Origin of the sequence: Streptomyces sp. NPDC091272, assembly GCF_044757485.1 — a bacterium.
Lineage (GTDB): Bacteria > Actinomycetota > Actinomycetes > Streptomycetales > Streptomycetaceae > Streptomyces.
The window spans coordinates 1-112,836 of record NZ_JBIVVC010000011.1 but is presented as its reverse complement, the minus strand read 5'-3'; the positions used below and the strand labels follow the sequence as shown (position 1 = coordinate 112,836).

Annotated in this window: 100 protein-coding genes, 5 tRNA genes and 2 pseudogenes (1 of these 107 only partly in view); 41 read left to right on the top strand and 66 right to left on the bottom strand. The window is 72.0% G+C overall.

Annotation, left to right across the window (positions count from 1 at the left end; translation table 11 throughout):
- Positions 1-255, top strand: partial view of a CGNR zinc finger domain-containing protein gene (locus tag ACIQM4_RS26885; RefSeq protein WP_401596512.1) — the 3' end only. 303 nt of this gene lie to the left of the window's left edge; only the last 255 of its 558 coding nucleotides appear in the window; the start codon falls outside the window, past its left edge; its stop codon occupies positions 253-255.
- Positions 256-263: 8 nt separating this feature from the next.
- On the opposite strand, the gene ACIQM4_RS26880 is transcribed toward ACIQM4_RS26885, so the two are convergent.
- Both ACIQM4_RS26880 and ACIQM4_RS26875 read right to left on the bottom strand, forming a co-directional pair.
- Complete coding sequence (locus tag ACIQM4_RS26880) at positions 264-437, bottom strand: hypothetical protein (protein WP_401596510.1); 174 nt, start codon at positions 435-437, stop codon at positions 264-266.
- A gap of 169 nt (positions 438-606) precedes the next feature.
- Positions 607-1,071 carry a hypothetical protein gene (locus tag ACIQM4_RS26875; protein ID WP_401596873.1) on the bottom strand — a complete coding sequence of 155 codons (465 nt, stop codon included), beginning with the start codon at positions 1,069-1,071 and terminating at the stop codon, positions 607-609.
- A 158-nt stretch (positions 1,072-1,229) separates the two neighbouring features.
- On the opposite strand from ACIQM4_RS26875, the gene ACIQM4_RS26870 reads away from it, so the two are divergent.
- Positions 1,230-1,769, top strand: a complete 540-nt coding sequence (locus tag ACIQM4_RS26870; RefSeq protein WP_401596507.1) for a DsbA family protein — start codon at positions 1,230-1,232, stop codon at positions 1,767-1,769.
- A 12-nt stretch (positions 1,770-1,781) separates the two neighbouring features.
- Here ACIQM4_RS26870 and ACIQM4_RS26865 read toward each other — a convergent pair whose 3' ends face one another.
- From ACIQM4_RS26865 to ACIQM4_RS26855, 3 genes are all read right to left on the bottom strand, one after another.
- Positions 1,782-2,621, bottom strand: coding sequence for a GNAT family N-acetyltransferase (locus ACIQM4_RS26865; protein WP_401596504.1), 840 nt, complete (start codon positions 2,619-2,621; stop codon positions 1,782-1,784).
- A 94-nt stretch (positions 2,622-2,715) separates the two neighbouring features.
- Positions 2,716-3,537: an aminotransferase class IV gene (locus tag ACIQM4_RS26860; protein WP_401596502.1), complete on the bottom strand. Its 822-nt coding sequence runs from the start codon at positions 3,535-3,537 to the stop codon at positions 2,716-2,718.
- Between the two features lie 24 nt (positions 3,538-3,561).
- A complete protein-coding gene (locus ACIQM4_RS26855) occupies positions 3,562-4,611 on the bottom strand; it encodes a chorismate-binding protein (RefSeq protein WP_401596500.1) in 1,050 nt (349 codons plus the stop codon).
- 155 nt (positions 4,612-4,766) lie between these two features.
- On the opposite strand from ACIQM4_RS26855, the gene ACIQM4_RS26850 reads away from it, so the two are divergent.
- The 5 genes from ACIQM4_RS26850 (at position 4,767) to ACIQM4_RS26830 (ending at position 5,261) form a co-directional block, all read left to right on the top strand.
- Positions 4,767-4,839 (top strand) — tRNA-Gly (locus tag ACIQM4_RS26850).
- 43 nt (positions 4,840-4,882) lie between these two features.
- Positions 4,883-4,956 (top strand) — tRNA-Cys (locus tag ACIQM4_RS26845).
- A gap of 1 nt (position 4,957) precedes the next feature.
- Positions 4,958-5,029: transfer RNA gene (locus ACIQM4_RS26840), tRNA-Val, on the top strand.
- Between the two features lie 39 nt (positions 5,030-5,068).
- A tRNA-Val gene (locus ACIQM4_RS26835) sits at positions 5,069-5,140 on the top strand.
- A gap of 49 nt (positions 5,141-5,189) precedes the next feature.
- Positions 5,190-5,261 (top strand) — tRNA-Val (locus ACIQM4_RS26830).
- Between the two features lie 138 nt (positions 5,262-5,399).
- Here the strand turns inward: ACIQM4_RS26830 and ACIQM4_RS26825 are convergent.
- The 6 genes from ACIQM4_RS26825 to ACIQM4_RS26800 all read right to left on the bottom strand — a co-directional run bounded on the left by ACIQM4_RS26825 (position 5,400) and on the right by ACIQM4_RS26800 (position 9,734).
- Positions 5,400-5,522: a hypothetical protein gene (locus ACIQM4_RS26825; RefSeq protein ID WP_401596497.1), complete on the bottom strand. Its 123-nt coding sequence runs from the start codon at positions 5,520-5,522 to the stop codon at positions 5,400-5,402.
- Positions 5,503-6,876, bottom strand: a complete 1,374-nt coding sequence (locus tag ACIQM4_RS26820) for an OFA family MFS transporter (RefSeq protein WP_401596495.1) — start codon at positions 6,874-6,876, stop codon at positions 5,503-5,505. Before ACIQM4_RS26820 ends, ACIQM4_RS26825 begins: the two co-directional genes overlap by 20 nt.
- A gap of 165 nt (positions 6,877-7,041) precedes the next feature.
- A complete protein-coding gene (locus ACIQM4_RS26815) occupies positions 7,042-7,347 on the bottom strand; it encodes a zf-TFIIB domain-containing protein (RefSeq protein WP_401596492.1) in 306 nt (101 codons plus the stop codon).
- 76 nt (positions 7,348-7,423) lie between these two features.
- Positions 7,424-8,482, bottom strand: coding sequence for a phosphotransferase (locus ACIQM4_RS26810; protein WP_401596489.1), 1,059 nt, complete (start codon positions 8,480-8,482; stop codon positions 7,424-7,426).
- A 298-nt stretch (positions 8,483-8,780) separates the two neighbouring features.
- A complete protein-coding gene (locus tag ACIQM4_RS26805; RefSeq protein WP_401596487.1) occupies positions 8,781-9,002 on the bottom strand; it encodes a hypothetical protein in 222 nt (73 codons plus the stop codon).
- 483 nt (positions 9,003-9,485) lie between these two features.
- On the bottom strand, positions 9,486-9,734 hold the full coding sequence (locus ACIQM4_RS26800; RefSeq protein ID WP_401596485.1) for a hypothetical protein: 249 nt from the start codon (positions 9,732-9,734) through the stop codon (positions 9,486-9,488).
- A 231-nt stretch (positions 9,735-9,965) separates the two neighbouring features.
- Between ACIQM4_RS26800 and ACIQM4_RS26795 the strand changes: the two genes are divergently transcribed.
- Positions 9,966-11,288, top strand: coding sequence for a protein kinase (locus tag ACIQM4_RS26795; protein WP_401596483.1), 1,323 nt, complete (start codon positions 9,966-9,968; stop codon positions 11,286-11,288).
- Between the two features lie 156 nt (positions 11,289-11,444).
- Here ACIQM4_RS26795 and ACIQM4_RS26790 read toward each other — a convergent pair whose 3' ends face one another.
- The 4 genes from ACIQM4_RS26790 to ACIQM4_RS26775 form a co-directional block, all read right to left on the bottom strand.
- Positions 11,445-12,263, bottom strand: a complete 819-nt coding sequence (locus tag ACIQM4_RS26790; protein WP_401596481.1) for a TrmH family RNA methyltransferase — start codon at positions 12,261-12,263, stop codon at positions 11,445-11,447.
- A gap of 161 nt (positions 12,264-12,424) precedes the next feature.
- A complete protein-coding gene (gene cobA, locus ACIQM4_RS26785) occupies positions 12,425-13,684 on the bottom strand; it encodes a uroporphyrinogen-III C-methyltransferase (RefSeq protein WP_401596478.1) in 1,260 nt (419 codons plus the stop codon).
- Positions 13,685-14,027: 343 nt separating this feature from the next.
- The gene (locus ACIQM4_RS26780; RefSeq protein ID WP_401596475.1) at positions 14,028-14,849 is read right to left on the bottom strand and encodes an NAD-dependent epimerase/dehydratase family protein; all 822 of its coding nucleotides are present in this window, start codon (positions 14,847-14,849) and stop codon (positions 14,028-14,030) included.
- Positions 14,850-14,955: 106 nt separating this feature from the next.
- On the bottom strand, positions 14,956-15,780 hold the full coding sequence (locus ACIQM4_RS26775; protein ID WP_401596472.1) for an IclR family transcriptional regulator: 825 nt from the start codon (positions 15,778-15,780) through the stop codon (positions 14,956-14,958).
- Positions 15,781-15,913: 133 nt separating this feature from the next.
- Here ACIQM4_RS26775 and ACIQM4_RS26770 point away from each other — a divergent pair, with 133 nt between their 5' ends.
- From ACIQM4_RS26770 to ACIQM4_RS26755, 4 genes are read left to right on the top strand one after another with little or no spacing between them, the layout of a single operon-like run.
- The gene (locus tag ACIQM4_RS26770; protein WP_401596470.1) at positions 15,914-17,431 is read left to right on the top strand and encodes a sodium:solute symporter family protein; all 1,518 of its coding nucleotides are present in this window, start codon (positions 15,914-15,916) and stop codon (positions 17,429-17,431) included.
- On the top strand, positions 17,428-18,438 hold the full coding sequence (locus ACIQM4_RS26765) for a 5-dehydro-4-deoxyglucarate dehydratase (RefSeq protein ID WP_401596467.1): 1,011 nt from the start codon (positions 17,428-17,430) through the stop codon (positions 18,436-18,438). The genes ACIQM4_RS26770 and ACIQM4_RS26765 overlap by 4 nt, the downstream gene beginning before the upstream one ends.
- Positions 18,435-19,691 carry a glucarate dehydratase family protein gene (locus ACIQM4_RS26760; RefSeq protein ID WP_401596465.1) on the top strand — a complete coding sequence of 419 codons (1,257 nt, stop codon included), beginning with the start codon at positions 18,435-18,437 and terminating at the stop codon, positions 19,689-19,691. Before ACIQM4_RS26765 ends, ACIQM4_RS26760 begins: the two co-directional genes overlap by 4 nt.
- A gap of 4 nt (positions 19,692-19,695) precedes the next feature.
- On the top strand, positions 19,696-20,862 hold the full coding sequence (locus tag ACIQM4_RS26755; protein WP_401596462.1) for a hypothetical protein: 1,167 nt from the start codon (positions 19,696-19,698) through the stop codon (positions 20,860-20,862).
- A 55-nt stretch (positions 20,863-20,917) separates the two neighbouring features.
- On the opposite strand, the gene cobT is transcribed toward ACIQM4_RS26755, so the two are convergent.
- From cobT to ACIQM4_RS26725, 6 genes are all read right to left on the bottom strand, one after another.
- Positions 20,918-25,015: a nicotinate-nucleotide--dimethylbenzimidazole phosphoribosyltransferase gene (cobT, locus tag ACIQM4_RS26750; protein ID WP_401596460.1), complete on the bottom strand. Its 4,098-nt coding sequence runs from the start codon at positions 25,013-25,015 to the stop codon at positions 20,918-20,920.
- 464 nt (positions 25,016-25,479) lie between these two features.
- Positions 25,480-26,715 carry a precorrin-6y C5,15-methyltransferase (decarboxylating) subunit CbiE gene (gene cbiE / locus ACIQM4_RS26745; RefSeq protein WP_401596457.1) on the bottom strand — a complete coding sequence of 412 codons (1,236 nt, stop codon included), beginning with the start codon at positions 26,713-26,715 and terminating at the stop codon, positions 25,480-25,482.
- A gap of 258 nt (positions 26,716-26,973) precedes the next feature.
- Positions 26,974-27,624 (bottom strand): GNAT family N-acetyltransferase, encoded by a 651-nt coding sequence (locus tag ACIQM4_RS26740; RefSeq protein WP_401596454.1) that lies wholly within the window; start codon positions 27,622-27,624, stop codon positions 26,974-26,976.
- A 237-nt stretch (positions 27,625-27,861) separates the two neighbouring features.
- Positions 27,862-28,719 (bottom strand): MetQ/NlpA family ABC transporter substrate-binding protein, encoded by an 858-nt coding sequence (locus ACIQM4_RS26735; protein WP_401596871.1) that lies wholly within the window; start codon positions 28,717-28,719, stop codon positions 27,862-27,864.
- An 83-nt stretch (positions 28,720-28,802) separates the two neighbouring features.
- Positions 28,803-29,471: a methionine ABC transporter permease gene (locus ACIQM4_RS26730; RefSeq protein WP_401596451.1), complete on the bottom strand. Its 669-nt coding sequence runs from the start codon at positions 29,469-29,471 to the stop codon at positions 28,803-28,805.
- The gene (locus ACIQM4_RS26725; protein WP_401596448.1) at positions 29,468-30,547 is read right to left on the bottom strand and encodes a methionine ABC transporter ATP-binding protein; all 1,080 of its coding nucleotides are present in this window, start codon (positions 30,545-30,547) and stop codon (positions 29,468-29,470) included. The genes ACIQM4_RS26730 and ACIQM4_RS26725 overlap by 4 nt, the downstream gene beginning before the upstream one ends.
- 500 nt (positions 30,548-31,047) lie before the next feature.
- Between ACIQM4_RS26725 and ACIQM4_RS26720 the strand changes: the two genes are divergently transcribed.
- Both ACIQM4_RS26720 and ACIQM4_RS26715 read left to right on the top strand, forming a co-directional pair.
- The gene (locus tag ACIQM4_RS26720; RefSeq protein WP_398420265.1) at positions 31,048-31,407 is read left to right on the top strand and encodes a hypothetical protein; all 360 of its coding nucleotides are present in this window, start codon (positions 31,048-31,050) and stop codon (positions 31,405-31,407) included.
- Position 31,408: 1 nt separating this feature from the next.
- Positions 31,409-31,828, top strand: a complete 420-nt coding sequence (locus ACIQM4_RS26715) for a hypothetical protein (protein ID WP_401596445.1) — start codon at positions 31,409-31,411, stop codon at positions 31,826-31,828.
- 209 nt (positions 31,829-32,037) lie between these two features.
- On the opposite strand, the gene ACIQM4_RS26710 is transcribed toward ACIQM4_RS26715, so the two are convergent.
- From ACIQM4_RS26710 to ACIQM4_RS26700, 3 genes are all read right to left on the bottom strand, one after another.
- Positions 32,038-32,544, bottom strand: a complete 507-nt coding sequence (locus ACIQM4_RS26710) for a GNAT family N-acetyltransferase (protein ID WP_401596442.1) — start codon at positions 32,542-32,544, stop codon at positions 32,038-32,040.
- A gap of 35 nt (positions 32,545-32,579) precedes the next feature.
- The gene (locus ACIQM4_RS26705; RefSeq protein ID WP_401596440.1) at positions 32,580-33,095 is read right to left on the bottom strand and encodes a sigma-70 family RNA polymerase sigma factor; all 516 of its coding nucleotides are present in this window, start codon (positions 33,093-33,095) and stop codon (positions 32,580-32,582) included.
- A 90-nt stretch (positions 33,096-33,185) separates the two neighbouring features.
- Positions 33,186-34,349 carry a glycerophosphodiester phosphodiesterase gene (locus ACIQM4_RS26700; protein WP_401596437.1) on the bottom strand — a complete coding sequence of 388 codons (1,164 nt, stop codon included), beginning with the start codon at positions 34,347-34,349 and terminating at the stop codon, positions 33,186-33,188.
- Positions 34,350-34,612: 263 nt separating this feature from the next.
- Here ACIQM4_RS26700 and ACIQM4_RS26695 point away from each other — a divergent pair, with 263 nt between their 5' ends.
- Positions 34,613-35,284 (top strand): lysophospholipid acyltransferase family protein, encoded by a 672-nt coding sequence (locus ACIQM4_RS26695; RefSeq protein WP_401596435.1) that lies wholly within the window; start codon positions 34,613-34,615, stop codon positions 35,282-35,284.
- 125 nt (positions 35,285-35,409) lie between these two features.
- On the opposite strand, the gene ACIQM4_RS26690 is transcribed toward ACIQM4_RS26695, so the two are convergent.
- The 3 genes from ACIQM4_RS26690 to argH form a co-directional block, all read right to left on the bottom strand.
- Positions 35,410-36,963 (bottom strand): MFS transporter, encoded by a 1,554-nt coding sequence (locus ACIQM4_RS26690; RefSeq protein WP_401596432.1) that lies wholly within the window; start codon positions 36,961-36,963, stop codon positions 35,410-35,412.
- A gap of 43 nt (positions 36,964-37,006) precedes the next feature.
- Positions 37,007-37,552 carry a TetR/AcrR family transcriptional regulator gene (locus ACIQM4_RS26685; protein WP_401596429.1) on the bottom strand — a complete coding sequence of 182 codons (546 nt, stop codon included), beginning with the start codon at positions 37,550-37,552 and terminating at the stop codon, positions 37,007-37,009.
- 61 nt (positions 37,553-37,613) lie between these two features.
- Entirely contained in the window at positions 37,614-39,041 is a 1,428-nt protein-coding gene (gene argH / locus ACIQM4_RS26680) for an argininosuccinate lyase (protein ID WP_401596426.1), read from the bottom strand.
- 312 nt (positions 39,042-39,353) lie between these two features.
- Between argH and ACIQM4_RS26675 the strand changes: the two genes are divergently transcribed.
- From ACIQM4_RS26675 to ACIQM4_RS26660, 4 genes are all read left to right on the top strand, one after another.
- Positions 39,354-40,712 carry an NAD(P)/FAD-dependent oxidoreductase gene (locus tag ACIQM4_RS26675; RefSeq protein ID WP_401596423.1) on the top strand — a complete coding sequence of 453 codons (1,359 nt, stop codon included), beginning with the start codon at positions 39,354-39,356 and terminating at the stop codon, positions 40,710-40,712.
- 129 nt (positions 40,713-40,841) lie between these two features.
- Positions 40,842-41,432: a pyridoxamine 5'-phosphate oxidase family protein gene (locus tag ACIQM4_RS26670; protein ID WP_401596421.1), complete on the top strand. Its 591-nt coding sequence runs from the start codon at positions 40,842-40,844 to the stop codon at positions 41,430-41,432.
- A 9-nt stretch (positions 41,433-41,441) separates the two neighbouring features.
- Positions 41,442-42,143 (top strand): L,D-transpeptidase, encoded by a 702-nt coding sequence (locus ACIQM4_RS26665; protein ID WP_401596418.1) that lies wholly within the window; start codon positions 41,442-41,444, stop codon positions 42,141-42,143.
- 153 nt (positions 42,144-42,296) lie between these two features.
- Entirely contained in the window at positions 42,297-43,325 is a 1,029-nt protein-coding gene (locus ACIQM4_RS26660) for a bile acid:sodium symporter family protein (RefSeq protein ID WP_401596415.1), read from the top strand.
- Here ACIQM4_RS26660 and ACIQM4_RS26655 read toward each other — a convergent pair.
- The 6 genes from ACIQM4_RS26655 to ACIQM4_RS26630 form a co-directional block, all read right to left on the bottom strand.
- Complete coding sequence (locus tag ACIQM4_RS26655) at positions 43,322-43,870, bottom strand: arginine repressor (protein ID WP_401596868.1); 549 nt, start codon at positions 43,868-43,870, stop codon at positions 43,322-43,324. The genes ACIQM4_RS26660 and ACIQM4_RS26655 overlap by 4 nt on opposite strands.
- Before the next feature lie 5 nt (positions 43,871-43,875).
- Positions 43,876-45,084: an acetylornithine transaminase gene (locus ACIQM4_RS26650; protein ID WP_401596412.1), complete on the bottom strand. Its 1,209-nt coding sequence runs from the start codon at positions 45,082-45,084 to the stop codon at positions 43,876-43,878.
- Positions 45,081-46,010 carry an acetylglutamate kinase gene (argB, locus tag ACIQM4_RS26645; RefSeq protein WP_401596410.1) on the bottom strand — a complete coding sequence of 310 codons (930 nt, stop codon included), beginning with the start codon at positions 46,008-46,010 and terminating at the stop codon, positions 45,081-45,083. Before argB ends, ACIQM4_RS26650 begins: the two co-directional genes overlap by 4 nt.
- On the bottom strand, positions 46,007-47,161 hold the full coding sequence (argJ, locus tag ACIQM4_RS26640) for a bifunctional glutamate N-acetyltransferase/amino-acid acetyltransferase ArgJ (RefSeq protein WP_401596407.1): 1,155 nt from the start codon (positions 47,159-47,161) through the stop codon (positions 46,007-46,009). Before argJ ends, argB begins: the two co-directional genes overlap by 4 nt.
- Positions 47,158-48,186, bottom strand: coding sequence for an N-acetyl-gamma-glutamyl-phosphate reductase (gene argC / locus ACIQM4_RS26635; RefSeq protein WP_401596404.1), 1,029 nt, complete (start codon positions 48,184-48,186; stop codon positions 47,158-47,160). The genes argJ and argC overlap by 4 nt, the downstream gene beginning before the upstream one ends.
- 189 nt (positions 48,187-48,375) lie before the next feature.
- On the bottom strand, positions 48,376-49,989 hold the full coding sequence (locus ACIQM4_RS26630; RefSeq protein ID WP_401596401.1) for a hypothetical protein: 1,614 nt from the start codon (positions 49,987-49,989) through the stop codon (positions 48,376-48,378).
- Between the two features lie 207 nt (positions 49,990-50,196).
- On the opposite strand from ACIQM4_RS26630, the gene ACIQM4_RS26625 reads away from it, so the two are divergent.
- On the top strand, positions 50,197-50,751 hold the full coding sequence (locus tag ACIQM4_RS26625; protein WP_401596398.1) for an isochorismatase family protein: 555 nt from the start codon (positions 50,197-50,199) through the stop codon (positions 50,749-50,751).
- A gap of 114 nt (positions 50,752-50,865) precedes the next feature.
- Here ACIQM4_RS26625 and ACIQM4_RS26620 read toward each other — a convergent pair whose 3' ends face one another.
- From ACIQM4_RS26620 to ACIQM4_RS26605, 4 genes and pseudogenes are all read right to left on the bottom strand, one after another.
- Positions 50,866-53,085, bottom strand: a complete 2,220-nt coding sequence (locus tag ACIQM4_RS26620) for an NADP-dependent isocitrate dehydrogenase (RefSeq protein WP_401596395.1) — start codon at positions 53,083-53,085, stop codon at positions 50,866-50,868.
- 665 nt (positions 53,086-53,750) lie between these two features.
- Entirely contained in the window at positions 53,751-54,665 is a 915-nt protein-coding gene (locus ACIQM4_RS26615; protein WP_401596392.1) for a sigma-70 family RNA polymerase sigma factor, read from the bottom strand.
- A 118-nt stretch (positions 54,666-54,783) separates the two neighbouring features.
- A complete protein-coding gene (locus tag ACIQM4_RS26610) occupies positions 54,784-56,265 on the bottom strand; it encodes a carboxylesterase/lipase family protein (RefSeq protein ID WP_401596865.1) in 1,482 nt (493 codons plus the stop codon).
- 384 nt (positions 56,266-56,649) lie between these two features.
- Positions 56,650-57,099 (bottom strand): annotated as a pseudogene (locus tag ACIQM4_RS26605) (GNAT family N-acetyltransferase); the annotation flags it as partial.
- A 117-nt stretch (positions 57,100-57,216) separates the two neighbouring features.
- Between ACIQM4_RS26605 and ACIQM4_RS26600 the strand changes: the two are divergent.
- Entirely contained in the window at positions 57,217-57,696 is a 480-nt protein-coding gene (locus ACIQM4_RS26600) for a nucleoside deaminase (RefSeq protein ID WP_401596862.1), read from the top strand.
- A 26-nt stretch (positions 57,697-57,722) separates the two neighbouring features.
- On the opposite strand, the gene ACIQM4_RS26595 is transcribed toward ACIQM4_RS26600, so the two are convergent.
- Both ACIQM4_RS26595 and ACIQM4_RS26590 read right to left on the bottom strand, forming a co-directional pair.
- Positions 57,723-57,926 carry a DUF1918 domain-containing protein gene (locus tag ACIQM4_RS26595; protein ID WP_401596390.1) on the bottom strand — a complete coding sequence of 68 codons (204 nt, stop codon included), beginning with the start codon at positions 57,924-57,926 and terminating at the stop codon, positions 57,723-57,725.
- Between the two features lie 82 nt (positions 57,927-58,008).
- Positions 58,009-58,938 (bottom strand): DMT family transporter, encoded by a 930-nt coding sequence (locus ACIQM4_RS26590; protein WP_401596388.1) that lies wholly within the window; start codon positions 58,936-58,938, stop codon positions 58,009-58,011.
- On the opposite strand from ACIQM4_RS26590, the gene ACIQM4_RS26585 reads away from it, so the two are divergent.
- A complete protein-coding gene (locus ACIQM4_RS26585; RefSeq protein ID WP_401596386.1) occupies positions 58,937-60,373 on the top strand; it encodes a PLP-dependent aminotransferase family protein in 1,437 nt (478 codons plus the stop codon). The two genes, ACIQM4_RS26590 and ACIQM4_RS26585, sit on opposite strands and share 2 nt — an antisense overlap.
- A gap of 48 nt (positions 60,374-60,421) precedes the next feature.
- Here ACIQM4_RS26585 and ACIQM4_RS26580 read toward each other — a convergent pair whose 3' ends face one another.
- On the bottom strand, positions 60,422-60,838 hold the full coding sequence (locus tag ACIQM4_RS26580; RefSeq protein ID WP_401596383.1) for a barstar family protein: 417 nt from the start codon (positions 60,836-60,838) through the stop codon (positions 60,422-60,424).
- A 144-nt stretch (positions 60,839-60,982) separates the two neighbouring features.
- Complete coding sequence (locus ACIQM4_RS26575; protein ID WP_401596380.1) at positions 60,983-62,167, bottom strand: glycoside hydrolase family 10 protein; 1,185 nt, start codon at positions 62,165-62,167, stop codon at positions 60,983-60,985.
- A gap of 150 nt (positions 62,168-62,317) precedes the next feature.
- On the opposite strand from ACIQM4_RS26575, the gene ACIQM4_RS26570 reads away from it, so the two are divergent.
- Positions 62,318-63,178, top strand: coding sequence for a 3-hydroxybutyryl-CoA dehydrogenase (locus ACIQM4_RS26570; protein ID WP_401596378.1), 861 nt, complete (start codon positions 62,318-62,320; stop codon positions 63,176-63,178).
- 204 nt (positions 63,179-63,382) lie between these two features.
- Positions 63,383-63,640, top strand: coding sequence for a hypothetical protein (locus ACIQM4_RS26565; protein WP_401596375.1), 258 nt, complete (start codon positions 63,383-63,385; stop codon positions 63,638-63,640).
- Between the two features lie 39 nt (positions 63,641-63,679).
- Here ACIQM4_RS26565 and ACIQM4_RS26560 read toward each other — a convergent pair whose 3' ends face one another.
- The 10 genes from ACIQM4_RS26560 to infC form a co-directional block, all read right to left on the bottom strand.
- The gene (locus ACIQM4_RS26560; protein WP_401596372.1) at positions 63,680-64,210 is read right to left on the bottom strand and encodes an NUDIX domain-containing protein; all 531 of its coding nucleotides are present in this window, start codon (positions 64,208-64,210) and stop codon (positions 63,680-63,682) included.
- A gap of 87 nt (positions 64,211-64,297) precedes the next feature.
- Positions 64,298-65,653, bottom strand: coding sequence for a transcriptional regulator (locus tag ACIQM4_RS26555; protein ID WP_401596369.1), 1,356 nt, complete (start codon positions 65,651-65,653; stop codon positions 64,298-64,300).
- A gap of 282 nt (positions 65,654-65,935) precedes the next feature.
- Positions 65,936-67,063 carry a PP2C family protein-serine/threonine phosphatase gene (locus tag ACIQM4_RS26550; protein ID WP_401596366.1) on the bottom strand — a complete coding sequence of 376 codons (1,128 nt, stop codon included), beginning with the start codon at positions 67,061-67,063 and terminating at the stop codon, positions 65,936-65,938.
- A gap of 200 nt (positions 67,064-67,263) precedes the next feature.
- The gene (pheT, locus tag ACIQM4_RS26545) at positions 67,264-69,792 is read right to left on the bottom strand and encodes a phenylalanine--tRNA ligase subunit beta (protein WP_401596363.1); all 2,529 of its coding nucleotides are present in this window, start codon (positions 69,790-69,792) and stop codon (positions 67,264-67,266) included.
- A complete protein-coding gene (gene pheS, locus ACIQM4_RS26540) occupies positions 69,792-70,922 on the bottom strand; it encodes a phenylalanine--tRNA ligase subunit alpha (protein WP_401596360.1) in 1,131 nt (376 codons plus the stop codon). Before pheS ends, pheT begins: the two co-directional genes overlap by 1 nt.
- Before the next feature lie 115 nt (positions 70,923-71,037).
- A complete protein-coding gene (locus tag ACIQM4_RS26535) occupies positions 71,038-72,138 on the bottom strand; it encodes an ATP-binding protein (protein ID WP_401596358.1) in 1,101 nt (366 codons plus the stop codon).
- Between the two features lie 73 nt (positions 72,139-72,211).
- Positions 72,212-73,051, bottom strand: a complete 840-nt coding sequence (locus ACIQM4_RS26530) for a TrmH family RNA methyltransferase (RefSeq protein ID WP_401596355.1) — start codon at positions 73,049-73,051, stop codon at positions 72,212-72,214.
- A 167-nt stretch (positions 73,052-73,218) separates the two neighbouring features.
- Complete coding sequence (gene rplT / locus ACIQM4_RS26525) at positions 73,219-73,605, bottom strand: 50S ribosomal protein L20 (RefSeq protein WP_401596352.1); 387 nt, start codon at positions 73,603-73,605, stop codon at positions 73,219-73,221.
- A 106-nt stretch (positions 73,606-73,711) separates the two neighbouring features.
- Positions 73,712-73,906: a 50S ribosomal protein L35 gene (gene rpmI / locus ACIQM4_RS26520; protein WP_401596350.1), complete on the bottom strand. Its 195-nt coding sequence runs from the start codon at positions 73,904-73,906 to the stop codon at positions 73,712-73,714.
- Between the two features lie 131 nt (positions 73,907-74,037).
- Positions 74,038-74,697, bottom strand: a complete 660-nt coding sequence (gene infC / locus ACIQM4_RS26515; RefSeq protein WP_401596859.1) for a translation initiation factor IF-3 — start codon at positions 74,695-74,697, stop codon at positions 74,038-74,040.
- Between the two features lie 430 nt (positions 74,698-75,127).
- Between infC and ACIQM4_RS26510 the strand changes: the two genes are divergently transcribed.
- The gene (locus ACIQM4_RS26510; protein WP_401596348.1) at positions 75,128-75,493 is read left to right on the top strand and encodes a DUF1844 domain-containing protein; all 366 of its coding nucleotides are present in this window, start codon (positions 75,128-75,130) and stop codon (positions 75,491-75,493) included.
- Between the two features lie 82 nt (positions 75,494-75,575).
- On the opposite strand, the gene ACIQM4_RS26505 is transcribed toward ACIQM4_RS26510, so the two are convergent.
- The 4 genes from ACIQM4_RS26505 to ACIQM4_RS26490 form a co-directional block, all read right to left on the bottom strand.
- A complete protein-coding gene (locus tag ACIQM4_RS26505; protein WP_401596345.1) occupies positions 75,576-76,292 on the bottom strand; it encodes an MIP family channel protein in 717 nt (238 codons plus the stop codon).
- Between the two features lie 64 nt (positions 76,293-76,356).
- Complete coding sequence (locus ACIQM4_RS26500; RefSeq protein ID WP_401596343.1) at positions 76,357-77,097, bottom strand: SseB family protein; 741 nt, start codon at positions 77,095-77,097, stop codon at positions 76,357-76,359.
- 252 nt (positions 77,098-77,349) lie between these two features.
- The gene (mycP, locus tag ACIQM4_RS26495) at positions 77,350-78,564 is read right to left on the bottom strand and encodes a type VII secretion-associated serine protease mycosin (protein WP_401596340.1); all 1,215 of its coding nucleotides are present in this window, start codon (positions 78,562-78,564) and stop codon (positions 77,350-77,352) included.
- Positions 78,561-79,427 (bottom strand): hypothetical protein, encoded by an 867-nt coding sequence (locus ACIQM4_RS26490; protein WP_401596856.1) that lies wholly within the window; start codon positions 79,425-79,427, stop codon positions 78,561-78,563. Before ACIQM4_RS26490 ends, mycP begins: the two co-directional genes overlap by 4 nt.
- An 876-nt stretch (positions 79,428-80,303) precedes the next feature.
- Here ACIQM4_RS26490 and ACIQM4_RS26485 point away from each other — a divergent pair.
- The gene (locus ACIQM4_RS26485) at positions 80,304-81,542 is read left to right on the top strand and encodes an amino acid deaminase/aldolase (RefSeq protein ID WP_401596337.1); all 1,239 of its coding nucleotides are present in this window, start codon (positions 80,304-80,306) and stop codon (positions 81,540-81,542) included.
- Between the two features lie 93 nt (positions 81,543-81,635).
- On the opposite strand, the gene ACIQM4_RS26480 is transcribed toward ACIQM4_RS26485, so the two are convergent.
- The 4 genes from ACIQM4_RS26480 to ACIQM4_RS26465 all read right to left on the bottom strand — a co-directional run bounded on the left by ACIQM4_RS26480 (position 81,636) and on the right by ACIQM4_RS26465 (position 86,665).
- Positions 81,636-82,796, bottom strand: a complete 1,161-nt coding sequence (locus ACIQM4_RS26480) for a DUF2510 domain-containing protein (RefSeq protein ID WP_401596334.1) — start codon at positions 82,794-82,796, stop codon at positions 81,636-81,638.
- Between the two features lie 67 nt (positions 82,797-82,863).
- Positions 82,864-83,649: a 3-oxoacyl-ACP reductase gene (locus ACIQM4_RS26475; protein WP_401596331.1), complete on the bottom strand. Its 786-nt coding sequence runs from the start codon at positions 83,647-83,649 to the stop codon at positions 82,864-82,866.
- Between the two features lie 5 nt (positions 83,650-83,654).
- Positions 83,655-85,007 (bottom strand): aldehyde dehydrogenase family protein, encoded by a 1,353-nt coding sequence (locus ACIQM4_RS26470; RefSeq protein ID WP_401596328.1) that lies wholly within the window; start codon positions 85,005-85,007, stop codon positions 83,655-83,657.
- Positions 85,008-85,300: 293 nt separating this feature from the next.
- A complete protein-coding gene (locus tag ACIQM4_RS26465; protein WP_401596853.1) occupies positions 85,301-86,665 on the bottom strand; it encodes a glutamine synthetase family protein in 1,365 nt (454 codons plus the stop codon).
- 132 nt (positions 86,666-86,797) lie between these two features.
- Here ACIQM4_RS26465 and ACIQM4_RS26460 point away from each other — a divergent pair, with 132 nt between their 5' ends.
- From ACIQM4_RS26460 to ACIQM4_RS26445, 4 genes are all read left to right on the top strand, one after another.
- A complete protein-coding gene (locus tag ACIQM4_RS26460) occupies positions 86,798-87,523 on the top strand; it encodes a FadR/GntR family transcriptional regulator (protein WP_401596325.1) in 726 nt (241 codons plus the stop codon).
- A 117-nt stretch (positions 87,524-87,640) separates the two neighbouring features.
- Positions 87,641-89,176, top strand: a complete 1,536-nt coding sequence (eat, locus tag ACIQM4_RS26455) for an ethanolamine permease (RefSeq protein WP_401596323.1) — start codon at positions 87,641-87,643, stop codon at positions 89,174-89,176.
- 32 nt (positions 89,177-89,208) lie between these two features.
- Positions 89,209-89,991: a gamma-glutamyl-gamma-aminobutyrate hydrolase family protein gene (locus ACIQM4_RS26450; RefSeq protein WP_401596320.1), complete on the top strand. Its 783-nt coding sequence runs from the start codon at positions 89,209-89,211 to the stop codon at positions 89,989-89,991.
- Positions 89,992-90,183: 192 nt separating this feature from the next.
- Positions 90,184-91,671 carry an SDR family oxidoreductase gene (locus tag ACIQM4_RS26445; RefSeq protein ID WP_401596317.1) on the top strand — a complete coding sequence of 496 codons (1,488 nt, stop codon included), beginning with the start codon at positions 90,184-90,186 and terminating at the stop codon, positions 91,669-91,671.
- A 75-nt stretch (positions 91,672-91,746) separates the two neighbouring features.
- On the opposite strand, the gene ACIQM4_RS26440 is transcribed toward ACIQM4_RS26445, so the two are convergent.
- The gene (locus tag ACIQM4_RS26440; protein ID WP_401596315.1) at positions 91,747-92,145 is read right to left on the bottom strand and encodes a hypothetical protein; all 399 of its coding nucleotides are present in this window, start codon (positions 92,143-92,145) and stop codon (positions 91,747-91,749) included.
- A 163-nt stretch (positions 92,146-92,308) separates the two neighbouring features.
- Positions 92,309-93,196: a GntR family transcriptional regulator gene (locus ACIQM4_RS26435; RefSeq protein ID WP_401596313.1), complete on the bottom strand. Its 888-nt coding sequence runs from the start codon at positions 93,194-93,196 to the stop codon at positions 92,309-92,311.
- 226 nt (positions 93,197-93,422) lie between these two features.
- Here ACIQM4_RS26435 and ACIQM4_RS26430 point away from each other — a divergent pair, with 226 nt between their 5' ends.
- The 4 genes from ACIQM4_RS26430 (at position 93,423) to ACIQM4_RS26415 (ending at position 98,231) form a co-directional block, all read left to right on the top strand.
- Complete coding sequence (locus tag ACIQM4_RS26430) at positions 93,423-94,679, top strand: extracellular solute-binding protein (RefSeq protein WP_401596850.1); 1,257 nt, start codon at positions 93,423-93,425, stop codon at positions 94,677-94,679.
- The gene (locus ACIQM4_RS26425) at positions 94,676-95,632 is read left to right on the top strand and encodes a carbohydrate ABC transporter permease (protein ID WP_401596310.1); all 957 of its coding nucleotides are present in this window, start codon (positions 94,676-94,678) and stop codon (positions 95,630-95,632) included. Before ACIQM4_RS26430 ends, ACIQM4_RS26425 begins: the two co-directional genes overlap by 4 nt.
- Positions 95,629-96,543 carry a carbohydrate ABC transporter permease gene (locus tag ACIQM4_RS26420; RefSeq protein ID WP_401596308.1) on the top strand — a complete coding sequence of 305 codons (915 nt, stop codon included), beginning with the start codon at positions 95,629-95,631 and terminating at the stop codon, positions 96,541-96,543. The genes ACIQM4_RS26425 and ACIQM4_RS26420 overlap by 4 nt, the downstream gene beginning before the upstream one ends.
- 158 nt (positions 96,544-96,701) lie before the next feature.
- The gene (locus ACIQM4_RS26415; RefSeq protein ID WP_401596305.1) at positions 96,702-98,231 is read left to right on the top strand and encodes a beta-N-acetylhexosaminidase; all 1,530 of its coding nucleotides are present in this window, start codon (positions 96,702-96,704) and stop codon (positions 98,229-98,231) included.
- 322 nt (positions 98,232-98,553) lie between these two features.
- Here the strand turns inward: ACIQM4_RS26415 and ACIQM4_RS26410 are convergent, their stop codons facing one another.
- Positions 98,554-99,543 carry a LysR family transcriptional regulator gene (locus ACIQM4_RS26410; RefSeq protein ID WP_401596302.1) on the bottom strand — a complete coding sequence of 330 codons (990 nt, stop codon included), beginning with the start codon at positions 99,541-99,543 and terminating at the stop codon, positions 98,554-98,556.
- A gap of 70 nt (positions 99,544-99,613) precedes the next feature.
- Here ACIQM4_RS26410 and ACIQM4_RS26405 point away from each other — a divergent pair, with 70 nt between their 5' ends.
- On the top strand, positions 99,614-100,747 hold the full coding sequence (locus ACIQM4_RS26405; RefSeq protein WP_401596299.1) for a TDT family transporter: 1,134 nt from the start codon (positions 99,614-99,616) through the stop codon (positions 100,745-100,747).
- Here the strand turns inward: ACIQM4_RS26405 and ACIQM4_RS26400 are convergent.
- The 4 genes from ACIQM4_RS26400 to ACIQM4_RS26385 form a co-directional block, all read right to left on the bottom strand.
- Positions 100,716-101,444, bottom strand: a complete 729-nt coding sequence (locus ACIQM4_RS26400) for a helical backbone metal receptor (protein WP_401596847.1) — start codon at positions 101,442-101,444, stop codon at positions 100,716-100,718. The two genes, ACIQM4_RS26405 and ACIQM4_RS26400, sit on opposite strands and share 32 nt — an antisense overlap.
- Positions 101,445-101,548: 104 nt before the next feature.
- Positions 101,549-102,097 carry a helix-turn-helix domain-containing protein gene (locus ACIQM4_RS26395; protein WP_401596844.1) on the bottom strand — a complete coding sequence of 183 codons (549 nt, stop codon included), beginning with the start codon at positions 102,095-102,097 and terminating at the stop codon, positions 101,549-101,551.
- A 408-nt stretch (positions 102,098-102,505) separates the two neighbouring features.
- The gene (locus ACIQM4_RS26390; protein ID WP_401596297.1) at positions 102,506-105,133 is read right to left on the bottom strand and encodes an ABC transporter permease/substrate binding protein; all 2,628 of its coding nucleotides are present in this window, start codon (positions 105,131-105,133) and stop codon (positions 102,506-102,508) included.
- Complete coding sequence (locus ACIQM4_RS26385) at positions 105,126-106,277, bottom strand: glycine betaine/L-proline ABC transporter ATP-binding protein (RefSeq protein ID WP_401596295.1); 1,152 nt, start codon at positions 106,275-106,277, stop codon at positions 105,126-105,128. The genes ACIQM4_RS26390 and ACIQM4_RS26385 overlap by 8 nt, the downstream gene beginning before the upstream one ends.
- Before the next feature lie 332 nt (positions 106,278-106,609).
- On the opposite strand from ACIQM4_RS26385, the gene ACIQM4_RS26380 reads away from it, so the two are divergent.
- From ACIQM4_RS26380 to ACIQM4_RS26355, 6 genes and pseudogenes are all read left to right on the top strand, one after another.
- The gene (locus ACIQM4_RS26380) at positions 106,610-107,515 is read left to right on the top strand and encodes a 5'-3' exonuclease H3TH domain-containing protein (protein WP_401596841.1); all 906 of its coding nucleotides are present in this window, start codon (positions 106,610-106,612) and stop codon (positions 107,513-107,515) included.
- 53 nt (positions 107,516-107,568) lie between these two features.
- A complete protein-coding gene (locus ACIQM4_RS26375; RefSeq protein ID WP_401596293.1) occupies positions 107,569-108,414 on the top strand; it encodes a siderophore-interacting protein in 846 nt (281 codons plus the stop codon).
- Positions 108,415-108,981: 567 nt separating this feature from the next.
- A complete protein-coding gene (locus tag ACIQM4_RS26370; RefSeq protein ID WP_401596291.1) occupies positions 108,982-109,566 on the top strand; it encodes a sigma-70 family RNA polymerase sigma factor in 585 nt (194 codons plus the stop codon).
- Positions 109,563-110,312: an anti-sigma factor domain-containing protein gene (locus ACIQM4_RS26365; protein WP_401596288.1), complete on the top strand. Its 750-nt coding sequence runs from the start codon at positions 109,563-109,565 to the stop codon at positions 110,310-110,312. Before ACIQM4_RS26370 ends, ACIQM4_RS26365 begins: the two co-directional genes overlap by 4 nt.
- Positions 110,309-111,721 carry a cryptochrome/photolyase family protein gene (locus ACIQM4_RS26360; protein WP_401596285.1) on the top strand — a complete coding sequence of 471 codons (1,413 nt, stop codon included), beginning with the start codon at positions 110,309-110,311 and terminating at the stop codon, positions 111,719-111,721. Before ACIQM4_RS26365 ends, ACIQM4_RS26360 begins: the two co-directional genes overlap by 4 nt.
- A gap of 855 nt (positions 111,722-112,576) precedes the next feature.
- A pseudogene (locus tag ACIQM4_RS26355) lies at positions 112,577-112,836 on the top strand (hypothetical protein); the annotation flags it as partial.

Sequence of the window (112,836 nt, the reverse complement as noted above, 5' to 3'; positions counted from 1 at the left end):
GACTGGCACGTGCACTACTTCGCCCCCGGCGCCTCGATGGCGGACCACCTGGCGGCGGACTGCGGGATGGCGCTGGCCTTCATCGTGGTCTCCGGCGAGCGGGAGCGGCTGCGCCGCTGCGAGGCACCGGACTGCCGGCACGCGTTCGTCGACCTGTCGCGCAACCGCTCACGGCGCTACTGCGACAGCCGCACCTGCGGGAACAGGCTGCACGTGGCGGCGTACCGGGCGCGGCGCAAGGAGGCCTCGGGCTGAGCACCGGGTCAGTCCAGGAAGAGGTCATGGACCGCTCCCATCATGAGCAGCGTGCCGATCACCGCGAGGAAGATCATCAGGGGCGGCTGGGAGAGCGCGAAGAGGCACCCGCGTGCTTCTTCGGCGGGCGCGGCCGGGACGGGTGCGGGGACGGGGACATCGTCGGCGGAGGTCTGGAGCATCTCGGGCCGATGATGACGCAGTCCGGTGGTACGGAATGACCAACACGCCCACTAACGGCGGCAGTTCGCCAAATTCCGTATAAATCCACAATCGCTTCGGTGTCCGAGCCGCAAGGCTTTCGTGGCCGGGGCCGCGTCCCGCCGTGCGGCCCGGTGGCCGGTCCTCCGCTCAGATTCCGTGCTTCTTCAAGATCGCCTCGATGTCGCTGAAGTCCTCGTCGGCAGCCTTCTTCGGCTGCTTGGCGCCGGCCGCCGGGGCCGGTGCGACGGCGGGCGGCGCGGTGCTGCGGCCCGCGCCAGGAGCGGGCGCCGATGCGGCGGGGGCGACCGCGTCACGCTGCGCCGCCTTCGCGGCCCTGCGCTCCTTGCGGGTGCCCGTGGTGCGGCGCTCCACGGCCCGGGTCGTCATGAACAGCAGCCAGGCGAGTGCGAGCACGCCGAAGCCCGCCCAGACGACGGGCCTGAACGCGATGTCGGAGATCCAGCCCACCGCCCCGGTCATGACCAGGCCGACAGGGACCAGCGAGTAGGCGGCCAGCCTGGTCGCGGCGAGGAAGCGCTTGCGGTACGCGGTGATCGCGGCGATGCCCAAACCCGCAGCGGACACCGCCGAGCAGACGGTCTCGACCAGCAGCATCGGTCCTCCAGCGGTGGAAAGTACGGTCACCTCCATCCTGCACCGCCCGCACCGGGTGCGGCCATCTTCGCGTCCGGTCTCAGGGAGATCTCGGGGGCGCGATCCTCCCCAGGTCCCGGTTGGGGCCGTCGGCGTACGACTGGGAGACTGACCTCATGAGCAACCCCTCCCCCGCCTCCCCCGGTACCCCCGTCGTCCTGGACGTCTGGTGCGAGCTCCAGTGCCCCGACTGCCACGCCGCCCTCACCGACCTCGCCGCCCTGCGGGCCAGGTACGGCGACCGGCTGGAGGTGCGCCTGCGGCACTTTCCGCTGGAGAAGCACCGGCACGCGTACGACGCGGCGCAGGCCGCCGAGGAGGCCTACCAGCAGGGCAAGGGCCGGGAGTACGTCGAGGCGGTCCTCGGGCGCACCGCGGAGCTGGCCGAGCGGGGCCAGCCGCTCCTGCTCGACGTGGCACGCGAACTCGACCTGGACGCCGAGGAGTTCGACACCGCCCTGATCGACGGACGGCATCTGCTGATCGTGGACGCCGACCAGGCGGAGGGCAAGGCGATCGGGGTGCGGGGCACACCGACGTACGAGATCGGCGGGCAGCTGATCGACGCGAGCAAGGACAGCAGCGGCGTGCGGGAGCGCATCGAGAAGATCGCCGACGAGCTGTCGGCCGGGCGCCACGGTGACCAGAGCAGTTAGGCAGTTACACAGTCAGAGCAGTTGCTTGTAGCTGTTGAAGGACGTCGTGCGGTAGCCGAGCGATTCGTACAGGCTCCTGGCGGGCGTGTTGCTGGTGAAGACGTGCAGAGCGAGGCGGCGGTCCCCGGCCTGGCGGGCGGTCCGTTCGGCCAGGGTCATCAGGGCGCGCCCGTATCCCTTGCCGCGTTCGCCCTCGACGACCTCGACGTCGTACACGAAGGCGGTCCACCGGCCGGGCTCGATCTCGTTCCTGCCGACCCAGAGCAGGCCGACCGGTGCGCCGTCGTGCAGGAGGTGGCTGATCCAGGTGTGCGGGGTGGCGAGGCCCCCGGGCAGGAACTTGCGCTCGCTCGCGGCGGCCTTGGCGCGGGCCTGCTCGGCGGACACCCCCCGGTCGATCCAGCTCTGCGCGAAGCTCACCGCCTCCTTCCGCCGCCAGGCGTCGTACTCGGCGGGCGTCACCGGGCGGGCCGAGACGTGGGCGGGCAGGGCGGGCGGCTCGGGGTGCAGCTCCTTGAGCATGTTGCGACTGCGTTCGACGTAGCCGAGGGCGGTCGCCATGCGCAGGGCGGGTTCGGTGTCCGCCGGCAGGGAGACGGCGACCTGGTCGCACCCCCAGCCGCGCAGCACCTCCTCGGCCGCGAGGACCGCGACCGTGCCCCGGCCCCGGCGGCGGTCCGCCTCGTCGATCCGCAGGGCCGAGATCCGGCCGACCTTGTTGCCGAAGTCGGGCTCGGTGGCGAGTTGCGCCGTGCCGACGGGGCGGCTGTTCACACACACTTCGTAGTCGCGCGAGCGCGCGCCGTCAGTGCTGGTCCGGAGCGGCCCGGTCGGCCGTAGGGTCGTGGTCATCACGGGAGTTGTACCCCCGCCGGGCCCGCTCGTCATCACCTTTTGCGGGACTACGGGTCTTTGCGGGGCCACGGGTCTTTACGGAGCTACGGGGCTACGGGTCGAGGTCGTCGCCGGCGCGCTCGGCGAAGACGCGCATCGCCTTGGCGGTCACCGGGCCCGGGGCCGCGGGCAGTTCACGTGCGTCGAGGCGGTGGACGGCCTGGACGTCACGCAGGGTGGAGGTCAGGAAGATCTCCTCGGCCTGCGCCAGCACGTCGAACGGCAGCACGGCCTCCTGCGCGCCGGTCCACTCGACGGTCAGGGCGCGGGTGATGCCCGCCAGGCAGCCCGAGGAGAGCGGCGGGGTGAGGAGCTGCCCGCCGAGCACGACGAAGACGTTGGTTCCGGTGCCCTCGCAGAGCTGCCCGACGGTGTTCGCGAACAGGGCCTCGGTGGCGCCCTGTTCACGGGCGCGGGCCAGCGCGACCACGTTCTCCCCGTACGAGGTGGTCTTGAGCCCGGTGAGCGCGCCCCGTTCGTTGCGTGTCCAAGGGACGGTGACGACGGCGGTGGAGTCCGGCCGCCGGCTGCTCTCGCCGAGGGCGACGATCAGCGTCGGCCTCGCCTCGCCCCGGTCCGAGCCGAGCGGGGAGATGCCGCCGGTGTACGTCACGCGGAGCCGGCCGAGCGCCGCCGGGTTGGCCTCCAGCACGGCGGCGCACGCGTGGCGGACCTCGTCGAGGTCGGGGGCCGGCAGGCCGAGACCACGGGCGGAGGAGGTGAGCCGGTCCAGGTGGCGGGTGAGGGCGAACGCCTTGCCCTCCACCGCCTTCACGGTCTCGAAGACACCGTCGCCCACCGTGATCCCGTGGTCGAGGACGGACACCCGGGCCGCGTCGGCGTCGACGAGTGCCCCATTGACCCAAACCTTCATGCCGTGGCCTTCTCTCTCACTCTGTCATCTCGTACGCGCTGTCACCCCGTACGCACCCGACGCTACCGCGAGCAGCCTGGACGCCTTGAGCTCGGTCTCCGCCCACTCCCGCTCGGGGTCCGAACCCCAGGTGATGCCCGCTCCCGTGCCGAAGCGCAGGAACGGTCCGCCGGGTGCGGTGCGGTCGATCCAGAAGGTACGGATGCCCACCGCCAGCTCGCCGGTGCCGCGGTCGGCGTCGACCCAGCCGACGCCGCCGCAGTAGGGGCCGCGCGGTGCGGTCTCCAGCGCTTCGATGATCTTCAGGGCGCTGGACTTGGGGGCGCCCGTGACGGAGCCGGGCGGGAAGGTGGCGGCCAGCAGGTCGCCCCAGCCCCGGCCGGGCGCCAGCTCGGCGCGGACGGTGGAGACGAGGTGCACGAGGCCGGGGTGCGGCTCGACCGCACAGAGCGTCGGTACGGTCACGGAGCCGGTGACGGCGACGCGGCCCAGGTCGTTGCGGACCAGGTCCACGATCATCACGTTCTCGGCGTGGTCCTTCTCCAGCAGGTCCGCCGCGGTCCGCCCGGTTCCCTTGATGGGCCCGGACTCCACCACGCGCCCGGTACGCCGCAAGTACAGCTCGGGGGACGCGGTGGCTATCTCCACGCCGTGCGCGGGCAGCCGGACCGTTCCGGCGTACGGCGCCGGGTTGCCCCGGGCCAGCAGTGCGGTGAGCGCGTCCACGTCCGCGCCCTGGTCGACGGGTGCGCTCAGCACCCGGCAGAGATTGGCTTGGTAGACCTCGCCCCTCGCGATGTGCTCGCGGATACGGCGCACCCCCGCCGTGTAGGCGGCACGGTCCAGCGACGACGTCCACGCGTGGGGGGCCGGGCCCCGCCAGGCACCGGGCACGGGCGCCGGCACCGGCTGGGTGCGGACGTCGCCGAAGCGGGCGCAGACGAGACGGCCTTCGAAGTCGGCGGCGACGGCCCAGAACCCCGAGGAGTCCAGCGCGGCCGGATCGCTCGTGACATCGCGCAGATCGGAGGCGACGAGGCCGCCGAAGCGGGCCGAAGAGGGGAGGTCGGGCACGGCGTCGAGTCTATGGCGGGCACGGAGGCCGCGCCCGCCCGCGCGAGGGCGCCGAAGACAGCGCAGCACGCTGCACAAACGCGTTTTTGTGCTGGCCCAGGAATCCGCTAGAGTTCAACACGTCGCCGGGACACGCGAGTGGAACGGACAGACATGCGGACGTAGCTCAGCTGGTAGAGCACCACCTTGCCAAGGTGGATGTCGCGAGTTCGAATCTCGTCGTCCGCTCGATGGTGGGGGAATCATCCCGATACCCTTACTGCACACTCCTGGTGGAGTGGCCGAGAGGCGAGGCAACGGCCTGCAAAGCCGTCTACACGGGTTCAAATCCCGTCTCCACCTCCAAGCGCGATTAGCTCAGCGGGAGAGCGCTTCCCTGACACGGAAGAGGTCACTGGTTCAATCCCAGTATCGCGCACGCAGCACAACCGAAGATCCGGCCCGCGAGGGCCGTCCCGCGCGATTAGCTCAGCGGGAGAGCGCTTCCCTGACACGGAAGAGGTCACTGGTTCAATCCCAGTATCGCGCACGCAACAGCACGTGGCACGACGCAAGATCCGGTCCGCAAGGATCGTCCCGCGCGATTAGCTCAGCGGGAGAGCGCTTCCCTGACACGGAAGAGGTCACTGGTTCAATCCCAGTATCGCGCACCGCAGTTGAGGTCCCCGGCCGGATTCGGCCGGGGACCTCGTCGTGCGTGGGTCGTGTGCGGTGGGGGCTGGTGCGGTGGGGGCTGGTGCGGCGTGGTGCCGGGGGCCGTCGTGGCCGACACTCCCCCGGCGCCGGCGTCAGCCGGTGAAGAGCTGGGTGGCCTTGCGGATGAGTTCGTACAGGCCGTAGGCGAAGGGCAGCAGGACCCACAGCCAGACGGCGACGGCCAGGACCCTGGGGTTACGGCTGCTGGGCTGCATGGGCGGGGCTTCCTTCCTCGGCGGGCCGCGGCTCGTGGAAGCGCGGATTGACGGGACGTACGAACTCGTTGGCGACGAAGCCCACCAGCAGCAGGCCGATCATGATGTACATCGACGTCGTGTAGAGGCTCGGGCCGTGGTGACCCGCCTTCTCCTGGCTGTCGGCGACCTGGTTGACGATCAGGGGCCCGAGGACGCCCGCCGTGGACCAGGCGGTGAGCAGCCGGCCGTGGATGGCACCGACCTGGTAGGTGCCGAAGAGGTCCTTGAGGTACGCGGGAACGGTCGCGAAGCCGCCGCCGTAGAAGGACAGGATCACCAGGGCGCAGACGATGAAAAGGGGCTTGGAGTCGTTGCCGAAGTGGGCGATGGCGAGGTACATCAGCGCGCCCACGCCCAGGTAGACGCGGTACATGGACTTGCGGCCGATGAGGTCCGATGTGGAGGCCCAGAGGATGCGGCCGGTCATGTTCGCGAGGGAGAGCAGCGCGACGAAACCGGCGGCGGCGGATGCCGAGACGGCGGTGGGGGTGTCCGCGAAGTAGTCCTTGATCATGGGGGCGGCCTTTTCGAGGATGCCGATCCCGGCGGTGACGTTCAGGCACAGGACCACCCACAGGCACCAGAACTGCGGGGTGCGCAGCGCGTTGCGGGCCGAGACGTCGGCGGTGGTGACCAGCGCGCGGGTGGTGCTGCTGGGCTGCCACCCCGCCGGTTTCCAGTCCGGCGGCGGAACGCGGACCAGCAGGACGCCGAGCGACATGAACACGGCGTACGCGAGACCCATCACCAGGAAGGTGAGGGCGATGCCGGAGCCGCCGTCGGGCCCCTCGCCCCCGAAGGAGGCAAGCATCTGGGACGACCAGGGCGAGGCGATGAGGGCGCCGCCGCCGAAGCCCATGATGGCGATGCCGGTGGCCATGCCCGGCCTGTCGGGGAACCACTTCATGAGGGTGGACACCGGGGAGATGTAGCCGATCCCCAGGCCGATGCCGCCGACGAAGCCGTACCCGAGGACGATCAGCCAGTACTGGCCGGTGGCCGCGCCGAGGGCGGAGATCAGGAATCCGGAGGAGAAGCAGACGAGGGAGACGAACATGGCCCAGCGCGGTCCGTTGCGTTCCACGAGGGTGCCGCCGAACGCGGCGGACAGGCCGAGCATGACGATGCCCAGCTGGAACGGGAGGGCGCTCTCGGTGCCGGAGAGGTGGAGTGACGATTCGAGCGGCGGCTTGAAGACGCTCCAGGCGTAGGCCTGGCCGATGGAGAGGTGGACGGCCAGGGCGGCGGGCGGCACCAGCCAGCGGCTCCAGCCCGGTGGGGCGACGGTCCTGGACCTGTCGAGGAAGGTCATGGTGGCGAACACTAGGCAGCGCGACAGCCACCTGACCAGGGGCACGGGCACGGAAGTTGATGTTCCGCCGTCCGCCAGGCCGGGGCCGGCGAGGCGCACGCCCGCCCCTGTCCGGACCGGGCTGCGCGGGCCTCGTCCCGCCGGACGGGCCCGCGCAGGGAAAGGTCAGGAGGAGAAGAGCATCCGGCCGAAGCCCTTCTGCCGGTGGTGGCCGCCGTACTGCCCGCCGTGGCCACCGTGACCGCCGTGGCCGCCGTGCTGCGGGGCGCCCCAGGCGGGGGCCGGGGCGGCGGGGTAGGCCTGCGGGGGCACGGGCGGTGGGGCCTGCTGGGACCACTGGGACTCCAGCCGGGTCAGGGACTCCAGCTCGCCGTAGTCCAGGAATATGCCCCGGCAGCTGCTGCACTGCTCGATCTGGACGCCGTTGCGGTTGTAGGTGTGCATGGGGGCGTGGCACTTGGGACAGTGCATGGTCGGCTCACTCCTCGTTTTCGCGTGCGGTTCGGGCGCACCGTTCGGATGCATGCCCGGCGACGGGGAATTCACCCTACGACGAGGGGCGTCGGTCCAACTCGGGCGGGAGGGCGGCGATACGCGCGCAGGAGTCGAGCATCAGCTGTTCCACCTCGTCGAGGGGTCGTTGCTCGGCCGTCGACTTGGTGAGGGCGAGGGCCGCGGTCTGGACCGTCAGCGCGCGGGCGGCGACGTCGAGTTGTGGCCACGGGTCACCTTCCGCCGGCACGGCCGGCCCACCGGCCACCCGGTAGGCGGCGAGGAACCGCTGCCAGACCTCCGGCTCCAGGATGCCCGCCGCGTACCAGGCGGCGGGACGGGCCAGGTCCCAGGCCGGGTCGCCGACTCCGAGGTCGTCGATGTCGATGAGGTGCCAGGGGCCGTCGGGAGCGGGGTACCGGACGAGCTGACCGAGATGGAGGTCCCCGTGGCAGAGGACGGCGGGGCGCACGGGCGCGGGGGCCTCGCCCCTGGCCCACGCGGGCAGAGCGCGCCAGGCACGCAGGACCGCTTCGGTCGGGGGTCGGGGTTCGTGCGAAAGTAGGGGTTCGTGCGGAAGTAGGGGTTCGTGCGGAGGTAGGGGGCAGGTGGGGGCCGTCGCTCCTGGCGCCTGCGGTCCGGTGGCGGCCCGCATCCGGGCGACGGCTCGGGCCGCCTTGGCGGGGCCGCGCATGGGCGGGAGCGGGCCCGGAAGGGCGGCGACCGGGGTCCGGTGCAGGCGGGCCAGGAGTGCGGCGGTCTCCTCCCAGGGAGCCGCGTCCGGTTCCTCCGGGTCGACCGGGGTGCCGTAGGGCCAGGCGGTGAGGGGGCGCCCGTCGGCCCGGTCGGCGCCGGCCGGGAGCGCGGGCAGGAGGACACCGCCGAGAAGGGGGTGTGAGGCCACGGCGGCCCGTACGGCCAGGGCCTGTGGGTCGGTGTCCGGGGCGTGGGCCTTGATGACCAGGGACCCGTGCCGGACGACGGTACCGTCCGGCCGGTCCGCGAGGACCCGCAGCGTCTCGGGAGCGTGACGGCAGGGAGTACGGGCCACGCCGCCGGGATGCGCGGCGGCCTCGGCCAAGGCGGCGAGGGTGACGGTGAGGGGTGTGGTCATGGCTCCCTGGGGGGGGTGGAACGGTGCGGCCGGGAGTCTATCCGGCGCCGACCGGGGGGCTTGGCCGTGGGCGGCGGAGTGAGGGGTGCCCAAGTCCCGGGCGGGCACGGGGACGCCGGGGCGCGGTGTCGTACTCCGTGCGGCAGGTCTCCGGTGACTGGGTCCGGACGCACGTTTGCCCGGACAGCTCCCCAGCTGTCCGGGCAAACTCAGCCGTCCGCCGCACCCCCGTCCCCACGGGGCTGATGGGCGTGGTGTTGTCCCGTCCCGGACCGCTCTGCCGGGTCGGGGGCGCCGCTCAGCGCCCCAGCAACATGCCCACGGACGACGCTTGGGTGGCCACCGCGTCCCAGCCTCCGAAGAGGAAGAGGAGCAGGGCCGCGAGAGGGAGGACCATGGCCGTGGCCACCAGGGGGTGGCGCGGGCCGGAGTTGCGGCCGCCGAACGCACCGAAGGCGCGGCGTCCGCGGACGCGGATCGCGTGGGTGCGGATCGTCGTCCTCGGTGCCGTGGCCGCCATGGTCCCTCTCCTGTCATGTGGGAAGCGGCGGGTGTCTGACCTCGGGGGACGAGTGCTGCACCCACCGCTTGATCTCAAGATTAGGGGCGGGTGCGGCGCGGGTCGTCATGCCCTCGTACCCATTGGCTGGCCTCCCGGAGGATGACCCACCGGGTGACGGTGTACTCCCCTGGGTGGAGAGCGGGGTGGAGGTCTCGGGGACTTCCCCGAGGGGCCGGGCGGGGGCGCTCCCCCGGGGCCACCCGACGGGGCCACCCGACGCCGGGGGCGCTCCCCCGGGGCCGACCGGCGGAGCGCGTTCCCGGGTCACCCGGCCGGGGTGGGTGCCCCCGGGACTACCTGGCCGAGGTAGGTACCCCCGAGGTCACCCGGCCGCGGCGGGCGCCTCCGGGGTCCACCCGGCCGCGGTGGGTACCCCCGAGGTCACCCGGCCGCGGCGGGCGCCTCCGGGGTCCACCCGGCCGCGGTGGGTGCCTCCGGGGTTCACCCGGCGGCGGTGGGGCGCTCGGAGGCGTCCTCCCTGGGAACCGGTTGCTCGACCAGGGCGAGCACACGCGTGGCCATGAAGCGGGCGGTGCGCACGACGCTGCCGCTGCGGGTGACTTCACTCACTTCCACCACCCCCCTGCGCACCGCCGTTTCGACCCTGCGACCGGCCCTGCTGGCCACCATTTCGTAGGTCCTGGTGGTGTCCCCGGCGTCCACCACTATCTCGACGCGATCACCCTTCATCGATCCAATCCCCCTTCTGCTGTTGCCCGTTGGGATGGAGCAGAGGCCAGGGCGATGGGAACGTACGTTCCCTGACCACTCCTCAAGTTTCGCACCCGGCACTGACAATCGATGGTTCCGGGCGGGTGTGGCCTATGAGCACACCGCGCCACGGGTACGTAAGCTGTGCCACGTCGAACGGACCGGTCAGCAGTGGGGTGGGGGAGGCCCCACCGGAGGTAGGGGACGGACATGGCGATGATGCGGCTCCGGCGCGAGGACCCGCGTGTCGTCGGCTCGTTCAGGATTCACCGGCGGCTCGGTGCGGGCGGCATGGGTGTGGTCTACCTGGGCTCGGACCGGCGGGGCCAGCGGGTCGCGCTGAAGGTGATCCGGCCGGACCTGGCTGAGGACCAGGAGTTCAGGTCGCGCTTCGCCCGCGAGGTGTCCGCGGCGCGGCGGATCAGGGGCGGGTGCACGGCACGGCTGGTGGCCGCCGACCTCGACGCCGACCGACCGTGGTTCGCGACGCAGTACGTACCCGGACCCTCGCTGCACGACCGGGTGGCCGACGAGGGCTCACTGATCGCCGCCGAGGTCGCGGCCATCGGGGCGGCGCTTGCGGAGGGTCTGGTGGCGGTACACGAGGCGGGGGTGGTGCACCGCGACCTCAAGCCGTCGAACATCCTGCTCTCCCCCAAGGGCCCGCGCATCATCGACTTCGGCATCGCCTGGGCAACGGGCGCCAGCACGCTGACGCACGTGGGGACCGCGGTCGGCTCGCCCGGCTTCCTGGCCCCCGAGCAGGTACGCGGCGCCACCGTCACCCCGGCGACCGACGTCTTCGCGCTCGGCGCGACACTGGCGTACGCGGCGACCGCCGACTCGCCCTTCGGCCAGGGCAGTTCCGAGGTCATGCTCTACCGGGTCGTGCACGAGGAGCCGCTGCTCGGCGGGGTGCCGGACGCGCTGGCCCCCCTGGTACGGGCCTGTCTCTCCAAGGAGCAGGAGGAACGCCCCAGCACGCTACAGCTGTCGATGCGGCTCAAGGAGATCGCCGCGCGCGAGGCGCAGGGCGGCGGACCCGACAAGCGGCCGCCGGCCCAGCGTGCTCCGGCCGTCGACTCGTACGCCGACCAGCGGACCCAGCGCTCCACCCAGCCCCGGCGTTCCGGCGAGCAGCACCGGCCCGACGGTGCGTCACCGTCGGAGGCGCGGGGGGCCGCCGCGCAGCCACCGCGCGGACCGTCGTCCCGTACCGGCGGGCCTGCCCCCTCGCGCGGCGGAGCGGCGCCCGGCGGGCGCAACACCACCCGCTCCGGAGCCGCCCGCAAGGGCACCAGGCCCGGCGCCAGGCCGACCTCGGGCGGCCGGCTGCGGCCCGCAAACCCGCGGCTGCTGCGACAGCGGCTGGTGGTGTTCGTGGTGGTCACGCTGCTGGTCGCCCTCGGAATCGCCGCGGCGCAGGGCTGCCAAGGGCCGTCCCGCGGGCTCGGCCCCGAACGCCCGGCCGAGGTCACCGCGGCGGCACCAGTGACGGAGGCGACCGCCAGGACGGCAGTGACGGGGCAGTGACGGCAGTGCCCCAGTAACGTCCGTGACGTCAGTGACGGTCGAGGGAACGGGAACGGGAACGGGAAACGCCACGGGGTCGGGTCGGTGGCCGGTGAGGCGGGTCCGGAGCCCGTCCGCGCGGCGGAGAGGGGTTCCGGGGCGGGTTCACGGGTGCGGTCAGGCCTGTGGGCGGCCCGTCGTCACCGCGTAGAACGAGACCGCGGCCGCCGCACCGACGTTGAGCGAGTCGACGCCGTGCGCCATGGGGATGCGCACCCACTCGTCGGCCGCGCGCAGTGCGCGGGTGGAGAGGCCTTCGCCCTCCGCGCCCAACATCAGCGCCACCCGGTCCATCAGGTGCGGGGCCACCTCGTCGAGGGAGCGCGCCTTGTCGGCGGGAGTGAGCGCGAGGAGGGTGAAGCCGGCCTCGCGTACCGCTTCCAGGTCCCCCGGCCAGCTGTCCAGGCGTGCGTACGGTACGGAGAAGACCGCACCCATCGAGACCTTGACGGAGCGTCGGTAGAGGGGGTCCGCGCAGTCCGGGGAGAGCAGGACGGCGTCCATGCCGAGGGCGGCGGCACTGCGGAAGATGGCGCCGATGTTGGTGTGGTCGTTCACCGACTCCATCACCACCACCCGGCGTGCCGTGGTGAGGAGTTCGGTGGCCGTCGGGAGCGGCTTGCGCTGCATGGAGGCCAGTGCGCCGCGGTGCACGTGGTAGCCGGTGACGCGCTCGGCGAGTTCGGGGCTCACCGCGTACACGGGGGCCGGGACCTCGTCGATGACGTCGCGCATCACGTCGATCCACTTGGCGGAGAGCAGCATCGACCGCATTTCGTACCCTGCCAGCCTGGCCCTGCGGATGACCTTCTCGCCCTCGGCGATGAACAGGCCTTCGGCGGGTTCGCGACGGCGGCGGAGCTCGACGTCGGTCAGGCCCGTGTAGTCGCTCAGGCGCGGGTCGTCGGGGTCGTCGATGGTGAGGAGATCGGCCACAGGGTGATACTGCCTTGTCGTGGGAGCGGTGCCAACGGGGGGCGATGGAGCAGGGGGTTGTGGAACGGGGGTTGTGGAGCCGGGGAGCTGCGGAGCCCGGGAGCTGCGGAGCCCGGGAGCTGCGGAGCGGGTTGTCCGGGACGACGGGCGCCCCGGCAACCTCAGACTGTGGGGACGCCGATCGAGACGACGTCGCCGACGACGATGACCGCGGGCGGGCGTACGTTCTCGGCCTTGGCCGTGGCGCCGACGTCGGCGAGGGTGGCGTCGACCCGGCGCTGGGTGGCCATCGTGCCCTCCTGGATGATCGCCACGGGGGTTTCTGGCGCGCGGCCGTGGGCGACGAGTGCCTCCGCGATGGCGCCGATCCGCTCGACCGCCATCAGCAGGACCAGGGTGCCGCGCAGCCGGGCCAGGGCGGCCCAGTCGACGAGGGAGCGCGGGTCGTCGGGGGCGACGTGGCCGCTGACCACGGTGAACTCGTGCGCGACTCCCCGGTGGGTGACCGGGATGCCCGCCGCGCCCGGGACGCTGATGGTGCTGGAGATGCCGGGGACGACGGTGCAGGCGATGCCCTCGGCGGCGAGCGCCTGGGCCTCCTCCATGCCGCGGCCGAACACGAACGGGTCGCCTCCCTTGAGGCGTACGACGGTCCTGCCCTGCTTCGCGTGGTCGACGAGGGCCTGGTTGATGGCCTCCTGGGCCATGAAGCGGCCGTACGGGATCTTCGCCGCGTCGATCACCTCGACGTGCGGCGGCAGTTCGTCGAGGAGGTCGCGGGGGCCGAGGCGGTCGGCGATGACCACGTCGGCCTCGGCGAGCAGGCGCCTGCCCCGGACGGTGATGAGGTCGGGGTCGCCGGGGCCGCCGCCGACGAGGTGGACCCGGGGGGCTTCGCCGTCGGCGCGCGGGCGGCGGTGCGGGGCGGCCAGGCTGCCGTCGCGCAGGCCCTCGACGACGGCGTCGCGTACGGCGGCCGAGCGGCGCGGGTCGTGGCCGGTGAGGATCGCGACGGTGACGCCGTCGGAGCGGCCGGTGGCAGGGGTCCAGGCGGTGGCGGCCTCGGCGTCGTCGGAGCGCACGCACCAGGTACGGGTGCGTTCGGCCTCGGCGGAGGCGGCGGTGTTGGCGGTGGCGTCGCTGGAGGCGACGAGCGCGTACCAGGTGTCGGCGAGGTCGCCGTCCTGGTAGCGGCGCCGCTCCCAGACGATCTCGCACGCCTCCGCCATGGCCTCGACCGAGGGGGTCGCGGAGGGCGAGATCAGGGTGATGTCCGCTCCGGCCGCTATGAGGGCGGGCAGCCGACGCTGGGCGACCTGGCCTCCGCCGATGACGACGGTCCGGCGGCCGGAGAGGCGGAGGCCGACGGGGTAGGCAGGGGTTTCGGCGGTCTGCGGGTCGCCTGCGGCGTGCGCGGTCATGGGTGCGGCTCCTCGGGAGGGGCGGGGGCGGGCCCCTCCCGCCCGGGGAGGGGTGCCCGGAGGCCGGGCGGGCCGCTGCGGCGGTGAAGCGGCGCTGGTGGGACGGGGTGACGGGGTGTTCAGCCCTGGGGCCACTTTACGGTGCGGGGTGTGGAGGGGCGGCGTGGGGCGGGGGCTGGGGCGGGGCGGGGGGCCGTTTCCGGGGCACGGAAATGTGGGGGGCGGGCTCGTGCAAGGGGGCGCTCCGCGTGGGGCCGCCCCCTTGCCCACCCGTTCCGCCCCCCGGGGGGCGGCCCCGGTGCCCAAGGAGGCTGAAGGGCCCTGTGTCCAGATGTGTTGGGGGTCAGAGGGGGTTGGGTTGGCCCAGGGGGGCGGTGACGAAGGGGCCGCCGACGTGGTCCGCGGCGGGGCCGGTCGGTGCGGGTGCCGTGATCTGGTCGGCGTAGGTCTCGGCGTTGTCCCGGGACTCGTAGCCCAGCGCCTGCGCCTCCGCGAGGGAGTAGATGCGGCGGGTGTTGTCGGAGACGCCCCAGATCACTCGGTAGCCGGGCGACGGCGCGGCCAGGCACGCTTCGAAGAGGCGCGCGCCGTCGTCGGGCGAGAGCCAGGTGGCCAGGCCGCGCGGGCCCAGGACGACCGGGCTCGGGAAGCAGGAGCCGATGCGGACGGCGATGACGTCCATGCCGAAACGCGAGTGGTAGAGGCTTCCGAGCGCTTCGATGGCCGCCTTGCTGACGCCGTAGAAGGTGTCCGGGCGGGCGCTGGAGTCGGCCGGCAGGCCCCCCTCGCCCGCTTCGTCGTTACGCCGGAAGCCGACGGCGTGGTTGCTGGAGGCAAGGACCACCCGCGGGACGCCGGCGGCGCGGGCCGCTTCGAGGACGGTCCTGGTGCCGTTGATGTTGACGTCGAGGGTCTCCTCCCACGACGTCTCGCGGCTGTGTCCGCCGAGGTGGATCACCGCGTCGACCCCGGCGCACGCCTCGGCCGTCGCGGCCGGGTCGGTGACCGACGCACGGATCAGCTCGACGGCCTCGCCCGCTGCCGCGGCCGGCTGGTCGCAGAGGTCCAGCAGGCGCAGGATCCGGCCGTCCCGACGCAGCCGCGGGCGCATCAGGCTGCCGACCGTGCCCGCCGAACCGGTGATCAGAATGCGCTGGTCTGCCATCGCTGTTCTCTTTTCTCTACGTACCAACAGGGGACGTGCGCCGCAGCGGGGACTTTCCTCTACGCACCAACAGGGGACGTGCGCAGCAGCGGAGAGCGGGGGGACGTCAGCGGATGCCCGCGCGGCGAAGGCGCTGTCCGAGCTCCGCCGTCGTCTCGGCGAGCAGCTCGCCGACGCGCCTGGCGTCGTCGTCGGTGACCTGGCCGACAGGCATGGAACAGCTCATCGCGTCGGTGGCGGGGATCCGGTACGGGATCACCGCGGCGACGCACCGCACGCCGGGGGTGCCCTCCTCGATCTCGGCGCCGTAGCCGCGCTCCCGGGTCAGGGCGCACTCGGCGTGCAGGGCCTCGACCGAGGTGAGGGTGTGCGGGGTCAGCGCGGTCAGCGGATCGCGCAGCACGGCGTCGATCTCCTCGGGCGTCAGCTCGGCGAGCAGCACCTTGCCGAGGGCGGTGGCGTGCGCCGGAAGCGTCCGGCCGACGCGTGAGACCAGGTGGGTGGACCTGGTCGACTCACGGGTCTCCAGGTACACGACCTCCGCGCCGTTGCGGCGGACGTAGTGGGCGGTGAACCCGGTCTCCTCGCGGACGCGTTCCAGTGCTTCCGTCGCGTAGGGCACCACGGGGTCGCGGTCGAGGTACGCCGTGCCGCAGATCAGGGCCCGTACGCCGAGGCGGTAACGGCCGGTGTTGGGATCCACCTCCAGCCAGCCCGCGTCGAGCAGCGTGCGGAGCAGTCCGTGCAGGCTCGACCGGGGGAAACCGGTCTGTGACTGGAGCTCGGCCAGCGACAGCCAGGCGCCGTTGGACGCGAAGGTCTCCAGCAGATCGATGGCACGGCGTGCCGATTTGACCCCCGCGGGCTCGGCTTTGCCCCCCGCGGGCTCGGCGGCGTTCTCACCCGCCGGAGTCCCCGCCTTCTGCGGCATCGCGCGCTCCTCCGCCAGACCGTTGACACGTTCGACACGTCACATTAACGTCCCGGGACAGCATTCCCATGCATGAACCCCCGTCACTATAACAGACTCCGTTCACAGACGTGAACAGCGAGAGGGGTCAGCGGTGCATTTCCTGGACTGGACGATGGTGTGCGGTTACTTCGTACTGATGGTGGTGATCGGGTGGTGGTCCCACAAGAGGGTCTCCAACGTCAGTGACTTCTTCACCGCGGGCGGCAGGATGCCGTGGTGGCTGGCCGGGATCTCCCACCACATGTCCGGCTACAGCGCGGTCCTCTTCGTCGTGTACGCCGGTGTGGCGTACACGAGCGGCATCACCGTCTACTTCTGGGGTTTCGCCAGCATCGGCATCGGCGTCGGTATCGGCAGCTGGCTCTTCGCCGCCCGGTGGAACAGACTGCGCTCCAAGGTCGGCGTCGCCTCTCCGCTCGAATACCTGGCCAAGCGGTACAACGTGCCGACCCAGCAGGCCCTCGCATGGAGCGGCAGCCTGTTGAAGATCTTCGACATAGCGGCCAAGTGGTACGCGGTGGCGACCCTGCTGCACGCCTTCGCCGGGGTCCCCTACGTCTGGGGCATCGTCCTCACCGGCTCGGTCACCCTCATCTACTGCACCGCCGGCGGTCTCTGGGCCGACGCCCTCACCGACTTCGGCCAGTTCGTCATCCAGGCCGTCGCCGCCCTCGTGATGATCTGGGTCATCCTGGACAAGCTCGGGGGCGTGTCCGGACTCTGGACCATGTGGGCGAAGCTGCCCGAAGGACACCTCGACCCCGCCACCTCCCAGTACACGACCATTTTCCTGCTGGTCTACGTACTGGTGAAGACACTTGAGTACAACGGTGGCATGTGGAACCTGGCCCAGCGCTACATGGCCGCGCCGAACACCCGTGAGGCCCGCCGTGGTGCGCGGCTGTCGTCCGCCCTCTATCTGCTGTGGCCGCCGGTCCTGATGTTCCCGATGTTCGCGGCCCCGTTGCTCGTCCCTGGTCTCGACGACCCGAACACCTCGTACGCCGTGATGACGATGACCTTCCTGCCGCCCGGCCTGATCGGTCTGGTGCTGGCCGGGATCTTCTCGCACACGATGGCGATGGTCTCCTCGGACGCCAACGCGATCTCGTCGGTCATCACCCGGGACATGCTGCCGGTGCTCTGGCGCCGGGCGCGGAGCTTCACCGAGGCGGAAGGCCTGCGGGTGGCCCGGACCTCCACCATCCTCTTCGTCGTCATGACGATGATCGTCGCCACCCAGGCACAGAACCTCGGCGGGGTGCTCCAGATCGTGGTGTCGTGGGTCGCGGCGCTGATGGGCCCGATCTCGGTGCCGCTGCTGCTGGGCATGATTCCGGCGTTCCGGCACTGCGGGCCGCGCGCCGCACTTGTCTCCTGGGCGGGCGGGCTGATCGCCTACGCGCTCTGCTACTACGTGTTCTCCGCCAACCCCACGGTCACCGTCGCCACACCGGTGCTGGTCTCGCTGGCTCTCTTCGGCGGGCTCGGCCTGCTCGCCCCCGAACGCCGGGCGTCGACCGACGAGATGATCGAGCTGGTCGGCCGCGAGGACGACGACATCGAGGTCGGCGGCCATCCACCCGCCTCGGCAACGGTACGCACGTGAGCAGAACCACCGTCCCCTCCCCGCTCATGACCCTCCGACAACGAAAGAGCGACAAGTTGATGGCACTGCCCCGCACCGAGCTCGACGGCCTGCTCGCGTTTCCCCTCACCCCGTTCACCCACGACCTCGCACTGGACCTCGACGCGTTCGCCGAGACCGTCGAGGGGCATGTGGCGGCCGGCGCCGGAGCCCTGTTCGTCGCTTGCGGCACGGGCGAGTTCAGCGCCCTGGCGGCCGACGAGCTGAGCGCGCTCCTGCGCAGGGCGCGCGAGGTGGTCGCCGGCCGGGTGCCGGTCTGGGTGGGCGCCGGAGGCGGCGCGGCGACGGCGCGGGCCGGGGTCGCGGCGGCGCAGGAAGGGGGCGCCGACGGCGTGCTCCTCCTGCCGCCGTACCTCGTCTCCGGGCCGCCGTCCGGCCTCGTCGACCATGTGCGGTACGCGGTGCACGACACCGGCGTCCCGGTCGTCGTCTACCACCGCTCCAACGGCGCGTTCACCCCGGGTTCGGCGGTGTCGCTGCTCGGCATCCCGTCCGTGGTCGGACTCAAGGACGGCGTCGGTGACGTCGAGCTGATGACCCGGATCGTCTCCTCGGTCCGCGGCTCGGAGGCGCCGCGGGCGGGGGACTTCCTGTTCTTCAACGGCCTGCCGACCGCCGAGGTCTCGGCCCGCGCGTACCGGGCGATCGGGGTGGGCCGGTACTCCTCGGCGGTCCACTGCTTCGCGCCGGAGATCGCGATCCGCTTCCACGGTGCGCTCGCGGCCGGGGACGACGAGGTCGTCGAGGCGCTGCTGACCGGCTTCTACCTGCCGCTGGTGGCGCTGCGGGACGAGACCCCCGGTTTCGCGGTCTCGCTGGTGAAGACCGCCGCGCGGCTGCGGGGCGACCGGGTGGGCCGCGTCCGGCCGCCGCTCGTCGAGCCCACGGCGGAACAGACCGAGCGGCTGGAGGAGATCGTCAAGGACGGTTACGCGCTCCTGTCGGCACTGGACGGTGCTCGCCGATGAAGATGGTCGACGTCGTCCTGACCCCGGTCGCCTTCCGCGATCCCCCGCTGCTCAACGCGATGGGCGTGCACGAGCCGTTCGCGCTCCGCAGTGTGCTCGAACTGCGCTGCGAGGACGGCGTGGTCGGACTCGGGGAGTCCTACGGCGACCTGGCCTTCCTCGAACAGGTGCGCAAGGTGCTGCCGGAGCTCGCCGGGCGGGACGTCTTCGACCTGCCAGGGCTGCGCCGCACCGTGTCCCGGGTGCTGGGCGGGGCCGTGTTCGCCGACCGGCACGGCCTCACCGGCGGTTTCTCGGTGAGCAAGACCGTCGCCGCCGTGTACTCGCTGTTCGAGGTCGCCTGCCTGGACGCCCAGGGGCACTACCTGGGCCGCCCGGTGGTCGACCTGCTCGGCGGACGCGCGCGCAGCGAGGTCGACTTCTCCGCGTACCTCTTCTACAAGTACGGAGCGCACCCGGACGGCGAACCCGACGGCTGGGGCGAGGTACTGACCCCACAGGCCCTGGTCGGCGAGGCGCAGCAGATGATCTCCCGGTACGGCTTCAAGTCGATCAAGCTCAAGGGCGGCGCACTGGAGCCCGACCACGAGATGGACGGGATACGGGCGCTGGCCGAGGCCTTCCCCGGCCACCCGCTGCGCATCGACCCGAACGCGGCCTGGACGGTGGACACCTCGCTGCGGGTCGCACGGGAGCTGGCGGGCGTCCTTGAGTACCTGGAGGACCCGACACCGGGTGTCGAAGGCATGGCGAAGGTCGCCGAGCAGGCGAGCATGCCGTTGGCCACCAACATGTGCGTGGTGCGGTTCGAGGACATCGAGCCCGCGTTCCGGGCCAGGGCCGTCGGCGTCGTGCTGTCGGACCACCACTTCTGGGGCGGCCTGCGCGACACCCAGGCGTTGTCGAAGACCTGCGAGGCCTTCGGTGTCGGGCTCTCGATGCACTCCAACTCGCATCTGGGCATCAGCCTCGCCGCGATGGTGCACGTCGCGGCGGCGACCCCGCAGCTGACGTACGCCTGTGACACGCACTGGCCGTGGCGCGGCGTCGACGTCGTCGTGCCGGGCGCGCTGGAGTTCCGCGGCGGGGCGGTGGCCGTGCCCGACGGGCCGGGTCTGGGCGTCGAGTTGGACCGGGACGCTCTGGCCAGGGCGCACGAGGACTATGTGCGGTGCGGACGGACCACGCGGGACGACGTGACCTACATGCGCACGTTCGTCCCCTCCTTCCGGCCCGACACGGCGCGGTGGTGAACCCGTGCGCGTAGTCGGTTATGCCTATCCGTGGGACATCCTCGACACACCCGGCTTCGTGGACCGGGCACGCGAACTCGGGGTCGACGAAGTCGCCGTCGCCGTCTCCTACCACAGCACCCGCGCCGCCACCCCCTGGTCCGCCTCGGGCACTTCGGTCATCGCCCGGCACGCGGCGCTCTACCGCCCGGTGCGCGAGGAGGTCTGGCGCGACGCCCCGTTGCGTCCGGCCGCGCCGGACTGGGCCGGCCGCCCCGACAGCGCGGGGGACGCCGTCCGCGCGCTGAACGCGGCCGGGGTCCCCGCCGCCGCGTGGATCGTGCTCACCCACGACTCCCGCCTGGGCACGCGGTTCCCGCAGTACGCCGTACGCAACTGCTTCGGCGAGAGCTACCCGTGGGCGCTGTGCCCGTCGCACCCGGAGGTACGGGACTACGCGGCGGCCCTGACCGCGCAGTGCGTGGCGGGGCTCGACCTCGCCTCGGTGCTGCTCGAAGCGTGCGGCCAGCTCGGCGCGGTGCACCAGCACCAGCACGAGAAGACCGACGGCGTCTGGTCCCCCGCGGTGGCACGGCTGCTCTCGGTGTGCTGCTGCGCGGCCTGTGCCGACGGCTGGGCCGGGTCCGGTGCGGTCCCCGAAGACGTCCGGGCGGCCTTGCGCCACGAGGTCCGCCGTCTGATGGACGGCGGCGATCTGCGCACCACCGAGGACGAGTTGCCCGCCGCGTTGCGGAGCCTCGTCCTCGAAACCCGGCAGCGGGCCACCGACCGGCTCCGGCGCGGTGTGCTCGCCGCGATCGCACCCGGTACCAGGGTCGCCCTGCACGGCGCCCTCGATCCGTGGGTGACCGGGGCACTTCCCGGCCTGACCCCGGCGGCGGCCGGGGAGGTCGACGCCGTGGTGCTCCAGAACTGGGCGCCCGGCCGGGGCGGTGCGGACGCCGTCGCCGAGGCCCGCAGGCACCTTCCGTCCACCGTGGACATCGGCAGCTACGTCAGCGCGGTGGCCGCGGACCCGGTCCCCGACATGTCGGACCACGTGCGGCGACTGGCCGAGGCCGGCGCCACCGAGCTGCACCTGTACCACCTCGGGCTGGCAGGCCCCGGCCGCCGGCAGGACCTGCACGCAGCCACGGACGCGGCGCACGCGGCGCGCCGCAAGGACTCATGACCCGGAAGACCGACCCCGCCACCCTGCGGCGGGTACGGACCGGTCCTCCTGCTTCCTACTTCTCCGTCACACCTGCCGAGTCGAAGGTCGCGACCTCGTGCATCGCCCGCGCGGCGCTCTGCACCACCGGGAGGGCGAGCAGCGCGCCGGTGCCCTCGCCGAGCCGGAGGTCCAGGTCGACCAGCGGGCGCAGCCCCAGCTTGTTCAGGGCCGCCACATGGCCGGGCTCCGCGCTGCGGTGGCCCGCGATGCAGGCCGCGAGGGCCTCGGGGGCCACGGCGCGGGCGACCAGGGCGGCGGCGCCCGCGCTCACCCCGTCCAGGATGACCGGGGTGCGCAGGGATGCCCCGCCGAGGAGGAACCCGACCAGAGCCGCGTGCTCCAGGCCGCCGACCGCCGAGAGGACACCGATGGGGTCGGCGGGGTCCGGCTGGTGGAGGTCCAGGGCCCGGCGGACGACATCGACCTTGCGGGCGTGCATCTCGTCGTTGATGCCGGTGCCGCGACCGGTGACCTCGGCCGGGTCCTGTCCCGTGTAGACACAGATCAGGGCGGCGGAGACGGTGGTGTTGGCGATGCCCATCTCGCCGGTGAGTAGGGCCTTGTTGCCGGCGGCGACCAGGTCGCGGGCCGTCTCGATGCCCACCTCGATCGCCGCGAGGACCTCCTCGCGGGAGAGTGCGGGCCCGGTCGTGAAGTCGGCGGTACCGGCGCGGACCTTACGGGGCAGCAGGCCGGGGGTGGCCGGGAGTTCGCCCGCCACGCCCACGTCGACCACGCAGACCTCGGCACCGACCTGGTTGGCGAACGCGTTGCAGACCGCTCCCCCGCCGAGGAAGTTGGCCACCATCTGGGAGGTGACCTCCTGGGGCCAGGCGGTGACGCCCTGCGCGTGCACCCCGTGGTCCCCCGCGAAGATCGCGACGGCCGCGGGCTCAGGAATGGGCGGCGGGCAGGCCCTGGACAGGCCACTGAGCTGCGCGGAGATGATCTCCAGCATGCCGAGCGCGCCGGCCGGCTTGGTCATCCGCTTCTGGCGCTCCCACGCCTCGCCGAGTGCCTTGGCGTCCAGCGGGCGGATGTTGGTGATCGTTTCCTGGAGGAGGTCGTGCGGCTCCTCGCCGGGGAGGGCGCGGCGGCCGTACGTCTCCTCGTGGACGACCCAGGAGAGCGGGCGGCGCTTCGACCAGCCCGCCTGGAGCAGTTCGGGCTCCTCGGGGAACTCGTCGACGTAACCCACACAGAGGTACGCGACGACTTCGAGGTGCTCGGGCAGACCCAGCGCCCGGACCATCTCACGCTCGTCGAAGAAGCTGACCCAGCCGACGCCCAGGCCCTCGGCGCGGGCCGCGAGCCAGAGGTTCTCGACGGCGAGCGCGGAGGAGTACGGGGCCATCTGCGGCTGGGTGTGCCGGCCGAGGGTGTGCCGGCCGCCGCGCGTCGGGTCGGCCGTGACGACGATGTTGACCGGGGTGTCGAGGATGGCCTCGATCTTCAGTTCCTTGAACTGCTTGGCACGCGCCTTCGGCAGCGACTTGGCGTACGCGTCGCGCTGGCGGGCGGCGAGCTCGTGCATCGTCCGGCGGGTCTCGGCCGAGCGGATGACGACGAAGTCCCAGGGCTGGGAGTGGCCGACGCTGGGCGCGGTGTGCGCCGCTTCGAGCACACGCAGCAGAACCTCGTGCGGGACGGGGTCGCTGCGGAAGCCGTTGCGGATGTCCCGGCGCTCGCGCATCACGCGCAGCACCGCCTCGCGCTCGGCGTCGTCGTAACCGGAGGCGGCTGGAACCCCGGGAGCCACGAGGGCGGGCTGCTCCGGTTCGGCCTCTGCCTCAACGTGGGGCGTGGGTTCGGGCTCAGCGTCGAGCGTGGCCTCGGCCTCAACGTGGGGCGTGGGATCGACTGTGGGCACGGCTTCAGTCGCGGCCTTGGTCTCGGCTGCGGCTTCAGTCGCGGCCTTGGCCTCGGCTACGGCTTCCGTCTTGGCGTCGACCGCCGCCACGGGCGGCACCGCCTGCACAGACACCTCCTGTGCGGGCTGTACGGACTCCTCCGGCACGGGCCCGACGCCCGCGGGCCCGGCCTGTGCCGGTTCGGGCCGCACTGCTTCCTGCTGAGCCGGTTCGAGGTCCACCGGTCCGGGCTGTACTGCTTCGGGCTGAGTCGGTTCGACCTGCACGGCTTCGGACTGCACGGCTTCGGGCTGTGCCGGTCCGGGCTGTACCGGTTCAGGCTGGGCCGATTCCACGAGGGCGGGTGCCGCCTGGGCAGGTGCGGTGTGCACGTCGGTGACTTCCGCCGTCTCGATGACCTCTGCCGAGTCCGCGTCGGCGGCGGGCTCACCCGGCAGCGGGTGCGGCTGCGCGGCCGGGCCGCCGTCGCGCGGCCCGGGAACCGTCGCGGGCTGCTCGGGCAGCACGGCGGCAGGGCCCTCGGATGCGTCAGGGACGGCGGCCATGGACTCGGCTCCCGGCTCATCCCCGGCCTCCTCCACCGGAGCGGCGGTCACGGAAACCTGGTCGGTGACCGCGACGTGTTCCGGCACGGGCTGCACCGGGGGGACCGGGGCCAGTTGCGAACCGTCCGGGACCGAACCCGCCACCTGTACGAACTGCCCCACGGGCCCCACCGCGAGGGGTTCGGCATCGGCAGCGGCCGGAACACCCGCGTCGGGTACCGCCTGGACCGAGGCCACCGACTGAGGGGCCACCGGCTCGGGAGCCACGGCCTCGGGGGCCAAAGTCTCGGGGGCCACAGCCTCGGGAGTCACGGCCTCGGGGGCCACAGCCTCGGGAGTCACGGCCTCGGCGGCCACAGCCTCGGGAGTCACAGCCTCGGCAGTCACTGCCTCGGGCGCCACCGGCTCCGTGGTCGCCGCCTCAGGCTCCACAGGGGCAGGAGCGGCGGTCGCGGGGTCTGCGGGCGCTACGTCCGGAACGGCCGCAGCCGGAGTCGAGACCGCGCCCAGCTCAGTCGCCACTTCCTCCGCAGCCGCGGGAGCGGCCGGCGCGGCGGGGGTCGCCGCTTCCGCTACCGCCTCGACACCTTCCGGAACGGCCTGTTCCGGAACGACCGTTTCTGCAGGGAGACTCTGCGGCTCCTGGTGTGCCTGATCCAGGTGCGGCTGCTCCTGCGGCGGAAGCGTCTCAGCCACCGGGGCCGCAACGGGCACCGAATCCTGGACCTGCACGTGCGTTGCGTCCTCGGCCGGCGCGTAGGCCTCGAAGGCCTCCTCCTGCGGCTGCCCCTGCGCCGGAACGGACACGGGCGCGACCTGCACCGGAGCCGGCTGCGGGTGTGACTGCGGTTGCGCCGTCCACGGCGTCGGGGCCTGCGAAGGGATCTCACCCAGCTGCGGTCCCGGCAGCAGGGCGGCCTCGTCGCGCGGGATGTCGAGATACTCGGGGCCGGTGGTCGGCGGTCCCGCGTTGCGCATCGGCGCCGGTGCCGGAGCCTGGAACTGGCCCGGGGCGCGACCGGGCACAGCACCGGGCAGCGCACCCGGCACCGTCCCCTGGCCGGGCACCTGGCTCTGCACCGCCGCGGGGCCACGGTCGGCCAGCGACCGTACGACACCGCCGGTGGTGTCCGGCACGGGCGGTCCCATGTGCAGGGGGCGACGGGCCGGCGGGGCCACCGGGCCGGCCGAGACCGGCGGCGGGGGCATCCGTACGCCCGAGAAGTCAACCGAACCGGAGTCCCGGCCGCCCGCCTCGTGCGCGCCTGCCTCCACGGGCTGCGGGACGGCCCCGGCCGGGGGCGCCGTCACCTCGGCCTGCTGCGGGGCGTCCGCCGCCTGTTGCGGGACGGCTGCCGTCTGCTGCGGGACGGCTGTCTGCTGCGGGACGGCTGTCTGCTGCGGGACGGCTGTCTGCTGCGCCGCCGCCTCCGCGAACTGCGGAGCCGGCTCCGCGTAGTGGCTACCCGCGGCGACGGAATGCTGCGCCGGAATCACCTGGGGGTCGCTCCAGGCGCCCTGCGACGCGGGCATCAGCAGGAGGTCGTCGTCCTCCTGGCCGGACTCTGCGACGGTCTCTGAAGAATCGGAGGGGTCGAGGAAGGTGTACGCGCCTGGGGCGGGGACGCCCGGCTGCTCCACCATGCCTGCGTTCTCCGGCAGTCCCTCGCCCGGGACCTGGCCGGTGTCAGTCATGCGTACCCCTCGCCCATCTGTAGCGCCAGCGCTTCTTCGGCCCGGCCGCCTTTCGCCGACAGGGCCCCGTCGCCCGGGACGACCGCTCGACACGACCGCGCCCGTCAGTGTGATGAACGAGCGGGGGTGTCGCGCGGCACGAAAGGTTCCGCGGACACCAAGCATTGTCGCGGCCCTTCGGAGCCGGGGCAGGGAGAACCGCCACGACCCTCTGTGGGCTGCGCCACGTCGCGCACGCCCCGGGTCCGCCGCACCGCCCGTGACCTCAAACGAGGCCCCTTTTCAGGACATTGGCGAACCTTCCACCAACCGCCCATCTGCGGTACAACGATCGGCCAGCCTACCCCGCGCCGTCGACGGTGCTCGCCCTGGGGAGCGATCGGCAGAACATCCGCGCGAAGAAAGGGACATGGTCCTGCCGGATCAGGTACGAGGGTCCCGAAAACGCCCCTGGAGGGCCCGGATCAGGTACGGGGGTCCCGCGTCGCAAGCTCCTTGCGGCGCCCCGTCACCAGGAAGACCACCGACCGCCTGCGCTCCTCCCACTCCCCCGCCGGGTCGAGGTCGACCGTCTGGAAGAGCGAGCACTCCACCGCGTAGCCGCCCTCGCCGAGGGTGCGGGCGACGGCCTCGGCGTCGTCGCGGTTCTGGGCGTGCGTGACGATGCGTTCGGGCCGCCGGTCGACGCACGCCTGGACGACCGGGGCGCCACCGCCACCGATGCGGACGACGTCCGGCTCGGGAAGGTCCTCCAGTACGTGCGGGGCCTGACCGTGCACCACCTGGAGCTGTACGCCGAACCGGCGTGCGGCGGCCGTGTTCCGTACGCACGCGTCCGCGCTCGCGTCGACGGCGATGACGGCTGCGCCGAACCTGGCCGCCTCGACGGCCAGGGCGCCGCTGCCGGAGCCGATGTCCCACACCAGGTCCCCGGGGCGCGGGCCGAGCCTGGCGAGCTGGGCCGCGCGCAGGCCGGAGGTCTCGCCGTCGGCCAGGTCCTCCCCGTACTCCTCCGAGCGCAGGGCCCAGCCACGCAGTTCCTGCGGGTAGCCGGGCTCGCGGCCCGCGAGCCAGCCGCTGCCCTCGGCCGGCGCCTGGGTGCCGCCGATGACGATGACGACGTTGGGGTCGCGCCAGACGTGGTCGGCGGCCCGGTCGGAGGTGAGGACGGTGATGCTCTCGCGGTCGGTGCCGAGCTCCTCGCAGATCACGAAGGTGCGGTGCACGCCGTCCAGCAGCAGGGCGAGTTCGGCGGGGCCGGCCCCCGGCGAGGTGAGGACGGCGACCTTGGTGTGCGCGCGGCAGACGTTGACCGCGCGGCGCAGGGTCCGGCGGTGGGCGACGACCACCTGGGCGTCGTCCCACGGCATTCCGGCGCGGGCGAAGGCGGTGGCGACGGCCGACACGGCGGGCACGACCTCGACCTCCAGGCCGTAGGCGGGCGCGCGCAGGGTCCGTACGACACCGAAGAAACCGGGGTCGCCGTCGGCGAGGACGACGGCGGTACCGCGGTGGCCCGCGATCCGGCGGGCGGCGAGGTCGACGCTGCCGAGCCGGATGCGCTCGGCGCCGGCCGGCACGTCGCTCAGGGCGAGGTGGTGCGGGGCGCCCGCGACGAGGGTGGCCGCCGAGAGGGCGGACGTGGCCGCAGGGGTGAGGGGCGAGCCGTCCCAGCCGATCACCGTGACGCGGTCGGCCATCGTGGTCTGTCTCCTGAAGCGGTCAGTGGTGCCTGAGGCGGTCGGTGGGGAGGGGGCGATCAGTGGGGAGGGAGGCTGAGACTACCTGGTCCAGACCACTTACGGGGTCTTGCGGGTCCGGACGACCCATGAGGTCTTGCGGGCCCGGACGACCCATGAGGTCTTGCGGGCCCGGACGACCCACAGGGTCCTGCGGGTCCGGACGACCTACGAGGTCCTGCGGGCCGGACGACCTGGCGCGCGGGCCGTTCCCGTGACTCAGTTCCAGTCGGTGTACGCGGAGGCGTAGCCGCCCGCGTCGGCCAGCTGGTCCGGGGCGCCTTCCAGGTCCTCGGGCAGCAGGCTCCACACGATCAGGTCGGTGCGGATCTCGGTCCAGCCGTCGGGGGTGCCGTTCTCCGTGCGCGTACGCGCTATCCAGGCGTTGCGCAGCACGCCCTCGCTGATGCAGCCCATCTTCTGGGCCACCTGCTGGGCGGCGGTGTTGTCGGCCGGGGTGCGCAGCTCGATGCGTTCGAACCGCTGGTCACGGAAGAGCCACTGGGCGGCGGCGAGCACGGCCTCGGTCGCGTACCCCTCGCCGCGTGCCCACGGAGCGGTCACGTAGTCGATCTCGGCGGCCCGGATGCGCCAGTCGGTGCGGGAGAGGTGCACGAGCCCGACGAGGCGCTGGGTGAGGAACTCGGTGACAGCGAAGACGATGCCGCGGCCCTGGGTCCGCTCGGTGGGCGCGATGCGGCGTACCCAGCGCTCGGCGTCACGTGCGGTGTAGGGGTGCGGGGCGGTCGTCCACGCGGTGACCGCCTCGTCGTTCATCATCTCGATGTGCGCCGGGATGTCCGCCTCTTCGTAGGGGCGCAGCACCAGCCGGTCCGTGCTGATGGAGACGTCCGGGAAGGTGGTAGTCATGCGCTGCTCCATACCGAAGTGGCGTCGGGCCGAGAGGGTTCGCTGTGCTGCGGGGCGTGAACGCACAGCATGCAGCATGGGGCGGGCGCCGCGCATGACCGGGTCCGCGGTGCGGGTGGCCGCGGCGAGGCCCCGGCCGCCGGTCCACGGCGGCCCGTGCACGGGCCGAAGCCCCGTACTCCGGGCGGGAGTACGGGGCTTCGGCACCCAGCTGTGACAAGTATCGTACGAAATCGACTACTTCACGGCACCGAAGGCGGGAACGACCGAACCGGTGTACTTGTCCTGGATGAACTTCTTGACCTCGTCCGAGTTGAGCAGCTTGGCGAGCTTCTCGACGCGCGGGTCCTTCTCGTTGCCCTGCTTGACGGCGAGGAAGTTGGCGTACGGGTTGCCGTCGGCCTTCTCGATCGCCAGGGCGTCCTTGCTCGGCTTGAGGTCGGCCTCGATGGCGAAGTTGCCGTTGATCACGGCCGCGTCGACCTGGTCCAGGGCGCGGGGCAGCGTGGCGGCCTCCAGCTCCTTGAAGTTGAGGCCCTTCTTGTCCTTGATGTCGGACAGCTTGGCGTCGGTGCCGACGCCGTCCTTGAGCGCGATCACACCGTTGTCCGCGAGCAGGTGCAGCGCGCGGCCCTCGTTGGTGGTGTCGTTGGGGACGGCGACGGTCTGGCCGGCCTTGAGCTCCTTGAGGTCCTGGACCTTCTTGGAGTAGAGGGCGAGCGGCTCCAGCTCGACGTTGACGACCGGGACGATCGTGGTCTTCTGCTTCTTGTTGAAGTCGTCGAGGTAGGGCTTGTGCTGGAAGAAGTTGGCGTCGACCTCGCCGGTCTGGGTGGCGGTGTTCGGCAGGACGTAGTCCGTGAACTCCTTCACCTCCAGCTTGAGCCCGGCCTTGTCCGCCAGCTCCTTCTTCACGTAGTTGAGGATGTCGGCGTGCGGCGTCGGGGACGCGGCGACGACGAGCGGCTTGCTGGTGTCGACCGAGCCGTCCGCCGACTTCGCGGCGGGGTCGGAGGCGGTGCCGCAGGCGGTGGCGCCCAGGGTGATCGCGGTGACGGCGGCGGCTGCGACGGAGATCTTGATGTTCTTGCGCACGAAGAGTGCCTCTTTCTTGATCTTGCGGATGGTGCGCCCGGACAAGGAGTGCGGGCTCTGCGGAGAAGGAAGTCTTGTGGGGGTCAGGCGGTGCGGCCCCGGCGGGCGAGCAGGCGTACGACGCCGTCGCCGAGCAGCTGGACGACCGTGACCAGGAGGACCAGGATCACGACCGTGGCGAGCATGAAGGTGGTCTCGAAGCGCTGGTAGCCGTAGCTGACCGCCACGCTGCCGAGTCCGCCGCCGCCGACCGCGCCGGCCATCGCCGAGTAACCGACGAGCACGATCACCGTGGTGGTGACGGCCGAGACCAGCGAGGGCAGGGCCTGGGGCAGCAGCACCTTGAAGACGACGGTCGGCACGCCTCCGCCCATGGCCTGGGCCGCCTCGATGAGTCCGTGGTCGACCTCGCGCACGGAGGTCTCGACGAGCCGGGCGAAGAAGGGGATCGCCCCGATCGCGAGCGGCACCACCATGGCGCTGGGGCCGATGAAGGTGCCGACCACGAAGGTCGTGAAGGGGATCAGCGCGATCAGCAGCACGATGAACGGCAGCGACCTGCCGATGTTCACGACCGCGCCGACGATTTTGTTGACGACCGTGTTCTGCAGCAGGCCGCCCTTGTCCGTGAGGACGAGCAGCAGGCCCAGCGGGAGGCCGCCGAGCACCGAGACGACGGTGGCCCACAGGACCATGTACAGCGTGTCGATGACGCCCTGCGACAGCAGTGGCTGCATCTCGGACCAGGTCACTTCACGTCCTCCTTGACCGGCGCGGCCTCGTCGACCGGGGCGGGGTTCTGTGCCGGTGCGGCGGTGGCGCCGTCGTCCTCGACGACGTCGACCTGGAGGCCCTGCTCGCGCAGGAAGCCGACCGGGACGACGTTCTCCTCGTACCGGCCGGGGAGCTCGATGCGCATCCGGCCGATCTGCCGGCCCGCGACGGTGTCCATCGCGGCGCCCAGGATCGAGATGTCGATGTTGTACGTACGGGACAGCTGGGAGACGACCGGCCGGCCGGCGGCGTCGCCGTGGAAGGTGACGTCGATGACGGTGCGGCCGGGGCCCGTGGCGTGGCCGGTCACCGGGAACAGCTCCGAGGCCAGCTCGGAGCCGGGGGTGGCGAGCAGCTCGGTGACCGTGCCGGTCTCGATGACGCGTCCGCGCTTCATCAGGGCGGCCGAGTCGCAGATCGACTTGACCACGTCCATCTCGTGCGTGATCAGCAGGACGGTCAGTCCGAGCTGCTGGTTGAGGTCGCGCAGCAGCTGGAGGATGGAGCGGGTGGTCTCCGGGTCGAGGGCGCTGGTCGCCTCGTCGGAGAGCAGCACCTTGGGGTCGCCCGCGAGGGCGCGGGCGATGCCGACGCGCTGCTTCTGACCGCCGGAGAGCTGTCCGGGGTAGGACTTCGCCTTGTCTGCGAGGCCGACCAGGTCGAGCAGTTCCAGTGCCTTGCGGCTGCGCTCCTTGCCGGAGACGCCGAGGATTTCCAGCGGCAGCTCGATGTTGCCCTGCACGGTGCGCGAGGACAGCAGGTTGAAGTGCTGGAAGACCATCCCGATGCGGGAGCGGGCCTCGCGCAGTTCCTTGCCCGCGCGGTGTCCGCGCCCGGCGAGTGCGGTGAGGTCCGTGCCGTCGACGGTCACGGTGCCCGAGGTGGGGCGCTCCAGCAGGTTGACGCAGCGGATGAGCGAGGACTTGCCGGCGCCGCTCTGACCGATGACGCCGAACACCTCGCCCTCACGGACGTGCAGGTCGACGCCGTCGAGGGCGGTGACCTCACGGCCGCGCGAGGCGTAGACCTTGGTCAGGCCGGTAGTGGTGATCACAGGGTTTCCATCACTGTTGTCGAGTGCGCGGCGGTTCTTCCCGCCGGGCGCACGGGGCAGGTGTCCGGGGCGCGCGGCACAGCTCGGCTCGTGGTGCGTGGGGAGCCGGGGGCGCGCGTGGCGGGCGGCACGGGCACGTACGGGCGCATGGCTTGCGGGTGCGTACGCGACGCGGCCGGACCGGGTCTCGCTTCGGGGCGCGAGGCTCAGGCGGGGGCCCTCAGAAGTCGCACATTCGACACATACAACGAGCACCGGGCGTCATCATCGCCTCGGTCGCAAGGGTGCGGCTGCTCGTCGTGGTCATGGTGACGAGTAAACCAGATGTGCGTACGAGCCGATCCCCGGTGTCCGAATAGCGGACAGAAAACGCCGCTCCGTGGACACGGTTTCCGCGCCGGTCCTTGCCTCTCGCGGGGTGCGGCAGGCCGCCTGTGACGGACGCCACGCGGCCGGGGGCCCGCGGCGGCCGTCCGGAAGCGCCCAGTACGCTCCTTCCCATGCTTGACGCCCTGACGGTCGCGGTCTCCGTGGCCGCGCTCGCCCTCGCCGCGTGGTGCGGTTACGCCGCCTTCCGCGACCAGCCCACCAAGGACTGGCACTTCATCGGCATGGCCGTGGTGACGGTCCTCGCGCTCGCCCAGCTGGTGATCGGCATCGTGCAGCTGGCACGCGGCGAGAAGCCCGCCGAGGGCAATGTGATCTTCGTGTCGTACCTGGTCGGCGCGTTCGCGGCGGTGCCGGCCGCCGGATTCATGTCGCTCGCCGAACGGACCAGGTGGGGCTCGATCACGGTGGCGGCGGGCGCGGTCGTACTCGCCGTGCTCGAAGTCCGTCTGTACGACATCTGGAGCGGCTGAGATGACCTCGACGACACCTGACCGCAACGCCGGGCGCAAGCGGCTCGTGACGGGTCCCGGTCTGCTGCTGGTGTGGCTGTACGGGGTGATGTCGGTCGGCGCGGTGTCGCGCTCGGCCTACCAGATCGCCACCGAGTTCGACCGGGCCCCGCTGGCGTACACCCTGTCGGCCATCGCCGCGGTGGTCTACGCGTTCATCACGTACACGCTGGTGCGGGGCGGGGAGACGGCCCGCCGGGTGGCACTGGGGTGCTGCGCGGTGGAGCTGGCGGGGGTCCTCGTGGTGGGCACCTGGACGCTGATCTCGCCGGGATCCTTCCCGGACGCGACGGTGTGGTCCAAGTACGGCGCGGGATACCTGCTGATCCCCGTGATCCTCCCCATCACCGGCCTGCTCTGGCTCCGCCGCAGCAGGGGCTGAGCCGCGGAGCGCGGCGGGGGGCAGTCCGCCGGGCGCAGCTGGGGCCGAGTTGCCAGGCGCAGCAGGGGCTGAGCCGCCGGGCGCAGCGGCGGCGGGCCGTCACCCGCATCCCGCGCCAGCCCACCCGCCGCATCGCGCGGCGGGCCGGTGCGACGGCCGCCGGCCTCGCGTGGCACCCCCGGCACGACCGCCCGACCCGCCCCTGCACCTCATGCACTGGCGACGAACTCCCCCACCGGTGCCTCCTTCTCCAGCGTGACGAGGGTCAGCCGGGGGCCCGCCTGCTCGCGCGACACCGTCTCGTAGCCCCGGCTCCGGTAGAGCCGCAGATTGGTCTCGCTGCGGTGCCCCGTGCAGAGCCGGAACCGCTTGGCCGCGAGTGACGCCGCCAGGTGCCCCTCCACGGCGGCGAGCAGCCGTCCGCCCAGCCCGTGCCGCCGCATCCTCGGATGCACGATCAGCTTGGCGATCCGGGCCGTGCCGTCCTCGTCGACCACCGCCCGCACGGAGCCGACGACCTCGTCCCCGAGGCGGGCCACCAGCGCGTGGCCCCTGCCGAGTTCACCCCTGAGCTCCGCGAGCGTCTGGGTGAGGGGCTCGATCGTCCAGTCGTCGTAGAGTTCCGCCTCGCTCTGGTAGCAGAGGTACTGGAGTTTGAGGATCTGCTCGGCGTCCCGCTCGCCCGCCGCCGCAGAGATGATCACGCTCGTGCCCATGTGCTGCCTCCTGCTCGCCCGCTCCACCGGCCGGTCTACGGCTCCATTCCCCTGCGCACAGGGGGTGCAACCTCCGCCGCGAGCATTCTGCGCAGGCATCCCAGGCAACGGGAACGCATGGGTCCCAAACTCCCTTGTGACATTCCCAACTCCCCTGCGATTTCCCGGTAGGTGGGGTCGGTGGGCGAGAGCAGCAGGGTGAGCAGGGGACGGCAGCGGGCCGGCAGCCTGCGGACCGCGGCCCGCAGCGCCCGGCGCCTTTCGGCGGCGAGCACCTCGCTCTCGGGGCCGCTGTCGTGCGCGGCCGGTGGTTCGGCGGCGTACGGCAGTTCGTGCCGGCGGCGACGGCGTGCGAGCCGCGCCTCGGCGCGTACCGCACCCCGCAGCCAGTCGGCGAACTCGGCGGGCGCTCCGTCCGGGTGCTCCAACAGCCTTACCCAGACGGCCTGTTCGAGGTCCGCGGCCTCGACCCCGGCGCCCGGTGCCTCCGCCGCGGCCTCGGCGGCGAGCAGCGGGGTCAGGGCCTGCACCTCGTGCAGCAGTAGATCCATGCCCGGCGGGACGCCCCGGCCACCTGCGGCGGTTGCCGGTGGCACCCCCTCTCACCCGTACGGGTGGCCGAGCGGGTCATCGGTCCCCCGTCATGCCCGGAAGTCCGCCGCCGCGAGCAGTGCCGTGTCCGGCTGGTCCGAGAAGATGCCGTCGATGCCGGTCGCGAAGTAGGCCGCGAAGGCTCCGAAGGCGTCGCCGTACGCCGTCGGGTCGGTGCCGCGGCGGAAGTCGGCCGGCAGGAAGCTGTTCTCGTTGCGCATCGTGTAGGGGTGCAGGACCAGCCCCCTGGCGTGCGCGTCCCGTACGAGGGTGGTCGGCCGGCCGAGCCTGCCCGCCGCGTCGCGCGGGACCACCAGGTCCAGGGTCGGGCCGATGCCCTGCGCGAACCCGGAGATCCACTTCAGGCCTTCGGGGGTGACCAGGTCCGCGACGGTGCGCGGGTCGCCGGACTGCGTGAAGTCCCAGGGCCGGTCGGCCGCGCCGCCGAGCAGGACGACGCGCGGGCCCGCCACCAGCTTCGCCATCCGCTGCATGCTGCTCGGCTCGAAGGACTGCACGAACGTCGGGGAGTCCGCCTTGTGCCGGCCGTACCTGCGCAGCAGCCGGGCGAGCGGCTCCTCAAGGCCGAGGCCCAGACCCCGGAAGTAACTGGGGTGCTTGGTCTCGACGTGCAGCCACACCGGGCGCCCGCGTTCTCGGCCCGCCTTCTCGGCCCAGCGCAGCACCTCCTCGAAGGTGGGCACCTGCCAGCGGCCGTCGTAGAGGGTGTTCTCCTGGCGGACGGCGGGGATGCGCTCCTTGGCCCGCAGCGTCTTGAGTTCGGCGAGCGTGAAGTCCTCGGTGAACCAGCCCGTCAGTGCGACGCCGTCGACCTTCTTCGTCGTCCTGCGGGAGGCGAACTCGGGGTGCACGGCGACGTCGGTCGTACCCGTGATGTCGTTCTCGTGGCGGCAGACGAGGTGTCCGTCCTTGGTGGGCACGAGGTCCTGCTCGATGACGTCGGCGCCCATGTCGAGGGCGAGCTGGTAGGAGCCGAGGGTGTGCTCGGGGCGGTGGCCGCTGGCGCCGCGGTGGGCGACGACGGTGGGGACGGGCAGCCTGCGGTAGGCCGGTCCGGCGTGACCGTGGCCACTTCTCACGGTGTCCGCCGCCTGCGCCGTACCCGTGGGGGCGAGGGCCGCGCCCGAGGCGCCGAGCACCGCGGCGCCCAACAACGCACGCCGACCGGGACCGAATTGAGCACCTTGTGTCACGAAAGCTCCCTGTTGTCCTGGCCGGCTCTTGACCCGCGCTTGACCGGTCCGTTCCTCGATGGCGGCCCGATGGTAGGCGGCTACGCATTACGACGGGGAGGCCTTGGACGGAACGCAGTGCAAACACACGTCAACACTGCGTATCCGCCTGATGAACCCGATGTGCGATCAGCGGCGGGCCCCGAGTATCGTCCTCACCTGCGCGTACCCCGCGCGGGCCTGTACCCGTATGCAGACTCGAACCCACGACTTCGGAGGAACCGTTGTCCCGTCTCGCGCTCATCAAGGCAGTGCTAGGACCGATCCTGCGCCTGATGTTCCGCCCCAAGGTGGAGGGCGCCGAGAACATCCCGGGAACGGGTCCTGTCATTCTCGCCGGCAACCACCTCACCTTCATCGACTCGATGATCATGCCGATCTGCCTGGACCGCCCGGTCCACTACATCGGCAAGGACGAGTACGTGACGGGCAAGGGCCTCAAGGGCCGGCTGATGGCCTGGTTCTTCACCAGCTGCGGCATGATCCCGGTGGACCGGGACGGCGGGCGCGGTGGCGTCGCGGCCCTGATGACCGGCCGCCGGATCCTCGACGAGGGCAAGATGTTCTCCATCTACCCCGAGGGCACCCGCTCCCCCGACGGCCGGCTGTACCGCGGCCGTACCGGCATCGCGCGGCTGACCCTGATGACGGGCGCGCCGGTGGTGCCCTTCGCGATGATCGGCACCGACAAGATCCAGCCGGGCGGCTCCGGCCTGCCGCGCCCCGGCAAGGTGACGGTCCGCTTCGGCGAGCCGATGGAGTTCTCCCGGTACGAGGGCATGGACCGCGACCGCTACGTGCTGCGCGCGGTGACCGACTCGGTGATGTCGGAGGTCATGCAGCTGTCCGGCCAGGAGTACGTCGACATGTACGCCACGAAGGCCAAGGCGGCCTGACCTCGGGAAGCGGCCTGACCGCAGGAAGTACGGGCGAGGGCCCCGCCATCTGATCCGGCGGGGCCCTCGCCCGTCTCCGCGTCGCGGCACGTCAGTCCTCATGCCCTCTTCGAGGTCTTGGCACGTCAGTGCTCGATGCCCTCTTCGAGCTTCTGGCCGCGCAGCATGACCCACGCGGCGACCGCCGTCGCGAACAGCACCAGCGCGCCGACCAGCGCCGCCGCCTGGAACCCGTCGGTGAAGGAGTCCCGCGCCGACTCCAGGAGCGCGGCGGCCCGGTCCGCGGGCAGGGTGGCCGCCGACTCGACGGCGCCGCCCAGGGAGTCGTGCGCCGCCGCCGCCACGTCGGCGGGCACCCCGGCCGGGACCGGGAAACCCCGGTAGATACCCGTCACGACGGAGCCGAGCAGGGCGATGCCGAGGGCCGCGCCGAGTTCGTACGCGGTCTCGGAGACGGCGGAGGCGGCGCCCGCCTGCTCCTTGGGGACGCTGGAGAGGATGACGTCCGCGGTGACGGTGAAGGCGAGGCCCGCCCCGAGCCCGCCGAGGAACAGGGCGCAGCCGAGCGGGACCATCCCGGTGTCCGAGGTGAACACCGTGCACGCGAGCAACGAGAGGCCGACGGCGGTCAGTCCGCCGGACACCGCGAGCCGTACGGAGGTGCGGCGGGCCAGGACTCCGGCCGTGAGGCCCGCGCCCACCGCGCCGACCGCCGCGGGGAGTTCGATGAGCCCTGCGTTCAACGGCGAGCGCTCCTGGACCAGTTGCAGGAACTGGGAGAGAAAGAAGACCAGGCCGGAGAGGCCGAGGATGGTCAACAGGTCGGCGAGGACGGCGCCGGAGAAGCCCCGGTGCCGGAACAGCTGCATGTTCAGCAGCGGGGACGGCAGGCTGCGCTGGCGCCGTACGAACCAGTACAGCGCGCCCACGCCGACCACGGCGCCGAGCGCGATGTCCCAGCGGAAGCCGTGCACCGCCGCCTCCTTGACCGCGTAGACGACGGCCACCATGCCGACCAGCGAGAGCAGCACACTGAGCATGTCCCAGGGCCCGGGTGACGGGTCCTTGGACTCGGGCAGCAGCTTGATGCCGACGACGACCAGGACCGCCATCACGGGGAGGTTGATGAGGAAGACCGACCCCCACCAGAAGTTCTCCAGGAGGAACCCGCCGACCACGGGGCCGACCGCGGCGCCGGCCGAGGCGGCGGCGCCCCAGATGCCGACGGCGAGGCTGCGCTCCTTGGGGTCGTGGAAGATGTTGCGGATCAGGGCCAGGGTGGACGGCATGAGAGTGGCGCCCGCGACACCGAGCAGCGCACGGGCGACGATCATCATCTCGGGGCTGGTGGCGTACGCATTGAGCACGGACACCGCGCCGAACGCGACCGCGCCGGTGAGCAGCAGCTTCTTGCGGCCGATACGGTCGCCGAGGCTGCCCATCGAGACCAGCAGGCCGGCGATGACGAACGAGTAGACGTCACCGATCCACAGGAGCTGGGTGCCGGACGGCTTGAGGTCCTCGCTCAGGAACGGCGTGGCCAGGCCCAGTACGGTGGCGTCCACCGCCACCAGGAGCACGGCGAGGACGAGCACGGCGAGCGCGAGCCAGCGGCCCGGCCTGGTGACGCCCCCCGCGCCGGGGGCGGCGGCCGGGGGCTGGTGGTCGGTGCTTGTCATTTCTCCACGCTCCGCCGTGCACCGCCGGGCAGCAACTCGACGATCATGTGCTGCTCCGCCGTGCGCCGCCGAGCAGCAGCTCGACGATCATGTGCTGGAAGTCCTTCGCCGCGGTCCTGCCGTCCTGGACCGACCAGGCGGCCGACGAGACGAGTCCGTACAGGGCGTCGGTCAGCCAGGCGGGGCTCAGGTCGATGCGGAACTCGCCGTTCTCCTGGCCACGCCGGAAGAGGGCCGCCAGTCGGGCGTCGACGCGGTCCCAGCCGGGGTTCTGACCCGCCTCGAAGAGCTGGTTCTCGGTGATCAGGAAGGCGAACAGACCGGCGACCGGCTCGACCTCGCGCACGAGGCGGCGCACGGCGTCCGCGGCGCGGCCCTCGTCCAGGACGGCGGCGTCCAGGGCGGCGTCCAGCTCACTCAGGCCGAACTGCTCCAGCGCCTTGATCAGTGCCTCCCGGCCGGCGAAGTGCCGGTGCAGGGTGGCGCGCCCGATGCCCGCCGCCCTGGCGACCTCGTCCATGGTGGAGGTCGCCTTGCGGGTGAGGAGGGCGGCGGCGGAGCGCAGAACGTGCTCACGGTCGACAGTCATGAGACGAGCATAGCCCGTATGAGACATTGATGTCTCATACGGGCTGTGGGGACGGGCGGGGTTACCTCTTGGCGACGGCCCAGGCGTGCTGCTCGGCCAGGTCCGCCTTCAGTTCGGCGAGCTGGACCGCGACCGCCGAGGGGGCGGTGCCGCCGCGTCCGTTGCGGGAGGCCAGCGCGCCCGGCACGTTGAGAACCGTCCGCACCTCGGGAGTCAGGTGCTCGGAGATCTTGGCGAACTGAGCGTCCGTCAGCTCGTCCAGCTCGATCCCCTCCCCCTCGCACACCTTCACGCACTCGCCCGCGACCTCGTGCGCGACCCGGAACGGCACGCCCTGCTTGACCAGCCACTCCGCGATGTCCGTGGCGAGCGAGAAGCCGGCCGGGGCCAGCTCCTCCATCCGCTCGCGGTTGACGGTGAGGGTGGCCATCATGCCGGTGAAGGCGGGCAGCAGGACCTCAAGGGTCTCGCAGGAGTCGAAGACCGGCTCCTTGTCCTCCTGAAGGTCCCTGTTGTAGGCCAGGGGCAGCGCCTTCAGGGTGGCCATCAGTCCGGTCAGGTTGCCGATCAGCCGCCCCGACTTGCCACGCGCCAGCTCCGCGATGTCGGGGTTCTTCTTCTGCGGCATGATCGACGAGCCGGTGGAGAAGGCGTCGTGGAGGGTGACGAAGGAGAACTCCTTCGTGTTCCAGATGATGATCTCCTCGGCGATCCGGGAGAGGTTGACGCCGATCATGGCGGTGATGAACGCGAACTCGGCGACGAAGTCCCGGGACGCCGTGCCGTCGATCGAGTTGCCGACCGAACCGTTCTCGAAGCCGAGGTCGGCGGCGACCGCCTCCGGGTCGAGGCCGAGCGAGGAGCCGGCCAACGCCCCCGACCCGTAGGGCGAGACGGCCGTGCGGGCGTCCCACTGCCGCAGCCGCTCCGCGTCCCGGGCCAGCGGCTGTACGTGCGCGAGGACATGGTGGGCGAAGAGGACCGGCTGGGCGTGCTGGAGATGGGTGCGGCCCGGCATCGCGACGTCCGGGTGCGCCTCGGCAAGTCCGACGAGGGCGTCCTGGAGCTCGGCGAGCAGGCCGCCGATGGTCCGCGCGTGGTCACGGAGGTACATGCGGAAGAGGGTGGCGACCTGGTCGTTGCGGGACCGGCCGGCCCGCAGCTTGCCGCCGAGGTCGGCGCCGAGGCGCTCGATGAGCCCCCGCTCCAGCGCGGAGTGCACGTCCTCGTCCGCGATCGTGCCGACGAAGTCCCCGGCGGCGACGTCCGCCTCCAGCCGGTCCAGGCCGTCCAGCATCCGGGTCAGTTCGTCGGCGCTGAGCAGCCCCGCCTTGTGCAGTACCCGGGCGTGGGCACGGGAGCCGGCGATGTCGTACGGCGCGAGAACCCAGTCGAAGTGGACGGACGCGGAGAGCTTGGCCAGGGCCGCTGCCGGGCCGTCCGCGAACCGGCCGCCCCAGAGCCGACCTTCACCGGTGTTGCTGCTCACAGCTGGTACTCCTCAGGGATGTCGATGTGCCGCGGCCTTCCCGCGCGCAGGTGCGGGGCCACGAGTCTCCGTGCCAACGACGCGGACTCTGTCGAGGTCGCGCCGGGCGCCGCACCGCCCGTGCAGCAATAGGCATAACTATGCAAGGGCCCGTATGTTTTGTCAAAGCTTCTCGGGCCGAGAACCGGGCGCCGCGGGCAATGCCCCGGATGCCCCGCGAATCACCTGCCAACGAGCGGGCATGCGCGTCAGCACCGAAGCTGAAGACGATTTCTGCGATTCAGAGCCCGGAACGAAAGAGCGGTGGACACGATGACGCGACCGAGGATTGTGGTGGTCGGCGCAGGCTTCGTCGGAATCGAGTGCCTGCACAGGCTGGAGCGCAAGCTCTCGCCACGCGACGCCGAGCTGATCCTGATCTCGCCCACCGACTTCCAGCTCTACCTCCCGCTGCTCCCGCACGTGGCGTCCGGCGTGCTCACCCCGCAGTCCGTCGCGGTCTCGCTGCGCCGCCGGCTGCGCCGTACGAAGATCGTGCCCGGTGTCGCGATCGGCATCGACGCGGCCGCCAAGGCGTGCATCGTGCGCAAGGCGACCGGCGAGGTGACGGTCAAGCCGTACGACCACCTGGTGATCGCGGCCGGTTCCACCACGCGCACCTTCGACATCCCCGGCCTCACGGATCACGCCCTCGGGGTGAAGACGCTGGCCCAGGCCGCGTACATCCGCGACCACGTGATCGCCCAGCTCGACCTCGCGGCGGCCACCGTCGACGAGGAGGAGCGCAAGGCCCGGCTCCAGTTCGTGGTGGTCGGCGGCGGCTACGCGGGCGTGGAGACGGCCGCCTGCCTGCAGCGCCTCACCACCAGCGCCCTCAAGCGCTACTCGCGGCTCGACCCCTCGCTGGTCCGCTGGCACCTGGTGGACGTGGCGCCCCGGCTCCTGCCCGAACTGGGCGAGCGTCTCGGCGTCAAGGCGATGGCCATGCTCCGCGAACGCGGCATCGAGTTCTCGCTCGGCACCTCCGTCGCCTCCGTGGACGAGACCACCGTCAAGCTCACCGACGGCCGTACCCTCCCCTGCCGCACCCTCATCTGGACGGCCGGCGTCGCCGCCTCACCCCTGGTCACCACGCTCGGCGCGGAAACGGTGCGCGGCCGTGTCGTCGCCTCCAACCAGCTGACCGTCCCCGGGTACGACGGGCTGTACGCGGCCGGCGACGTGGCCGCGGTGCCCGACGTCGCCAAGGGTGGCGACGCGATCTGCCCGCCCACCGCGCAGCACGCCCAGCGCCAGGGCAAGGTCCTCGCCGACAACATCATGGCGAGCATGACCGGCGCCCCCCTCAAGCCGTACATCCACAAGGACCTCGGTCTGGTCGTGGACCTGGGCGGCGCCGACGCGGTCTCCAAGCCGCTGGGCGTCGAACTCCACGGCCTGCCCGCGCAGGTGGTCGCACGCGGCTACCACCTGATGGCCCTGCCGACGCTGACCGCGCGCTCCCGGGTGGCGGTCAACTGGGGCCTCAACGCGGTGGCGGGCGACGACTTCGTCCGTACCGGCTTCCAGGACAACAAGCCCAAGACCCTCCAGGACTTCGAGCGTACGAAGTCCTACCTGTCGCAGGACGAGGTGAAGAAGTACAGCGAGACGCTGAACGTCAGGGCCTGACGCCCCGGCGCCCCCGGGCCCCGCACGGGCGTGCGCACCGCCGCCACCGGGGCGCTCGCGCGCACGCCCGCGTGTCCGCACGCTGGAACGCCCTACCCGTACCACCGTCCTGGGCGGAGAATGATCCGCATGGGAAAGACTCACGAACGCATAGAGGGCCGGTTGCGCTCCTTCATCGAGGCGCAGCCGGTCTTCTTCACCGCCACCGCGCCGCTCTCCGGTGACGGGACCGTCAACCTCTCCCCCAAGGGCCTCAAGGGCTCCTGGGTGGTGCTCGACGAACTCACCGTCGCCTACCTCGACTTCGCGGGCAGCACCGCGGAGACCGTCGCGCACCTTCGGGAGAACGGGCGGATCACCCTCATGTGGTGCGCCTTCGAGGGGCCGCCGAACATCGTCAGGGTGCACGGGCGCGGCGAGCCGGTCTTCCGCGACGACCCCAGGTTCCCGGACCTGCTGGCGCGCTTCGAGGGCATCGACGTCACGCGGCACGGGCTGCGGGCGATCGTCGTGGTGACGGCGGAGACCGTCCGCGACTCCTGCGGATACGGCGTGCCGTTCATGAAGTACGACGAGGAGCGGACGCTGCACGGCTCGCGGTTCGCACGGGAGGACGACGAGTCGCTGTCGGCGTACTTCGAGAAGAAGGAGCACATCGCGGCGAGCATGGACGGCCTGCCCGGAGTGCCGTTGCCGCTGCCGCCGCTGCGCGTCTCGTAACGTCTGGGGATGATCTCCCCGCGCGCCGGTGCCGGTGCCGTCTCCCTGATCGCCCTGCTCCTGCCCGCTTTCGGAGGCGCCGACGCCCCGCTGCCCGCCCGGATGGCCGACACGGGCGGCGGGCGCCAGCTCGTCACCGCCGTGGCCCCCGGCCCGCGGGCGACGACCGGCACGGTGACCTGGTGGGACCGGCGGGGCGGGCGGTGGGTCGAGGCGGGGCGGGCGCCGGCCCGGTTCGGGGCGAACGGGCTCGCCGAGGGAGCGAGCCGGGTACAGGGCACCAGCACCACCCCGACCGGGCTGTACGGCCTGCCGTACGGGTTCGGCACCGAGGCCGCGCCGGCGGGCACCGAGGTCGCCTACCGGCGGGTCGGGCCGAACTCCTGGTGGTGCCAGGACAACCGGTCGCTCTCCTACAACAGGTGGGTGGAGCCCCTGCCGGCGGACTGCCGTCCCGGTGAGGCCGAGAAGCTCGACGAGTACGGCACCCAGTACGCGCACGCGCTGGTCGTCGCGTTCAACTACCCGAGGCCGGTGCGGGGGCGTGGCGCCGGCATCTTCCTGCACGTCGACGGGCGCGGTGCGACGGCCGGCTGTGTGTCCGTGCCGAAGGACGCCATGCGGCGGATCCTGCGGTGGGCCGACCCCGCGCGCGGGCCGCACATCGGCATCGGGACGGTCGACGGCCCGACGGCGATCACCCGCTACTGACCACCGGGCCGCCCCCGGCGGGGCGTTGGCGGCGGGTCACTCCCGACCGGCTGCCAACGCCCCGGACCGCCGGGGGCCGACGCCCTGTGCGTGTAGCGACCACATATCGAGACGGTGTTGCGCGGAGCGCCCACCTGGGCGTTGCATCACCGCGTGCGTACCGAATCCGAAGCCCCCTCCCACACAGCTCCCACCAGCGGGAACGACGACCGCGCCGCCAGGCGGGCGGTCACCGTCTTCCCGGTGCTCGTCCTCGCGGCGGGGGCGCTGGGGCTCGTCACCCCGGACACGTTCGCCGACTGGAAGACCTCCGTGCCGTACCTGCTCGGCATCGTCATGTTCTGCATGGGCCTGACGATGACGCCGCTGGACTTCAAGGGGGTCGCGAAGCGGCCCTGGGCGGTGGCGCTCGGACTCGTCGCGCACTACGTGATCATGCCGGGCCTCGGCTGGCTCATCGCGCACGCGCTGGACCTGCCGCCGCAGCTCGCGGCGGGTGTGATCCTGGTCGGCTGCGCGCCCAGCGGCACCGCGTCGAACGTGGTGACGTACCTGGCCAGGGGCGACGTGGCTCTGTCGGTGTCCGTGGCGACCGTCTCCACGGTCCTCGCGCCGCTCGTCACCCCGCCGCTGACACTGCTGCTGGCGGGTGAGTACCTGCCGGTGGACGCCGGGTCGATGGTCGAGGACATCCTCAAGACCGTGCTGCTGCCGGTGATCGCCGGGCTGCTGATGCGGCTGGTGGCCGGGCGGTACCTGGAGCGGGTGCTCGGCGCGCTGCCCTGGCTGTCTGCCGTGACCATCGCCGTGATCGTGGCGGTCGTGGTGGCCGGCAGCGCCACCGCGATCAGGTCGGCGGCGCTGCTCGTCCTCGTCGCCGTGGTGCTGCACAACGGGCTGGGCCTCGCGCTGGGGTACGGGGCGGGAAAGCTGGCCGGGCTCGGGCAGCCGGCGAGCCGGGCGATGGCCTTCGAGGTCGGCATGCAGAACTCCGGCCTGGCCGCCTCCCTGGCCACCGCCCACTTCAGCCCGCTGGCCGCGCTGCCCTCGGCGGTGTTCTCGGTGTGGCACAACGTGTCGGGCGCACTGGTCGCCGCCTGGATGTCGTACCGCAGCCGGAAGGCCGAGACGGCCATGGAAACCGCGGCCACGGCCACGACCACGGCTGCCGCCGCGGACTAGCGTTCCTTCTGCGTCAGCCGCAGCAGATGGTCCGCCAGCGCCTGGCCGCCCGCCGGGTCGCGGCTGATCAGCATCAGCGTGTCGTCGCCCGCGATCGTGCCGAGGATCGCGCGCAGCTCCGCCTGGTCGATGGCCGAGGCCAGGAACTGGGCGGCGCCCGGCGGTGTGCGCAGTACGACCAGGTTGGCCGAGGCCTCCGCCGAGATGAGCAGCTCCGCGGCGAGGCGGCTCATCCGTTCCTCCTTGGCCGACTCGCCGAGCGGTGCCTGCGGGGTGCGGAAGCCGCCCTCGCTGGGCACCGCGTAGATCAGCTCACCGCCGGTGTTGCGGATCTTCACCGCGCCGAGCTCGTCGAGGTCGCGGCTGAGCGTCGCCTGGGTGACGCTCAGCCCGTCGTCGCTGAGGAGCTTGGCGAGCTGGCTCTGCGAGCGCACCGGCTGCCGGTTGAGGATGTCCACGATCCGGCGGTGGCGTGCGGTCCGGGTCTGCGGTACCGCGGGGCCGCCGTTGCCGTGCTCGTTGTCCCGCGCCTGCGCCTCGGTCATCGTCGTCATTCTCCGGATCGTTGGTCCCCGTGTGCTGCGGCGTACGCCTCGTCGAGAACGCCGGGGAGTCCCTGGAGGAAGGCGTCCAGCACGTCGTCCTCGATGTTCAGAGCGGGCATCAGCCGTACGACATCGGGGGCGGGCGCGTTCACCAGGAAACCGGCGTCCTGAGCCGCCTGCTGCACCTGGGGAGCGAGGGACTCGGACAAGACGATACCCAGGAGCAGGCCCGCACCCCGGACGTGGGAGACCAAGGGGTGTCCGAGTGACTGGATCGAGTCGCGCAGCTTCTCGCCCTTGCGCTTGGTCTCGTCGAGCAGGCCCTCGGCGGCGATGGTGTCCACCACGGCGATGCCGGCGGCGCAGGCGACCGGGTTGCCGCCGAAGGTCGAGCCGTGGTGCCCGGGCTTCAGCAGGTCGGCGGCCGCCCCGTACACCAGCGTGGCGCCGAGCGGGAGTCCGCCGCCGATGCCCTTGGCGAGGGTGACGACGTCCGGGTCGATGCCCTCCTCCGCCTGGTGCGCGAAGAAGTGCCCGGTGCGCCCGGTGCCGGTCTGCACCTCGTCGAGGACCAGGAGGGTGCCGGTGGCGCGGGTGATCTCCCGGGCCGCCCGCAGATAGCCGGCCGGGGGCACGACGACGCCGAGTTCGCCCTGGATGGGCTCGACGACGAGCAGCGCCGTGTCCTCGGTGACGGCCGCGCGCAGCGCCTCCACGTCTCCGTACGGCACGTGCGTGACATCGCCGGGGAGGGGGAGGAAGGGTTCCCGCTTGCCCTGCTGGCCGGTGAGGGCCAGGGCGCCCATGGTGCGGCCGTGGAACCCGCCGGTGGTGGCGACCATGTGGCTGCGCCCGGTGAGCCGGCCGATCTTGAAGGCTGCCTCGTTGGCCTCGGCGCCCGAGTTGCAGAAGTACACCTTGCCGGGGCGGCCGGAGCGTTCGACGAGCCGTTCGGCGAGCGCGACCGGCGGTTCGGCGATGTAGAGGTTGGAGACGTGTCCCAGCGAGGCGATCTGGCGGGAGACGGCCTCGACGACCGCGGGGTGCGCGTGGCCGAGGGCGTTGACCGCGATGCCGCCGACGAAATCGGCGTATTCCTTGCCGTCGGCGTCCCAGACGCGGGAGCCCTCACCGCGGACGAGCGCCAGCTTGGGGGTGCCGTAGTTGTCGGTGAGCGCACCCTGCCAGCGCCCGGTGAGTTCCGTGTTGCTCATGACTCCCCCTGGGTGTCCTGCGCGTCGGGCACGACCATCGTGCCGATTCCTTCGTCCGTGAAGATCTCCAGCAGGATCGAGTGCTGGACCCGCCCGTCGATGACGCGGGCGGTGGTGACGCCGTTGCGTACGGCGTGCAGACAGCCCTGCATCTTGGGGACCATGCCGCTGGCGAGCTCCGGCAGGAGCTTCTCCAACTCGGTGGCGGTGAGGCGGCTGATGACGTCGTCGCTGTGCGGCCAGTCCTCGTAGAGCCCCTCGACGTCGGTGAGGACCATCAGTGTTTCGGCGTCCAGCGCCGCAGCGAGTGCCGCAGCCGCCGTATCAGCATTGACGTTGTAGACATGGCCGTCGTCCTGGGAGCGGGCGATCGAGGAGACGACCGGGATCCGGCCGTCGGCGAGGAGCGCCTCGATGGCGCCCGTGTCGATCGCGGTGATTTCGCCGACCCGGCCGATGTCGACGGCGGCGCCGTCGATCTGCGGGAAGTGCTGGGTGGCGGTGATGGTGTGCGCGTCCTCGCCGGTCAGGCCGACGGCCAGCGGTCCGTGCTGGTTGAGCAGGCCGACGAGTTCGCGCTGCACCTGGCCGGCGAGCACCATCCGTACGACGTCCATCGCCTCCGGCGTGGTGACCCGCAGCCCGGCCTTGAACTCGCTGACGATGCCCGCCGCGTCGAGCTGCTTGCTGATCTGCGGACCGCCGCCGTGCACGACGACCGGCTTGAGGCCCGCGTGGTGCAGGAAGACGACGTCCTGGGCGAAGGCCGCCTTGAGGTCCTCGTCGACCATGGCGTTGCCGCCGAACTTGATGACCACGGTCTTGCCCTGGTGGCGGGTCAGCCACGGCAGGGCCTCGATGAGGATCTGCGCCTTGGGGAGCGCGGTGTGCTTGCGGGCGGTGTTCTTGGCGTCGGGAGTGCTCATGAGGAGTACGCGCTGTTCTCGTGGACGTAGTCGGCGGTGAGGTCGTTCGCCCAGATCACGGCGGACTCGGATCCCTCGGCGAGATCGGCGGTGATCTTGATCTCCCGGTAGCGCATGTCGACCAGGTCCCGGTCGTCGCCGACCGAACCCTTCCTGCAGACCCACACCCCGTTGATGGCGACGTTGAGGGCGTCGGGGTCGAAGGCGGCCTTCGTGGTGCCGATGGCGGAGAGCACCCGGCCCCAGTTGGGGTCCTCGCCGTGCAGGGCGCACTTGAGGAGGTTGTTACGGGCGATGGACCGGCCGACCTCGACGGCGTCGTCCTCGCTCGCCGCGTTGATCACCTCGATACGGATGTCCTTGCTGGCGCCCTCGGCGTCCCCGATCAGCTGCCGGGCGAGGTCGTCGCAGACGGTGCGCACCGCGGCGGCGAACTCGCCGTACTCCGGGGCGGTCTCGGACGCGCCCGAGGCGAGCAGCAGCACGGTGTCGTTGGTCGACATGCAGCCGTCGGAGTCCACCCGGTCGAAGGTCTGCCGGGTCGCGTCGCGCAGCGCCTTGTCGAGCACGGGGGCCTCGACGTCGGCATCGGTGGTGAGGACGACCAGCATGGTGGCGAGGCCGGGGGCGAGCATGCCGGCCCCCTTGGCCATGCCGCCGACGCTCCAGCCGGACCCGCTGGTGTGCACGGCGGTCTTGTGCACGCTGTCGGTGGTCTTGATGGCGATGGCGGCCTTCTCGCCGCCGTGCACGGACAGCTCGGCGGCGGCCTTGTCGATGCCGGGCAGGAGCTTGTCCATCGGGAGGAGCACACCGATGAGGCCGGTGGACGCGACGGCGACCTCGCCCGCGCCGACCCCGAGGGTCTCGGCGGCCTTCTCGGCGGTGGCATGGGTGTCCTGAAAGCCCTGGGGGCCGGTACAGGCGTTGGCGCCACCGGAGTTCAGGACGACGGCGGTGATCTCGCCGCCCTTGACGACCTGCTCGGACCAGAGGACCGGCGCGGCCTTGACTCGGTTGGAGGTGAAGACGCCCGCGGCGGCGCGGCGCGGGCCGGTGTTGACCACGAGGGCCAGATCCGGGTTGCCGTTCGCCTTGATTCCGGCGGCGATGCCCGCCGCCGTGAATCCCTGTGCTGCCGTGACGCTCACGGTGCGACTCCAATCGTGGTGAGGCCCGTGGACTCGTCCAGTCCCAGGGCGATGTTCATGCTCTGCACCGCGCCGCCCGCGGTGCCCTTGGCGAGGTTGTCGATGGCGCTGACGGCGATGACGCGATGTGCGGCGGCGTCGTACGCCACCTGGATCTGTACGGCGTTGGAGCCGTACACGGACGCGGTCGCGGGCCACTGCCCCTCGGGGAGCAGCGTGACGAACGGCTCGTCCGCGTAGGCCTTCTCGTACGCGGCCCGCACGTCCGCGTGGCTCACCCCCGGCCTCGCCTTCGCGCTGCTGGTGGCGAGGATGCCGCGCGGCATCGGGGCCAGCGTCGGCGTGAAGGAGACGGTGACCCGCTCCCCCGCGACCGCGCTGAGGTTCTGGATCATCTCGGGGGTGTGCCGGTGGCCGCCGCCCACTCCGTACGGGGACATGGAGCCCATCACCTCGGAACCGAGCAGGTGCGGCTTGACGGCCTTGCCCGCGCCGGAGGTGCCGGAAGCGGCGACGATCACCGCCTCCGGTTCGGCAAGTCCCGCCGCGTAGGCGGGGAAGAGACCGAGCGAGACGGCGGTCGGGTAGCAACCGGGCACCGCGATGCGCTTGGACCCCTCCAGCGCGGCACGGGCGCCCGGCAGTTCGGGCAGGCCGTAGGGCCAGGTACCGGCGTGCGGGGAGCCGTAGAACTGCTCCCAGTCAGCGGCGTCCGCCAGCCGGAAGTCCGCTCCCATGTCGACGACCAGGACCTCGTCGCCCAGCTGCTCGGCGACCGCGGCGGACCGCCCGTGCGGCAGCGCGAGGAAGACGACCTCGTGCCCGGCGAGTGCCTCGGGCGTGGTCGGCGCGAGGACGCGGCCCGCGAGCGGTGCCAGGTGTGGCTGGAGGGTGCCGAGTGCCTCGCCGGCGTGGGAGTGCCCGGTCAGGGCGCCGATCTCGACGCCGGGGTGGGCAAGCAGGAGACGCAGCAGTTCCCCGCCCGCATATCCACTCGCTCCAGCCACCGCTGCGCGCACCACCATGGAAAAGTCCTCCTCGTGCATTCCCCTCGCCGAAGGCATGACTATACGCATCGACGCAGTTTTATGCAAAGGATGGCGGGGGCCGGGCGGCAGCGAGCGACCTCTCGGTGGGCGCACCCGAGCCGGCGGGAGAAGGCCGTGTCCCCCCGCCGCACGCAGGGGGACACGGCCGTTCCTCGGTGCGGCGGGTTACTTCTTCGGGCAGGTCACCGTTCCGATGACGATGCCGCTGAAGGCGCCGGTCATCATCCCGACAGCGACCCCGGGGGGACCGCCGAGGAGGCCCGAGACGCCTCCGCTGACGATGCTGGTGCCGATCTTCGCGGCCATGCACTTGTCGTACGCGTCGCTGTCCTTGGCGGCGCGGAAGGACGCCGCTGCCATCGCCCGGGTGCTCTTCGCGGCAGCGGCGTGAGCGGCAGAGGTGCCGTCGCCCAGGGAGAAGGTCGGGGGCGACAGGGTTCCGGTGACGGTGTCGCCGCTCACGCCTTCGATGGTCTGGGTGACGGTGGTGCCCGCCACCGTGAGAGCGGCCTTGTGGATGACGCCGTCGGTGTCGGTGACGGTGCCGGGCATGACCGTCGCGATGGTCGCACCGGACGCGTCACTGACCCTGACGCCACCGGGCACGGCGGTCAGCCTGCCGCCCGTGGGCACGTCCATGACGGCGGACGCGGTCTTCGCGATGACGGTGGGCCTCACGTCGTCGCTGGTGGATCCGGTGCCCGGCGGGTTCGCGTTCGTACGGGCGACGTACATCGTCGTGCCGACCGTGGAGTTGATGACCGGGACCGTGACGGTCGCGTCGGTCGTCCACGGCTGGTTGTCGGTGTCGAACGTCCAGGTGCCGGTGACCTTCTTGCCGACGGCGGCGAAGTCGACCCAGGCGTAGCTCTTGGGCGGGACGGTCACGGAGATGCCGTTGATCGTCGACTCGTCCGAGGTGTACGTCTGCGTCGCGGTCAGCTGATTGCTGATCATGGCCTGGACCGGGGTGGTGACGCCGACCGAGGTCGACAGGCCGGCTGAGAACGACTGGGCCCAGCCGGAGTGGTAGATCGTGGTGAAGATCTGGGTCATCGTGGCGCTGGTGTCGTTGAACCAGACCGAGGAGGCGGGACGCCTCGGCAGAACCTCGGGCTGTCCTTCGGAGGTCTGCTTCCACGAGCAGGTGGAGGTCTTCCTGGAGCACAGGTCGCTGTAGTAGTCCAGGGCGAGACTTCTGGCTTCGGCCGCCTTGTACTCGGGCAGCGTCCACTGCTGACTCGCGCTGCCGTCGCAGACGTTCGGCTGGGCGAGGATGCCCCACAGATGGAGACCGCCACGGTTGTCCATGCAGTACTCCGTGCCCGCTTCGGCACGGCGGATGATGCCGAAGGTGTTCGGCTTGCCGTCGACGGGACGGAAGTGCCACTGCTGGCCGTCCTGGCCGCACGACCTCTGGGTGGCGGGCTGGGTGGCGTAGATGCACTTCCCGGAGGACGTGCTGGCGATGTTGAACTGTCCGGGAGCGCTGAGCCTTATCAGCCGCCACTGCGTGTAGTTCGTCCCGTCGGGGGTGACGGAGATCTGGTTCCCGTCGTTCTTGCCCGTGGCGTTGAGGGTGCCGTCGGGGTTGGTGAAGGTGTACGCCTCGTCCGCCGCCGCGCCGGACGCCGTCGCGCCGGCCGGGGCAGCGGCGGCCGGGGATGAGGCGACCGGGGCGGCGGCGGCCGGGGTGGCGGTGAGCACCGGCGCGAACAGCCCCAGGGCAACAGCGGGCGCGAGGAGAAGTCTCGCGGTTCTTCTTCTGATCGTCTTCAACGTCGCTCCCTGAGCTTCGGCCGTGCCGCTTCATGGCCCCGCAGCGGTGTGTGCCGCGGGGCCGGACGTCTGGAAGCTAGGCGCCCAAGGTGCAGGTCAGACAGGTCAAGTGACCGGCCATTGCTGGCCGGTCGGCGCTGAGTCCTGTTGTCAGTGGGTCGGGATACCTTGCGGGGAGAGGAAATCGGCGCTCATGAAGGGGAGATCATGACCACTCTGGAAAACCGGCCGAACAGCGCACTTCTCGTCGTCGACGTGCAGAACGGCGTGGTGGGCGGCGCCCACCTGCGCGACGAGGTGGTGGCGAACATCGCGAGCCTGGTCGAGCGGGCACGGCACGAAGGCGTGCCCGTCGTCTGGGTCCAGCACTCGGACGAGGAGCTCACCCGGGGCAGCGACGACTGGCAGCTGGTCCCGGAGCTGACCCCGGCGGACGCGGAGCCGCTGGTCGCGAAGAGTTACGGCGACTCCTTCGAGGACACCGACCTGGAGGACGTGCTGTCCGGGCTCGGGGTGGGGCGGCTCGTCGTCGTCGGCGCGGAGACCGACGCCTGCATCCGCTCGACCCTGCACGGCGCGTTCGCCAGGGGGTACGACGCGGTCCTGGTCGGCGACGCGCACACGGCGGGCGACAAGACGGCGTGGGGTGCGCCGACGCCGGAGCAGGTGATCGCGCACACGAACCTGTACTGGAAGTTCCAGAGCGCCCCGGGGCGGACGGCGGGCACGGCCGGCACCTTGGAGGTCACCCTCGGGCGGTAGCTTCCGGCCGGCCGGAGCACCGGACACAGGACTGCCCCGGTCGGTGAAGTACCGTCCGGGGCAGCCCTTTCAACGTGTTTGACGTGGCGTCAGGCGAGCGACGCGTCAGGCGGTTCAGCCGAGGGTGGCGAGCGCCTGGTTCAGCGTCTTCGACGGACGCATGACGGCCGAGGCCTTCTGCGCGTCCGGCTGGTAGTAACCGCCGATCTCGACCGGCGAGCCCTGCACGGCGATGAGCTCGTCGACGATGGTCTGCTCCTGCTCGGCCAGCGTCGCGGCCAGCGCGCCGAAGGCCTCGGCGAGCTTGGCGTCGTCGCTCTGCCGGGCCAGCTCCTGGGCCCAGTAGAGCGCCAGGTAGAAGTGGCTGCCACGGTTGTCGATGCCGCCGAGCTTGCGGCTCGGGGACTTGTCCTCGTTGAGGAAGGTGCCCGTGGCGCGGTCCAGGGTGTCCGCGAGCACCTGGGCGCGCGCGTTGCCCGTGGTGGTGGCGAGGTGCTCGAAGGAGACGGCCAGCGCGAGGAACTCACCGAGGGAGTCCCAGCGGAGGTAGTTCTCCTTGACGAGCTGCTGGACGTGCTTCGGGGCGGAGCCGCCGGCGCCCGTCTCGAAGAGGCCGCCGCCGTTCATCAGCGGGACGACGGACAGCATCTTGGCGCTGGTGCCCAGCTCCAGGATGGGGAAGAGGTCCGTCAGGTAGTCGCGCAGGACGTTGCCGGTCACCGAGATGGTGTCCTCGCCGCGGCGGATGCGCTCCAGGGAGTAGGCGATGGCCTTCTCCGGCGACTTGATCTCGATGGTGAGACCGTCGGTGTCGTGGTCGCCGAGGTACTTCTTGACCTTGGTGATGAGCTGCGCGTCGTGCGCGCGGTCCTCGTCCAGCCAGAAGATCGCCGGGACGCCGGTGGCGCGGGCGCGGGTGACGGCCAGCTTGACCCAGTCCTGGATGGGGAGGTCCTTGGTCTGGCACATCCGGAAGATGTCGCCCGCCCCGACGGCCTGCTCGATGACCGCGGTGCCGTCCTCGGCGAGGACCCGGACGGTGCCGGTGGCCGGGATCTCGAAGGTCTTGTCGTGGCTGCCGTACTCCTCGGCCTTCTGCGCCATCAGACCCACGTTGGGTACGGAGCCCATGGTGGACGGGTCGTAGGCGCCGTTGGCGCGGCAGTCGTCGATGACGACCTGGTAGATGCCCGCGTAGGAGGAGTCCGGGATCACCGCGAGGGTGTCGGCCTCGCCGCCGTCCGGGCCCCACATGTGGCCGGAGGTGCGGATCATGGCCGGCATCGAGGCGTCGACGATGACGTCGGACGGCACGTGCAGGTTGGAGATGCCCTTGTCGGAGTCGACCATGGCCAGCTCAGGGCCTTCGGCGAGTTCGGCGTCGAAGGAGGCCTTGATCTCGGCGCCCTGCGGGTGCGCCTCCAGGCCCTTGTAGATGCCGCCGAGGCCGTCGTTCGGGGTCAGACCGGCGGCAACGAGCACGTCACCGTACTGGGCGAAGGTCTTCGGGAAGAAGGCGCGGACCACGTGGCCGAAGATGATCGGGTCGGAGACCTTCATCATGGTGGCCTTGAGGTGCACGGAGAAGAGCACGCCCTCGGACTTGGCGCGGGCGAGCTGCGCGGTGAAGAACTCGCGCAGGGCGGCGACCCGCATGACCGAGGCGTCGACGACCTCACCGGCGAGGACGGGGACCGACTCGCGCAGCACGGTGGTGGCGCCGTCGTCGCCGACCAGCTCGATACGGAGCGAGCCCGCCTCGGCGATCACGGCGGACTTCTCGGTGGAGCGGAAGTCGTCGGCGCCCATGGTGGCGACGTTGGTCTTGGACTCCGGGGTCCACTTGCCCATGCGGTGGGGGTGGGCCTTGGCGTAGTTCTTCACCGAGGCGGGGGCGCGGCGGTCGGAGTTGCCCTCGCGCAGGACCGGGTTGACGGCGCTGCCCTTGACCTTGTCGTAACGGGCGCGGACGTCCTTGTCCTCGTCGGACTTCGGGTCGTCCGGGTAGTCCGGGAGGGCGTAGCCCTGGGCCTGGAGCTCGGCGATCGCGGCCTTCAGCTGCGGGATCGAGGCCGAGATGTTGGGCAGCTTGATGATGTTGGCGCCGGGCGTCTTGGCCAGCTCGCCGAGCTCGGCGAGAGCGTCATCGATGCGCTGCTCCTCCTTGAGGCGCTCGGGGAAGCTCGCGATGATGCGGCCGGCCAGGGAGATGTCACGGCGCTCGACCGTGACACCGGCCGTGGAGGCGTAGGCCTCGACGACGGGCAGGAACGAATACGTCGCGAGGGCCGGGGCCTCGTCGGTGTGCGTATAGATGATGGTCGAGTCAGTCACCGGGTACTCCGCTCCACGTCTGCAACATTGCTTGACGTCAAGATATCTGGTGAGCGGGGCAGGGGGTGACTCGGGGCGCAACGCGGGGGCACTCGGCGCGAGAGAACCTTGCGACCGGCGACGAGTGACCAGCGGGACGGGGCCGACGGGTCCCGCCGGCGGGCGGCGGTGGGCCGGCGGGCGTGGCCGGGACCCGAGCGGGACCGCGGCGCGAGCGGGGCCGCGGCACGAGTGGGGCACGGCACGACCGAGGCCGCGGCGCGAGCGGGGCACGGCACGAGCGGGGCACGGCACGAGCGGGGCACGGCACGAGCGGGGCCGCGGCGCGAGCGGGGCACGGCACGACTTTGAGCGCGCCGCGGGCGCGAGCGGGACGGCGGCACGAACCTGAGCGGGGGCGCGGCACGAACCCGAGCGCGGGCGCGGCACGAACCCGAGCGCGGGCGCGGCACGAACCCGAGCGCGGGCGCGGCACGAACTTGAGCGCGGGCGCGAGCCCGAGCAGGGCGCCGCACGAACCTGAGCGCGGGCGCGAACCCGAGCACGGCACGGCACGGCACGGCACGGCACGAGTTTGAGCGCGCCGCGCGCTCGGCTCGGACCGCCCTCCCCCAGCCGCAGGGTCCCTGGCCCCCTAGCCCCCTAGCCCCCTGGCCCCCTCGCCCTCAGTCCTCCAGGAAGCTCGTGTCCAGCTCTGACAGTCGCTGTCCGTCCGCCAGGATGTTCAGCTCCACGATCTTGCCGGACACCACCGTGAAGCCCATCACTCCGACCATCCGTCCGTCGACCACGTTGACCAGCCCCGGTGCCCCGTTCACCAGCGCCGGACGGGCGGACTGCGCGGCCTTCGCGAACATGAGCGCGTTCGAGACGACCTCCCTCGCACCGCGCACCACCTTCGACATCCCCGGCATCCCGGGTCCGGTGTCCGCGCGCAGCACGCACCGCGGGTCGAGGAGCGAGAGCAGGCCGTTGAAGTCGCCGCCACGGGAGGCGGCGAGGAAGGCCGTCACCACCTCCCGCTGACGGCTCGCGTCCGTGTCCGGAGCCGGGGCGCCGTCCCGTACCCTTCGCCTGGCCCGGCTCGCAAGCTGGCGGGTCGCCGCCGGGGTCCGGTCCACCAGCGGTGCGATCTCGTCGAACGGCACCGCGAACATGTCGTGCAGGACGAAGGCGAGCCGCTCCGCGGGCCCCAGCGTCTCCAGTACGACGAGCAGGGCGAGCCCCACCGAGTCCGCCAGCACCGCCTGCTGCTCCGGGTCCGCGTCGTCCCGCCGCACGATCGGGTCGGGTACGTGCGTGTCGTCGAGCGGATCCAGCGGGGCCTCCCGGCGCGAGGTGCGCGAGCGCAACTGGTCGAGGCATACGCGGGCGACCACCGTGGTCAGCCAGCCGGGCAGGTTGTCGATGCTGCCCGCGTCCTGGCGGCCGAGCCGCAGCCAGGCCTCCTGCACGGCGTCCTCGGCCTCGCTGGAGGAGCCCAGCATCCGGTACGCGACACCGCGCAGGCGCTCACGCTGGGCCTCGAACTGCCCTGCCAGGTAATCGGGTTCGCCCTGCGGAGTGCTGGTGGGTGCCATCGGGCCCTCGTTCTCGTCCACGTAAGCGTCGACAGGTCGTGACAGACCGACGATCTTGCGTACCGTAACGTCCGGGCCGCCGCCAGGCACCCCCTTTTGCTCTCCCGACTCCTTCTGCTCAGGGCAGGAACGGGGTGAAGTCCGTGCCCCGCCACAGCTCGCGCGGCGGGCCGTCCGCCGCGGGCGCGCCCCAGATCCGTACCGCACCTTCGTCCGTTCCGTCGTACGGCGCCCAGCCGGGATCCCCGGTGGCGGCGAACTCCGCCCAGGAACGTACCAGTTGGGCGGACAGCTCGTCGTCCTCGGGGGTGGGTGGCCCACCGATGAGGAATTCCAGCCGGCTGTCACGGTGGGCACCAAAGGCGAACGGGATGTCCGCGCAGTGCCAGGCGCGGACCGAGGGCCGCCCCTCGGCATCCGTACGACGACGGGCGAAGCGGGAGAGGAAGGTGCGGCCTCCGGCCCTGACGTGGGCGTCGGCGACACGGTTGCTGTACTCGGCGAAGTGCAGGTCACCGAAGAGGGCGAGGTAGACGTCGAGCACGGAGGCGTCGGGCCGTCGGCTGCGGTAGCCGTCGACGACGGCCGGGGTGATGCCGAAGTCGGTGCAGAAGGCGGTCAGTTGTGCCTCGGTGGTGACCTTCGCGCTGTTGCCCACCGCGTCCAGGAGCCAGTACTCCTCGGTGGTGTGGCAGACCAGGAGCTGCATGTCGGCCACCGGCGCGGCCGCGTGCGCCGCGAGGGGGTCGACGGGCAGGACGGCGCCGTCGGCCACCGGGCCGTAGAGAACCGGGTCGTAGTGGAGGGCGCCGGAGCCCGGGTCCCTGCGGTAAACCTCGGCCACCTGGTCGGTTGCCGCGACGAGCGCTGCCGGGGACGTGGCGAGCAGCCCTTCGGCGGTGGCGGGGGCCCCGGCGGCGGCCGCGACCCTGCGCGTGATGTCTGCCGCGGCCGCGCGGGAGAAACAGGGGCCGACGGCGCTGTGCGCGACTGCCCGCCGGAAGAGCCCGCGTGCCTCGTCCATCAGCATCAGGCTCACCGCGGAGGTACCCCCGGCGGACTGCCCCGCAACGGTCACCAGTTCCGGGTCGCCGCCGAAGGCCGCGATGTTCGTACGCACCCAGCGCAGGGCGGCGGCCTGGTCGAGGAGACCGCGGTTCTCGGGGTAGGCGGCGCCACCGGCGGGGACGTGCCCGAAGCCTTCGAAGCCGAGCCGGTAGTTGACGGTGACCACGACCAGACCGGCGCGGGCCAGGACCGTGCCGTCGAAGTCGGGCTGGGCGCTGGAGCCGAACGTGTAGGCGCCGCCGTGGATCCAGACGAGCACGGGAAGCTGCCCGTCCAGCTGTGGTGACCACACGTTGAGGGTGAGTACGTCCTCGTCGCCGGGCGCCCACGAGGGTGCGCCGGGGAGTTCGGCCGACTGCGGGGAGATCACACCGAAGGCGGTGCAGTCGCGGACGCCGTCCCAGGCGGCGGGGGGCTGCGGAGCACGGAAGCGATGCGGGCCGAACGGCGGTGCGGCGTAGGGGATCCCGAGGTGGGCGGTGATCCCGGGACTGACCTCCATTCCCCGCACCCACCCGTGCGCGACCCGCACGACCGACGCGTCCCTACCGGGCGGGGCGGCACCGGCATCGGCACCGGCACCGGCACCGGCGGCATCGGCTCCGGCATCGGCTCCGGCTCCGGCTCCGGCTCCGGCAGGCTGCTGGGCACCGGCGGGCCCGGCCAACGAGGCGACATCGACCGCGCCGGGCGTCTCGGCCCCGGCGGACCCGGCGGCCCCGGCGGACCCGGCGGACCCGGCGGACCTTACGGGTCCGGCAAGCACGACGTGCTCTGCCGGCACCACGAGCTCCGCGGAAGCGGCAGGCCCTGCGCACGCCTCGCGCTCCGCCCGCCCGGACCCGACAACCGCAAGCGCCCTCTCCCACCGCACCTCGCCGTCCTCCCACCGCTCCGTCGGCGCGAGACCGGCGGAGCGGGCGACGGCCTGTGAGGCACGGTGCTCAGGGTGGATGTGCGCGCACAGTTCGCCGACTCCCGGCTGTCCCGACAACCACGCCGCCAGGCCGCGGGCCGCTTCCTTCGCGATGCCTCGGCCCTGCCAATCGGTGCCCACCACCCAGGCGATCTCCGCGACCCCGTCCCGGACGGTCGCCTGGACCGTGCCCGTCGGACGGGACTCGGGGCGCAGCAGGAGCACCCAGTTGAGCCAGCCGACGGCGGGGTCCGGTGAGCCGCCCGCCAGGCGTTCGTACCGGGTGCGCAACGCGTCCTCGGCCAGCGGCTCCCCGCCGGTGAAGACGTGCAGGGCGGGATCGGCGAGCACCGTCGCCATCTCGCGCGCGTGGGCCGCCGTGAGGGGAACGAGGTCCAGGCGTTCGGTCCTGATGCGCTCGGGTCGTGGCAACTGCTGCGTGCGGGTCATGCGGTGCGGCTCTCCGTCCGTCGAAGTGCCGTCACCGTAGCCTTGCCGCCGCATAGGGTTCCAAGGAGTTTCGTGGATCCCCGCACCCACCCGTACCGACCCGCCCGGGAGAAGCCGATGACCGACGGCACCGATCTGACCCATCTGCGCCGCTGCGTGGAGCTCGCCGCCGAGGCGCTGGCCGCCGGTGACCAGCCGTTCGGCTCCGTGCTCGTCGGCGCGGACGGCGTGGTGCTCGCCGAGGACCGCAACCGGGTGGGCGGCGGCGACCACACCCAGCATCCCGAGTTCGCGCTCGCCCGCTGGGCCGCCGCACATCTGCCGCCCGACGCGCGGCGGGCGGCAACCGTCTACACCTCCAGCGAGCACTGCACGATGTGCGCGGCCGCACACGGCTGGGTGGGACTCGGCCGCATCTCCTATGCCAGCTCGTCCGAGCAACTCCTGGGCTGGCTGGACGAGTTGGGGGCCGATCGGCCGCCTTTGACGATCCTGCCGGTGCAGCAGGTGGTGCCGGGCATCGCGGTGGAGGGACCGGCACCGGAACTGACCGAGGAGATCCACGGGCTTTTCCGCAGGATGATGCGAGCCGGGTGAGCGCACTCGCCCCCCGGCGGGCCCTCTCACCCGACGTCTGTCTCCGGCCCCTGCCTGCGTACCACCGTGTCCGGGCCCGGTGACATCACCGTCTCGTGCCCGTCCGCGAACCGCACACGGTACGGCGGCGCCCCGTTCGGCCCCAGTACCTCCACGACTTCCGCGACCCGGTCCTGCTGACCCACGATCCTGCCGTGTGTCAACAGCCGGTCGCCCACGCTCGCTCGCATCGGACTGACCTCCTGAGCTCGCTGCCGAAGAAACAAGTCTACGGCTTGGCGGGCGAGTTGACGCCGTGGAGTAGCGCCTGCCTCAGCTTTTCACCCGCTGGGTGACCGCAATGCACACCAGCACCGCCACCGCTGCCACCGGCGCCGCCACCGGCAGCACCTCACCGAGCAGCAGGACCGACCAGACGAGCGTCAACAAGGGCTGGGCGAGTTGGAGTTGGCTCGCCCTGGCGACCCCGATCTCCGCCATCCCCCGGTACCACACCACCAGCCCCAGGAACTGCGACCCGACCGCCACCCAGAGCAGCCCCACGACGCTGTGCACGGTCAGGTGCAGGGGTTCGGTGGCGAGCGCGACCGCCGCGGCAGGTGCGGCCACCGGCAGGCACATGATCAACGCCCATCCGATGACCTGCCAGCCCGGCATCTCGCGGGCGAGGCGCCCGCCCTCGGTGTACCCGGCGGCGCACACCAGCAGCGCCGCGAAGAGGTACAGATCCGCAGCCGAGAGCTTCCCGCCGCTCTGCTGGACCGTGAACCCGATGACGACGGCCGCCCCGGCGAGCGCCGCGGCCCAGAAGGCACGCGAGGGCCGGTTCCCGGTGCGTACGGCGGAAAGGACGGCGGTGGTCAGCGGCAACAGGCCCACCACTACCGCGGAATGAGCGGTGGTGGAGGTCTGGAGCGCGAGCGTGGTCAGCATCGGGAAGCCGATGACCACGCCGATTCCGACCACGGCGAGACCGCCCCAGTGCCGGCGGTGCGGCACGGGCACCCGCAGGGCGAGCAGCGCACTTCCCGCGACGAGCGCGGCCAGCACACTGCGTACGGCGACCAGCGTCCAGGGCCCGAAGCCTTCGAGTCCCCACGCGGTGGCGGGGAAGGTGAGCGAGAAGGCGACGATGCCGAGGGCGGCGAGCAGGGTGCCGTTACGCACCTGGAGGGAAGCCCCCGCTGGTGGCTCCGCAACTGCTATCGACGACGGTGGAGTAGCGCTATTCTCATCTCTCATGCACGATCGTAGCAGCGTTGCCGAACTGGCTTCAGTTCTGAGAGCGGATCTTCACCGCTACTCCCCCGGTGGAAAGCTGCCGTCCAGTCGGGTCCTCGTCGAGCGTCATCGCGTCAGCCCGGTCACCGTCTCCCGAGCCCTGGCCCAGCTTGCCTCGGAGGGTCTCCTCGTCACCCGTCCCGGCGCCGGCGCCTTCCGGGCCGAGATGCGTGCGGAGGCCGCGCCCTCGGGGGACATCTCCTGGCAGGAGGTTGCGCTCAGCGCGGAGGGAGCCACCGACCTCGTACCGCGCACGGTGGACGCATCGGGTGTCCTGGTGACGCTCGCCGCGCCCGCGGCAGGTGTCATCGAGTTCAACGGCGGCTATCTGCACGCGTCCCTCCAGCCCGAGCGGGCGATGGCCGCCGCCCTGGCCCGCGCCGGGCGGCGGCCGGGGGCGTGGGGGCGCCCGCCCACCGACGGCATACCCGAGCTGCGCGAATGGTTCGCCCGTGGCATCGGAGGCGCGGTCACCGCCGCCGACGTACTGATCACGGCCGGCGGCCAGAGCGCCCTCACCACGACACTGCGGGCGCTCGCCCCGCCCGGAGCCCCGGTACTGGTCGAGTCGCCCACGTACCCGGGGATGCTCGCGATCGCGCGCGCCGCGGGGCTGCGTCCGGTGCCGGTGCCGGTGGACACGGACGGGGTACGTCCGGAACTGCTGGAGGCCGCCTTCCGGGCGACCGGGTCCAGGGTCTTCATCTGCCAGCCGCTGTTCCAGAACCCGACCGGAGCGGTGCTGTCGGCCGGGCGCCGGCCGGAGGTGCTGAGGATCGCGCGGGCCGCGGGCGCCTTCGTCGTCGAGGACGACTTCGTACGGCGCCTGGTGCACGCGGACGCCGGCCCGCTGCCCCGTCCGCTGGCCGCCGACGACCGCGACGGGGTGGTCGTCCACGTCTGCTCGCTCACCAAGGCGACCTCGCCCAGCTTCCGGGTGTGCGCGCTCGCCGCGCGCGGACCGGTCCTGGAGCGGCTGCGTGCCATCCAGGTCGTCGAGAACTTCTTCGTGCCCCGTCCCCTCCAGGAGGCGGCCACCGAACTGGTGGGCTCCCCCGCCTGGCCCCGCCATCTGCGCACGGTGTCGGGTGAGTTGCAGAACCGCCGGGACACCCTCACCGCCGCGCTCCGGCTGCGGTTGCCGGAGCTGGGCCTCGCCCACGTCCCGTCCGGCGGCTACCACCTGTGGCTGCGTCTGCCGGACGGCACCGACGAGCCGGCCGTGGTGTCGGCCGCGCTACGGGCCGGGGTGGCCGTTGCCCCGGGCCGCCCGTACTTCAGCGCGGAGGCCCCCGCCGGTCACCTCCGGCTGAGCTTCGCGGCGGTCGCGGGCGCCGCGGAGATCACCGAGGGCGTACGGAGACTGCGGGCCGCCTGCGAAGGACTGACGGGCTGAGAGGGTGGGGAAACGGGTCGACGGGACGACGGGTCGACGGGTCGACGATCAGCCCAGTCGCACGTCGACGCCGTGTTCGCGGAGCACGTCGAGTGCCGAGTCGAAGTACGCCACCAGGTGGGTACGGGCGGTCTCGGAGTCCTGCCAGTCGAGGACGAACGGCGTGCCCACGCCGTACCCGCCGCGCAGACAGTCGTTGAGCGCGTCCAGGTTGGCCCCGAAGTAGCCGCCCGGCCCGTTGACCGCTTCGCCGAGCGCAAGGAAGAGGGCCGAACGGTCGGTGACGTGCCGCCCGTCGAGCACGTAGGTGCGCCCCGCCGGCGCGTCCTCGCCCGCGTCCGGCCGGGAGAAGTGGTGCTCCTGGACCGCCGTCAGCCATGCCCGACGGCCCTCCGGGTCGAGACCGGTCCAGGCGCCGGGGCGGGTGAGGGCGCTGATGTCCACGGGACGCTGATCGTCGCTCATGGGGGCATTGTGCCCGTACGGGCCGCGGCCCGCCGAGCCGAGCGGGGACCCGCCCGCCAGGGAACGACGCCCGACGGCACGGCCTCCCCTCACACCGCCGACGGCCCGCACAACCCCGGCCGCACGGGCCAGGCCCCCGCCACCTCACCCGTAGTGGTCCTCCACCACCCTTGCCATCGCTCCCGCCCGGTCCTGCGACACCTCGCGCGCCGAGAAGTAGACGTGGCCCCGCACCTCGGGGTGGGTGCCCGCGAGCGTCAGGTGCCGGGAGAGTTCCCCGGCGTCCTGCCACGGCGCCGGCTGGGCGGGGTCGCCCGCCTTGTAGAGGGCCTCGCCGACGTACAGGTCGACCCCCGTGCCCCGTACCGCCGCCGACCACCACCGCACCAGCTCCGCGTAGTCCGCGGGCTCGAAGCCGATGTTCCAGTACAGCTGCGGGCAGATGTAGTCGACCAGTCCCTCCCGCACCCACTTCCGCGTGTCCGCGTACAGGTCGTCGTAGGTGGCGAGGCCCGCCCTGGTCCGCGATCCCTCGGGGTCCCGGTCGAAGTTGCGCCACACGCCGAACGGGCTGATCCCGAAGCGCACCCCGGGCCGCACCTCGCGGATCCGCTCACCCATCTCCTGTACGAGGAGCTCGGTGTTGTTCCGCCGCCAGTCGCCGAGCGAGGCGAAGTCCGCGCCGTACTCCTCGTAGGCGTCGGCGTCCGCGAAGGACTCCCCCGCCACCGGGTAGGGGTAGAAGTAGTCGTCCCAGTGGACGGCGTCGATCTCGTAGCGCGCCACCGCGTCGAGCATCGCGTCCTGCACGAAGCGGCGGACCTCCGGCAGCCCCGGGTTGTAGTGCAGCCTGCCGCCGTACGGGACGATCCAACCGGGGTGGCTGCGGGCCGGGTGGTCCGCCGCGAGCCGGGTGGGATCTGTGTGATTTGCCACGCGGTACGGGTTGAACCAGGCGTGCAGCTCAAGACCCCTGCGACGGGCCTCCTCGACGGCCGTGCCCAGGGGGTCCCAGCCGGGGTCACGGCCCTGCTCGCCGGTGAGACATTCCGCCCAGGGCTCGTACGGCGAAGGCCACAGGGCGTCCGCGGTCGGGCGCACCTGGAGCACCACCGTGTTCAGTCGCCGACGAACCGCGGTGTCCAGGTGAACCAGCAGCTCAGCGCGTTGTTCCGCCGCGCTGAGGCCCTTGCGGGACGGCCAGTCCCGGTTGGCCACCGAGGCCAGCCACATCCCGCGCGTCTCCCGTCCGGGGGGCGGGCCGGGCCTGGCCGCCGCGCTGCCCCGCACGGCCGGCACGGCGAGTGCGCCGATCATCGCGGCCACCATCCTCCTTCGTGCGATATGTCCCACAAAACAACACCTCACTGTTGGGTCACGGACCTGCGCTCGGGCACAGCATGCCCGCCCCTCCGCTCCGTCACCGTGAAGACGCGGAGTAACGTCGGGGATTCGGATACGCAGAGCGAAAGGCACGATGTGACCGACATCGAACGCGTCGGAGTGGTGGGCTGCGGCCAGATGGGCGCCGGCATCGCGGAGGTGTGCGCCCGCAGCGGCCTTGAGGTCAAGGTCGCCGAGACCACGGGCGAGGCCCTGGAGATCGGCCGTACGCGCCTCTACAACTCCCTCTCGAAGGCCGCCGAGCGCGGCAAGATCTCCGAGGAGGAGCGCGACGCGACGCTGGAGCGCCTGAGCTTCACCACCGACCTCGGCGAGTTCGCCGACCGTGACCTCGTGATCGAGGCCGTGGTGGAGAACGAGCAGGTCAAGACGGAGATCTTCCAGATCCTGGACCAGGTCGTGACCCGCCCGGACGCCATCCTGGCCTCCAACACCTCCTCCATCCCGCTGGTGAAGCTGGCCGTCGCCACGTCCCGTCCGGACGCGGTCATCGGCATCCACTTCTTCAACCCGGCGCCGGTGCAGAAGCTCGTCGAGCTGATCCCCGCCCTCACCACGTCCGAGGGCACGATCAGCCGGGCGCACTCGATGGTGGAGAAGATCCTCGGCAAGCACGCGATCCGCGCCCAGGACCGCTCGGGTTTCGTGGTGAACGCGCTGCTCATCCCGTATCTGCTCTCCGCGATCCGGATGTTCGAGTCGGGCATCGCCTCGCGCGAGGACATCGACAACGGGATGGAGCTGGGCTGCGCCCACCCGATGGGCCCGCTCAAGCTCGCCGACCTGATCGGCCTCGACACGGTCGCCTCGGTCGCGGACTCGATGTATGACGAGTTCAAGGAGCCGCTGTACGCCGCTCCGCCGCTGCTCCAGCGGATGGTTGACGCGGGCAGGCTCGGCCGCAAGACGGGCTCGGGCTTCTACCCGTACGGCTGACGGACCTCTGTCGCCCGCACTCAGTGTGGCGGACGGACCTCTGCCCCCGCGCACTCCTGATTCGCACGGAGTGTGCGGGGGCGCACGCGGTGTGCGGGGTGTGCTCGCATATGCCCCGCACACACGCTCCCGCCGTACGGGCAAAGGGAGTTGACTCACCGTCACAAGCAACTGAGCCAACTCCCCCGTGAAGGAGCGGACATCGTGACCACCGACCCCGAGCAGAGCGTGGTCGTAGAAGAGATCGCGGAAATTCGCCGTCGCCTCGATGTGGGGCTCGCCCACATCGAAGGACGGCTCGCCGTACAGACGCTGCGGGACGATCAGAACGACAAGGACCTCACCGATCTGATCGCCCGGGTCAGCATTCTGGAACACACCCGCTGGCCGCTGCCCGCGGTGGCGGCCCTGACCGCGCTGGGCGCGCTCGCCGTCACCGTCTGGCAGGTCCTGGGCCGTTAGCGGTCGCCGCCCGCACCAGGTCCGGGCGGTCGACTGCCTTCATCCCAGGCGCAGGTGATGCAGCATCAGCAGCCCGGCCGCCATGTTGGCGGCCGGGACCTCTCCCCGCGCGATCATGTCGGGGATCAGCTTCAGCGGCACCCATTCGCGGCGCGAGGACTCGAAGTCGTCCGTCGGGTAGCCGGTGTAGGTGGCCCCTTCCGCCCAGTAGAGGTGGTGCCGGGCGTCGGTGAGGCCGTTGGACGGCTCGACGGTGAGCAGGTGGCGCAGCGGACCGGGGCGCCACCCCGTCTCCTCCTCCATCTCGCGGGCCGCTGCCGCTTCGACCTCCTCTCCGTCCTCGACGACACCCGCGGCCAGTTCCCAGCCCCAGCTGTCGGTGATGAAGCGGTGGCGCCAGAGCATCAGTACCTCGTTCGCCTCGTTGACGGCCGTCGCGACGGCCACCGCGCGCAGGCGGATGAGGAAGTGGTCCAGATGACGGCCGTTGGGAAGTTCGACGTCCGCGAGATTCACCCGGAACCACGGGTTCTCATACACAGTTTGTTCGTTTAGGTTCGTCCACTGCACGGTTCTGCCACCTTCCGGCAATTGAATGCACGTAGATGGCAACATCGCAGCAGGGAGCACGCTGGGGGAACCAGCGCCCGGCGGCCCTTACAGGGGAATGCGGAGCGCCCCGTCGATCATTTCGGCCGCCTCGTCGGCCTGGGCACATCCACTGGCAGCCAGATGCTCTCGCACGGCACGCAGCCGGTCTCTCAGCCGCTGGGACTCCATGCCCCGCGCCTGCTCGGCCATCTCGACCGCGGTGGCCACCGCCCGGTCGGCCTCCCCCTGCCGCAGTTCGACGTGGGTGAGGATGGCGAGCCGGTGCACCCGGCCGCGGTCGTGTGCGTGGGTGTCGACCGCCGCCGCCGCGTGCTCCCGCGCGGGTGCGAGGTCCCCCATACTGAGTAATGCCTCCGCCACCTGTACGTTGACCAGGCCCGGTTGTACGTAGCCGGTCTCGTCCGGCTCGTGGCCGGGGCGGATGCGGTCGGCGGCCTTCTCGGCCCGTCGGATGCAGGCGAGGGTGCTGCCCCCGTCACCGAGGTGGGCGTACGACTTGGCCTGCATCGCGTACAGGTCGGCGGCGAGCGCCGGGCTGATCTCACGCCCCGCGGTGCGCAGGGCGGCCTCCGCGAAGGCGACCGCCTGCCGGTACTCCCGCATGAACAGCGACTGGTTGACGAGCAGGGCGATCACATAGGCGCCGAGCCCCCGGTCGCAGCTGGCCTTGGCGAGCCGCAGCGCCTGGTGGAAGTAGCGCTGGGCGAGTCCCTGGGCGTCGGAGTCGTAGGCGCAGATGCCCGCGATGGCCACCAACCCGCCGGTGGCTCGGTGCAGTTGGCGGCCGGTGGTGTCGTTGTACCCGCCGCGCAGCAGGGGCGCGGTCTCGGAGTTGAGGAAGCCCACGACGCGTGAGCGGGTGGCCACCCCGCCGGCCTTGCGGTACATCTGCTCGTAGTGCGCGCGGGCGGCCTTGAGGGTCTCGATGTCCGCGAGGTTCACATGAGTCTGCCCGGACCGGGAGACGTCGCTGTCCTCGGGCGGGTTCTCCCACTCCCAGACCGGCATCACGGCCGGTGTGCCGGTGACGGCGGGGGCGCCGAGGACGTGCGGGCGCTGCTGCTCGTCGGAGCGCCACAGCGCGGTGGCCCGCTCCACGAACCCGGACAGGGTGGAGTTGCCGACGGGGCCGGCCGACGAGGTCAGGTCGCCCTGGAAACCGCCGAGCCCGATGGCGTCGAGCGCCACCTGCCGGTGCAGCCGGGTGCTGAGGACCTCACAGATCAGGTCGGGCACCTGGCCGCGCGGGCGCTGCCCCTTGAGCCACCTGCGCACCGCCGTGTGGTCGTAGCGCAGCGTCAACCCCCGTTTCCCGCCTGCGTGGTTGACGTGCGCGGCCAGACCGGCCTGGGAGATCCCGGCCTCGTCCAGCAGGGCGTCGAGAAGGGCATTGGGCTGCATCGGAGCGCCTCCGGCTGACTCGGTCGTGCACCAGCGTAGTACCGGGGCATTCACACGGGGAGTGAACCGAGTGCCTGCGGCCACACCCTTCACCCGCTGCCGTCCAGCCCCGCGAGTCGGTTGACTGAACTGCCTCGCAAGAGGCGGCCGGGCCGCCGGCTCCCCCCTCCACCAGCGCGGCGGCCCGATCCCCACCCCGTCCGTCCCGCCCGGCTGACCTGCACCTCCCGCGGCGGGGCGGACGGCAGCCGCGGAGCTCCTCCGCCCGGGGCCCGGAAGATCTCAGTGACGGGAGGGTTCGGCCCGGTGAAGGAACGACGCCGCGCCCTGCACCGGCACCCGGGGCCGGTCGTTGCGCAGCACCACCAGCGCCACGTCGTCGGACACCCGTCCGCCGGTGTGCCGGAGCAGCGCCCGCTGCACCCGCTCGACGACCGCGGAGGGCGACGCCGACGGCTCGGCCGCCGCCCCGGTGAGGGCGTCGCGCAGGGGGAAGAACTCCCCGTCCGCGTTCCTGGCGTCCTGCGCCCCGTCCGTGTGCAGTACGAGGAGTTCACCCGGCCGCAGTGTGACGCACCGCGTCGGGTGCAGCTCCGGCGGCAGCGGGAACGGGCCGAGAGGAGGCAGCGGATCCGCTCCCCGGACCGTCTCGGCGCCCGTGCGCACCCGGTAGGGCCACGGGTGACCGCAGTTGAGGGCCAGCACCTCTCCGTCCTCGTGGATCTCCAGGAGCAGCACGGTGACGAACTCCTCCAGCAGCGGGTCGTCCGCCTGCGACATGCCCCGGGCCGGGTGTCCGTCCCGCGCACGCTCGTCCAGGTGCCGTTGCAGGGCCCGCTCCAATCGCCGCAGCACACCGCCGAGTTCGCGCTCGTCGTGGGCGGCCTCGCGGAAGCTGCCGAGCAGCGCGGCGACCGCTCCGATCGCCGGCAGCCCGTGCCCCCGTACGTCCCCGATCACCACCCGCACCCCGTGCACGGTCGCCATCACCTCGTACAGGTCACCGCCGACGACGGCCCCGGGGCTGGCCGAGAGCTGGCCCGCGGCCAGGGCGAGCCCCTCCAGACGGGCGGGCAGCGGGCGCAGCACCACCTCCTGCACGGCGCGGGCCACCTCCTCCAGCCGGCGCAGTTCCCGCAGCGGGCCCAGCCGGATCCCCACGGCCAGCAGCACCGCGGCCAGTACGAAGCACGAGCAGGTGACCAGGTCGGGGAGCGGGCGGGCCAGCTCGAAGCCCACGACGGCGGCGAACCAGAGTCCGAGGAGCGCGGCGCCGAGCGCGTACCTGGCGGGTCGGGCGGTGCGGCGGGCGCGCCGCCGCGTCCACGGGCGACGTATCGCCCCCGTACGGCGCGCCGTTCCGGTGCGGTGTCCCGCGCGCCGGCGCAGCCCCGCCCTCTGACTGATCATTCCTGACGGCCCCTTCGGAGCACTTCGCCGCGTAAGGCCGGTCGGCCGGAATGATTCTGTTCTGCGTTCGTGCCGCGATGCGTACATCGGCCGCACTTCTCACCCGAATGAGTGAGGGGCGCACCCGTGTCCCGGGTGCGCCCCTCGACAGGGCGTTCAGCAGGGTGATGTGCCTGGGGCAATCGCCGCCGCCTGCCGTCTCAGGCGCCGCGCAGCACGGCTCCCGTGTGCTCGGCCGCACGTGCCACCGCGGCGTCGCGGGCGGCCGTGGCCTCCTCGACGGTGAGCGTGCGGTCGGCGGCGCGGAAGCGCAGCGCGTACGCCAGGGACTTCTTGCCCTCGCCGAGCTGCTCGCCGGTGAAGACGTCGAACAGGCGGATGTCCTCCAGGAGTTCACCCGCCCCCTCACGCAGGCACTTCTCCACCCGGGTGTGGGTGACGTCCGTGTCGACGACCAGCGCGACGTCCTGGGTGGCGACGGGGAAGGTGGAGATCCGGGGCGCTTGCAGCGCACCCTGACCGGCCTTCTCCAGCACGTCCAGGTCGAGCTCCATCGCGCAGGTGCGCCCCGGGAGGTTCATCGCCTTCACCACGCGCGGGTGCAGTTCACCGGCGAAGCCGATGTGCTGCTCCGCGCCGTCGACGACCACGGCGAGCGCGGCGCAGCGGCCCGGGTGCCACGGCTCCTTGGCGCCCTGGGTGACGATCAGCTCGACACCCGCCTCACGGGCCAGGCCGCGGGCGGCCTCGATCGCGTCGGCCCAGGTCGCCGGGCGTCCCTTGCCCCACCAGCCGGCCTGCTCGCGGGCGCCCGCGAGGACGACGGCGGCGTGCCGGGGCTGGGCGGGCAGCGAGGCGTTGAGCCCCGCGATCTCCGCGTCGGTGGGCCGGCGGTCGACCGGCAGGCGCACGGCCTTGGTCTCCTCGCCGGTCGGCAGGAAGACGAGCCCGGTCTCGAACAGCGCCAGGTCGTGGCTGCCCCTGCCGTCGTTGCGGCGCAGCGCACCGAGCAGCCCGGGCAGCAGCGTCGTGCGCAGGGCGGGCTCGGTGTCGGCGAGCGGGTTGACCAGCTTGACCGTGTTGCGGCGCTCGTCGTCGGCGGTGAGCTGGAGCTGGTCGAAGGAGGCCTCCCCGACGAACGGGTAGCTCAGCGCCTCGACGTACCCGGCGCCCGCGAGGGAGCGTCCGACCCGGCGGTGCAGGCGCTGGCGCTCGGTGAGACCGCGGCCGGACGGCGGGGTCGGCAGCGTAGAGGGCAGGTTCTCGTACCCCTCCAGCCGGATGACCTCCTCGGCCAGGTCGTTCGGGAACGCCAGGTCCGGACGCCAGGACGGCACGGTCACGACGAGCTCGTCCTGCCCGTACACGTCGCAGCCCACCGCCTGGAGGCGGCGCACGACGGTCTCGCGGCCGTACGCCACACCCGCCACGCGGTCCGGGTGGTCCGCCCTCATGGAGATGGAACGGGGCGCCGAGGGCGCGATGACCTCGGTGACCCCGGCCTCGGCGGAGCCGCCCGCGAGCAGCACCAGCAGGTCGACGGTGCGCTGCACCGCCGCGGGACCCGCCTGCGGGTCGACGCCGCGCTCGAAGCGCTTGGATGCCTCGGAGGTCAGCTTGTGCCTGCGGGACGCCCGCGCGATGGTCAGCGCGTCGAAGTGCGCGGCCTCGATGAGGAGCTCGGTGGTACCGCGCGCCTCGCCGGTGGCCGGGTCGATCTCGACGTCGGCGACCTCGGTGTTGGCACCGCCCATCACGCCCGCGAGGCCGATCGGCCCCCGGTCGTCGGTGACGACCAGGTCCTCGGCGTCGAGCACGCGCTTGGCGCCGTCGAGCGTCGTGAACTTCTCGCCCTGCTCCGCGCGGCGGACACCGATGGCGCCCTGGACGCGTGAGCGGTCGTAGGCGTGCAGCGGCTGGCCCAGCTCCAGCATCACGTAGTTGGTGATGTCGACGGCGAGCGAGATCGGGCGCATGCCCGCCTTCTGCAGGCGGCGCTGGAGCCAGATCGGGGAGCGGGCCTCGGGGTCGAGGTTGGTGACCGAACGCGCGGTGAAGCGGTCGCAGCCCTGCGGGTCGCTGATCCGCACCGGGTAGCCGTACGAGTTCGGCGCCGGGACGTCGAGCAGCGCCGGGTCGCGCAGCGGCAGCCCGTACGCGGTGGCCACCTCGCGGGCGATGCCACGCATGGAGAGGGCGTAACCGCGGTCGGGGGTGACCGCGATGTCGAGCACCTCGTCGACGAGCTCCAGGAGCGCGATCGCGTCGGTGCCGGGCTCGTACTCGGGAGGCAGCACGATGATGCCGCCGCTGCCGTCGTCGCCCATGCCCAGCTCGTCGCCCGAGCAGATCATGCCGTGCGAGGTCTTGCCGTACGTCTTGCGCGCGGCGATCGCGAAGTCGCCGGGCAGCACCGCGCCCGGCAGGACCACGACCACCTTGTCGCCGACCGCGAAGTTACGGGCGCCGCAGACGATCTCCTGCGGCTCGCCGGTGCCGTTGGCCGTGCCCACGTTGACCGTGCAGAAGCGGATCGGCTTCTTGAAGCCCTCCAGCTCCTCGACGGTGAGGACCTGGCCGACGACCAGCGGGCCCTTGAGGCCGGCGCCGGTCTGCTCGACCGTCTCCACCTCAAGACCCGCGGACACCAGCTTGGCCTGCACGTCACGGCCGGTCTCGGTGGCGGGGAGATCGACGTACTCCCGCAGCCAGGAAAGCGGGACCCGCATCAGATCTCCATCCCGAAGGGCCGAGTGAAACGCACGTCACCCTCGACCATGTCTCGCATGTCTTCCACGTTGTGCCGGAACATCAGCATCCGCTCGATGCCGAAGCCGAAGGCGAAGCCGCTGTACCTCTCCGGGTCGACGCCGCAGGCGGTGAGCACCTTCGGGTTGACCATGCCGCAGCCGCCGAGCTCGATCCAGCCCTCGCTGCCGCAGGTGCGGCAGGGCCGGTCCGGGTTGCCGACGGACTCGCCGCGGCACACGTAGCAGACCATGTCCATCTCGGCGGACGGCTCGGTGAAGGGGAAGTAGTTCGGGCGCAGCCGGGTCTTCATGCCCGCGCCGAAGAGAGCCTGGACCATGTGGTCGAGGGTGCCCTTCAGGTCGGCCATGGTCAGGCCCTCGTCGACGGCGAGCAGCTCGATCTGGTGGAAGACCGGGGTGTGCGTGGCGTCGAGCTCGTCCGTACGGTAGACGCGGCCGGGGCACACGACGTACACCGGCGGCTCGCGGCGCTCAAGGAGCGCGCGGGCCTGCACCGGGGAGGTGTGGGTGCGCAGCACGACACCGGACTCGTCCGTCTTCGCGCCGTCCTCGCCCTGCACGAAGAAGGTGTCCTGCATCTGCCGGGCCGGGTGGTCCGGCACGAAGTTCAGGGCGTCGAAGTTGAACCACTCCGCCTCGACCTCGGGGCCCTCGGCGACCTCGTAGCCCATCGCCACGAAGACGTCGGCGACGCGCTCCATGAAGGTGGTCAGCGGGTGCCGGGCGCCGGCCGGGGTGCGGTCGTACGGCAGCGTGACGTCCACCGCCTCCTCGACCAGCACGCGCTCGTCGCGCTCGGCCTCCAGCACCGCCAGCCGGGCGCCGAGCGCCTTGTTGACGGCGCCGCGGGCCATGCCGACGCGCTTGCCCGCCTCGGCCTTGGCCTGGGGCGGGAGCGCGCCGATCTCGCGGTTGGCGAGGGACAGCGGCGAGGTGGGCCCGGTGTGCGCGGTCTTGGCGTGCGTGAGTGCGTCGAGGTCGGCCGCGGACTCGAAGGCGGCGAGCGCCTCGTCCCGCATGCGCTCGATCTCTTCGGGTTTCAGCGCCTCGACCTCGACAGGGTCGTACGACTTATTGGGTGCGGACATCTCTTCCCGTACTTCCGATGGCTGGTGGGCGGCCCCGCTCGACACGTGTGAGGACGCAAAGGTGCCAAAGGTCGAGTCTAAAGGGCCGTGGAAGGCGAAGGCGCCCGTGGGCGGCTCAGGCCAGGTAGGCGGGAGCGCCGACGGGCAGGATAAATCGGAACTCGGCGCCGCCACCGGGGCCCCGGCCGACGGTGATGGTGCCGCCGTGCGCCTCGACGACGCCCTTGACGATGTACAGCCCCAGGCCGGTGCCGCCGCGCTTGCTGCCCCGCCAGAAACGGGTGAAGACGCGGTTCAGCGACTCCTCGGGAATTCCCGGGCCCTCGTCGCTGACGGTCACGGCCGTGCCCTTCTCGTCGTCCTTGCCGGTGGCGGGTGCCACCTCGATGGTGACGAGTCCTTCGCCGTGCCGCACCGCATTTTCCAGCAGGTTGCCCAGTACCTGGTCCACCTTGTCCGGATCGGCCCACAGGTCGGGCAACGGGTGGCGGATGTCCACGAGGAACCTTTCCCCGTCCTGACCTGCGGAGATACGCGCGTGTACGTGCCGCGCGACGGCGGTGGCGACATCGACGGGCTGTCGGCGCAGTTCGAGCCGCCCGGTGTCGATGCGCGCGATGTCCAGGAGTTCGGCGATCAGCCGGGCGATGCGGTCGGCGTCGTTGTCGACGGTCTCCAGCATCATCAGCTTCTGGTCGTCGGTGAAGCGCTCCCACTTCCTGAGCAGGGTCCTGGTGAACCCCTTCACCGAGGTCAACGGCGACCGCAGCTCGTGCGCCACCGTCGCGATGAGCTCGGCGTGGCTGCGCTCGGTGCGCCGCCGCGCCTCCGTGCCGCGCAGGGAGACCACCACCCGGCGGACCGGGCCGCACGGCTGCTCGCGCACGTACCGCGCGGAGACCAGCACCTCGCGCCCGCCGGGCAGCAGCAGGTTCCGCTCGGGCTGTCCGCCGCGGATGGCCAGGCCTTCGTACGGGTCGGTGAGGGTCCACCAGCGGCGGCCCTTGAGGTCCTCCAGCGGCAGCACGTCGACGAGCGGGCGACCCAGCGCGAGGGCGGCCGGCACGGCGGTGATGCGTGCCGCCGCGGCGTTGAAACAGACCACGCGGCCCGTCCCGTCGGCGACGACCAGACCGTCCGGCAGGTCGTCCGGATCGATTCCGGGCGCACCGAACTCCCGTACGCCCGCGACCTGTTCCGTCAGTTCCGCCACCATCCCCGCCCCGCCTCCACCCATCCGAACAGCGCAGTGGGCCCGAGCACGTCACCCTACTCCGAACGGAGGACCCTCAGGCAGTGGTGCGTACCCGCTGTGCCCGCGCGGACGCGTAGAGACACACGGCGGCGGCCGTGGCCAGGTTCAGGCTCTCGGCCTTCCCGTGGATCGGGACGCGCACCACGGCGTCCGCGAGGGCGCGGGTCTCCTCGGGGAGTCCCCAGGCCTCGTTGCCGAAGACCCAGGCGGTGGGGCCGCCCATGGTGCCCGCGTCCAGTTCGTCGTCGAGGTCCCGGTCCCCGGCGCCGTCGGCGGCCAGGATCCGTACCCCCGCCGCCTGGAGCTTCGCGACCGCCTGTTCGACGGGGACACCCACGGCGACCGGCAGGTGGAAGTGCGAACCGACCGACGCGCGCACCGACTTGGGGTTGTAGAGGTCGACGGACGCGTCGGTGAGGACGACGGCGTCCGCGCCCGCCGCGTCGGCGCAGCGCAGTACCGTACCGGCGTTCCCGGGGTCGCGCACGTGGGCGAGCACGGCGACCAGCCGGGGCTTCGCGGCGAGGATCTCCTCGAACGGGGAGTCCAGGAAGTGGCAGACACCGACGATGCCCTGCGGGGTGACGGTCTGCGAGATCTCCGCGAGCACGTCGTCGCCCGCCAGGTGCACCCGGGCGCCGGCCGCGTGTGCGGCGTCCACGATGTCGGTGTACCGCTCGGCGGTCTCCAGGGTCGTGAACAGCTCGATCAGCGTGGGCTGCCCGTCCGGGCCCCGGTGGCCGACGGCCTCCCGCACCGCCTGGGGCCCCTCGGCGATGAACCGGCGCTCCTTGCCCCGGAAGCTGCGCCTGGCCAGCCGCTTGGCGGCGGTGACGCGCGGGGAACGCGGGGAGATCAGCTCGGGGGTGCCCATGGGTGTGTGCGGCTCACTTCTTCGTACGTACGTGGCGGGCGGGGGCGGCTGTGCGTGGCCGGGGCGGCCCGCGGGCCCCGGCGGGGAAAACGACCGGACCCGCAGACACGGCGTGCGTCTGCGGGTCCGGCTTCAGCCAGGAAGATCTCTTACCGGTCCGGACAGGACTAGGCGGCGGCCTTCGGGGCGTTGACGTCGCTCGGCAGCGCCTTCTGGGCGGCCTCGACGATCGCGGCGAACGCGGTCGGGTCGTTGACGGCCAGCTCGGCGAGGATCTTGCGGTCCACCTCGATGTTGGCGGCGTTCAGACCCTGGATGAGGCGGTTGTACGTCATGCCGTTCTCGCGGGCAGCGGCGTTGATGCGCTGGATCCACAGACGGCGGAAGTCGCCCTTGCGCTTCTTGCGGTCGTTGTAGTTGTAGACCAGGGAGTGGGTGACCTGCTCCTTGGCCTTGCGGTACAGGCGCGAACGCTGGCCGCGGTAGCCCTTGGCCGCCTCGAGGATTGCCCGGCGCTTCTTGTGGGCGTTTACTGCGCGCTTGACGCGTGCCACTTTGACTCCTTGTAGCGGGGTCGTGGGGGGTGTTCACACGACCCGAAAACGAATTGGTCCCGGTCTTGATCCAGTGCCTGCGGCGGATGCGCCGTAGGCGGCGGGATCACTTGCCGAGAAGCTTCTTGATCTTCTTGGCGTCGCCCGGGGCCAGCTCAACGGTGCCGGTGAGGCGGCGCGTCACGCGGGACGACTTGTGCTCGAGCAGGTGGCGCTTGCCGGCACGCTCGCGGAGCACCTTGCCGGAGCCGGTGATCTTGAAGCGCTTCTTGGAACCGCTGTGCGTCTTGTTCTTCGGCATCGCGCCGTATCTCCTCGTCAGTGCCGCTCCCCCGGCCCCCGGTGCGGGCACCGGACTGCGGGAACGTCAGATCTTTGGTTGGGGGTTTCCGGTCGGAAATCCGGGGGCCGCCTGGGTGGCGGCCCCGTGGATCACGCCTCGGAAGGTGCTGCCTCGGCCGGGGCCTCGGCAGCGACTTCGGCAACCTCGTCCGCGGGCTCGTCGTCGTGGGCAGTGGTGCCCTGACGCTCCGCCTTGCGGGCGGCCTGGGCCTCGCGGGCCTCGGCCATTGCTTCGGTCTTCTTCTTGTGCGGGCCAAGAACCATGATCATGTTCCGGCCGTCCTGCTTCGGGCTGGACTCGATGAAGCCCAGTTCCTCCACGTCGGAGGCGAGTCGCTGAAGCAGCCGGAAGCCAAGCTCGGGACGGGACTGCTCACGACCACGGAACATGATCGTGATCTTGACCTTGTCACCCTGCTTGAGGAACCGGACGACGTGACCCTTTTTGGTGTCGTAGTCGTGCGGGTCGATCTTCGGGCGGAGCTTCATTTCCTTGATGACCGTGTGCGCCTGGTTCTTGCGCGCCTCACGGGCCTTCATGGCCGACTCGTACTTGAACTTCCCGTAGTCCATGAGCTTGCACACGGGCGGACGGGCGGTCGCCGCGACCTCGACCAGGTCGAGGTCGTACTCCTGCGCCAGCTCAAGGGCCTTTGCGAGGGGAACGATTCCGACCTGCTCGCCGCTGGGGCCTACAAGCCGTACCTCGGGAACGCGAATCCGGTCGTTAATGCGGGGCTCGGCGCTGATGGATCCTCCTCAGTAGCACCACGACAGCTGTCTGGCAGACAGCCACGTAACGTCTTATTTCTTCGGACCAACCGCTGAGGCGCATAAAAAATGCCCCGGAACGGGACACAGGCAGGGCTCCTGGAAATACCGGAGCACCGCCGCGTCTGAAACCGCGGGGCGCACACATCGGACAGCTCCATCGTCCGTACGGAACGATGGGGACCGTCTTCTGACCGGTGACCCGCCGTCCCGGGGGACGGTCAGGTGGGAGTAAAGGAGCCTCCACTTGTGGGCCGGGCACAGATGTGTCCGGCCGGTCGCTCGACCAGCCTACCAGGGCGCCGGTGCGGGGGCTAACCGGCGCGGGCGGCGGGGGCGGCGGGCTCGGTGCGGGGGTCCGCCGGTCCGGTGTGCAGGCGCCCGGTGCCGGGGACCTATCGTGGACGGCATGAGCGACGCGACCAGCACAGACGACAACAATCCCGCCTTCGACGACATGACCCGCGACATCGCGGACGTCCCCGCCGTCGAGGTGATCACCACGGTCGCCGTGCACCTGATGAGCGCCGCCGCCGTGAACCTCGGGCTCGCCGAGGGCGGCGAGGAGCAGAAGGACCTGGACGAGGCCCGCAAGCTCATCCAGGCACTGGCCGGCCTGATCACGGCCAGCGCCACGGAGATCAGCTCCTTCCACGCCGCCCCCCTGCGGGACGGCCTGAAGTCCCTCCAGCTCGCCTTCCGCGAAGCCTCCGTCGTGCCGGACGAGCCGGGCCAGGGGCCGGGCGAGAAGTTCACGGGCCCCGTCTACGGCTGAGGCCGCGCGCCGCCCGGCCCCGCCCCAGGTGTGGGCCGGGGGCTCTGCCCCTGGAGGCTCTGCTCCTGGCGGCTCTGCACCTCTAAAGGGAGACCGCCTCGTCCGCGTGGACGCGCTGGCCGTCGACGGGGTGCGTAAGCCGGTGCGCGAGCGCCGCGAGCACTCCGCCGACCAGCGGGGCGACGATGAACAGCCACAGCTGGGAGAGCGCCGCTCCGCCGGCGAAGAGGGCCGGGCCGAGGCTGCGGGCCGGGTTGACGGACGTTCCGGTGAGCGGGATGCCCACCAGATGGATGACCGCGAGGGCGAGTCCGATCGGCAGCCCGTCGAAGCCGAGCACGGCCACCTTGTGCGTCACCGCCAGCACCACGAACACCAGCAGGAACGTGAGCACCACCTCGGCGAGGAACGCGCCCCCGGTGTTGAGGTGCACGGCGGACCGGTCCCCGAATCCGTTGGAGCCGAAGGCCTCGCTGGTCCGCAGCCCCGGCACCTGCTTGGCCAGCAGGAACAGCAACGCCGCCCCGGCGATACCGCCGAGGAACTGGGCCACCCAGTACCCCACGGCCGTACGGGAGTTGATCCGTCCGGCGGTCAGCAGCCCCAGGGTGACCGCCGGATTGACGTGGCAGCCGGAGATCGGGCCGAGCGCGTACGCCAGGGCGAGCAGGGTGAACCCGAAGGCGAGGGCGATTCCGAGGGCCCCGATGTAGTCGCCCGCCAGGACGGCGGCGCCGACGGCGAAGAAGACCAGCAGCAGTGTCCCGAGGAATTCGGCGACCAGTGTCCGTCTGTCCATGACACACCTCGCGAAGATCGTGGACTGTCTTCGCATTGTCTGCCGGTCTCCGGGTTCGTGCCCGTCAGCGCACGAGCAGGGGCTCCCCCGGAGGTGTGCTGCCTGGCGGCAGCAGCGCCAGGTCGAGTCCTCGTACGAGGCGGGCCCTGAGCACCTCGTCGGCGGCGAGTGCCTGCGCGACCCGGCGGGCGGTGTCGGCGGGCACGGCGTCCGGGGCGAGGACGAGCGCGAGGGTGCCGTCGGCCTCGCCCGGCCCGAGGTGGGCACGGGACACCCCAGGCTCGGCCTCGACCAGCGCGCGGACGGCCGCGACGACCGCGGGGTCGTCGAGCGGGCGTGCACTGGTGCGGCCCTCGGCGAGCGCGCGCAGGGCGGGCCCGGTCAGCTGGAAGGAGACCGGCCCCGCCAGGTCGAGCAGCACGGTGTCGGCCTGCTCGTGGGCGGCGGCCTGGAGCGCCTGGTGCAGGGGTACGGCGACGGGGCGGGCGGCGGGGTCCCAGCGGGCGAGGGCCTCGACGGACGTGAACGCGGGCAGAGCCTTGCGGTCCCCGGCGCGCAGTGTCGGCACGGCCATGTCGCTGGTCTTCTCCCGCTTCAGCCCGGTCTCAGGATCGGTCTCGACCTCTCCGAGCACGGCGACGACGGGTACGAGCAACCGGGCGTCGGGAAGCGCGTCGAGAACGCGCTGGTGGGCCGCGTCGTCCTGGGGACCGTCCGCCCAGGCGGCAAGGGCGGCGGCGAGGGCGGGAGCCGCTGCGCCGTCGTCCTCGGAGAATCCGGGGTCAGGGATGTTCTTGAGCTGCACGGTGTCGAGGGTATCGGGCGCGGTGGGCGGTGGATCGGGGGCGGGGTGTTGGGTCGGTGGGGGGCGGGGGTGGGGGGCTGACCGGGTCCTGGGACCGGGGTACGCGACCGGCCGCCCCGTGGTCGGCGGGTCCGTGATGTGCGTGGCCGACCGCGCCCTGCGGTCGGGGCAGTCCTGCGGTGGGGTCCGTGGCTGACCGCGCCCTACGGTCGGGGGTCCGTGGGGTGCGCGGCCGACCGGCTCCCCGGCCCGTCAGTGGGGGTGGCCCCTGCGCCACACCGTCACTCCTGCCCCCAGCACCAGTACCCCCAGCGCCCCGGCCACCAGCGCCCACACCCCGGGGCCCACCGGTCCTTCATCCGGTGTCTCCGGGCCCGCGCCGAAGTACTTCTTCGGGTAGCCCGCCGCCGTCGACCGCACCGTCGTGCCGCGTCCGCCCGCCGCGATGGCCGCCGCCGGGTCGACCATTCCGTGGCCGCGGGAGTCGTCCCTGCCGCCCTGCGGCGCGTCCCTCGCGGTCCTCGCCAGCAGCCGCTTGATCTCGGCCGGCGGCAGGTCCGGGTGCGCGGCCCGCACCAGTGCCACCGCCCCCGACACGAAGGCCGCCGCCGCGCTGGTGCCCCATCCCTCGTAGTAGCTGTGGTCCGGGTCCGCGATCACGACGTCGTCGCCCGGTGCGGCCACGGTCGCGTACCAGCGCCGGGTCGAGAAGGAGGCGTGCGTACCGGCCTCGTTGACCGCCGTCACCGCGATCACGCCGGGGTAGGCGGCCGGGTAGGAGATGTGGTCGCCCTTCTCACCGCCGTTGCCCGCGGAGGCGACGACGACGGCGCCCTTGCCCAGCGCGTACTGGACGGCCGCGTCCTCCTCCGCCTCCGGGTGCGCGGACTCGCTGTCGTCGCCCAGCGACAGGTTGATCACGTCGGCGCCCTCGTCGACTGCCCGTCGGATGCCCTTGGCGAGGGCGTTGCCGCGGGACTCGCGCGCCTTGTCGCGGGCCGGGTCGCCGCCTTCGAGGATCACTCTGATGGGCAGGATCTTCGCCTCGGGGGCGATGCCGAGCACGCCCTCGCCGCGTCCGGGGCCGTGACCGTGGCCCGCGATGATGGACGCCATCGCGGTGCCGTGCCTGGCCCACGCGCGGTCACCGCTCCTTGCCCCGAAGCCGACGAGGTCGTGGCCCTTGAGCACGTTGCCCCGCAGGTCGGGGTGCTGGTCGTCGACCCCGGTGTCGAGCACGGCGACCGTCATGCCGGCGCCCTTGGTGGTGCGCCAGGCCTCCTGCGTGTGCAGCGCCGCGAGTCCCCACTGCTTGTCCCGGATGGTGTCCGCGTACGCGACGGGGGCCGGCAGCACCGCGAGCAGCGCCGCGGAGAGCGCGGAGGCCGCCGCCGCGGTCGTCGTGCGGCGCGGGGGGCCTGACCGTCGGGCCCCGGGTCGTGGGGTGCTCGGTCGTCGGGTGCTCATCCGGGTTGCTCCGTGGCCGAGTTGACGGTGGTGCGCAGCCCGCGCTCGACACGGTCCGCGATGCCCTTGGCCTCGTGCGCGAGACCTGACTCGGCGGGGGCGGTGGTGGCGCCTGCGGCGGTGGCGGGCACGGCGGGCTGGGGGTCGGTGACGGCGCGGCCGTCGGCGAAGCCGGAGACCGCGTAGACGACGACGGGCACGTCCTTGAGGACGCTGATCGCCCAGCTGGCACGCTGTCTGTCGCCGAACGAGGCGGCGACCGTACCGGGCACCGGATACGTCCGCGGCATCAGATCGGTGCGCTCGGCGAGCCTTTCGCGGGTGAAGCGTGCGCGCAGGGCGTTCGTCGCGGTCTCGTCCGCCTGGGTGAAGACCATGCCGACGGTGGTGACGCTGCTGGTGGTGGCATCGGTGTAGGTGGCGCGCAGCAGACGTGCGCAGCCGACGGGTCCGAGGGCCTTGAGCAGGAGCGGGTCCAGGGCGTTCGCGCAGTCGCCGTCGGGGGCGACGGCGACCCGGGTCCAGGCACGGTCGGCACCGCCGGGACCCGCGCCGGAGCCCTTGAGGGTGCGGGGGAAGAGGGTGTCGACGGGGATGCTGCGCCAAGCGGTGCGGCCTTCGCCGAACCGGCTGCTCGCGGTGGGCGTCCGCGTGTCGTCCCCGGCGAGCCAACTCCCGGCGGCCGCACCGCTGATGAGCCCGGCACCGACGACGAGGCAGGCGGCCACGACGGCGATACGGGCACGGCTGCGGCCGGTGACGGGACGGAGCCGGGTGGTCGTCTCGGCGGGTGTCTCGTCGCGGGCGTAGTGCTGCGGCGGTGCGAAGTGGGCGGGCCGGGCGCCGTCCGCCCGGGGCGTCAGGTCGACGGCCCCGACCGGCCGCCGCCGAGGAGCTTCGGGAGGAAGCGGGACGGAGGCGGCCCGGCCCGGACACGGGGCACCCGCGGTGGGCGCGGAGCCCGGATACGGTGTGCCCCCGGTGGGCGCGGAGCCCGGGTACGGGTACGAGGCGCCCGGGAGCCGGTCGCCCGCGGGGGCCGTGCTCGTCGAGGTGCTCGGGTGCGGCGCGCCCGTCGTCCGGGCCGTGGGAGCTGACCCCGGCCGGGCGGCCACGGGCGCGGGCCCGGATCCCGAACCGGCGGCCATGTATGTGGGTCCGGGCCCGGATCCGGCGGCCGTCGGTGCAAGTCCGTGTTCGGGACCGGGCCCAGGTCCGGCGGCCATGGGAGCAAGTCCCGGTCCGGGCCCCGGGGCCGTGGGTGCAAGTCCGGGTCCGGAGGCCATGGGTGCCGACCCGGCCCCGGATGCGACGGATGCCCCGCTCCCGGAGGCCCCTGCCGCGGGCCCAGGTCCGGGCGCTGCCACGGGTGCTGACGGGTACCCCTGGGCGGGGGCGAACGGCGGGAAGGGCGGTCGGGGAGGGACACCGGGGCGGTGTGGTTCGGTGGTCATCCCGGCCCCCAGATCCGTCTGCTGTCCTACTCCCGGCTGCTGCCCCGCGGCAGCCCCGTCACCCGGGCCGTCGGCGGGATTTTGTCACTCTACGGGCTCGCCGGGCCGCGACGGGAACCGATGTGCGGCACGGGGCGGATCTGCCCGGATCATCCCCTTCCCCTTCAGCCCCTGCCGGGGCCCGGCGCCCCGGCGGGCAGCCCGGTCGCGAGATCGTACGACTTGTTCCATCTGGGTGACCGTCAGGACCTACCGGGCGGTAATCCACTCTGGCAAGCTGCGCCCATGACTTCCCGAGTGACTCCTCGTGCAGTTGCCCGCACTGCTCCCCGAGCCGACGACCGCGCCCGCTACGACCGGGCGACCGCACACCTCGACGGCCCGCTGGCCGTGGTCGACCTGGAGGCGTTCGACGACAACGCGGCGGACCTGGTGCGCCGGGCCGGCGGCAAGCCCGTACGGGTGGCGAGCAAGTCGGTGCGGTGCCGGGCGCTGCTGGAGCGCGTACTGGCGAAGGACGGGTTCGAAGGGGTGATGTCCTACACCCTGGCCGAGTCGTTGTGGCTGGCCCGCTCCGGTTTCGACGACGTGCTGCTCGCCTACCCGTCCGCCGACCGCGCCGCCTACGCGGAGCTGGCCGCCGATCCGAAGCTGGCCGCCGCGGTGACCGTGATGGTGGACGACCCCGCGCAGCTGGAGCTGATCGAGCGGGCGCGGGACGGCGGCACGGAGGAGATCCGGGTCTGCCTGGAGCTGGACACCTCGCTGCGGATGCTCGGCGGGCGGATCAGGATCGGCGCGCTGCGCTCGCCGCTGCGCGAGCCCGCGCAACTCGCCGAGCTGGCCCGGTCGATCGACCGGCGGTCCGGCTTCCGGCTGGTCGGGATCATGGCGTACGAGGGCCATGTGGCAGGGGTCGGCGACAGCGTCGCGGGCCGGCCAGTGCGGTCTCGGACGGTGCGGGCGATGCAGGGCGTGGCGCGCCGGGAGCTGGCGGTGCGGCGGGCGGCCGTCGTCCGCGCGGTCAGGTCGGTCGTACCGGGCCTGGAGTTCGTGAACGGCGGCGGGACCGGCAGCGTCGAGAGCACCGTCGCGGAGGACGCCGTGACCGAGGTGGCGGCCGGGTCGGGGCTCTATGTGCCGCGGCTGTTCGACAACTACCGTTCGTTCACCGGGCGTCCGGCCGCCCTCTTCGCCATGCCCGTCGTACGGCGGCCGGGGGTCGGCGTCGTGACGGTGCTCGGGGGCGGCTATCCGGCGTCGGGGGTCGCGGGCCCCGACCGCTCCCCCGTGCCGTACCTGCCCGAGGGGTTGCGCTACGACGCCCAGGAGGGGGCCGGCGAGGTGCAGACGCCGTTGCTCGGAGCGGCGGCGGACGATCTCCTGATCGGCGACAAGGTGTGGTTCCGGCACGCCAAGGCGGGTGAACTGTGCGAGCGGTTCGACCGGTTGCAGCTGATCGAGGGCGACCGGGTGATGGACACCGCCCCTACGTACCGGGGCGAGGGCCACACCTTCCTCTAGTTCCGTGGTGAAGGGCCTGCCGTCGGGACATCTAGTTCCGTGGTGAAGGGCCCCCCGTCGGGACATCGCCGGCTCGCGTGTCCCGGTGCGGGGTCAGGACATGCTGCGGATGCCCTGGGTGATCCGGTCCATGCCGTCGACCGGTGGGCCGCCGGGGCCCGCGTCGAACTGGAAGCGGACCAGGACGATCGACCCGGGGCCCAGGCTGCTGGGGAAGGCCAGGGACTGGACGTGGCCGCCCGCGCCCTTGCCCGTGACGACCTTCCAGCGGACCAGGTAGCCCTGCTTGCCGGCGACCGTCACGGCCTGCGACTTGACCACGGTGTGGGACTTCAGCCCGCCGTACTTCTGCCGGCCGAGGGTGTCCCGGCCGTAGGCGAGGTCGGCGGCCTTGGTGATGTCGGCCTTCGCGACGGCCTCCGCGGTGCTCTGGTCGGCGGGCGCGGTACGGGAGGTGACCGTGCCGTGGTGGCAGTAGCCGCCGTCGGCGGGGCAGTCGTAGAACTCGGTGGTCTGCATGGTGGCGGCCTCGCGGTCACCGCCGTACTCGGGCTTCTCCCAGCCGTCGAGGATCGGCAGCGTGATGCCGTTGAGCTGGTCGGGGAGGGTGGCCGCGTCGCCCCCGGCCGCCGGGGCGGACGGCGAGACGGGCGGCGGGGTGGGCAGGTTGTCGCCGCCGCCCGGTACCTGGGTGGCCGAAGTGGGCGCCGCCTGAGGGGGCTCGGTGTCGTCGCCCTGCCCGAGCACGACCACGCCGGTGACGATCGCGGCGACCAGGACGACTCCCGCGGTGCCGACCGCGATCAGCGCGCCCCTGCTGAGACCGCCGCCTCCCGAGCCGCCCTGGGCGGGCGCCGCCCGCGGGGGCTGCGGGGCGCCGTACTGCTGCGGAACGGCGCCCGGGCGCCCGAATCCCGGCGGCTGCTGCGGGTCGGCGGCCGGGTGCCCGTACCCCTGCGGCGGCTGCGGGGCAGCGCCCGGGTGCCCGTACCCCTGCGGCGGTTGCGGGGCAGCGCCCGGTTGCCCGTACCCCTGCGGGGCGGCGCCCGGATACCCGTACCCCTGCGGCGGGGCGGCGGCCGGGTAGCCGTACCCCTGTTGCGGCGGGCCGGGCTGCGGGGTCGCGGGGGCCGGGGGCTGCTGGGGGCCGCCCGGCGCGCGGGTTCGGGTGCTCCAGGCGTTGCCGTCCCACCAGCGCTCCTGGGTGGGGGCGCTGGGGTCCTGGTACCAGCCGGGCGGGGTCGTCATGCTCATGCGGCTCACCTTAGAGGGCGGGCGCGCCGGACCGGCCGCCCGTCCGCCGGCTGCTCCCGGGCCGGGACTAGAGCGGGGTGACGTACGCGCCGGAGATGCCGCCGTCCACCAGGAAGTCCGTCGCGTTGACGAAGGACGAGTCGTCGCTGGCGAGGAAGGCCACGGCCGCCGCGATCTCGGTCGCCTCGGCGAACCGGCCGAGCGGGATGTGCACGAGGCGGCGGGCCGCCCGCTCCGGGTCGGAGGCGAACAGCTCCTGGAGCAGCGGGGTGTTGACCGGCCCCGGGCAGAGCGCGTTGACCCGGATTCCCTCGCGGGCGAACTGCACGCCCAGCTCGCGCGACATGGCGAGGACGCCGCCCTTGGAGGCGGTGTACGAGATCTGGGAGGTCGCGGCGCCCATGACGGCCACGAAGGACGCGGTGTTGATGATCGAGCCGCGGCCCTGGCGCTGCATGTAGGGGAGGGCGGCCTTGCAGCAGAGGTAGACGGAGGTGAGGTTGACGTCCTGGACCCGCTTCCAGGCGTCGAGCCCGGTGGTGAGGATCGAGTCGTCGTCGGGCGGGCTGATGCCCGCGTTGTTGAAGGCGATGTCGACGCTGCCGTAGGTGTCGTACGCGGCCCGGAAGAGCGCGTCGACCTGTTCGGCGTCGGTGACGTCGACCTTGACGAAGGTGCCGCCCACCATGGCGGCGGCGGCCTTGCCCGCGAACTCGTCGATGTCGCCGCAGACGACGTTCGCTCCCTCGGAGGCCAGGCGGCGGGCGGTGGCGAGGCCGATTCCGCTGCCCGCGCCGGTGATGACGGCGGTACGGCCGACCAGGCGTCGGCAGACGATCTCTTCGGTGGTCATGTGGATCAGGCCTCCGTGCTGATGAAGACGTTCTTGGTCTCGGTGAATGCGGTGAGGGCGTCGGGGCCCAGCTCGCGGCCCAGGCCGGACTGACGGTAACCGCCGAAGGGGGTCCAGTAGCGCACGCTGCTGTGGGAGTTGACGGCCAGGTTCCCCGCGCGGACGGCCTGCGCGACACGCAGCGCACGGCCCACGTCCCGGGTCCAGACGGAGCCGGCGAGGCCGTACTCGGTGGCGTTGGCGAGGCGGATCGCGTCGGCCTCGTCGTCGAAGGGGAGCACCACGGCTACGGGGCCGAAGATCTCCTCGACGGCGGCGGGCGCGTCGGGCGCGAGACCGGTGAGGACGGTCGGCGGGAACCAGAAGCCGGGGCCCTCGGGGGCGCTCCCGCGGATCGCCTGCGCGTCTTCGGGGACGTACGAACGCACCCTGTCGAGCTGCGCCTTGGAGATCAGCGGGCCCATCTGGGTCTTCTCGTCCGCGGGGTCGCCGACGACGACGGACTCGACGGCGGGGGTGAGGAGGGCGAGGAAGCGGTCGTGGACGGTGCGCTCGACGAGGATGCGGGTGCGGGCGCAGCAGTCCTGTCCTGAGTTGTCCAGGAAGGACATCGGGGTGGCCGCGACGGCCGCTTCGAGGTCGGCGTCCGCGAAGACGATGTTGGGGCTCTTGCCGCCGAGTTCGAGGGTCACGCGTTTCACGCGGTCAGCGCACTTGGCCATGATCTGTTTGCCGACCCGGGTGGAGCCGGTGAAGACGATCTTGGCGACGTCGGGGTGTTCGACGAGTGCGTTGCCCGCGACGGGCCCCTCGCCGGGCAGTACCTGGAAGAGGTGCTCGGGAAGTCCTGATTCCAGGGCGAGTTCGGCGAGCCGAAGGGCCGTGAGCGGGGTGGTCTCGGCGGGCTTGAGGAGCACCGCGTTGCCGGCGGCCAGCGCGGGGGCCGTCGCCCAGGCGGCGATCGGCATGGGGAAGTTCCACGGGGCGATGACTCCGACGACGCCCAGCGGTTCGAGGATCGTCACGTCGAGGCCGCCGGGGACGGGGATCTGGCGGCCGTTGAGGCGCTCCGCTCCCCCGGCGCAGTAGTCGAGGAGGTCGCGGACGTTGCCCGCCTCCCAGCGGGCGTTGCCGAGGGTGTGGCCTGCTTCCCGTACCTCCAGCAGGGCGAGTTCCTCGATGTGCTCGTCCACGGTGGCGGCGAAGCGGCGGAGGTGGCGGGCGCGGTCCGCGGGGGCGGCGGCGGCCCAGGCGCGCTGGGCGGCCACGGCCCGCACCACTGCCGCGTCGACGTCGGCGGGGGTCGCGGCGGGGACGGTGGCGACGAGTTCTTCGGTGGCGGGGTTCAGGATCTGCAAGGGGGCTGGTTCCTTACTGTGGCGGGGCCGGGGCAGGCTTTCAGGGGCGGCGCGAACTGCACGTTCAGCCGCGGCGAGATACGGGGAGCTGCGCCGTCAGCCGCGGGGGCTGCGGGGTCGGCCGCGGGGGCCTGCGGGGTCGGCCGCGGGGGCTGCGGGGTCGGCCGCGGGGGCCTGCGGGGTCGGCCGCGAGGGTTGCGGGGTCGGCCGCGGGGGCTGCGCGGTCGGCCGCGAGGGTTGCGGGGTCAGCCGCGAGAGTTGCGCGGTCAGCCGCGCCGCACCCGCGCGGAGAGTCACATCCGTTCGAAGGACCGGCGGAGCTCCCAGTCCGTGACCGCCGCGTCGAACGCGTCCAGTTCGACGCGCGCCATGTTGGCGTAGTGCGCCACCACCTCGTCACCGAACGCGGCCTGCGCGACGGGGCTGGCGGCCCACAGCCGCGCCGCCTCCCGCAGCGTGGTGGGGACGTGCTCGTAGTCGGCGGTGTACGCGTTCCCCGTGCAAGGTTCGGGCAGTTCGAGTTTGTGCTCGACGCCGTGCAGACCGGCCGCGATCAGGCCCGCGACGGCGAGGTAGGGGTTGACGTCGCCGCCCGGGAGGCGGTTCTCGAAGCGCATCGAGGGCCCGTGGCCGACGACACGCAGCGAGCAGGTGCGGTTGTCGTGCCCCCAGGCCACCGCGGTCGGGGCGAACGAGCCGGGCTGGAAGCGTTTGTAGGAGTTGATGTTGGGGGCGTAGAGGAGGGAGAAGTCGCGCAGCGCCGCGAGCTGTCCGGCGAGGAAGTGCCGCATCAGCTGCGACATGCCCTCGGCGTCGTCGCCCGCCATGACACTGCGGTTGCCGGCGTCGCGCAACGAGAGATGGATGTGGCAGGAGTTGCCCTCACGCTCGTTGTACTTCGCCATGAAGGTGAGCGAGACGCCCTCCTGGGCGGCGATCTCCTTGGCGCCGTTCTTGTAGAGGGCGTGCTGGTCGCAGGTGGTGAGGGCCTCGTCGTACTTGAAGGCGATCTCGTGCTGGCCCGGGTTGCACTCGCCCTTGGCGGACTCCACGGTCAGGCCCGCGGCGGCCATCTCGTTGCGGATGCGGCGCAGCAGCGGCTCGACGCGCCCGGTGCCGAGGATGGAGTAGTCGACGTTGTACTGGTTGACGGGCGTCAGGTCGCGGTAGTCGGCGTCCCAGGCCTGCTCGTAGGTGTCCTTGAAGACGATGAATTCGAGCTCGGTGCCGGCGTGGGCGGTGAGCCCGAGCTCGGCCAGGCGCTCCAGCTGGCGGCGGAGTATCTGGCGGGGGGCGGCCACCACGGGTGAGCCGTCGTGCCACAGCAGGTCGGCCATCAGCAGGACGGTGCCCTCGTTCCAGGGCACCCGGCGCAGGGTGGCGAGGTCGGGGCGCATGGCGAAGTCGCCGTAACCGCTGTCCCAGGACGACATGGCGTAGCCGTCGACGGTGTTGAGGTCGACGTCGACCGCGAGGAGGTAGTTGCAGCCCTCCGCGCCGTTCTCCAGTACGTCGTCGAGGAAGAACGGGGCGGCGAACCGCTTGCCCGTCAGGCGCCCCTGCATGTCGGGGAAGGCCAGTACGACGGTGTCGATCTCCCCGCTCGCGACCAGCTCGCGCAGTTCGTCGAGCGCGAGCGGGGGCGTGCGCTCTGCCACACCTGGCTGTACTGCCACGGGATGTACCTCCTTGAGTCAGCCTTGGGACAGGTCGGCGCCGGGTCTCCCGAAAGCCGGCAGGAGCCCTAAGGTATGACTCAAGACCATTGATTGGGAAGGGGGTTCGGGCGCGTGTCGGACGGTACGGAGATCGACAGGCTGACGTCGGTGCTGCGCCCGGTGCGGGCGGGCAACGGTTTCGAGGAGGCCCTGGAACAGGTGCTGCGGGTACTGCGCCTCGAACTCGTGTCCGCAGGCGAACGGCTGCCCCCCGAGCGAGAGTTGGCCGACCGGCTGCGGATAAGCCGGGTCACCCTGCGCGAGGTGCTGAAGGTGCTCCAGGAACAGGGCCTGGTGGAGAGCAGACGGGGGCGGTACGGGGGGACGTTCGTGTGCCGTCGGCCCCCGACGCCGGGCGGCGCGGAACTGCGCCGCAGGGTGCGCACGTTGGACGTGGAGGACGCGCTGCGCTTCCGTGAGGTGCTGGAGGCGGGCGCGGCCGGGCTCTGCGCCGAGCGGCACCTGACCGGCGCGGACGCGGACCGGCTGCGGGCCGCGCTGTCCGCCACCCATGACGCGCCGCTCGCCGACTACCGGCGGCAGGACACCCTGCTCCATCTGACCCTGGCCGAGCTGTCCGGCTCGCCAAGGCTGGCCGCCCAGTACGCGGCCGTGCGCGCCGAGGTGAACGAACTCCTCGACTGCATCCCCCTGTTGGTGCGCAACCTGGAGCACTCGCAGCGGCAGCACACCGCCCTGGTGGAGGCCGTGCTGGCCGGGGAGGCGCAGGCCGCGCGCGAGGTGATGCGGGGCCACTGCTCGGGAACGGCCGCCCTGTTGCGGGGGTTCCTGGCGTAACGCACCACCACGTCGGACCACGTAACCCACCTGTCATCGCACGGGGGTTGCGTACCCGCCGCCCCGGCCGCAATGGTGTGGACCCACACCATTGCCAGGCAACGGCGGGAGCGGCCCATGGCCACGGAGAATCGCACAGGTCCGACGAACCCGGAAGGGACGCCTGGGACGGCGGGTCCGGCGGACGGGCAGGAGCCGGTGGGAGCTACGGGCACGCAGGGTACGCCGGGTGCGCCGGGACCCGAGGGCGCCGACTACCTCAGGCGGCGCGCCCTGCGGCGCGGCAGCGCGGGCTGGTTGCTGCTCACCGGGCTCGGCGTCGCCTATGTCGTGTCGGGCGACTTCTCGGGCTGGAACGTGGGCCTCGCCAAGGGCGGCTTCGGCGGGCTCGCCATCGCCACCCTCCTGATGGGCGTGATGTACGCCTGCCTGGTCTTCGCCCTCGCCGAACTGTCCGCCATCCTGCCCACCGCCGGCGGCGGCTACGGCTTCGCCCGCCGGGCGCTGGGCACCTGGGGCGGGTTCCTCACCGGTACGGCGATCCTGATCGAGTACATCCTCGCGCCCGCCGCCATCTCCATCTTCATCGGCGACTACGTCGAGTCACTGAACCTCTTCGGGCTCACCTCGGGCTGGCCGGTCTATCTCGCCTGCTTCGTGATTTTCATAGGCATCCACCTGTGGGGCGTCGGGGAGGCGCTGCGCTTCAGCCTGGTCGTCACCGCGATCGCGGTGGCCGCGCTGCTGATCTTCGCGGTGGGCGCGTTCACCGAGTTCAGCGCCGACCACCTCAACGACATCCCGGTGGAGCAGGGCGCGTTCGGCGCGAACTCCTGGCTGCCGTTCGGGCTGATCGGCATCTGGTCGGCGTTCCCGTTCGGCATGTGGTTCTTCCTGGGTGTGGAGGGCGTGCCGCTGGCCGCCGAGGAGGCGAAGGACCCGGTGCGCTCGATGCCGCGCGCCCTGTCGATCTCGATGGCCGTCCTGATCCTGCTGGCCCTGCTGACGTTCTTCGCCGCGACCGGGGCGCGCGGTTCGGCCGCCGTGCAGGACGCGGGCAATCCGCTGGTGGTGGCACTCCAGGGCGACGGCGCCGCGACCGGGCTGAGCCGGTTCGTCAACTACGCGGGCCTGGCCGGACTCGTCGCCTCCTTCTTCTCGCTCATCTACGCGGGCTCCCGCCAGCTCTTCGCACTGTCCAGGGCCGGGTACCTGCCTCGCTTCCTGTCCCTCACCAGCCGCCGCAAGGCGCCGTACCTGGGCCTGCTGATCCCCGGCGCGATCGGGTTCGCGCTCGCCGCGTCGACGGGCAACGGCGCCAGGATGCTGAACATCGCGGTGTTCGGCGCGACGATCTCGTACGCCCTGATGGCCCTGTCGCACATCGTCCTGCGCCGCCGCGAACCCGAGCTGCCTCGCCCCTACCGCACCCCGGGCGGCGTCGTCACCTCGTCGACGGCCTTCGTGCTGGCGCTGTTCGCCCTGGTGGCGACGTTCCTGGTGGACACGACCGCCGCGTTCACCGCACTGGTCGTCTACGGTGTCGCACTCGCGTACTTCGCGTTCTACTCCCGGCACCGGCTGGTCGCGTCGGCCCCGGAGGAGGAGTTCGCGGCGCTCGCCGCGGCGGAGGCCGAACTCGAACGCAAGTAGCCCACGCAACAGATCAGTTGGAGGATCCGGCGGTGCCACGCAAGCCCCTCATCGGTATCAGCACGTATCTGGAGCAGTCCGTGAAGTGGGGCGTCTGGGAGCTCCCCGCCGCGCTGCTCCCGGCGGGTTACGCGCAGCTCGTCCAGGCGTCGGGCGGCGCTGCGGTCCTGCTGCCGCCCGACGACCCCGCGTACGCGGCGGAGGTGGTGGCCCGCGTCGACGCCGTGCTGGTGGCGGGCGGGCCCGACGTGGAGCCCGGCCTCTACGGGGCGCCGCGCGACCCCCGCACCGGGCCTCCGGCCGTGGCGCGGGACACCTGGGAGCTGGCCCTGATCCGGGCGGCGCTGGACGGCGGCACCCCGCTGTTGGGGGTCTGCCGGGGGATGCAGCTGCTGAACGTGGCGCTCGGCGGCACCCTCGTCCAGCACCTCGAAGGACACGCCCGGACGGTCGGCGTCTTCGGGGAGCATCCGGTGACGCCGGTGCCCGGCACCCGCTACGCGGCGCTCGTGCCGGGCCCCACCGACGTACCCGCCTACCACCACCAGGCCGTGGACCGGCTGGGCGAGGGCCTGGTGGTGTCCGCCCACGCGGCAGACGGCACCGTGGAGGCGATCGAGCTCCCGGGCCCCGCCTGGGTACTGGGCGTCCAGTGGCATCCGGAGATGGGCCAGGACCTGCGGGTGACCCAGGCCCTGGTGACGGCGGCCACCACCCACCCGGCCACCACCCCGCCGGCGACCACCCCGTCGGCCGCCGCCCCGCCGGCCCCCGCCCCGGCGTTCGCTCCCGTGTTCTCGGTCAGGCACCCCTGAACCTGGTCCGCGGTGCGGGCGGTGACCAGGCGGGCGCCCCACCGCCCACGCACGCGGGTCGCGGGCTGGCGGCGAGCACGGAGGTGACCTTTTGCGCGGGTCGGCGCGCCGTCGGGCAAGAGTTTTTCCGCCGACGCACCCGTCCGGCGCTCCCGCCGCTCCGAATTGGGGGGAGGGGCCCACAGTAGGGGGGTGAGCACAGATGGAGGCGATGGCGTGCGGTGTCTGGTGACCGGGGCGAGCGGATACATCGGCGGGCGGCTGGTACCCGAGCTGCTGGCCGCGGGGCACGAGGTGCGCTGTCTGGCGCGCACGCCCGCGAAGCTGCGGGACTTCCCGTGGTCCGAGCAGGTGGAGACGGTACGGGGCGATGTGACGGACCCGGATTCGACGGCGCGGGCGATGGCGGACGTGGACGTCGCGTACTACCTCGTGCACGCGCTGGGGACCGGCAAGGGCTTCGAGAGGACCGACCGGGAGGCGGCCGAGAACTTCGGTGAGCAGGCCCGGAAGGCCGGAGTGCGGAGGATCGTCTACCTCGGCGGGCTGACCCCCTCGGGGGTGAGCGAGCGCGAGCTGTCCCCGCACCTGCGCTCACGCACCGAGGTCGGACGGATCCTGCTGGCGTCCGGGGTGCCGACGGCCGTGCTGCGCGCCGCGGTGATCATCGGTTCCGGCTCGGCGTCCTTCGAAATGCTGCGCCACCTGACCGAGCGGCTGCCGCTGATGGTGACGCCGAGCTGGGTGCGGACCCGGATCCAGCCGATCGCCGTGCGCGACGTGCTGCGGCTGCTGGTGGGGGCGGCGGAGCTGCCCCCCGAGGTGAACCGGACCTTCGACATCGGCGGGCCCGACATCCTCACCTACCGCGACATGATGCAGCGCTACGCGCGGGTGGCGGGCCTGCCGCGGCGGCTGATCCTGCCCGTGCCGGTGCTCACCCCGCGGCTCTCCAGCCACTGGGTCGGGCTCGTCACACCGGTGCCGGCCTCGATCGCCAGGCCGCTCTCGGAGTCGCTGCGGCACGAGGTGGTCTGCACGGAGCACGACATCGACGGGTACGTACCCGGGCCGCCCGGCGGACCGGTCGGCTTCGAGCGCGCGGTGGAGCTGGCGCTGCGCCGGGTCCAGGACGCCGACGTCACCACCCGTTGGTCGTCCGCCTCGGTGCCGGGTACGCCGAGCGATCCGCTGCCCACCGACCCGGACTGGACGGGCGGCAGCCTGTACACGGACGTACGGGAAATGGTCGTCGACGCCTCGCCCGAGCAGCTGTGGCGGGTCGTGGAGGGCATCGGCGGGGAGAACGGCTGGTACTCGTTCCCGCTGGCCTGGGCGGTTCGGGGATGGCTGGACCGGCTCGTGGGCGGGGTGGGGCTGCGGCGCGGGCGGCGGGACAAGTCACGGCTGCGGGTCGGTGACTCGCTGGACTTCTGGCGGGTCGAGGAGATCGAACCGGGGAAGCTGCTGCGGCTGCGCGCCGAGATGCGGGTGCCCGGTCTCGCCTGGCTGGAGCTGCGCATGGAGCAGGACGAGCAGGGCCGTACGGTCTACCGGCAGCGGGCGGTGTTCTATCCGCACGGGCTGGCCGGGCACGCGTACTGGTGGAGCGTGGCGCCGTTCCACGGAGTGGTGTTCGGCGGAATGGTCCGTAACATCGCGGCAGCCGCGACCGCCTGACCTACCGTCACTGGGACGGTCTGTCAGGATCGGTCGCGGCGCCCCGTCGTGGGTCCGCGCGGTCGCGCCGCCGGCTCAGAGCTTCGTGCCCGCGAGGAGCTTCGTCAGGGGTCCGTGGCTGTGCTGCTCGACCTTGCGGCCGACGGCGTAGGAGACGGCGCCGATGGCCACCACTCCCGCGCCCGCCCCGGCGACGACGGCCTTGCGGTTCTGGAACAGGGTCCAGGCGGTGGTGGCCGTGGAGACGACCTTGCCGGACGCGGACTCCAGTGCCTGCTTGCCCGCCTGCACGCCCTTGAGCCCGGCAGCCGTCGCCGTCTGAGCGGCGGCGCCCGCCTTGCCGGTGGCTTCCTTCACCGTTCCGCCGGCGTCCTTGGCCTTCGAGCCGGCGTCCTTGGCCTGGTCGGTGGCGCTCGCCGCGGTCGCCTTGGCCGCGGCGGCGGTGGACTTGGCGTTCGTGTTCTGTGCAGTCATGGCCATCGGGTAACCGATAGTCAGCACGGCAAACGGGCGGTTCGACAACACGACGGGGGGCGGCGGGGCGGGACACGCACAGCACGCGGCGCAACGCGGGCCCGCGCGGCACGCACAAGCATGCGGCGCGCGTCACGCCATAGCCGCTCACACGGCGGGCCGTTCAGAGTGCGCCCTGCACGTCCCCCGTCGTCGAGGAGGTGATGATCCCGTCGTGCGCGAAGTCGCCCGGCGGGATGCCCGGGTGGTGTGCGTCGGGGCCCGCCGGCGCGGCAGCCGCGGGCCCGGCGCCGGCTGACGGGGAACGCGCCCCGAAGGACAGCCGGGACATGATCCGGTAACGGTCACCGCGGTACAGGGAGTGGACGTACTCCATGGGGCGCCCCGAGATGTCCGTGGTGAGACGCTCGATGAGCAGGGCGGGGGAGAGCACCGGCACGTCGAGGACGGCGGCCTCCGCCTCGTTGACGACGGTCGGCTCGATGGACTGGGTGGCCTCGCGGACGTACACCTGGTGGCGGTCGCGGAGGTGGTCGTACAACTCGCCTGCCTCCAGTTCCTGGCGGGTCAGGTCGGGCACCAGTTCCGCCGGGAAGTGCAGGTGCTCGATGGCCATCGGCATGCCGTCGACCAGCTGGAGCCGGGCGATGTAGACCAGTTCGGCGGCCGGCGAGATGCGCAGCTTGCGGCCGATGCGGGCGCCCGCCTGCCGGGTGACGAGCTCCAGCACCGAACTGGTCCACACCCCGGTGGCGCTCGGCGCGTGGAACCGGGTGGACCTGGCGTCGTCCAGCACGAGCTCCTGGGTGATCTTCGCCGGTGCGACGAAGGTGCCCCGCCCGTGCTCGCGCACCAGCTGCCCGGTGGCGACCAGTTCGTCCACCGCGGCACGCAACGTGGGCCGGGAGACGCCCAGTTCGTTGCTGAGGACGCGCTCGGAGGGGATCGGCTCCCCGGCGGCGCGCACCTCGATCAGACCGAGCAGATGCTCGCGCACCCACTCCCGCTTGAGTACGGCACCGGGCGGATCGTCCTGGTTGCGGATCTCCATGCGGGGCGGCTCCCGGTCTGTCGGCCATCTGGTCACTCGATCAACTGGTCAGCTCACTGCTAACTGGTAAGGCCATCGTAACCCCCGCAGGTTTTCGTAAAACCCCTTGCACACCAAGGGTATTGACGACAGCTCTCGCGCATGCCACCTTCTGGACACGTCTATACCAGTTGACCACTTGGCCAACTGGTCACATCCCCCTTCGAGGTGTCCTCAGGTGTCCTCTGTGAAGATCCGCTTCGTCGCAGGCTGCGCAGTCCTCGGACTGACGGCCGCCCTCTCCGCGTGCAGCTCGTCATCCGACGACCCGAAGTCCGCCGACGGCCCGCAGAAGGTCACGATGTGGATGATGAAGGACAGTGTCACCGACGACTACGTCGCCCGCTTCAAGAAGGACTTCGCAGCCACCCACGAGAACATCACCCTGGATGTCCAGGTGCAGGAGTGGGACGGCATCGGCGAGAAGATCACCGCGGCCCTGGCCAGCAACGACGCACCCGATGTGATCGAGGTCGGCAACACCCAGGTCGCCCAGTACGCGTCCAGCGGCGGCGTCAAGGACCTCTCGGAGAAGAAGGCGGACCTCAAGGGCGAGGACTGGCTGCCGGGCCTCGCCGAACCGGGGCGGATCGACGGCAAGCAGTTCGGCATCCCCTGGTACGCCGCCAACCGGGTGGTGATCTACCGCAAGGACCACTTCGCGAAGGCCGGCATCAAGGCCCCGCCGAAGACCCGCGAGGAGTGGACGGCCCTCACCAAGAAGCTCAACTCGGGTGGGAACCAGGGCATTTACCTGCCCGGACAGACCTGGTACACGCTGGCCGGCTTCATCTGGGACGAGGGCGGCGACCTCGCCGTCAAGGAGGGCGAGAGCTACAAGGGGACGCTCGACACCCCGGAGGCCCTCGCGGGCATGGAGTTCTACAAGGAGCTCCAGGCCCTCGGCAAGGGCCCCAAGGACTCCGACGAGGCCAAACCGAACCTCGCGGACGTCGTCTCCAAGGGAGATGTCTCCCAGTACATCGCCGTCCCCGGCAACGTGAAGCTGGTCGAGGAGGCCAACCCCGGACTCAAGGGCAAGTTCGGCTACTTCCCCGCCCCGGGCCCGAGCGCCGACAAGCCCGGTGCCTCCTTCACCGGCGGCTCGGACCTGATCATCCCTGAGGCGTCGCGGCACCAGGACGCCGCGTACGAGGTGATCAAGGCGTTCACCGGTGAGAAGTGGCAGAAGGACATGGCGAAGACCATGAGCTACGTCCCGAACAAGACGTCCTTCGCCGACGCGCTCACCGGCAACGAGGGTCTGGAGGCCATGGCTGCCGCCGCCGCCAACGGCCGGGCCACCCCCAACTCCCCAGAGTGGGCGGCCGTCGAGGCCACCAACCCGATCAAGGGCTACATGACCGCCGTGCTCACCGGCAAGGACCCGGCCACCGAGGCGAAGAAGGCCTCGGAGAGCATCACCAAGACGCTCCGCAAGTGAGGACGGCGCCCCGGGCCGTGCGCCCGTCCCCGTCAGGCGCACCGGTCCGCCCGCCACCCCGTGCGCTGCCCCGCGGGTTCTGGCCCTACCTGCTGATCGCTCCGGCGGTGGCCGGGGCCGCGTACCTGCTGTTCTACCCACTGGTGCGCAACGTGGTGATCTCGGTCCAGCGCTACGGCATGGGCGAACTCATCCGGGGCGAGGCCGAGTTCGCCGGATTCGAGAACTACCGCAAGATCCTCGCCGACACGGAGTTCTGGACGGTCGTCTGGCGCACCCTGTGGTGGACCACCCTCAACGTCGTACTGATCATGGTGATCTCCACCCTGGTGGCGCTGATGCTCCAGCGGCTGCGCAAGGTGATGCGGATCCTGGTGATGAGCGGGCTCGTGCTGGCGTGGGCGAGCCCGGTCATCGCGACGACGACGGTCTTCCAGTGGCTGTTCGCCTCCCGCTTCGGGGTGGTCAACTGGGTGCTGGTCAAGCTGGGTTTCGACTCGTACGAGAACTACACCTGGTTCGCGAACGGGCCGGCCACCTTCGCCATCCTGGTCGTCCTGATCGTCTGGCAGTCGGTGCCCTTCGCCGCGATCACCCTCCACTCCGCGCTGATCACGGTGCCCACCGAGCTCTACGAGTCCGCCAGGCTGGACGGGGCGAGCGGGACCCGGATGTTCCGGTCGATCACGCTACCGATCCTCCGCCCGATCTTCGGCCTGGTCCTCAGCCTGGAGGTGATCTGGACGTTCACCTGCTTCGCGCAGATCTGGGCGATCAGCAAGGGCGGCCCCGACGGCTCCACCACCACCCTGCCGGTGTACGCGTACCGCATCGCGCAGTCCCTGCACCGGTACGACCTGGCAGGCGCGGCGTCCACCCTCACGGTGCTGATCCTGATCGCGATGCTCGTCGCGTACGCCCGCCAGATGTTCAAGGAGGAGGCGCAGCTGTGACCACCACCGCTCCGGCGAGGGCCCTGACCCGAACTGCCGTCGCCGCACGGTCCGCGCCTCGGGCCACCCGCTCCCGGGAGCCCGTGCGACTGGTGCGCCGGCTGCCGCTGAACCTGGCGGCGCTGCTCACCTTCGTACTGTCCGTGTTCCCGGTCTACTGGATGATCACGACGGCCTTCAAGCCGACGGACGACATCCAGGCGGACACCCCGCTCTTCGTCCCGACCTCCCTCACGCTGGACCACTTCTCGAAGGCGATCGCGGCGGACGGCTTCTGGATGTTCTGGCGCAACAGCCTGTTCCTGACGTTCAGCAGTGTGCTGATGGCGTTGCTGGTCGGCCTGGCCGCGGCCTTCGCGGTTGCCCGGTTGCGCTGGCGCGGGCGGCGGGGCTTCTACCTGCTGGTCTTCATGGCCCAAGTGGCGCCGTGGGGATCGCTGTTGATCCCGATGTACATCATCGCGCGGGACACCGACATGCTCGACAGACTGCCGATGCTGACCCTGATCTACTTCATGGTCAATCTCCCCTTCACCATCGTGACCCTGCGCAGCTTCCTGGTCGGCATCCCGGTGGAGCTGGAGGAGGCGGCGCAGGTGGACGGCTGCACCAGGGCGGGCGCCTTCCGCCGCATCACCTTCCCGCTGCTGGCCCCCGGGCTGCTCGCCACCTCGCTGTTCGGCACGATCACCGCGTGGAACGAGTTCGCCTACGCCAACATGCTGATCATCAAGAGCCAGGACGACCGCTCGCTCCCGGTCTGGCTGTCCTCCTTCTCCAACGTCTTCGGCACCGACTGGGGCGCCACCATGGCCGCCTCCACGCTCTTCGCGCTGCCCGTGCTGGTGCTGTTCCTGGTGCTGCAGGGCAGGGTCGCCGCGGGAATGACAGGCGGCGCGGTCAAGGGCTGACCCCGCAACCCGGCGCCTCTTCCCGGTGCAGCCCCCGACCTCCCGCCGACCCGCGTGCCTCCGTCCCTCCCGCCGACCCGCGTGCCTAAGCCCCTCCCCCCCCAGCCCCCTACACACGCAGCCAACCGCCCATCTCAGCAAGGGATCCCACACCTGCCATGCCCGCACCTCGTACCGCACCGGGGTTGAATCTGATCCCCCGGCCGAGCCAGTTCTCCCGCAGCCAGGGCGAGTTCGTCCTCCACCCCGGCACGGCCCTACGGGTCGGCCCCGGCGCGGAGTCCGCCGCCGCGCTGCTGCGCACCCTGCTCGCGCCGGCGACCGGACTGCCGCTGCCCGCCGCGCGCGACGGCCGTGTCGTCCTCGTCGTGGACCGCGCGCTGAGCGGGCTCGGCGACGAGGGTTACGGACTGACGGTCGGCCCGGACGCGGTGATACTGCGCGCGGCCCGGCCCGAAGGACTCTTCCGCGGCATCCAGTCCCTGCGCCAGCTCCTGCCCCCTGAGGCACTGCTCTCCTTCCCCACGCCCGGCGTCCGGTGGACGCTCCCCTGCGTGCAGATCACGGACGTGCCGCGGTTCGCGTGGCGCGGGGCGATGCTGGACGTGGCCCGCCACTTCCAGCCGGTCTCCTTCCTGCGCCGCTTCGTCGACCTGCTCGCCTTCCACAAGCTGAACGTGCTGCACCTGCACCTCACGGACGACCAGGGCTGGCGCCTGCCGGTACCCGGCTACCCGCGGCTCACGGAAGTGGGCGGCCGGCGCACGGAGACCCTGGGCGACGGGACGCCGCACGGCGGCTCGTACACCCGCGAGGAGTTGGTCTCCCTGGTGGCGTACGCGTCCGAACGGGGCGTGACGGTCGTCCCGGAGGTCGAGATGCCGGGGCACGCGCGGGCCGCACTCGCCGCATACCCGGAACTCGGGAACGATCCGGGCCGGGAGCTGGAGGTGTGGACCCGATGGGGGGTCTGCGAGACGGTCTTCGGCGTGCAGGAAGAGGCGCTGGCCTTCTGCCGGGCGGTCCTGGCGGAGGTCATGGAGATCTTCCCGTCGCGTTACGTCCATGTCGGCGGGGACGAGTGCCCGACGGGCGAGTGGTCCGCCTCCCCCTACGCCAGGGAACGCGCCGCCGAGCTGGGCCTGCCCGGCCCCGAGGCCCTGCACGGCTGGTTCCTGGACCAGATCGCCGACTTCCTCGTCTCCCACGGGCGCCGGCCGATCGGCTGGACGTCGAACGGGGCCGACCTCGGCCCGCACTTCACGTCGGTGAGCTGGCTGGACGCCGAGCACGGGCTGCTCTCCGCACGGGCCGGCCAGGACGTGATCATGGCGCCGCACCGGTCGACGTACCTGGACTACGCACAGTCCGACGCGCCGTCGGAACCGGCGGCCAACCCGGGGGTGATCGTCACTCTCCGGGACGTGTACGAGTTCGAACCCGCGCCGCAGTCCTGGGAACCCGAGGCCAAGAACCGCGTACTGGGCACACAGGGACAGCTCTGGAGCGAGCACTGGTCGACACCGGAGCACGGCGAGTACCTCGCCTTCCCCCGGCTGTGCGCACTCGCGGAGGTCGCGTGGGCGGCCCGCGCTCAGCGGGAGTACACGGATTTCACCCGAAGGCTGGCAGGCCACGAGGAGCGCCTGGACGCCCTGGGCGTCCCCTCCGGCCCGTCCGGAACCTGAGCACCCGCCGACCGTCCCCGAGCGCCGGCCGTACCGCCGCGACCAACGCACTCAACCGGCGGCCGAGTCCGGGCACGACCGCCGGACGCCCGACTCCGCCGCGTGTTCCGGCGTCGCACGACCCGCCTCACCCGCCCGCCCCGTGATCGGCGTCGCACGACCCGCCTCACCCCGCCCGTCCCGTGATCCGGCATCACACGACCCGCCTCACCCCGCCCGTCCCGTGATCCGGCGTCACACGACCCGCCTCACCCGCCCGCCCCGTGATCCGGCGTCGCACGACCCGCCTCACCCTGCGCTCCGTCCCTCCCGCCCTTCCCCCCTACCCCCTCCTCGTCAGCGCCAGCAGGTCCCTTCCCGGGCCGGCCGGGCCCGGTCCCGTCGGCCAGACCGCGCGTAGGTCCCTGGAGAGTTCCACGCCCGTCACCTCGACCTCCACCAGCCGCCGCGAGGCCAGCTCCTCCCCCACCGCCAGCTCGCTCAGCACACTGGGCCCCGCCCCGCTCACCGCCGCCGCCTTCACCGCGGTCGTCGAGGACAGTTCGAGCAGTGGCTCCGCCAGCCCGCCGAACGGTGCCAGCGCCGCGTCCAGCACCTGGCGGGTCCCCGACCCCTCCTCCCGCAGGATCAGCGACGTGCCGGCCAGCTCCGAGGCCGCCAGCGGCCGTCCCCTTCGCCCGCGCCGCGCCCACGGGTGGCCCGGCGCCGCCACCACGACCAGCCGGTCGTGCCCGATCACCACGCCGTCGAGCCCTTCCGGCACCGTGAGCCCCTCCACGAACCCCAGGTCCGCCGCTCCCTCCAGCAACTGCCGCGCCACGGCGGCGGAGTTGCCCGCCAGCAGCGACACGGCCGTGTCCGGCCGCCCGGCCTGCAACGCGACCAGCCAGCCGGGCAGCAGGTACTCCGCGATGGTCATGCTCGCCGCCACCCGCAGCCGGGAGTCCCGCTGTCCGCGCAGCGCCCGCGCCCCCGCGTCGAACGCCTCCGCCGCCTCGACGATCCGCCCCGCCCAGTCCGTCACGAGCGCGCCCGCGGCCGTCAGCCGCGACCCCCGGGGCGACCGCTCCACCAGCGTCACCCCCAGCTGCCGCTCCATCGACCGGATCCGGCCGCTCGCCGCGGGCTGCGAGATGCCCCGCTCGCGGGCGGCCCGCCCCAGGCTCCCGAGCCGGGCGACGGCGAGGAGCAGTTCCAGCGCCGCCAGCTCGGGAACCCGCTGGGACAGCTGAACGACCACGGCCGGCGACGGCTCACGTCCGGGGACCGGCGGCTCGAAACCCGGCACGGGCACCGGCGACTCATCACTCATAAACCCAGCTTATGTGCCCATACGAAGAACATCCCTGGTGGCCGCCCTGCCGTCGGCGGACGCTGGCCACATGGCCACCACCACCGCGCTCCCCCTCCCCCGCACCCCGGCGGCGCCCGCCACCGGCCCGACCGCCCCCTCCCCCCTGCGTCACCTCGGCCCCAACTGGTACGCCACCGTCATGGGCACCGCGATCCTGGCCACCGCGGGCGCCGCCCTCCCGTACCACTCCGCCGTCCTGCGCGCCGCGCTGGTCTGCGTCTGGGCCCTGGCGTCGTTCCTCCTGCTCGTGCTCCTGTGCGCCCGAGCAGCCCACTGGCGGCGCCACCGCGACCAGGCCCGCGCGCACCTGCTCGATCCCGCGGTCGCACCCTTCTACGGCTGCCTGGCCATGGCCGTGCTCGCCGTCGGCGGCTCGACCACCGCCGTGGGGCAGGACGTCATCGGCCCGCACGCCGCGCTCGCGGTCGCGGCCGTGCTGTGGACCGTCGGCAGCGTGCTCGCCGTGCTCGCCGCGCTGGTCGTTCCGTATCTGATGGTGGCCAGGCACCGGATCGAGGGCCCCGGCAGCGCATCGCCCGTGTGGCTGCTGCCGGTGGTCGCCCCGATGGTGTCGGCCGCACTGGGACCGCAGCTGATCCCGCACCTGCCGCAGGGGCAGGCGCGGACCGGGCTGCTGCTCGCCTGTTACGCCCTGTTCGGGCTGAGCCTGCTGGCCACGCTGCTGCTCCTGCCGCTGGTCTTCGCCCGGCTCCTGGTGCACGGCCCGCTGCCGCTCGCGCTCACCCCGACGCTCTTCCTGGTGCTCGGCCCGCTCGGGCAGTCGACGACAGCCGTCAACCAGCTCGCCGACGTCGCTCCGGGAGCCGTCGGGGCCACCTACGCCCACGGCTTCCAGGCGCTGGCCGTCGTGTACGGGGTGCCGGTACTGGGCTTCGCCCTGCTGTGGCTGCTGCTGGCCGCCGCGCTGGTCGTGCGGGCGGCCCGGGCGGGGATGCCGTTCGCCATGACGTGGTGGGGCCTCACCTTCCCCGTCGGGACGTGCGTGACGGGTGCGGCAGGTCTGGCCCGGCACACCGGGCTGGAGGCGCTCGGATGGCTGGCGACAGGCCTGTTCGTGCTGCTGGTGGCCGCGTGGGCGGTGACCGCCGCCCGTACCGTACGGGGACTGCTCAGCGGCGCGCTGCTCGCAGCGCCGCGCTGAGCACGGCCGGGGCCTCGGCCAGCGAGGGCCCGTACCAGGTGAGCATGCGCCCGTCGACGAGCGCGGCCGGGAGGCCGGGGAAGGCCTCGGGCCCGTCGTCGGCGGTGAAGCGGTAGGGCTCGCCGGGGAGGACCACCAACTGGGCGCCGCACGCGCGTAGTTCGTCGATGCCGAGCCTGGGGTAGCGCTCCTCGTGGGCGGCGTACACGTTCTCCACGCCGAGTCTGCGCAGCAGGTCGCCGGCGAAGGTGTCCCGGCCCAGCACCATCCACGGGCGGCGCCAGACGGGCACGACGGCCCGGGTCAGCGGCATGTCGGGGGCGGGCGCGGACCATGCCGCCCCGGCCGCGGTCAGCCACCGCGGACGGCCGCTCGCGCCGCACGCCCGTAGCACCCGGTCCAGTTCGCGGAACGCCTGCTCCAGGGTGCGTACCTCGGTGACCAGGACGTCGGCCCCTGCCCGTCGCAGGGCGGCGAGATCGGGGCCGCGGTTCTCCTCCTCGTTGGCGACGACGAGGTCGGGGCGCAGCGCGAGGACGGCCGGGACATCGGGGTTCTTGGTGCCGCCGACACGCACGACGCCGGGACCCAGGTCGGCGGGCCTGCTGCACCAGTCGGTGACGCCGACCAGCGCGCCGGGCACGGTGACGGCGATCGCCTCGGTCAGCGAAGGCACCAGCGAAACGACGCGCGGCACACCCGCCGCCCCCGGTCCCGTACGCCCCAACGCCTGATCCGTACGCCCCGCCACCTGCTCCGTCTCCTTCGCCACCTGCGCCACCCGTCCGCCCCTGGGCATCGCTACCTCCGCGATTCGTCCGCCGCGTCGATGTGCTCGGCGACCGCCACCACCACGATCCTGGTGTCCGGTTCGGTGGCCCGCCACCGGTGCCGCACCCCGCCGGACAGGTGCAGGGTGTCGCCGCGTGACAGCCGGTAGGCCCGGCCCTCCGCCTCGACCTCGACCGCGCCGTCCGCGACGTACATCAGCTCGTCGTTGCGATGCTGGTACTCGCCCCCCGCGTCCTGCATCCCGGTGAACTCGACACCATGGAGCTGGTGGTGGCCGCGCACCAAGGGCCTTACGCCTGGGCCGAGTTCGAGCCCGGGGTCGTCGGTGGCCCGGACCAGACCGACGGAGAGCGCGGAGTCGGCGGCGGCGAGGAGCTGCTCCGCCGTGGTCTCCAGCGCGTCGGCGACCCGCTGGAGGGACCGCATGCTGGGGCGGGCCCGCTCGTTCTCTATCTGGCTGAGGAAGGGCACGGACAGTCCACTGCGCCGCGCCACCACGGCGAGGGTGAGCTCCAGGGCGCGCCGCCGCCTGCGGACGGCCGTGCCGACCCGGAGGATCCCCTTGTCGTCCTTCTTGTCGTCCTGGACGTCTCTTCCCGCTCCGTCGTCCTTGGGCACGGCGACTCCTCTCCCTTCCTCCACTCGTTCTCCGACCGACGCACAGCAGCCTACGCAGCTTCACACCATGGTTTCGTAGAGATGCCGCACCTGCGTCACCCGGCCGAGCGGTCCTCTAGTACGGAGAGCCGAAAAGCCGGGCCCCGCCGTTCGTGGTGAACGGCGGGGCCCGGCGGATGAAGCAGGTGGGACGTCGGCCCGCGGGAGCGGAATTCCGGCGCAGGATCAGCTCGCGGGAGCGGAATCCGGTGCAAGATCAGCCCGCGGGAGCGGAACCCGGTGCCGGATCAGCTCGCGGGGGCGGAACCCGGTGCAGGGTCGGCCCACGGGGCGGAGCCCGGTGAGAGGTCAGCCCGCGACAGGGGCCATCTTCTCGGCGATCCCCGGGTTCTCCTTCATCCAGGCCTCGACGGCCTCCGGCTCGTGACCCGCGCCGCGCTGCTGGATCTCGTCCTCCAGGCCGGCGAGCTGCTTCTCGCTGAGCTTGAAGTCCTTGAACCACTTGGTCAGCTGCGGGTAGTTCTTGCCGAAGTCCTTGTTGCCGATGATGTGCAGGCGGTCGCCCTCACCGAAGGCCTTCTTGGAGTCCTTGAGCTTGGTCATGTCGTACGCGTTGTACGCCCAGTGCGGCGTCCACAGCAGGACCGCGATCGGCTCCTTCTTGGCGTACGCGCGCTTCAGCTCGGCCAGCATGCCCGGCGTGGAGCTGTCGACGACCTCGTACTCCTTGTCCAGGCCGTACTGGGGCAGGACGTTCTCCTTGAGGTTCTTCATCGTGGCGGTGCCCGCCTCGATGCCGACGATCCGGCCCTTGAACTTGTCCGCCTTGCCCTTGAGGTCCTCAAGGGACTTGACGTCCTTGACGTAGGACGGGACGGCGACCTCGATGGAGGTGGGGCCGTACCAGGAGCCGACGTCGGTCAGCTTGTCCTTGTACTTGTCCCAGTAGTTCTTCTGCGTGTACGGCAGCCAACCGTCCAGCTGGACGTCGACGTCACCGCCGGCGAGGGCCGCGTACATCGGACCGACCTCGAACTGCTTGAGGTTGATCTTGTAGCCGCGCTGCTCCAGGACGTTCTTCCACAGGTAGGTGGCGGCGATGTCCTCCTCCCAGGGGAACCAGCCCATCTCGACCGCGCGCTCCCGCTCGTCCTTGCCGTCGGCGGCCTTGGGCGCCTTGGCGACCGGGGCGAGCTTGTCGACCAGGCCGGGCTGGGTCTTCAGCCAGGTGCGGACGGCCTCCTGCTCCTTGCCCTTGCCGGACTTCTGGATCTGCGCCTCCAGGCTGGTGAGCTGCTTCTCGTCCAGCTTGAAGTCCTTGATCCACTTGGCCGCCTCGGGGTTCTTCGAGGAGAAGTCCTTGCTGGCCAGCGTGTGCACCCCGTCGCCCTTGCCCCAGGCACCCTTGGTGTCCTTGAGCTTCTTGAGCTTGAAGTCGTTGTACGCCCAGTGCGGCGACCACAGCGGGACGACGATCGGCTCCTGCTTGGCGTACGCGCGCTTCAGCTCCGCGAGCATGCCGGGCGTGGAGCCCTCGATGAGCTTGTACTCCTTGTCGATGCCGTAGGCGGGCATCACCTTGTCCTTGAGCAGGCCCATCTCGCCGGCGCTCGGCTCGATGCCGACGATCTTGCCGCCGAACTGGTCCGCCTTGCCCTTGAGGTCGTCGAGGGAGTTGACGTCCTTCATGTACGCCGGGACGGTCAGCTCCAGGGAGGTCGGGCTGTACCAGGCGCCCATGTCCTCCAGCTTGTCCTTGTACTTCGCCCAGTACTGGGCGTGCGTGGTGGGCAGCCAGGCGTCGGTGTTGAGGTCGATCTGCCCGGTCGACTGACCTGTGTAGAGGGCGCCCGCCTCGTACTGCTTGGCGTCGACCTCGAAGCCGCGCTGCTCCAGGATCTCCTTCCAGAGGAAGGTGGAGGCAATGCCCTCGTCCCACGGGATGTAACCCATGGAGATCTTCTTGCCCTTGCCGATCTGCGACGGGTCGGAGGCCGTGTCGGACTCCTTGCCGCCGAACATGCTCATGCTGCCCGCGACGAGCGCGAGGACCACGATGCCCGCGACGGCCACGACGGGCTGCGGGCGGTAGGACCAGATCTTCATGCCGCCGGCCATGGCGCGGCTCTTGGCCAGCGCGCGCCGGCCCAGCGGGGAGACCGCGGTGCCCAGCGAGCTGGTCATGCGGTCCAGGTACATCGCCAGGATGACGATGGAGATGCCCGCCTCGAAGCCGAGGCCGATGTCGACGTTCCCGATGGCGCGGTAGACCGCGCCACCGAGGCCGCCGGCGCCGACCATGCCGGCGATGACGACCATCGACAGGCAGAGCATGATCTTCTGGTTGATGCCGGCCATGATCGTCGGCAGTGCCAGCGGCAGCTGGATGTGCTTGAGGATGTTGCCCGGCTTGGTGCCGAACGCCTCCGCCGCCTCGACCAGTTCCGCGTCGACCTGCCGGATGCCCAGCTCGGTCATGCGCACGCCGGGGGGCAGCGAGAAGATGATGGTGGCGATGATGCCGGGGACCGGGCCGACGCCGAAGAAGAGGACGCCGGGGATCAGGTAGACCATGGCGGGCATGGTCTGCATGAAGTCCATGACGGGCCGGACCACCGCGCTGACCCGGGAGGACCGCGCCGCCCAGATGCCCAGCGGGATCGCGATGATCATCGTGATGATGGTCGCGACGAGCACCAGCGACAGGGTCGACATGGCGTCGTCCCAGAGCTCGATCGAGTCGATCAGGGCGAACCCGACGAAGGACGCGACACCGGCGGTCAGCCCGCGCAGCCAGAACGCGATGACGGCGAGGATGCCCGCCATCAGCAGCGGGTGCGGCGCACCGAGGACCGCGTAGATGCCTTCCTGCATACCGCCGATGACGGTACTGATGAAGTCGAAGAGCCAGTTGACGTTGGCCATCAGCCAGTCGACTGCGGAGTCGACCCACTGGCCGAGAGGGAGCCTAGGCACCTGCGGACACCTTCTTCACGTTCTCCGTGTCCGCCACCGAATGCTTCTCGGCCGGTACGGATGCGGCGTCCGCCGGCTCCATCGGCTCGCCGAGCACGGCGAGCAGCCGGGAGCGCGGCACGACGCCGATCAGCTTGCCCTTGGCGTCGGTCACGGCGACCGGCACGGCGCTCGTCGAGCACGGCGTGAACAGCTCGATGATCGGGGTGTCGGCGGCGACGGTGGCGGGTGCGGCGGCGAGCACGTCCTGCGGGGTGCGCAGTTCCTTGCCCGCGTCGTCCTTCGTGCCGATGGCGGTGTGCGGCTCGGCCATGATGGCGCCCGCGGTGAGCACGCGGGAGCGGTCGACGTCCTGGGTGAAGGAGGCGACGTACTCGTTGGCGGGCGTCACGAGGATGTCCTCGGCGGTGCCGAGCTGGACGATACGGCCGTCCCGCATCACGGCGATGTTGTCGCCGAGGCGCATGGCCTCGTTGAGGTCGTGGGTGATGAAGACGATGGTCTTCTTCAGGGTCTTCTGCAGTGCGAGCAGCTGGTCCTGCATGTCGCGGCGGATCAGCGGGTCGAGCGCGCTGAACGACTCGTCCATGAGGAGCAGGTCGGCGTCGGTCGCCAGCGCACGGGCCAGGCCCACCCGCTGCTGCATGCCGCCGGACAGCTCGTCGGGCCAGGACTTCTCCCAGCCCTTCAGGCCTGCCATCTCCAGCGCCTCGTGTGCCCGCTTCTCGCGCTCGGCGCGCGGGACGCCCTGCACCTCCAGGCCGTAGGCGGCGTTCTCCAGCACGCTGCGGTGCGGGAAGAGCGCGAAGTGCTGGAAGACCATGGAGATCTTCTTGGCGCGCACGTCGCGCAGGTCCTTGGGCGGCAGGGCCGTGAGGTCCTCGCCGTCGAAGAGGACGCGACCCGCGGTCGGGTCGAGCAGCCCGTTGAGCATGCGCAGCAACGTGGACTTGCCCGAGCCGGAGAGGCCCATCACGACGAATATCTGGCCGGGCTCGACGCTGAACGAGGCGTCGATCACCGCGGCGGTCGTACCTTCGGCGCGCAGCTCCTCGCGGTCGGTGCCGCTTTCGAGCCTCCGAACCGCCTCGCTGGGTCGTCTGCCGAAGACCTTGTACAGGTTCTCGGCTTGCAGCCTGGACACATACACCTCACGTGTTGAACCAAAGACGACCGGCCGCCCCCGAGGACAGGTCGTGGAGCGGCGCGGATTCGGCCCGCTCACCCGCCAGAAGATGCAACTTCAAATCAAGAGGTTGAACTTCGGACGAGGTTCGCTCCGATGGCGCCCCTTCCCGGGGTGACACGAGCCAAACGGAAAGTGATCCAGTTCACTTATGCCTCTCTCACGTCCCGGCTCAGGCGAGGAACGCGCTGGTGGCGGGCGATACAGGAGCCCGCGCCACGGTCCCGGTACGCCGTGCCGGGCCGGTGTCGGTGGGGTGCGGCATCATCAGGGACGTGACCCGACGACTGATGCTCCTCGACACCGCTTCCCTCTACTACCGGGCCTACTTCGGGGTCCCCGACTCGGTCCGCGCCCCCGACGGAACCCCCGTCAACGCGGTGCGCGGCCTGCTCGACTTCATCGCCCGCCTGGTCCACGACCACCGCCCCGACGACCTGGTGGCCTGCTGGGACAACGACTGGCGGCCCCAGTGGCGGGTCGACCTCATCCCCTCGTACAAGGCGCACCGCGTCGCCGAGGTGGTCGAGGGCGCACCCGACGCCGAGGAGACGCCCGACACCCTCGCGCCGCAGGTACCGGTGATCGAGGAGGTCCTCGCCGCGCTCGGCATCGCCCGGGTGGGCGCCGACGGTTTCGAGGCCGACGACGTGATCGGCACCCTGACCGGGCGCGCGAAGGGCCCGGTCGACGTCGTGACCGGCGACCGCGACCTGTTCCAGCTCGTCGACGACGCCCGCGGGCGCCGCATCCTGTACCCGCTCAAGGGCGTCGGCACCCTCCAGGTCACCGACGAGGCCTGGCTGCGCGAGCGGTACGGGGTGGACGGCCCGGGTTACGTCGACCTGGCCCTGCTGCGCGGCGACCCGAGCGACGGCCTGCCGGGCGTGCCGGGGATCGGCGAGAAGACCGCCGCCAAGCTGCTCGACGCGTACGGCGACCTGGCCGGGATCATGGCGGCCGTCGACGACCCGGCCGCGAAGCTGACCCCTGCCCAGCGCAAGAAGTTCAACGAGGCACGGCCGTACATCGCGGTGGCCCCGAAGGTCGTACGGGTCGCGGCGGACGTGCCGCTGCCACCGTTCGACCCCGCACTGCCGTCCGAGCCGCGCGACCCCGAGGCGCTGAAGGTCCTGGCCGACCGGTGGGGCTTGGGAGGTTCTTTGCAGCGGCTGCTCTCGGTGCTCCACGGATGAGCTGTTAGCTTAGGTAAGCCTAAGTAGTCATTCAGCGTTTTGGGGAGAGCACCGTGGCAGAACGACCGGCCCGCAAGGCACCGCGAGCCCACGAGGCGACGGTGGTGCGCACCGAGCGGATCACCCCGCACATGGTGCGCGTCGTCCTCGGCGGCGAGGCCCTCGCGAGCCTCGGCGCCGACGAGTTCACCGATCACTACGTCAAGGTGCTGTTCAACGTGCCGGGAGTGACCTACCCGGAGCCCTTCGACATGGCCCGCATCCGCGAGGAGTTCCCCGCGGAACAGTGGCCGGTCAACCGGACGTACACGATCCGCAGTTGGGACCCCGAGGCGGCCGAGCTGGCGATCGACTTCGTGGTGCACGGCGACGAGGGCCTGGCGGGGCCGTGGGCCGCCCGCGTCCAGGCGGGTGAGACGGTCCGCTTCCTGGGCCCCGGCGGCGGGTACGCCCCTGACCCGGCGGCGGACTGGCATCTGCTGGTCGGCGACGAGAGCGCACTGCCCGCGATCGCGGCGGCGCTGGAGCGGATGCCGGCGGGCGCGGTGGTGCGCGCCTTCGTGGAGGTCGCGGACGCGGCCGAGGAGCAGAAGATCACGACGCCGGACGGCGTCGAGGTGACCTGGCTGCACCGCGGCTCGGCGCCGGTCGGCGAGCAACTGGTCACGGCGGTACGGGAGCTGGACTTCCCCGCGGGCGACGTGCACGCGTTCGTGCACGGCGAGGCGGGCTTCGTGAAGGACCTGCGCCGGCACCTGCGGATGGAACGCGATATCCCCCGCGACCGCCTCTCGATCTCCGGCTACTGGCGCCTGGGCCAGGACGACGACGCGTGGCGCGCCGTCAAGCGCGAATGGAACGAGCAGGTGGAACGCGAACAGGAGTCCATTCCCTCCTGACCGCTTGACCATCTGGCCCCTCCCCTCCTGACCCCTTGACCACTTGACCCCTTCCCTCCTGACCCCGGCGCCCTCCCCTAGGGGAGGGCGCCGGCATCTCACCCACTCGTCCCGCGCCCTGAGGGTGGAACGGGTGGGCTTGTGCGGGTCCGTTGTGGCTGGTCGCGCAGTTCCCCGCGCCCCTAAATGCCTGCCCTCGCGCCCCCAGCCCTCTCCTGACTCCCCGCCTCCTTGGTCGCGAGGCGCCACCCGCCCCCGTCCCCGTCCCCCAGCCTCCTTGGGCAGCGGGGCCGCCCCCCGGGGGCGGGACGGGTGGGCAAGGGGGCGGCCCCTCGCGCGGAGCGCCCCGTCACTCCGGCGCCCCGTCACTCCAGCTCGCCTTGCCCGGCCGCCACCCGTCGCCCCGTCGCTCCCCTCGATGCGCTTGCGCCGATTCGTCCGCCATTCGCCCTAGGCTCACCGAACAGCCCGCCGCCAAAGCAACCGCTCCACCAATCCGCCCCCACGACGCCTCCGAATACCCGGTGGGACACCTTTGCCCGCCCACCGCCAGAGAAGGAACGCCGCGTGAAAGAAGCCGTCCACATCAGCGGGGCGCCCACCCCGGGGCCCGACCTGCAGGAGCTCATCGGCCGGGTGGCCAGGGGCGACCAGGACGCGTTCGGCCGGGTGTACGACCTGGTCAGCGGCCCCGTGCTGGGTCTGATCCGCAGCGTGCTGCGCGACCCCGCCCAGTCCGAGGAGGTCGCCCAGGAGGTCCTGGTCGAGGTGTGGCGTACCGCCGCCCGCTTCCAGCCGGCCCGCGGCAGCGGCATGACCTGGGTCCTCACCCTGGCGCACCGCAGGGCCGTCGACCGGGTGCGCTCGGCACAGGCGTCGTCCGACCGTGAGCAACGGGCCGCGCTGCTGGACCGCACGCCCGCGTTCGACGAGGTCACCGAACAGGTCGAGGCACGGCTCGAACGCGAGCAGGTCCGCCGCTGTCTGCGCACCCTCACCGAACTGCAGCGCCAGTCGGTGACCCTCGCCTACTACCGCGGTCTCGCCTACCGCGAGGTCGCCGAACTCCTCTCCGTACCTCTGGGCACGGTCAAGACCCGTATGCGCGACGGACTGATCCGGTTGCGCGACTGCCTGGGGGTGGGCGCATGAGCACGGCCGAACTGCACACGCTGACCGGGGCGTACACGCTGCACGCGCTCCCCGACGACGAGCGGATCGCCTTCGAGAGGCACCTTGCCGACTGCCCTTCCTGTGCCCAGGAGGTCAGTGAACTCGCCTCCACCGCGGCCCGGTTGGGCCGCGCCATGACCGAGACCCCGCCGGACCGGATGAAGGCGGACGTACTGCGGCGGATCACCACCGAGCGCCAGGAAGGACCCCCCTTGACGCTACGTCAGGGAAGAGTGCGGGGCAGGTACGGGCGGGCCGCGACGCGCTTCACCCTCGCGGCGTGCGTGGCGGCGGCCGCCGCGTTCGGCGGGATCGCGGTGTGGCAGCACCAGGAGGCGAAGGACTCGCAGCAGCAGGCACAGGCCTCGCAGCGGCAGGCACAGGCCCTGGCCGCGGTCCTCGCCGCGCCGGACGCGAAGGCCACCACCGGCAAGGTCGCGGACGGGGCGTCGGCGACGGTGATCGTCTCGCGCAGCCGCAACCAGGCGGCGTTCGTGGCGTCCGGAATGCCCGAGCCTCCGTCGGGCAAGGTGTACCAGCTGTGGTTCAACGACGGCGGCACGATGCGCGCTGCCGGCCTGATGGACCCGGGCGCGCAGACCGCGGCAGTCCTCATGAGCGGCCCCGTGGGCAAGGCATCCGGCATGGGCGTCACCGTGGAACCGGCCGGCGGGTCGGCCGCCCCGACCTCGAACCCCGTGGCACTGATGGAGTTCTCCGCATGACCCGCACGCCCCCTTCGGCCGGCACGACCGGCAACGGCCCGCACCGGATCGCCGTCGCGCTCTTCACCTCCGACCTGCGCGTCCACGACCAGCCCGTGCTGCGGGCCGCCCTGCACGGGGCCGACGAGGTGGTGCCGATGTTCGTGCTGGACGACGGGGTGCGGCGCACCGGCTTCACCACGCCGAACCGGCGCGCGTTCCTCGCCGACTGCCTGGCGGACCTCGACGCGGGACTGCGTGAGCGGGGCGGCCGACTGGTCATCCGTACCGGAGAGGCCGTCGAGGAGGTGGTCCGGCTGGTGGCCGAGACGGGTGCGGGCCAGGTGCACGTGGCGGGCGGAGCCAGCGGGTACGCGTTGCACCGCGAGGAGTCGCTGCGTACCGCTCTCGCCGCACACGACTGCCGGCTGAGCGTGCACGATTCCGTCATCACCGTGCTGCCTCCCGGTGCCGAGACGCCGGCCGGCTCGGGCAGTGACCACTTCGCGGTCTTCACCCCCTATCACCGCAGGTGGGAAGCAGCGAAGCTGCGTGCCGTGCTGGGCGCGCCGAGGGCGGTACGGGTGCCGGAGGGGGTGACCGGTGATCCGGTGCCGTCGCGGGCCGACGTGCCGGGCACGTCACCGGGCCTGCTCGGCGGCGGCGAGCGTGAGGCCCGCAAGCGCCTGTCGCGCTGGCTGTCGAGCGGCATCGGGGCCTACGAGGACCGGCACGACGACATGCCGGGTGACGCCACGTCCAAGCTGTCCCCGTTCTTCCACTTCGGCGCGCTGTCGCCGACGGAGGCGGTGCACCGGGCCCGGCAGAAGGGGGGCGCGGGCGCGGAGGCGTTCGTGCGCCAACTGGCCTGGCGGGACTTCCACCACCAGGTCCTCGCTGCGCGCCCGACCGCCTCCTGGTCCAACTACCGTGACCGGCACGACCGTTGGCGGGCCGACACCAAGGAGATCGAGGCCTGGAAGGCGGGACTCACCGGCTACCCGGTGGTCGACGCGGCCATGCGGCAGCTCGCGCACGAGGGCTGGATGCACAACCGGGGCCGGCTGCTGGTCGCCAGTTTCCTCACCAAGACCCTCTATGTGGACTGGCGCGTCGGCGCCCGCCACTTCCTCTCCCTCCTCGTCGACGGCGACCTGGCGAACAACCAGCTGAACTGGCAGTGGGCGGCCGGTACGGGCACCGACACCCGCCCCAACCGCATCCTCAACCCGCTCGCGCAGGCCAAGCGCTTCGACCCGCACGGGGACTACGTGCGCCGCTGGGTCCCGGAACTCGCCGGCCTGCGGGGCTCCGCGGTCCACCAGCCCTGGCGCCTGGAGGGCCAGGACCGGGCCCGCCTCGACTACCCGGATCCGATCGTGGACCTGGCGGAGGCCAGGACCCGGTTCGAGGACGCCCGGAACACCTGAGTCCCTCCTCTCCCCTGTTGAAAACGTCAGCCCGGCGGGCCGGCCGTTACTCGAAGGAATGAATCGGGCTCCCGGACCAATCCGGTCCCACCCGCTGCAGCGAATCACTGGTGTGAGCGGAAAACAGCGCACCTTCGCAAGCGCGGCCGGCGTCCCGGCCGCCGGCCACCCGGCCCCCTGTACCGGGCGGCCGGCAGCAGCGTCGGTACGCCCGGAGGCGGTACGCCCGGGGACGGCAGGGCAGGCATCGGGCCGCACGGTCAGGGACCGCGCCAGGACCGGCCGAGCCGTCCCGTACCCGCTCACCTCGGAACTGGGCCCGAGCCCGACTCCCGCGGCTGGGGAGACGGCCGAGGTGCCCGGGGCCGGGCCGGACGCCGATACGGGGAACGTGGGCTCCCCGTCCGGCCCGGCCGGGCCCCAGCCAGGCCGGGAGCCCGTCGGAGGAGGCATTCCCGGCCGCCCGGACGGGTGGGGGCAGGGCACTGCGGGCCGCCCCCACCCGTCCGGGAACCACCACCACCCCGCGAACGACGCGTCCGCCGCCGCGAGGGCCGCGCATTCGCTTGACGCGTCGGCTGCCGCGGGGGCCCCGCAATCGCCTGGCGCATCCGCGGCCGCGAGGGCCCCGCATTCGCCCGGCGCATCCGCTGCCGCCAAGGCCACGAATCCCCCGGCGCAACCGCTGCCACGAAGGCCACGAATCCCCCTGGCGCATCCGACGCCGCCAACGCCGCGGATTCCCCATGCGCCGGAGCCCACCCGGCCCCCTCACTTTCATTTCCCGTCGGGAGCTCGGCAAAAGCCGCCGATCTCCGCACATCGAACACCCGCACACCTCACAAGGAGCACGTCATGAGCACCACCCGTACCTCCAGCCTCGCCCGTCGCGCCGCCCTTGCCGTGTCCGCCGTCGCGATCCTCCCCCTCACGCTGACCGCCTGCGGTGACGGTGACAAGAAGGACGCCGCCGCCGGACCCTCCGCCTCCGAGCCCGCCGCTCCGGCCGCGTCCTCTACACCCTCCGACATGACCCCGATGAACGGCCCGTTCGGTCCGGGCTGCGCCGGCGTCCCCAAGGAGGGCAAGGGCAGCTTCGACGGCATGGCCAAGGA

What these genes read in the sequence shown, in the direction of transcription:
- ACIQM4_RS26880 (WP_401596510.1), bottom strand. Translation starts at nt 437, where the DNA reads ATGCTCCAGACCTCCGCCGACGATGTCCCCGTCCCCGCACCCGTCCCG.
- ACIQM4_RS26870 (WP_401596507.1), top strand. Translation starts at nt 1,230, where the DNA reads ATGAGCAACCCCTCCCCCGCCTCCCCCGGTACCCCCGTCGTCCTGGAC.
- ACIQM4_RS26865 (WP_401596504.1), bottom strand. Translation starts at nt 2,621, where the DNA reads ATGACCACGACCCTACGGCCGACCGGGCCGCTCCGGACCAGCACTGAC.
- ACIQM4_RS26860 (WP_401596502.1), bottom strand. Translation starts at nt 3,537, where the DNA reads ATGAAGGTTTGGGTCAATGGGGCACTCGTCGACGCCGACGCGGCCCGG.
- ACIQM4_RS26825 (WP_401596497.1), bottom strand. Translation starts at nt 5,522, where the DNA reads ATGCAGCCCAGCAGCCGTAACCCCAGGGTCCTGGCCGTCGCCGTCTGG.
- ACIQM4_RS26820 (WP_401596495.1), bottom strand. Translation starts at nt 6,876, where the DNA reads ATGACCTTCCTCGACAGGTCCAGGACCGTCGCCCCACCGGGCTGGAGC.
- ACIQM4_RS26815 (WP_401596492.1), bottom strand. Translation starts at nt 7,347, where the DNA reads ATGCACTGTCCCAAGTGCCACGCCCCCATGCACACCTACAACCGCAAC.
- ACIQM4_RS26810 (WP_401596489.1), bottom strand. Translation starts at nt 8,482, where the DNA reads ATGACCACACCCCTCACCGTCACCCTCGCCGCCTTGGCCGAGGCCGCC.
- ACIQM4_RS26805 (WP_401596487.1), bottom strand. Translation starts at nt 9,002, where the DNA reads ATGGCGGCCACGGCACCGAGGACGACGATCCGCACCCACGCGATCCGC.
- ACIQM4_RS26800 (WP_401596485.1), bottom strand. Translation starts at nt 9,734, where the DNA reads ATGAAGGGTGATCGCGTCGAGATAGTGGTGGACGCCGGGGACACCACC.
- ACIQM4_RS26795 (WP_401596483.1), top strand. Translation starts at nt 9,966, where the DNA reads ATGGCGATGATGCGGCTCCGGCGCGAGGACCCGCGTGTCGTCGGCTCG.
- cobA (WP_401596478.1), bottom strand. Translation starts at nt 13,684, where the DNA reads ATGACCGCGCACGCCGCAGGCGACCCGCAGACCGCCGAAACCCCTGCC.
- ACIQM4_RS26780 (WP_401596475.1), bottom strand. Translation starts at nt 14,849, where the DNA reads ATGGCAGACCAGCGCATTCTGATCACCGGTTCGGCGGGCACGGTCGGC.
- ACIQM4_RS26775 (WP_401596472.1), bottom strand. Translation starts at nt 15,780, where the DNA reads ATGCCGCAGAAGGCGGGGACTCCGGCGGGTGAGAACGCCGCCGAGCCC.
- ACIQM4_RS26760 (WP_401596465.1), top strand. Translation starts at nt 18,435, where the DNA reads ATGAAGATGGTCGACGTCGTCCTGACCCCGGTCGCCTTCCGCGATCCC.
- cobT (WP_401596460.1), bottom strand. Translation starts at nt 25,015, where the DNA reads ATGACTGACACCGGCCAGGTCCCGGGCGAGGGACTGCCGGAGAACGCA.
- cbiE (WP_401596457.1), bottom strand. Translation starts at nt 26,715, where the DNA reads ATGGCCGACCGCGTCACGGTGATCGGCTGGGACGGCTCGCCCCTCACC.
- ACIQM4_RS26740 (WP_401596454.1), bottom strand. Translation starts at nt 27,624, where the DNA reads ATGACTACCACCTTCCCGGACGTCTCCATCAGCACGGACCGGCTGGTG.
- ACIQM4_RS26720 (WP_398420265.1), top strand. Translation starts at nt 31,048, where the DNA reads ATGCTTGACGCCCTGACGGTCGCGGTCTCCGTGGCCGCGCTCGCCCTC.
- ACIQM4_RS26715 (WP_401596445.1), top strand. Translation starts at nt 31,409, where the DNA reads ATGACCTCGACGACACCTGACCGCAACGCCGGGCGCAAGCGGCTCGTG.
- ACIQM4_RS26710 (WP_401596442.1), bottom strand. Translation starts at nt 32,544, where the DNA reads ATGGGCACGAGCGTGATCATCTCTGCGGCGGCGGGCGAGCGGGACGCC.
- ACIQM4_RS26705 (WP_401596440.1), bottom strand. Translation starts at nt 33,095, where the DNA reads ATGGATCTACTGCTGCACGAGGTGCAGGCCCTGACCCCGCTGCTCGCC.
- ACIQM4_RS26690 (WP_401596432.1), bottom strand. Translation starts at nt 36,963, where the DNA reads ATGACAAGCACCGACCACCAGCCCCCGGCCGCCGCCCCCGGCGCGGGG.
- ACIQM4_RS26685 (WP_401596429.1), bottom strand. Translation starts at nt 37,552, where the DNA reads ATGACTGTCGACCGTGAGCACGTTCTGCGCTCCGCCGCCGCCCTCCTC.
- ACIQM4_RS26675 (WP_401596423.1), top strand. Translation starts at nt 39,354, where the DNA reads ATGACGCGACCGAGGATTGTGGTGGTCGGCGCAGGCTTCGTCGGAATC.
- ACIQM4_RS26670 (WP_401596421.1), top strand. Translation starts at nt 40,842, where the DNA reads ATGGGAAAGACTCACGAACGCATAGAGGGCCGGTTGCGCTCCTTCATC.
- ACIQM4_RS26665 (WP_401596418.1), top strand. Translation starts at nt 41,442, where the DNA reads ATGATCTCCCCGCGCGCCGGTGCCGGTGCCGTCTCCCTGATCGCCCTG.
- ACIQM4_RS26655 (WP_401596868.1), bottom strand. Translation starts at nt 43,870, where the DNA reads ATGACCGAGGCGCAGGCGCGGGACAACGAGCACGGCAACGGCGGCCCC.
- ACIQM4_RS26650 (WP_401596412.1), bottom strand. Translation starts at nt 45,084, where the DNA reads ATGAGCAACACGGAACTCACCGGGCGCTGGCAGGGTGCGCTCACCGAC.
- argB (WP_401596410.1), bottom strand. Translation starts at nt 46,010, where the DNA reads ATGAGCACTCCCGACGCCAAGAACACCGCCCGCAAGCACACCGCGCTC.
- argC (WP_401596404.1), bottom strand. Translation starts at nt 48,186, where the DNA reads ATGGTGGTGCGCGCAGCGGTGGCTGGAGCGAGTGGATATGCGGGCGGG.
- ACIQM4_RS26625 (WP_401596398.1), top strand. Translation starts at nt 50,197, where the DNA reads ATGACCACTCTGGAAAACCGGCCGAACAGCGCACTTCTCGTCGTCGAC.
- ACIQM4_RS26615 (WP_401596392.1), bottom strand. Translation starts at nt 54,665, where the DNA reads ATGGCACCCACCAGCACTCCGCAGGGCGAACCCGATTACCTGGCAGGG.
- ACIQM4_RS26600 (WP_401596862.1), top strand. Translation starts at nt 57,217, where the DNA reads ATGACCGACGGCACCGATCTGACCCATCTGCGCCGCTGCGTGGAGCTC.
- ACIQM4_RS26595 (WP_401596390.1), bottom strand. Translation starts at nt 57,926, where the DNA reads ATGCGAGCGAGCGTGGGCGACCGGCTGTTGACACACGGCAGGATCGTG.
- ACIQM4_RS26585 (WP_401596386.1), top strand. Translation starts at nt 58,937, where the DNA reads ATGCACGATCGTAGCAGCGTTGCCGAACTGGCTTCAGTTCTGAGAGCG.
- ACIQM4_RS26590 (WP_401596388.1), bottom strand. Translation starts at nt 58,938, where the DNA reads ATGAGAGATGAGAATAGCGCTACTCCACCGTCGTCGATAGCAGTTGCG.
- ACIQM4_RS26580 (WP_401596383.1), bottom strand. Translation starts at nt 60,838, where the DNA reads ATGAGCGACGATCAGCGTCCCGTGGACATCAGCGCCCTCACCCGCCCC.
- ACIQM4_RS26575 (WP_401596380.1), bottom strand. Translation starts at nt 62,167, where the DNA reads ATGGTGGCCGCGATGATCGGCGCACTCGCCGTGCCGGCCGTGCGGGGC.
- ACIQM4_RS26555 (WP_401596369.1), bottom strand. Translation starts at nt 65,653, where the DNA reads ATGCAGCCCAATGCCCTTCTCGACGCCCTGCTGGACGAGGCCGGGATC.
- ACIQM4_RS26550 (WP_401596366.1), bottom strand. Translation starts at nt 67,063, where the DNA reads ATGATCAGTCAGAGGGCGGGGCTGCGCCGGCGCGCGGGACACCGCACC.
- pheT (WP_401596363.1), bottom strand. Translation starts at nt 69,792, where the DNA reads ATGCGGGTCCCGCTTTCCTGGCTGCGGGAGTACGTCGATCTCCCCGCC.
- pheS (WP_401596360.1), bottom strand. Translation starts at nt 70,922, where the DNA reads ATGTCCGCACCCAATAAGTCGTACGACCCTGTCGAGGTCGAGGCGCTG.
- ACIQM4_RS26535 (WP_401596358.1), bottom strand. Translation starts at nt 72,138, where the DNA reads ATGGTGGCGGAACTGACGGAACAGGTCGCGGGCGTACGGGAGTTCGGT.
- ACIQM4_RS26530 (WP_401596355.1), bottom strand. Translation starts at nt 73,051, where the DNA reads ATGGGCACCCCCGAGCTGATCTCCCCGCGTTCCCCGCGCGTCACCGCC.
- rpmI (WP_401596350.1), bottom strand. Translation starts at nt 73,906, where the DNA reads ATGCCGAAGAACAAGACGCACAGCGGTTCCAAGAAGCGCTTCAAGATC.
- ACIQM4_RS26510 (WP_401596348.1), top strand. Translation starts at nt 75,128, where the DNA reads ATGAGCGACGCGACCAGCACAGACGACAACAATCCCGCCTTCGACGAC.
- ACIQM4_RS26505 (WP_401596345.1), bottom strand. Translation starts at nt 76,292, where the DNA reads ATGGACAGACGGACACTGGTCGCCGAATTCCTCGGGACACTGCTGCTG.
- mycP (WP_401596340.1), bottom strand. Translation starts at nt 78,564, where the DNA reads ATGAGCACCCGACGACCGAGCACCCCACGACCCGGGGCCCGACGGTCA.
- ACIQM4_RS26485 (WP_401596337.1), top strand. Translation starts at nt 80,304, where the DNA reads ATGACTTCCCGAGTGACTCCTCGTGCAGTTGCCCGCACTGCTCCCCGA.
- ACIQM4_RS26480 (WP_401596334.1), bottom strand. Translation starts at nt 82,796, where the DNA reads ATGAGCATGACGACCCCGCCCGGCTGGTACCAGGACCCCAGCGCCCCC.
- ACIQM4_RS26475 (WP_401596331.1), bottom strand. Translation starts at nt 83,649, where the DNA reads ATGACCACCGAAGAGATCGTCTGCCGACGCCTGGTCGGCCGTACCGCC.
- eat (WP_401596323.1), top strand. Translation starts at nt 87,641, where the DNA reads ATGGCCACGGAGAATCGCACAGGTCCGACGAACCCGGAAGGGACGCCT.
- ACIQM4_RS26440 (WP_401596315.1), bottom strand. Translation starts at nt 92,145, where the DNA reads ATGACTGCACAGAACACGAACGCCAAGTCCACCGCCGCCGCGGCCAAG.
- ACIQM4_RS26435 (WP_401596313.1), bottom strand. Translation starts at nt 93,196, where the DNA reads ATGGAGATCCGCAACCAGGACGATCCGCCCGGTGCCGTACTCAAGCGG.
- ACIQM4_RS26415 (WP_401596305.1), top strand. Translation starts at nt 96,702, where the DNA reads ATGCCCGCACCTCGTACCGCACCGGGGTTGAATCTGATCCCCCGGCCG.
- ACIQM4_RS26410 (WP_401596302.1), bottom strand. Translation starts at nt 99,543, where the DNA reads ATGAGTGATGAGTCGCCGGTGCCCGTGCCGGGTTTCGAGCCGCCGGTC.
- ACIQM4_RS26405 (WP_401596299.1), top strand. Translation starts at nt 99,614, where the DNA reads ATGGCCACCACCACCGCGCTCCCCCTCCCCCGCACCCCGGCGGCGCCC.
- ACIQM4_RS26380 (WP_401596841.1), top strand. Translation starts at nt 106,610, where the DNA reads ATGCTCCTCGACACCGCTTCCCTCTACTACCGGGCCTACTTCGGGGTC.
- ACIQM4_RS26365 (WP_401596288.1), top strand. Translation starts at nt 109,563, where the DNA reads ATGAGCACGGCCGAACTGCACACGCTGACCGGGGCGTACACGCTGCAC.
- ACIQM4_RS26360 (WP_401596285.1), top strand. Translation starts at nt 110,309, where the DNA reads ATGACCCGCACGCCCCCTTCGGCCGGCACGACCGGCAACGGCCCGCAC.